Annotated in this window: 68 protein-coding genes, 2 tRNA genes and 1 pseudogene; 40 read left to right on the forward strand and 31 right to left on the reverse strand. The window is 53.2% G+C overall.

Features of this window, described 5'->3' with window-relative positions; translation table 11 throughout:
* Window positions 1-361 precede the first annotated feature (361 nt).
* Complete coding sequence (locus JT718_RS19375) at window positions 362-3634, forward strand: S41 family peptidase (RefSeq protein WP_205504456.1); 3273 nt, start codon at window positions 362-364, stop codon at window positions 3632-3634.
* Between the two features lie 276 nt (window positions 3635-3910).
* On the forward strand, window positions 3911-5134 hold the full coding sequence (locus tag JT718_RS19380; protein WP_205504457.1) for an RtcB family protein: 1224 nt from the start codon (window positions 3911-3913) through the stop codon (window positions 5132-5134).
* Between the two features lie 970 nt (window positions 5135-6104).
* On the opposite strand, the gene JT718_RS19385 is transcribed toward JT718_RS19380, so the two are convergent.
* The gene (locus tag JT718_RS19385) at window positions 6105-7220 is read right to left on the reverse strand and encodes a mechanosensitive ion channel family protein (RefSeq protein WP_240337189.1); all 1116 of its coding nucleotides are present in this window, start codon (window positions 7218-7220) and stop codon (window positions 6105-6107) included.
* A gap of 255 nt (window positions 7221-7475) precedes the next feature.
* Between JT718_RS19385 and JT718_RS19390 the strand changes: the two genes are divergently transcribed.
* Window positions 7476-9647 carry a bifunctional alpha,alpha-trehalose-phosphate synthase (UDP-forming)/trehalose-phosphatase gene (locus JT718_RS19390; RefSeq protein WP_205504458.1) on the forward strand — a complete coding sequence of 724 codons (2172 nt, stop codon included), beginning with the start codon at window positions 7476-7478 and terminating at the stop codon, window positions 9645-9647.
* A gap of 426 nt (window positions 9648-10073) precedes the next feature.
* Here JT718_RS19390 and JT718_RS19395 read toward each other — a convergent pair whose 3' ends face one another.
* Together JT718_RS19395 and JT718_RS19400 are read right to left on the reverse strand one after the other, a co-directional pair.
* Window positions 10074-11858, reverse strand: coding sequence for a glycoside hydrolase family 15 protein (locus JT718_RS19395; RefSeq protein ID WP_205504459.1), 1785 nt, complete (start codon window positions 11856-11858; stop codon window positions 10074-10076).
* A gap of 165 nt (window positions 11859-12023) precedes the next feature.
* On the reverse strand, window positions 12024-13343 hold the full coding sequence (locus tag JT718_RS19400; RefSeq protein ID WP_205504460.1) for a leucine-rich repeat-containing protein kinase family protein: 1320 nt from the start codon (window positions 13341-13343) through the stop codon (window positions 12024-12026).
* Between the two features lie 524 nt (window positions 13344-13867).
* Here JT718_RS19400 and JT718_RS19405 point away from each other — a divergent pair.
* From JT718_RS19405 to JT718_RS20780, 7 genes are all read left to right on the forward strand, one after another.
* On the forward strand, window positions 13868-14617 hold the full coding sequence (locus JT718_RS19405) for a phosphoadenylyl-sulfate reductase (RefSeq protein ID WP_205504461.1): 750 nt from the start codon (window positions 13868-13870) through the stop codon (window positions 14615-14617).
* A gap of 19 nt (window positions 14618-14636) precedes the next feature.
* Window positions 14637-15545 (forward strand): sulfate adenylyltransferase subunit CysD, encoded by a 909-nt coding sequence (cysD, locus tag JT718_RS19410; protein ID WP_205504462.1) that lies wholly within the window; start codon window positions 14637-14639, stop codon window positions 15543-15545.
* A gap of 294 nt (window positions 15546-15839) precedes the next feature.
* Window positions 15840-17117, forward strand: coding sequence for a sulfate adenylyltransferase subunit 1 (locus JT718_RS19415; RefSeq protein WP_205504463.1), 1278 nt, complete (start codon window positions 15840-15842; stop codon window positions 17115-17117).
* Window positions 17118-17308: 191 nt separating this feature from the next.
* On the forward strand, window positions 17309-18130 hold the full coding sequence (gene cobA / locus JT718_RS19420) for a uroporphyrinogen-III C-methyltransferase (RefSeq protein ID WP_205504464.1): 822 nt from the start codon (window positions 17309-17311) through the stop codon (window positions 18128-18130).
* Between the two features lie 12 nt (window positions 18131-18142).
* On the forward strand, window positions 18143-19858 hold the full coding sequence (locus JT718_RS19425) for a diflavin oxidoreductase (protein ID WP_205504465.1): 1716 nt from the start codon (window positions 18143-18145) through the stop codon (window positions 19856-19858).
* 239 nt (window positions 19859-20097) lie between these two features.
* Complete coding sequence (locus JT718_RS19430; RefSeq protein ID WP_205504466.1) at window positions 20098-21780, forward strand: NADPH-dependent assimilatory sulfite reductase hemoprotein subunit; 1683 nt, start codon at window positions 20098-20100, stop codon at window positions 21778-21780.
* Between the two features lie 206 nt (window positions 21781-21986).
* Window positions 21987-23486 carry a TSUP family transporter gene (locus tag JT718_RS20780; RefSeq protein ID WP_205504467.1) on the forward strand — a complete coding sequence of 500 codons (1500 nt, stop codon included), beginning with the start codon at window positions 21987-21989 and terminating at the stop codon, window positions 23484-23486.
* 159 nt (window positions 23487-23645) lie between these two features.
* Here JT718_RS20780 and metX read toward each other — a convergent pair whose 3' ends face one another.
* Entirely contained in the window at window positions 23646-24695 is a 1050-nt protein-coding gene (gene metX, locus JT718_RS19440) for a homoserine O-acetyltransferase MetX (RefSeq protein WP_205504468.1), read from the reverse strand.
* Between the two features lie 56 nt (window positions 24696-24751).
* Here metX and JT718_RS19445 point away from each other — a divergent pair, with 56 nt between their 5' ends.
* On the forward strand, window positions 24752-25174 hold the full coding sequence (locus JT718_RS19445) for an OsmC family protein (protein WP_240337190.1): 423 nt from the start codon (window positions 24752-24754) through the stop codon (window positions 25172-25174).
* 259 nt (window positions 25175-25433) lie between these two features.
* A complete protein-coding gene (locus tag JT718_RS19450) occupies window positions 25434-26603 on the forward strand; it encodes a trans-sulfuration enzyme family protein (protein WP_205504469.1) in 1170 nt (389 codons plus the stop codon).
* Window positions 26604-27025: 422 nt separating this feature from the next.
* Here JT718_RS19450 and JT718_RS19455 read toward each other — a convergent pair whose 3' ends face one another.
* The gene (locus tag JT718_RS19455; protein ID WP_205504470.1) at window positions 27026-27934 is read right to left on the reverse strand and encodes a polysaccharide deacetylase family protein; all 909 of its coding nucleotides are present in this window, start codon (window positions 27932-27934) and stop codon (window positions 27026-27028) included.
* 248 nt (window positions 27935-28182) lie between these two features.
* Window positions 28183-28374 carry a cold-shock protein gene (locus JT718_RS19460; RefSeq protein WP_062542753.1) on the reverse strand — a complete coding sequence of 64 codons (192 nt, stop codon included), beginning with the start codon at window positions 28372-28374 and terminating at the stop codon, window positions 28183-28185.
* Between the two features lie 275 nt (window positions 28375-28649).
* Here JT718_RS19460 and JT718_RS19465 point away from each other — a divergent pair, with 275 nt between their 5' ends.
* Window positions 28650-29723 carry an oxidoreductase gene (locus tag JT718_RS19465; RefSeq protein ID WP_205504471.1) on the forward strand — a complete coding sequence of 358 codons (1074 nt, stop codon included), beginning with the start codon at window positions 28650-28652 and terminating at the stop codon, window positions 29721-29723.
* A 141-nt stretch (window positions 29724-29864) separates the two neighbouring features.
* Here the strand turns inward: JT718_RS19465 and JT718_RS19470 are convergent, their stop codons facing one another.
* The gene (locus JT718_RS19470) at window positions 29865-31070 is read right to left on the reverse strand and encodes an OmpA family protein (RefSeq protein WP_205504472.1); all 1206 of its coding nucleotides are present in this window, start codon (window positions 31068-31070) and stop codon (window positions 29865-29867) included.
* A gap of 333 nt (window positions 31071-31403) precedes the next feature.
* Window positions 31404-33209: a translational GTPase TypA gene (typA, locus tag JT718_RS19475; protein WP_205504473.1), complete on the reverse strand. Its 1806-nt coding sequence runs from the start codon at window positions 33207-33209 to the stop codon at window positions 31404-31406.
* A gap of 525 nt (window positions 33210-33734) precedes the next feature.
* Between typA and JT718_RS19480 the strand changes: the two genes are divergently transcribed.
* The 4 genes from JT718_RS19480 to metG all read left to right on the forward strand — a co-directional run bounded on the left by JT718_RS19480 (window position 33735) and on the right by metG (window position 37538).
* Window positions 33735-34559: a DUF3050 domain-containing protein gene (locus JT718_RS19480; RefSeq protein ID WP_205504474.1), complete on the forward strand. Its 825-nt coding sequence runs from the start codon at window positions 33735-33737 to the stop codon at window positions 34557-34559.
* Window positions 34560-34620: 61 nt separating this feature from the next.
* The gene (locus JT718_RS19485; protein WP_205504475.1) at window positions 34621-34926 is read left to right on the forward strand and encodes a hypothetical protein; all 306 of its coding nucleotides are present in this window, start codon (window positions 34621-34623) and stop codon (window positions 34924-34926) included.
* 61 nt (window positions 34927-34987) lie between these two features.
* Window positions 34988-35299: a hypothetical protein gene (locus tag JT718_RS19490; protein WP_205504476.1), complete on the forward strand. Its 312-nt coding sequence runs from the start codon at window positions 34988-34990 to the stop codon at window positions 35297-35299.
* Between the two features lie 193 nt (window positions 35300-35492).
* Window positions 35493-37538 (forward strand): methionine--tRNA ligase, encoded by a 2046-nt coding sequence (gene metG, locus JT718_RS19495; RefSeq protein ID WP_205504477.1) that lies wholly within the window; start codon window positions 35493-35495, stop codon window positions 37536-37538.
* 118 nt (window positions 37539-37656) lie between these two features.
* Here the strand turns inward: metG and JT718_RS19500 are convergent, their stop codons facing one another.
* The 11 genes from JT718_RS19500 to JT718_RS19550 all read right to left on the reverse strand — a co-directional run bounded on the left by JT718_RS19500 (window position 37657) and on the right by JT718_RS19550 (window position 48909).
* Window positions 37657-38490, reverse strand: a complete 834-nt coding sequence (locus tag JT718_RS19500) for an energy transducer TonB (protein WP_205504478.1) — start codon at window positions 38488-38490, stop codon at window positions 37657-37659.
* 77 nt (window positions 38491-38567) lie between these two features.
* A complete protein-coding gene (locus tag JT718_RS19505; protein ID WP_205504479.1) occupies window positions 38568-39440 on the reverse strand; it encodes a hypothetical protein in 873 nt (290 codons plus the stop codon).
* Between the two features lie 160 nt (window positions 39441-39600).
* Complete coding sequence (locus JT718_RS19510; RefSeq protein ID WP_205504480.1) at window positions 39601-40581, reverse strand: NAD(P)H-quinone oxidoreductase; 981 nt, start codon at window positions 40579-40581, stop codon at window positions 39601-39603.
* Window positions 40582-40751: 170 nt separating this feature from the next.
* On the reverse strand, window positions 40752-41927 hold the full coding sequence (locus JT718_RS19515) for a lactonase family protein (RefSeq protein ID WP_205504481.1): 1176 nt from the start codon (window positions 41925-41927) through the stop codon (window positions 40752-40754).
* Between the two features lie 113 nt (window positions 41928-42040).
* A complete protein-coding gene (locus tag JT718_RS19520; protein WP_205504482.1) occupies window positions 42041-43249 on the reverse strand; it encodes an MFS transporter in 1209 nt (402 codons plus the stop codon).
* 150 nt (window positions 43250-43399) lie between these two features.
* Window positions 43400-43960 carry an aminoacyl-tRNA hydrolase gene (gene pth, locus JT718_RS19525; RefSeq protein WP_205504483.1) on the reverse strand — a complete coding sequence of 187 codons (561 nt, stop codon included), beginning with the start codon at window positions 43958-43960 and terminating at the stop codon, window positions 43400-43402.
* A 570-nt stretch (window positions 43961-44530) separates the two neighbouring features.
* On the reverse strand, window positions 44531-45658 hold the full coding sequence (locus JT718_RS19530) for a trans-sulfuration enzyme family protein (protein ID WP_205504484.1): 1128 nt from the start codon (window positions 45656-45658) through the stop codon (window positions 44531-44533).
* Between the two features lie 291 nt (window positions 45659-45949).
* Window positions 45950-46198 (reverse strand): ATP synthase F1 subunit epsilon, encoded by a 249-nt coding sequence (atpC, locus tag JT718_RS19535; RefSeq protein WP_205504485.1) that lies wholly within the window; start codon window positions 46196-46198, stop codon window positions 45950-45952.
* A gap of 77 nt (window positions 46199-46275) precedes the next feature.
* The gene (gene atpD, locus JT718_RS19540) at window positions 46276-47781 is read right to left on the reverse strand and encodes a F0F1 ATP synthase subunit beta (RefSeq protein WP_205504486.1); all 1506 of its coding nucleotides are present in this window, start codon (window positions 47779-47781) and stop codon (window positions 46276-46278) included.
* A 488-nt stretch (window positions 47782-48269) separates the two neighbouring features.
* Window positions 48270-48503 carry a hypothetical protein gene (locus JT718_RS19545; RefSeq protein WP_205504487.1) on the reverse strand — a complete coding sequence of 78 codons (234 nt, stop codon included), beginning with the start codon at window positions 48501-48503 and terminating at the stop codon, window positions 48270-48272.
* Between the two features lies 1 nt (window position 48504).
* Entirely contained in the window at window positions 48505-48909 is a 405-nt protein-coding gene (locus JT718_RS19550; RefSeq protein WP_205504488.1) for a hypothetical protein, read from the reverse strand.
* 243 nt (window positions 48910-49152) lie between these two features.
* Here JT718_RS19550 and purL point away from each other — a divergent pair, with 243 nt between their 5' ends.
* The 4 genes from purL (at window position 49153) to JT718_RS19570 (ending at window position 53735) form a co-directional block, all read left to right on the forward strand.
* The gene (purL, locus tag JT718_RS19555; RefSeq protein ID WP_205504489.1) at window positions 49153-51372 is read left to right on the forward strand and encodes a phosphoribosylformylglycinamidine synthase subunit PurL; all 2220 of its coding nucleotides are present in this window, start codon (window positions 49153-49155) and stop codon (window positions 51370-51372) included.
* A gap of 95 nt (window positions 51373-51467) precedes the next feature.
* Window positions 51468-51540 (forward strand) — tRNA-Gln (locus JT718_RS19560).
* Between the two features lie 407 nt (window positions 51541-51947).
* Complete coding sequence (locus tag JT718_RS19565) at window positions 51948-52880, forward strand: ribose-phosphate pyrophosphokinase (protein WP_205504490.1); 933 nt, start codon at window positions 51948-51950, stop codon at window positions 52878-52880.
* Window positions 52881-53150: 270 nt separating this feature from the next.
* Window positions 53151-53735 carry a 50S ribosomal protein L25/general stress protein Ctc gene (locus JT718_RS19570; RefSeq protein ID WP_205504491.1) on the forward strand — a complete coding sequence of 195 codons (585 nt, stop codon included), beginning with the start codon at window positions 53151-53153 and terminating at the stop codon, window positions 53733-53735.
* A 255-nt stretch (window positions 53736-53990) separates the two neighbouring features.
* On the opposite strand, the gene JT718_RS19575 is transcribed toward JT718_RS19570, so the two are convergent.
* From JT718_RS19575 to JT718_RS19585, 3 genes are read right to left on the reverse strand one after another with little or no spacing between them, the layout of a single operon-like run.
* Window positions 53991-55127 (reverse strand): DegT/DnrJ/EryC1/StrS family aminotransferase, encoded by a 1137-nt coding sequence (locus JT718_RS19575; protein WP_317195535.1) that lies wholly within the window; start codon window positions 55125-55127, stop codon window positions 53991-53993.
* Entirely contained in the window at window positions 55124-55783 is a 660-nt protein-coding gene (locus tag JT718_RS19580; protein WP_205504492.1) for an acetyltransferase, read from the reverse strand. The genes JT718_RS19575 and JT718_RS19580 overlap by 4 nt, the downstream gene beginning before the upstream one ends.
* Entirely contained in the window at window positions 55780-56400 is a 621-nt protein-coding gene (locus tag JT718_RS19585; protein WP_205504493.1) for a sugar transferase, read from the reverse strand. Before JT718_RS19585 ends, JT718_RS19580 begins: the two co-directional genes overlap by 4 nt.
* Before the next feature lie 211 nt (window positions 56401-56611).
* Between JT718_RS19585 and ispE the strand changes: the two genes are divergently transcribed.
* The gene (gene ispE / locus JT718_RS19590; RefSeq protein ID WP_205504494.1) at window positions 56612-57424 is read left to right on the forward strand and encodes a 4-(cytidine 5'-diphospho)-2-C-methyl-D-erythritol kinase; all 813 of its coding nucleotides are present in this window, start codon (window positions 56612-56614) and stop codon (window positions 57422-57424) included.
* On the opposite strand, the gene JT718_RS19595 is transcribed toward ispE, so the two are convergent.
* From JT718_RS19595 to tgt, 3 genes are all read right to left on the reverse strand, one after another.
* On the reverse strand, window positions 57401-58324 hold the full coding sequence (locus tag JT718_RS19595; protein ID WP_205504495.1) for a DMT family transporter: 924 nt from the start codon (window positions 58322-58324) through the stop codon (window positions 57401-57403). The two genes, ispE and JT718_RS19595, sit on opposite strands and share 24 nt — an antisense overlap.
* 366 nt (window positions 58325-58690) lie before the next feature.
* A complete protein-coding gene (locus JT718_RS19600; RefSeq protein ID WP_205504519.1) occupies window positions 58691-59767 on the reverse strand; it encodes an LptF/LptG family permease in 1077 nt (358 codons plus the stop codon).
* Window positions 59768-59884: 117 nt separating this feature from the next.
* Complete coding sequence (tgt, locus tag JT718_RS19605; RefSeq protein WP_205504496.1) at window positions 59885-61015, reverse strand: tRNA guanosine(34) transglycosylase Tgt; 1131 nt, start codon at window positions 61013-61015, stop codon at window positions 59885-59887.
* A gap of 173 nt (window positions 61016-61188) precedes the next feature.
* Between tgt and JT718_RS19610 the strand changes: the two genes are divergently transcribed.
* From JT718_RS19610 to rsmG, 3 genes are all read left to right on the forward strand, one after another.
* A complete protein-coding gene (locus tag JT718_RS19610) occupies window positions 61189-62319 on the forward strand; it encodes a glycosyltransferase (RefSeq protein WP_205504497.1) in 1131 nt (376 codons plus the stop codon).
* Window positions 62310-62918: an RNA polymerase sigma factor gene (locus JT718_RS19615; RefSeq protein ID WP_062542709.1), complete on the forward strand. Its 609-nt coding sequence runs from the start codon at window positions 62310-62312 to the stop codon at window positions 62916-62918. The genes JT718_RS19610 and JT718_RS19615 overlap by 10 nt, the downstream gene beginning before the upstream one ends.
* Before the next feature lie 370 nt (window positions 62919-63288).
* A complete protein-coding gene (gene rsmG / locus JT718_RS19620) occupies window positions 63289-63930 on the forward strand; it encodes a 16S rRNA (guanine(527)-N(7))-methyltransferase RsmG (protein WP_205504498.1) in 642 nt (213 codons plus the stop codon).
* An 87-nt stretch (window positions 63931-64017) separates the two neighbouring features.
* Here the strand turns inward: rsmG and JT718_RS19625 are convergent, their stop codons facing one another.
* Window positions 64018-64974: an SRPBCC family protein gene (locus tag JT718_RS19625; protein WP_205504499.1), complete on the reverse strand. Its 957-nt coding sequence runs from the start codon at window positions 64972-64974 to the stop codon at window positions 64018-64020.
* A gap of 155 nt (window positions 64975-65129) precedes the next feature.
* Window positions 65130-67073 carry a peptidylprolyl isomerase gene (locus JT718_RS19630; RefSeq protein WP_205504500.1) on the reverse strand — a complete coding sequence of 648 codons (1944 nt, stop codon included), beginning with the start codon at window positions 67071-67073 and terminating at the stop codon, window positions 65130-65132.
* Window positions 67074-67210: 137 nt separating this feature from the next.
* Here JT718_RS19630 and JT718_RS19635 point away from each other — a divergent pair, with 137 nt between their 5' ends.
* Window positions 67211-68407 carry an MFS transporter gene (locus tag JT718_RS19635; protein ID WP_240337191.1) on the forward strand — a complete coding sequence of 399 codons (1197 nt, stop codon included), beginning with the start codon at window positions 67211-67213 and terminating at the stop codon, window positions 68405-68407.
* Between the two features lie 376 nt (window positions 68408-68783).
* On the opposite strand, the gene JT718_RS19640 is transcribed toward JT718_RS19635, so the two are convergent.
* Window positions 68784-70637: an ABC transporter ATP-binding protein gene (locus JT718_RS19640; RefSeq protein WP_205504501.1), complete on the reverse strand. Its 1854-nt coding sequence runs from the start codon at window positions 70635-70637 to the stop codon at window positions 68784-68786.
* A 264-nt stretch (window positions 70638-70901) separates the two neighbouring features.
* Here JT718_RS19640 and JT718_RS19645 point away from each other — a divergent pair, with 264 nt between their 5' ends.
* The 3 genes from JT718_RS19645 (at window position 70902) to JT718_RS19655 (ending at window position 73433) form a co-directional block, all read left to right on the forward strand.
* Window positions 70902-71735: a serine O-acetyltransferase gene (locus JT718_RS19645; protein WP_205504502.1), complete on the forward strand. Its 834-nt coding sequence runs from the start codon at window positions 70902-70904 to the stop codon at window positions 71733-71735.
* Between the two features lie 102 nt (window positions 71736-71837).
* Complete coding sequence (cysK, locus tag JT718_RS19650) at window positions 71838-72752, forward strand: cysteine synthase A (protein ID WP_205504503.1); 915 nt, start codon at window positions 71838-71840, stop codon at window positions 72750-72752.
* Between the two features lie 186 nt (window positions 72753-72938).
* Window positions 72939-73433 carry a hypothetical protein gene (locus tag JT718_RS19655; RefSeq protein WP_205504504.1) on the forward strand — a complete coding sequence of 165 codons (495 nt, stop codon included), beginning with the start codon at window positions 72939-72941 and terminating at the stop codon, window positions 73431-73433.
* Window positions 73434-73536: 103 nt separating this feature from the next.
* Here the strand turns inward: JT718_RS19655 and JT718_RS19660 are convergent, their stop codons facing one another.
* Both JT718_RS19660 and JT718_RS19665 read right to left on the reverse strand, forming a co-directional pair.
* Window positions 73537-74130: a hypothetical protein gene (locus JT718_RS19660; protein ID WP_205504505.1), complete on the reverse strand. Its 594-nt coding sequence runs from the start codon at window positions 74128-74130 to the stop codon at window positions 73537-73539.
* A 419-nt stretch (window positions 74131-74549) separates the two neighbouring features.
* Window positions 74550-74622, reverse strand: a tRNA-Ala gene (locus tag JT718_RS19665).
* 155 nt (window positions 74623-74777) lie between these two features.
* Here JT718_RS19665 and JT718_RS19670 point away from each other — a divergent pair.
* From JT718_RS19670 to JT718_RS19720, 11 genes are all read left to right on the forward strand, one after another.
* Entirely contained in the window at window positions 74778-76004 is a 1227-nt protein-coding gene (locus JT718_RS19670) for a site-specific integrase (RefSeq protein ID WP_205504506.1), read from the forward strand.
* Between the two features lie 24 nt (window positions 76005-76028).
* The gene (locus JT718_RS19675) at window positions 76029-76913 is read left to right on the forward strand and encodes a hypothetical protein (protein WP_205504507.1); all 885 of its coding nucleotides are present in this window, start codon (window positions 76029-76031) and stop codon (window positions 76911-76913) included.
* Window positions 76914-76988: 75 nt separating this feature from the next.
* Window positions 76989-77321: a helix-turn-helix domain-containing protein gene (locus tag JT718_RS19680; protein WP_205504508.1), complete on the forward strand. Its 333-nt coding sequence runs from the start codon at window positions 76989-76991 to the stop codon at window positions 77319-77321.
* A gap of 167 nt (window positions 77322-77488) precedes the next feature.
* On the forward strand, window positions 77489-78571 hold the full coding sequence (locus JT718_RS19685) for an AAA family ATPase (protein WP_240337192.1): 1083 nt from the start codon (window positions 77489-77491) through the stop codon (window positions 78569-78571).
* 53 nt (window positions 78572-78624) lie between these two features.
* The gene (locus JT718_RS19690) at window positions 78625-79614 is read left to right on the forward strand and encodes a DUF6371 domain-containing protein (RefSeq protein ID WP_205504509.1); all 990 of its coding nucleotides are present in this window, start codon (window positions 78625-78627) and stop codon (window positions 79612-79614) included.
* 15 nt (window positions 79615-79629) lie between these two features.
* A complete protein-coding gene (locus JT718_RS19695) occupies window positions 79630-80079 on the forward strand; it encodes a hypothetical protein (protein WP_205504510.1) in 450 nt (149 codons plus the stop codon).
* A complete protein-coding gene (locus tag JT718_RS19700; protein ID WP_205504511.1) occupies window positions 80069-80500 on the forward strand; it encodes a helix-turn-helix domain-containing protein in 432 nt (143 codons plus the stop codon). The genes JT718_RS19695 and JT718_RS19700 overlap by 11 nt, the downstream gene beginning before the upstream one ends.
* A gap of 28 nt (window positions 80501-80528) precedes the next feature.
* The gene (locus JT718_RS19705) at window positions 80529-80726 is read left to right on the forward strand and encodes a hypothetical protein (protein WP_205504512.1); all 198 of its coding nucleotides are present in this window, start codon (window positions 80529-80531) and stop codon (window positions 80724-80726) included.
* Window positions 80719-81354 carry a hypothetical protein gene (locus JT718_RS19710; protein ID WP_205504513.1) on the forward strand — a complete coding sequence of 212 codons (636 nt, stop codon included), beginning with the start codon at window positions 80719-80721 and terminating at the stop codon, window positions 81352-81354. Before JT718_RS19705 ends, JT718_RS19710 begins: the two co-directional genes overlap by 8 nt.
* 178 nt (window positions 81355-81532) lie before the next feature.
* On the forward strand, window positions 81533-82825 hold the full coding sequence (locus JT718_RS19715; RefSeq protein WP_205504514.1) for a hypothetical protein: 1293 nt from the start codon (window positions 81533-81535) through the stop codon (window positions 82823-82825).
* Window positions 82826-82929: 104 nt separating this feature from the next.
* Window positions 82930-83538: a hypothetical protein gene (locus JT718_RS19720; protein WP_205504515.1), complete on the forward strand. Its 609-nt coding sequence runs from the start codon at window positions 82930-82932 to the stop codon at window positions 83536-83538.
* Between the two features lie 118 nt (window positions 83539-83656).
* On the opposite strand, the pseudogene JT718_RS20825 reads toward JT718_RS19720, so the two are convergent.
* Window positions 83657-83767 (reverse strand): annotated as a pseudogene (locus JT718_RS20825) (IS982 family transposase); the annotation flags it as partial.

Here is an 83767-nt window from a genome sequence, read left to right on the forward strand (position 1 = left end):
GAGGGACAATTTCACTACTAGAGGCCAGGCACTGCCTTGTCTCCACAATGTCTGATTTGTGGTAGATGATCATATTGAGGCAACTTTCGCTGGCGCGAGCTTGCAGCTCGTGTCCGCACGCATTCCAGAATTAAGCCGTTTTGATCAGCAAATGAAGGCACGAGCTGCAAGCTCGCGCCAGCGGATCTGCTCCTACAAACAACATCATTGCGCTTTTCTGTTTTGGGGCCGTTTCTGCAAAAACGCCTTCAAAACGCCCTAGTCTCTTCTCCTGAAAACCTGCCCAGGTCTTTGCTTCTTTTGATTAAGCGGTAACATTCCCTACATTAGTAAACCAATCTAACAAACAACAGCTTACTTTATGAAAAAGCGGTTTCTTGCCGTGTTGGCCTTCTGCTGCGCCAGCAGCTTAGGCACCATGGCCCAAACCCAAACCCCGCTCTGGCTCAACACGCCAGCCATTTCGCCCGATGGGCAAACCATTGTTTTCAGTTACAAAGGAGATCTCTACAAAGTAGCCGCGGCCGGCGGAAACGCTACGCCGCTCACCATGCACGAGGGCTACGAGTACATGCCTGTTTGGTCACCGGACGGAAAGCAGATTGCCTACGCCTCAGACCGCTACGGTAACTTTGACGTGTTCGTAATGCCCGCGCAGGGCGGAGAATCCAAGCGATTGACGTTCCATTCTTCCGCTGATCTGCCCTCAGATTTCACGCCAGACGGCAAAAACGTGATTTTCACCTCGGCCCGAATGGATGCCGCGGCCAATACCATGTTCCCGTCGGGCGCTTTCCCCGAGCTGTACAGCGTTTCTCTGGGCGGTGGCCGCAATGCCATGCTCCTGACCACGCCCGCTGAGGCGGCCCGCTATAGCTCCTCCGGTGAGGTTTTGGTGTACCATGACAAAAAGAGCCTTGAAAACGCCCTGCGCAAGCACCAGACGTCTTCCTCTGCCCGTGATGTGTGGGCCTACAATACCAAAACCAGGCAGCACACCAAACTCACCGACAACGTGGGCGAGGACCGCCAACCGGTTTTCTCGGCCAACGGGCAGGATATTTACTACCTGAGCGAACAACCCAACGGCACGTTCAACGTGCGAAAAACGAGTTTGCAGAACCCTAAGCAAACCACGGCGGTCACCAATTTTACCAAGCACCCGGTACGGCACCTGAGTGGTTCCAAAGACGGGGTTCTGTCCTTCACGTACAACGGCGAGATTTACACGCTTAAGCCGGGTGCGCAGCCCCAGAAAGTAGCCATCCAGCTGTATTCAGACATCCGCTCCAACCCCGAGACCGTGCTGCCCATCTCTGGCGGCATGACCGAGATGGAGGTATCGCCCAACGGCAAAGAGGTGGTGTTCGTGAACCGGGGCGAGGTGTTCGTGTCTTCGGTAGACGGAGGCATTACCCGCCGCATCACCAACACGCCGGAACAGGAGCGTAGTGTGAGTTTCTCGCCGGATGGTCGCAAAATCCTGTACGCCAGCGAGCGCGACGGCAGCTGGAACGTGTATGAGACCAGCCTCGTGCGCAGCGCTGAGCCGTATTTCTACGCTTCTACGTTGCTGAAAGAGGAGCCCGTGATCGCCACCGCCGCTGAGGAATTCCAGCCGGCTTACTCGCCAGACGGCAAAGAAGTGGCCTACCTGGAGGAGCGCGTTCAGCTGAAGGTGGTGAACAAAGCCAGCAAACAGGTGCGCACCATTCTGGGCAACGCCAACAACTACTCGTACTCAGACGGCGACCAGTACTTTGAGTGGTCGCCAGACGGCAAATGGTTCCTGGTGCAGTTCAACCAACCCAAGCAGTGGCTGAGCGAAGTAGGTTTGATTTCGGCCAGCGGCAAAGGCGAAGTGATTAACCTGAGCCAAAGCGGCTACGCCGAGCGCAATCCGCAGTGGATGATGGGCGGCAAAATGATCACCTACTACTCTAACCGCGAAGGTTTGCGCGGCAATGGCAACAACTCAGGCACCGGCGACATCTACGCGCTCTTCACCACGCAAGACGGGTTTGACCGGTTCAAGCTAAGCAAAGAAGATTTCACCTTGCTGGAGGACCTGGAGAATCGTGAAGCTTCTATAGGTGAATTTTCTGCCGAGGGAGATAAAACCAAAGGCAAAAAGGGTAAAAGCTCTAAATCTGCGGCTCCGGCCGGTATGGCCCTGGAACTGGACAACCTGCCGTACCGCAAAGCACGCCTCACCGGTACTTCCTCTGATCTGGCCGATGCCGTGGTCACCGACAAAGGCGACCGCATGTTCTACCTGAGCCGCTTTGAGAAAGGCTATGACCTTTGGGTGACCAACCTGCGCGACAATGACACCAAACTGCTGGCCAAACTGGGTGCCCGCGGCGGAGACATGGTCATGAGCAAAGACGGCAAAAACCTGTTTGTCTTAACCGAAGGCAAGATCCTGAAAGTGGACACCGACAACGGCAAGCAGGAAACCCTGAAAGTGAGCGGCGAGATGAACCTGAACGCCGCCGCCGAGCGCGCCTACATGTATGACCACGTGATCCGGCAGCTGGAGAAGAAGTTCTACGTGAAAGACCTGCACAACACAGACTGGAAGTTCTACACCGATAATTACCGCCAGTTCCTGCCGCACATCGCCAACAACTATGACTTCGCCGATGTGCTGAGCGAACTGCTGGGCGAGCTGAACGCCTCCCACACCGGCGGACGTTACAGCCACCGTTCAGCCAACCCAGACGCAACGGCTTCGCTGGGCTTGTTCTATGATGAGCAGTACACCGGTCCGGGTTTGAAGGTAAAAGAAGTCATCAATTTGAGTCCGTTTGACCGCGCCAGTTCCAAAGTGAAACCGGGTGTGATCCTGGAGAAAATCGATGGTCAGTCCATTGAAGACAATACCGATGTGGATCAACTCCTGAACCGCAAGGCCAACAAATACACGCTGGTTTCTTTGTATGACGAGAAAACCAAGAAGCGCTGGGAAGAGACGGTGAAACCCATCTCGGGTACCGACCTGAGCGAATTGCTGTACCAGCGCTGGGTAGAAGGCCGCCGCAAAGAGGTGGACCGTTTGTCCGGCGGAAAACTGGGCTACGTGCACATCAGGGGCATGAACGATGCCAGCTACCGCACCGTGTATGAAGAAGCCCTCGGCAAAAACGCGACCAAAGAAGGTCTGGTGGTAGACACCCGCTCCAACGGCGGCGGAAACCTGCACGATGACCTCATCAGCTTCCTGAACACCAAACAATATGCCGAGTTTGTGCCGCGCGGCCAGAACCTGTCAGACGAGCCCCGCAATAAGTGGACCCGTCCGTCCATTGTGGTGATGAACGAGAGCAACTACTCAGATGCGCACATCTTCCCGGTACTATACAAAGAGCTGGGCATCGGTAAAACCGTGGGCATGCCTGTGGCCGGAACCGGTACCTTCGTGTGGTGGGAGACGTTGATTGACCCAACCATGGTCTTCGGGATTCCGCAGGTAGGCTACCGCACGCTAGGCGGCGGTAAGTTCCTGGAGAACGCCCAACTGGAACCAGATTACCTGGTGGCCAATGACCCCGCCCTGGTGGCCCAAGGCCGCGATCAGCAACTGGAGAAAGCGGTGGAAGTGCTGTTGCAGGAATTGCCTGCGAAGAAGTAATTCTTCTGAGATAAATGAATCATCAGAAGCCCTGCCTTTTGGTGGGGCTTCTTTGTTTTACAACCCTCCCCTGTCATCCTGAAAGGAACTTGTGGGCACATTAGAAAAGCGTTGAAGAAGCGCTACTACCGTTCGCCCACAAGATCTTTCCAAGATGACAATAGGAGAGAGGCAAGAGAGAAGAGGCGTTACCTATTTTTCACTCCTTTCCCAAAAAACAGGTAAAAAACGCAGGGCCGTTTTCACGTATAGCCTTTACACCAAATTTGTAGAACCATGGCTATTGTGCAGGACAACATCACCGTCTTTGGGGAGGAAATTATTGAACAGAGCGCTATTGACCAGCTCAAACGCTGCGTGAGCGAAGAAGACATTGGCGTGCTCACCGCCGATGCCCACTACGGCTACGCGCACCCCATCGGCGGAGCCGTGGCTTACAAAAACAAAGTCTCTTTGTCGGGGGTGGGGTTTGATATTGGGTGCGGAAACAAAGCCGTGCGCACCGATATTATGGCTTCTGATGTGAACATTGCCCGTGTGATGGATGAAATTGTCAAGACCATTGGGTTTGGCGTGGGCCGGCCCAATCCCAAGCGCATTGACCATCCGGTGCTGGAGCACATCAAGAAAGCCGAGTTCAAGCCCCAGCGCGAACTGCGCAAGGTGGCCGCCGAGCAACTAGGAACCGTAGGCAGCGGCAACCACTTCATTGATTTGTTTGAAGACGAGAAAGGCTATCTGTGGGTGGGGGTGCATTTCGGGTCCAGAGGGTTTGGGCACAAGACCGCCTCGGGGTTCATTGCGCTGAGCCAGGGGCTTAGTTTCTTTGATAAAGCCAAAGAAGGCTCCATGGATGCGCCGCCCATCCTCTTCGATATAGATTCTGAACTGGGCCAGGATTACATTGCCGCCATGTCTCTGGCCGGAGAGTACGCCTACGCCGGCCGCGACATTGTGGTGGACCAGGTGCTGCACATCCTGGGCGGAAAAGCCACTGAGATAGTGCACAATCACCACAACTTCGCGTGGTTTGAAAAGCACCAGGGCGAGTACTATTGGGTAGTGCGCAAGGGCTGCACGCCCGCGTTTCCCGGTCAGAAAGGCTTTATAGGGGCCAACATGTATGACAACTCCGTGATCATTGAAGGCGTGGAAAACGAGCTTTCCATCAGAGGGTTATACTCTACCGTACACGGCGCCGGTAGGAGACTTAGCCGTCGGGCAGCCGCGGGTAAAACCAAATGGATCAGAGACAAGAAAGGCGTGAAACGGAAAACCGTGGTGTCTCCGGGGCTGGTAGACTTTGACGCGGTGCAGCAGCGCATGAAAGCCAAAGGCATAGAACTGCGCGGTGCCGGTGCCGATGAAGCCCCCGAGGCCTACAAAAAACTGGAAGACGTGCTTCAACACCAGGGCAACACCATTAAAATTCTGCACACCCTCAAACCGCTGGGCGTAGCCATGGCCAGTGAGGATGTGTATGACCCATACAAAGACTGATTTGCGTTTAGGGGCTCTTTTCCCAAAAACAGCCCCTAAATGCAAAAAGGCAACGGGCCATTGACTCGCTACATTTAGCATGGAGGCAGCCCGGTTTCAGGCTGATTCCGGGGAAAGAGCTACTAAATGAGGAAGTTGGCGCAGACGCTCGCAGGGTAAAAACAAGTCCTGAGTCTTGAGTCCAGAGTCCTGAGTCTAGAGTTCGGTTTTGGCTTAGTTTGGGAGAAAGAGGCCCGAAACGGATGTACCCACCCCTGCCCCTCCCGGGAGGGGAGTCACCTGCATGAGGAAGAAAGTCACCTTAGCGGGTCATAAACTTCTACTTCTGCAATCCAATTGGCCAAAGCCCAACCTGAAGGCAACTCCATCCGCCATGAACCGGAACTCCCCTCCCGGGAGGGGCAGGGGTGGGTCTACTCCTGCAGAGGTTCCGTTATTACAGCAAAGCAGCAGCCTTTGCTAAACCCAACCATAGCGCGGAAGTCGCTTCCGTGCCTCACATTCTCCTATAGAGTTGAAAGTCACGGAAGTAAATCCGCGCCATAGAAAGAAAAGTTCTAGCACAATGATTAGCGATACCGCTGCTATGCAAGTCCACAGCTGGAAGATCCCGATTCCAGTCTTTGGCTCGAGCGCCTCGCTTGTGGCCCTTGGAAAGCTATCACTAAGAGCAGACTACAGAGATGGGCCGCAAGGGCAGTGCGAGGGGCAAAGACGGGGCCCCGCGGCCGTGAGCGCTTATCAGAGAAGATGAAACAAAGCAGCCCATAAGTCCATAGACAAACGGCAACCCGCCAGCATCAGCCAAATCATAAACCAACAAATTGAATATCAGCAAGCCGCCGCTACACCAGCAACCACCAACTTAGCAATGACCAGTTAAGTGGACAAGCCGCCGCTACGCCAGCAAAACCCAACAGAACAACAGCCCAAACAGCTACTCACCGCACCTTCATCACCACTAAAGAGGCTACGTGCTCACCTCCTCCATAGGAACAAACGGCAATTTGGGGCTATCAGGAACGCCGGCGGTGCGGGTAACCGGTAAGGCGTCTGGGTGCTGCTGCTGTAAGAAGGTAATCATCTTCTCCCTGACCCAGCAGCGCAGGTCAAAGGCACTGCCCGCGTCGGCGGCGCTCACCAGAATCCTCACCTCCATGGAGCGCTCCTTAAAGTCGGTGACCTGCAGGATGCCTACCCGGCCGTCCCACAGATGGTTCTGAGGCAGCAGGCGGTTGAGTTCTTTCCGCATTTCTTCCAGCGGAGCGGTGTAGTCCAGGTAAATGAAAACGGTTCCCAGCAACTCTACCGAGGTGCGGGTCCAGTTTTGGAAGGGTTTTTCAATAAAGTAGTTCAAAGGAAGAATAAGGCGGCGCTGGTCCCAGATGCGCACCACCACGTAGGTAAGCGTGATTTCCTCCACCTTGCCCCATTCATTCTCCACCACCAGCACATCGTCTAGCCTGATGGGCTGGGTAAAGGCAATCTGGAAGCCGGCCAGCAGGTTGCCAATAGACCGTTGCGCGGCAAAGCCCAGAATCACCCCGGCAATACCAGCCGAGGTTACCAGGCCGGTTCCTATCTTGCGCACGGTGGGGAAACTCATCAGCACCAGGGCCACGGTGAAAAACACAATCAGGATAATCACCACCCGTTTCACAAACTGAAGTTGCGTAAACAGCTTGCGCTCCCTAAAGTTATCGGCTTTGTCAAGTTGGTACTTATGCCTGATTCTGTACTGCACCACGTACACGCAGCCAATGAGGGTCCAGGAGAAGGCGCAGGTGAGCGAGATCTCCACTATGCGCCGGATTACCTCAAAGGCATCGGGGCGCAGCGGCACCAGGGGCAGGACCGTGGACAGGACCAGAATAGGCAGGAAATAGAAGAGCGGGCGGTCTAGGTGTTTTAGGGCTCCTTCTACCCAAAACCGGGGAAAACGCCGGTTGTAAATGGTTAAGAACCTAAACAGGAGCCATTTTAGGAGGCCGCCGGCCAGCAAGGCCCCCACCACAATTCCCAGTCCTTGCAAGATCAGCGGCAAATGGTCCAGCATCAAATGGGTTACTTGGTCTAGTACTCTCATAGAAGCAAATCAAACGCAAGTTTTACACTACCCGCATTGGGCCAGAAAGGTTACCTGAAAGGGCATGCTTCCTGCCCGGCTTGCTTCCTGGTATATAGTACTTTCTTGATATTTATGAACCCAAGGCCGTAAATCAGAGTAAATAAAAAAGAGTAACATGATGGGAGGGTGCTCCCCAGCGGGCCTTTACAAGAGCCGTTTTGCCCCGCCCGCTCCGCAATGTGCAAGAATAGCGTACCTTAAAAAAATTCCCCTATGCCTAAGACCATTATCATTTCCAACCGACTTCCCATTAAAGTACAGCGCACCGAAGAAGGCTTGGCATACGAAACCAGTGAGGGAGGCTTGGCTACTGGTTTAGGTTCTATTTACAAGCAAGGTGACAATATCTGGATTGGCTGGCCCGGCACCTATTTCAACGACGAGGCCGAGCAGCAGCAGGTCACCCAGGACCTGAGCCGGCAAAGCATGCACCCGGTCTTCCTCACCGAGGCCGAGATCAGGGACTTTTACGAGGGCTTCAGCAACGAGACCCTCTGGCCCACGTTCCATTATTTCAGCCAATACGCCGTCTATGACGATACGTTCTGGTCTGCCTACCAGCAGGTGAACCGGAAGTTCTGTGCCGCCGTGATGGAACGCGCCGAGCCCGGCGACACCATCTGGGTGCATGACTACCAATTGCTTTTGCTGCCCGCCCTCATCAGGGAAGAGATCCAGGAAAGCACCATTGGGTTCTTCCAGCACATCCCGTTCCCGTCTTTTGAGGTGTTCCGGCTCTTGCCCTGGCGCAAGCAAATCCTGGAGGGCATGCTGGGCGCCGACTTGATTGGTTTCCATACCTATGACGATGTGCGGCACTTCCTGAGCTCGGTGAGCCGCATTGTAGGCCTGAACAGCTCGCAGGGTTTTATAGACAACGGCTACCGCACCATTATGGTAGACGCGTTTCCCATGGGCATTGACGACAAGAAGTACGCCAATCTGGCCAAAGCCCCCGATACGAAAGTCAGGATGGAGGAGTACCGCCAGGCATTGATCGGCCAGAAGATTGTACTCTCCATTGACCGCCTGGATTATTCCAAAGGCATTCCGCAGCGCCTGCATGCCTTTGAGTTGTTTCTGAAGGAGAACCCTGACTTCCACGGCAAAGTCACGCTCTTCATGCTGGTGGTGCCTTCCCGCGACCAGGTAGAAATGTACCGGCAACTGAAGGAGACCATTGATGAACTGGTGGGCCGCATCAACAGCTCCTTCCGCACCATCACCTGGAACCCCATTCAGTACTTCTACCGCTCTTTCCCCATTGAAGAACTCTCGGCGCTCTATTCCATTGCCGACATTGCCCTGGTCACGCCCATGCGCGACGGCATGAACCTGGTCTGCAAAGAGTACATCGCCAGTAAAACCGACAAGAAAGGGGTGCTGATCCTGAGCGAAATGGCCGGTGCCTCGCGTGAACTGGCCGATGCCGTCCTGATCAACCCCAACGACCTGGGGCAAATGGTGCAGGCCCTGCGCGAAGCCCTCATCATGCCCGAGGAAGAGCAGAAACTCCGCATGGAGCACATGCAGGACATTGTGCAGCGCTACAACATCCACCATTGGGTAGACATTTTCATGAACCGCTTGGAGTACATCAAGATCAAGCAAGCCTCCATGGCCACCGAGTACCTCTCTGCCGAGGAGAGAGACCTGCTGGTGACCAGTTTCCGGAAGGCCCAGCAGCGCCTGCTCTTCCTGGACTACGACGGTACGCTCACCTCCTTCACCAAAGACCCCCAGAAGGCCCTGCCCGATGCAGAGCTGCTTGCCACCCTGCAGTGCCTCACCCAGGAACCTAAGAACCGGGTGGTCATTGTGAGCGGCCGCGACCGCAACACCCTGCAACGGTGGCTGGGCCATTTGCCCGTAGACTTTATTGCCGAGCACGGCGTCTGGTTCAAAGAGCGAAACGGCAACTGGGAGATGTTCCAGAACCTTTCTGACAGTTGGAAGGAGGAAATAAGGCCGGTGCTGGAGCTGCACGTGAGCCGCACCCCGGGCTCGTTCGTTGAGGAGAAAGACTACTCCCTGGTGTGGCACTACCGCAAGGTAGACCCGGTGCTGGCAGACCTGCGCGCCCGCGAGCTCAGCAATTACCTGCTGTTCATTGCCGCCAACATTAACCTGCAGGTCATGGAGGGCGACAAAATTGTGGAGGTGAAGAACAGTGAGATCAACAAAGGCATTGGCAGCACCCGCTGGATGGACCAGCACCCCCATGATTTCGTCCTCTGCATCGGCGATGACCGCACCGATGAAGACATGTTCCGGGTCATGCCTGAAGACGCCTTCACCATCAAGGTAGGCAGCGAACGCTCCCTGGCCCGCTTCAACCTTGACAACTCCAAACAGGTGAGAGAACTGCTGAAGTCGCTGTGCTAAGTGATGGCTAATTGTTGATTGCTGGTTATTGATTGTTCTCAGGTAAGCGGTAAGTTCTTATAATGCCATCCGCTGGAGCGTTCGCGCCATAAAAAGCCATGGAACAGGAGACCTGCGTTTTTATCCCTTTTTTAAGAAATCAGGCTAAAAACCGACCTTGGCGTGAATGTGAACTATGGCGCGGAAGTTACTTCCGTGACTTTTGAGAAAGTTAAACAAGGCACGGAAGTAACTTCCGCGCCATAGGAGGCTGCCCGCAATTCTGGAGACTCGCTTCATCTTAAGGCACGAGTTTCCAGAATCGCTCCATAGAAAGCCAAAGAGCAGGAGTCTTTTGTTTTTGGCCGGATTTCCGCAAAACAGATCAAAAACAAAGAAGGCTCGCCAAGTGGCGAGCCTTCTTTCTATCCAAGCTAAACGTATTCGCTACAGGAACGAAGGCCGGTCTAATTGTTTGGAGATGCGGTACACGGCGTTGAGGAGACCCACGTGGCTGTAGGCCTGCGGGAAGTTGCCCCACTGGCTGCCGTCGCGGGAGTCTACGTCTTCGCTGAGCAGACCCAGGTGGTTGGTGTATTTCAAAATGTTCTCAAATTCCTTGATGGCCTCGTCCAGGCGGCCCACGCAGGCCAGGGCCTCAATGTACCAGAAGGCGCAGATGAGGAACGTGCTTTGCGGCACCCCAAAGTCATCGGCGTGTTTGTAGCGGTAGAAGAGGCCCTCGGGGGTTTTCAGCTCCTTCTCCATTTCGGCCAGGTGCGTTCTGGCGCGCTCAGAGCTTGGGTCCAGGTAGTGCATCATGATGAGCTGCAGGGTACTGGCATCCAGGTGGTGCTTGCCGATGGCCTGGGTGTACACACCGCGCTGCGGATCAAAGCACTCCTCAATTTTAGCCGAGGCTTCCTGCATCAGTTGGCTGGCCAGTTGCTCCAGCTCGGGGTCGCGCATGTGGCGGGCAATGTTGCGGGCCGCCGCCGAGCCTGCCCAGTGGAACAGGTAGGTATAGCAATGGTACTGCGCAAAATCGCGGAACTCCCAAAGGCCGGCATCGGGCTCGTCCATGGTCTGCTTGATCTTGTGGAGCGTCTTGGTGATGAGTTTGCGGGACTCAATGCGCTCTTCGTCGTTGAACCGGCGGTCAATGTAGAGCGGCAGCAGAGCCACCAGAATCTGACCATAGACATCGTTCTGAATGTGGGTGTAGGCATCGTTCCCGATGCGCACGGGGCGGTTGTTGCCCAGGTAGCCTTCCAGTTCCAGCTCAATCTCGGTGAGCTTGCTCTGCCCGCTAATGGAGTAGAGCGGCTGATAGCGTTGCGTGTCTTTGGCCGTGATGTTGGCAATGAAATGGAAGTAGCGCTCCATCTCCTCAAAGTGGCCAATGTTGTTGAACGCGTTGAGGATGTAGTAGGTGTCGCGCATCCAGCAGAAGCGGTAATCCCAGTTACGGCCGCTGCCCGGGTGTTCCGGCAAACTGGTAGTGGGCGAGGCGATGATGGCGCCGGTGTCTTCGTACTGGTGAATTTTGAGGGCCAAAGCACTCCGGATGACCTGGTCCTGGAAGAAGTTGCTGATGCTGGTGTTCTTCACCCAGTTGCGCCAGTAGCGGCGGGTCTGGCTCAGGAAGGCCTCGGCGGTGCTTTCCAGGTTGGCCTCCAGCGGCGCGCCGTAAGTGAGCACGAAGTACAACGTCTCGTTCAGCACGAAGTACTGGTCTTCCAGGATGTAACTGAGCGAGGCATTGGTGGTAAGGCGAACCTCCTCGTCCAGGCCCAGAAACGCGATGTGGTTGCTGCTGCGTCTTCGGCTCAGGGGGAAATCGCCGTAATTGCCCACGGGCCGGCACGTGGCTTTGATGCGCGGCGAGCCAGACAGAGGCTCCACTTTTCTCACCAGCATGAGGGGTTTGTAGTAGCGCTGGTGCTGCCGGAAGCGGGGGGCAAAGTCGGTGACGCGGTAGGAACCATCCTGGCAGGTAATCTCGGTGCACAGGATGTTGGTGTTCTCCATGTAGTACTGGTGCGAGGTGAAATGCTCCGCATCGGGCTTGATGGAGTACTCGCCGCCTTTCTGCCGGTCCATGATGGGGCCAAAGACAAAGCTGCTGTCGAAACGGGGCCAACAGAGCCATTCTACGCTGGTATCTTTGTGGATGAGGGCCAGATAGGCGCAGTTGCCAATCAGCCCCATGTCATAGGTATGTTTCGCCATACGGTTTGCTTCTGGCACCGGGATTGCCTGCCGGTGCTCGAATTACCGTGTACCGTTTTGGAGGTATAGAGGTTTCCTAATTTTTACACACTTAGATGCAGTCCGACGTTTTTGGCTTGTTTTTCCCATAACCGGCGGAAAACAACCGATAGAAAGGCCTTCCCCTCAGGCCAGAATATGCTGACTGATGGCTGCCAGAATAGTCTCAAATGCGGGCCGCTCCAGCACCTGCGGATGGAGGCAGGCTTCTTTCAACTGGTGAAAAGCCAACCCGGTTTCCTGGTTTTTCTCATGGGGCGCGAGGTGCTCCAGCAAGTCCTCCAGCAAACACCCGAAGGCCCTAACCTCTATGCGCTCCAGGCGGGAGGCCAGTTCCTGGTCGGCCTTGTCATAGATAGTGGCCGCGCCAAAATCGCCGAAGAGGGCATGGCCCGTTCCATTGACCAGCGTGTTGTGGGCGTACAAGTCACCGTGCAGAATGCCCCGCGCGTGCAGGTGCGCCGCCACCGAGGCAATGCCGGTGGCTATGGTGATCACTTCCTGCAGCAGGAACGCGGTGCCCTGGGGGTACACGTCGCGGGTGCAGCTCGCAAAACTAGGCGTGATGCCCAGGATCTGGTAATCCTTCGGAATCAGCTCCAGCACCAGGCCTTGCTTTTGTTCTGGGTGGTGCGTGATTTTCCCCAGGACCGGTACCAGGTTGGGGTGGGCCCCGGCGGCCATGCAGGCCTGCATCTCGTCTTCAGGAAGCCCGTCGCTGGTGACTTCGCCTTTGAAGACTTTTACCGCCACTGGCCTTGAAACGGAAGATGATGTCTTCAACTGCGCTTTGGAGATAATGCCCGAGGCACCTTGCCCCAGCTCTTCCTCCAGCAGCAGCTCGCTCCAGGGCACCTCCGGCAGATCGGCTACTACCTGCCCGTGTTGGGTGCAAGGGTTGCCAGAGATGGCCAGCCAGGACAAACGCGGCAGGGTGAAGAGCCAGTCCGGCAATGCCGTCAGTTCGTTGGCCGAGATGCGGAGCAGTTCCAGATTCCGACAGTTGGCCATTTCTGGCGGTAGCTGCGTGAGTTTATTCCCGGCCAGCATGAGCTTCTGCATGCGGGCGCAGTTGCCAATGGAGGCAGGGAGTTGCGTGATCTGGTTGTTGGTGAGAATGAGCCAGCGGGTGAGGGGCGGAAGGGCGCCTTCAGTAATCTGATTGATTTTACAGGCTTTGAAGCCAATCATCTCCAGCTGGGGGCACTGGCCCAGCACCGCCGGGAACTCGGTGAAATCATTGTCTGAGAAGAACGCAATCTTGAGGTGGCGCAGGCGGGCAAACTCTTGGGGTAATTGGGTGAGCCGGTTACCCGAGAGGTCCAGAAGCTCCAGGGTGTCTGCCAGGTCCAGGATCTCCGGCGGAAACTGGGTTAGTCCACAAGCTAGTTTCAACTTTTTGGCACCTTTCAGGCCGCCGGCTTTGAGCTGTTCCAGGGTTTGCATGCGTGTTCCAATATTTGTGCGGTGAAGTTAAGGCAGTTTTAAGACCAATGGCGGAAAGGGTTGCATTTTCTTCAAGTAGACAGGTAATCACTGGCGTAAGCGCTTGTTGAAAACCCTTGGCGCTGGGTAATGTACGCCGGGCTTTAGGGGCTTGGCAAGACGGGGAAAGAAAAAAGTTGTAGGTACAAGGAACACTGTCGTTTAGGAATACGTTAATGCTTTGATGATTCTGTAGTGGAGTTTTGAACAGCAGGGCTATAAACCTGCTGATTTTTAAGTTCTAAACTCTACTAAATTGATAGGAAAACTTGATTTCTAACAATCGGTACCTATCTTTGCGTCATCTTAACAAACAGCCAGAGAAAAAAGACTACATGGTCTACTCATCTTACATAAAGCGAATGCGCTTCTGCTGTTGCAGCTCCTGCTGCTGTTGTTTCTAGCCTCTCTAGAAATCAACAAAAATCCTATTGCCTATCAGGCAACCCCAAAGTTCAAATTTTCTCATAACGTATTTTCTTGCCATGGCCTCTTCTGCACAAGAGCATGTGTCTCAACTTATACAAGAGACAGAAGGATTAACCATAGACCAAACGTTGGCGCTGTTGGTGAGCCGTTATCCCGGTGAGGTGACGTTCTCTTCCAGCTTCAGCTTTGAAGACCAGGTAATCTCTCACCAGATCCTGGAAAATGGGTTCCCCATCAGCATTTTCACCCTGGATACCGGGCGTCTTTTTCCCGAGACTTACTCAGTTTGGAGCAGAACCAATGAGGCGTATAACACGCGCATCAAGGCGTACTACCCCAACAATGAGCAGCTGGAGGAGTTTATCCACAACACCGGACCCAACTCTTTTTACGAGTCTACCCAGAACCGCAAAGATTGCTGCCACATCAGAAAAGTGGAGCCGCTGAAGCGGGCTCTGAAAGGCAACGCCGTCTGGATTACCGGTCTGCGCGCCGAGCACTCGCCGGGCCGCGGTATCCTGCCCAAATTTGAGTGGGACGAGGGAAACCAGCTCATCAAATTCCACCCGCTGCTGTACTGGACCACCGAGGAAGTGATGGCGTTCATCAAGCAGAACAACATCCCGTACAACAAACTGCACGACAAAGGCTTCATCAGCATCGGTTGCGCGCCTTGTACCCGCGCCATTCAGCCGGGCGAAGATTTCAGAGCCGGCCGCTGGTGGTGGGAAGACAGCAGCAAAAAAGAGTGCGGATTACACGTATCAGAATCACCGGCTCCGGTTGCCCCGGAACTGGCTAAGTAATAGAATAGAAATACCGAGTATGGGTTCGTATAAATTAGATTACCTGGATCAGCTGGAATCCGAAGCGATTCACATCTTCAGAGAAGTGGCGGGGCAGTTTGAGCGCCCGGCTCTTTTGTTTTCCGGAGGGAAAGACTCCATTGTGTTGGTGCACCTGGCCTTGAAAGCCTTCCGTCCCGGCAAGTTTCCTTTCCCTTTAGTGCACATTGACACCGGCCACAATTTCCAGGAGGCCCTGGATTTCAGAGATGCCCTGGCCGAGAAAATTGGCGAGAAGCTGATTGTGCGCAACGTGGAGGACACCATCAAAACCAGAGGCCTCACGGAGCAGAAAGGCAAACTACCTAGCCGCAACGGCTTGCAGACCTACACCCTGCTGGACACTATTGAGGAGTTTGAGTTTGACGCCTGCATTGGCGGAGCCCGCCGCGATGAGGAGAAAGCCCGCGCCAAAGAGCGTATCTTCTCGGTGCGTGATGAGTTCGGTTCCTGGGATCCTAAGCGCCAGCGTCCTGAGTTGTGGAACATCTACAACGGCAAAATCAACAAAGGCGAGAACGTGCGCGTGTTCCCCATCAGCAACTGGACCGAGCTGGACATCTGGAACTACATCCGCCGCGAGAAAATTGAATTGCCTTCCATCTACTTCGCCCATGAGCGCGAGGTGCTGGAGTTTGATGGCCGTTTAGTAGCTACCAACGAGTTCATCACCCTGCATGATGATGACGTGGTATCCCGCAAAGTAGTGCGCTACCGCACCGTGGGTGACATGACCTGTACTGCCGCCGTGGAGTCTAACGCTTCTACCCTGGACGACATCATCAACGAGATTATTGCCACCAACACCAGCGAACGTGGTCAAACCCGCATTGACGACCGCGTTTCTGAAGCAGCCATGGAAGACCGCAAAAAGAACGGCTACTTCTAAGGAAGACGCTAGACATTAGATTTTGACATAAGACGAAGATCCGCCATAATCTCTTTTGTCATCCTGAAAGGATCTTGTAAGCAAACCAAAAAAGCGTTGTAGTTAACGCTTCTACCGTTCGCCCACAAGATCTTTCCAAGATGACAAAGCAGAAGAAAGGATCTGACTATAAGAAAATAATAAGAGCGTGCCGCGCTGAAGATGTCATTTGTTTTTAGCTGGTTTTTCTGAAAACAGGCCCAAAACAGAAATCATTAGCACATCAGCACATTGCTTCATTAGCACATTACCAGAATGGATATTTTAAGATTCTTAACCGCCGGTAGCGTTGACGATGGCAAAAGCACCCTGATCGGGCGTTTGTTGTATGACAGCAAATCTATCATGGTAGACCAACTGGAAGCCATTGAGCGCAGCACCAAAAACAAAGAAGAAGGCCGAGTGGACCTGGCTTTGTTAACCGACGGTCTTCGCGCGGAGCGGGAGCAGGGCATCACCATTGACGTGGCCTACAAATACTTCTCCACGCCTAAGCGCAAATTCATCATCGCGGATACTCCGGGCCATATCCAGTACACCCGCAACATGGTTACCGGCGCATCTAACTCAGACTTGGCCATTATCTTGATTGATGCCCGTCATGGCGTGGTGGAGCAAACCCGTCGTCACTCCATCATTGTGTCATTGCTGAATCTGCCGCACGTGGTAGTAGCTATCAACAAGATGGATTTGGTAGACTTCTCCCAGGACAAGTACAACGACATCGTGATTGACTACTCCCAGGTAGCTGCGTCTTTGGGCCTGAAGAATGTGACCTACATTCCCATCAGCGCTCTGAACGGTGACAACATTGTGGAGAAATCTACGGCCATGCCTTGGTACGAAGGCGGGTCTCTGCTGAACGTGCTGGAAACCGTGGAGGTGCACGAAGACATCAACCTCACTGAGGGCCGTTTCCCGGTACAGTACGTGATCCGTCCTCAGACTGAAGAATTGCCTGATTACCGCGGCTACGCCGGAAAAATCATCAGCGGCATTTACCGCAAAGGTGATAAAGTGGTGGTGCAGCCAGCCGGCATTGAAAGCACCATCTCGGCCGTGGAAGTAGGCGGCCAGGAAGTGGAAGAAGCCTTTGCGCCGCAAAGCGCCGTGTTGCACCTGGCAGATGACATTGACGTGAGCCGTGGCGACGTAATTGTGAAGCAGGATGCTCCGGTGCAGGTGGCCCAGGAATTTGAAGTGGTACTTTGCTGGATGAGCAACACGCCGCTGGTGCCGCGTAACAAGTACATGCTCCAGATCAACAGCCGCAACGTGCGCTGCGTGGTGAAAGAGCTGGAGTACAAACTCAACGTGAACACCCTGGAGAAAGAACTGTCTCCGGTGTCTGCCGGCCTCAACGACGTGGTGAAAGCCACCATCAAAACCGCTTCGCCCATCGCATTTGACACGTACAAGAACCTGAGAGCCAACGGCGGTGCCATCCTCATTGATGAGACCAGCCTGGTAACCGTAGGTGCCTGTATGATCACCACCGAACCGCAGGAGAAACCTTTCTGGCCTGAAATCTAAAAATCAGGCTCAAAACGGAATACGTCTGGCGCGAGACTCCAGTCTCGTGACTTGGGATGAAGCGAGTCTCCAGACTCGCTTCATCCCAAGTCACGAGCCTTCAGACTCGCGCCGGAGAGTTCAACAGTACCAACCTAAATGCGTGCGGACACGAGCTGCAAGCTCGCGCCAGCAAACTAAACCAATACCAAATGCAACCAGCGCAACAGAAAGGAAAAGTGATCATAGCAGGAGCCGGCCCCGGTGATCCTGAGCTGATCACGGTGAAGACGGTAAAAGCGTTGCGCCAGGCCGAGGTCATTCTGGTGGACCGGCTGGTGAGCGAGGAAATCCTGAAGGAGTACGCCTCGCCGCAGGCGGAAATTGTATACGTGGGCAAGCAATGCCGCCGCCCCGGCACCACGCCGCAGGCCACCATCAATGAACTGCTGGTGGAATATGCCTTATTGGGCAAACAGGTACTGCGTCTGAAAGGCGGAGACGTGTCCATTTTCTCCAACGTGCTGGATGAACTGCAAGCCCTGGTGGCGCACGAGATTCCGTACGAGATCATTCCCGGCATCACGGCAGCCCTGGGTGCGGCAGCCTACGCGGGCATTCCTTTAACAGCTCGGCAGCATTCTACCGCCGTTCGGTTTCTTACCTTCTACACCTACAGCAAACTCACCGAGGAATACTGGCACGAACTGGCCCAGACCGAGGACACGCTGGTGTTCTACATGAGTAGTGAGCGGTTGAATGAGGTGGTGGAGAAACTGACCCGCCACGGCATTTCTGAGGAGAAACAGCTGGCGGTGGTAGAGCAGGCCACCACGCCCTTGCAGCACGTGCAGGTAAGCAGTTTATATGACTACGAACAGAACCTGGGCGGCAAAACGTTTGTTTCGCCTTCGTTAGTGATCATAGGTAAAGTGGTAGCCCTGCACGAGCAGTTTCAGTGGTTTACAGACAACCCAAGTAGAGAACATTACTTCAAGCCGGTCTCTGAACAGGCCAGCTTGGTACTTCAATAATTTTTCAAAGCTATGTTAGCAGAAGCTAAATTAAAGGCCTTACAAGAACTGGTGCAGCAATCTTCAAAAGAAGAGTTGATCTGGATGAGCGGTTACTTGTCGGGGCTTATTTCTTCACAGGGAGTAGGCGTTTCTGCCGCTACTGAGGCCGTGGCAGCGGCTCCTAAACCAGCCATTGGCCGGGTAACCATTGCCTACGGTACCGAGACCGGTAACTCCAAGCGCGTGGCCACTGAGCTTGCTGGCAAAGCCAAGAAAAGCGGCATCAACGCCCGGGTAGTGAGCCTGGACCAATACCGCCTGAACGATCTGGAAAAGGAAGAATATTTCCTGACTGTGATCAGCACGCAAGGTGAGGGAGATCCGCCCGCCGGGGCCCAGAAATTCTACGATTACGTTCACCAAACCGATAAACAATTGCCTAAGCTGAAGTACAGCGTACTGGCTTTAGGTGATACTTCCTACCCGCTGTTCTGCAAAGCTGGCGAAGACGTGGATGCCCAACTGAAGCGCCTGGGCGGTAACCAGCTGGTGCCTATCCAGAAGTGCGACGTGGATTTTGAGGACGAGGCCAACGCCTGGTTCCAGAGCGTGTTGGATACCCTTAACCAGTCTTCGGCGCCTGCGGCTACTCCGGTTACAACTGCCCCGGCACCGGCCAAGAAAAGCGGCAAGAAAATCTACAACGGCACCATTTTGACCAACATCGTACTGAACGACGTGGGGTCTAAGAAGAAAACGCATCACATTGAGATTGAGGCCGAAGATTTAACCTACGAACCTGGTGATGCACTGGGCGTGGTGCCTAAAAACCGTCCGGCCACTATTGAGGCCATCCTCAAAATCACGGGCATTTCGCCAGAGGACAAAGTGACGCACCGCAACAGTGAGGCTACCGTTCAGGAATTGCTGCACGACAAGGTGAACATCAATTTCCTGCCAGAGCGGGTGGTGAAAAAATATGCCGAGGTAGTGGAGCAGAACATTCCGGCTACTCGTATAGACTTACTGGACCTGCTCAGAATCTATCCGGTGAAAGACGCTGAGCAGTTCAAAGAGGTACTGCAGATTCTGGAGCCCATTGCGCCGCGTCTGTATTCCATCTCTTCGTCGCTGGAAGCGCATTCCGGTGAGATCCACGTGACCGTGGCCCGGGATGAGTTCAGAATCAACGAGGAACTCCTGTGCGGCCACTGCTCAGATTATTTGTCTGAGTTGCCCGAGGGAACAAGCATTGAATTCTACATCCACAAAAACAACCAGTTCAAACTGCCGGCCGCCGACAAAGACGTGATCATGATTGGGCCGGGCACAGGCGTGGCGCCGTTCCGCTCTTTCCTGGCCGAGCGTGATGCCACCGGAGCCGAGGGCCGCAACTGGCTGTTCTTCGGGGACCAGCACTTCACCACCGACTTCCTGTACCAAACGGAGATCCAGAGCTGGTACGAGACTGGTATCCTGACCCGCTTCAACGGCGCCTTCTCCCGCGACCAACAGGAGAAAGTGTACGTGCAGCACAAAATGCTGGAAAACGCCGCTACGTTCTATGAGTGGCTTACTTCTGGTGCCTATGTGTACGTTTGCGGGGCCAAAGAGCCCATGAGCGTAGATGTGGAGAACACCCTGCTGCAGATCATCGGTTTAGGAGCCGGATCTTCACCGGAAGAAGCGGCCGTGTACCTGGAGCAGCTGAAAGAAGAAGGCCGCTACCTGAAAGATGTGTATTAATTCTGAATATTGATGCTGGCGCGAGCTTGTAGCTCGTGTCCGCACGCATTCCAGAAATCTGCTGCTGAGGAATAATCAGCAAAAGAAGGCACGAGCTGCAAGCTCGCGCCAGCGAAAATTAGCCAAAGACACTAAAATTAACTTCCGTTTAGAGCCTCTTTTTCAGAAAACAGGCTCTAAACGGAAATCAAAGAATCAAGGGCAGGAAGCTTCCTGTTCCTCATAAAGACCAGTTCGGCATGTCAACTGAGAAAAAGAATTTATCTCCTATAGAGAAAATAAAAGAGGTCAGCCAAGGATTACGCGGAACTCTGAAAGAAAGCTTGAAAGACGAAATCACCGGGGCCATCCGCGAGGACGACACGGCGCTGGTGAAATTCCACGGCATGTACATGCAGGACGACCGCGACCGCCGCGAGGAGCGCGCTGCCAAAAAGCTGGAGCGCCTGTATTCCTTCATGATCCGGTTGCGTCTGCCGGGCGGCTTCCTAACCCCAGAGCAATACATTGCCACTCATAACATTGCCGGAGAGAACTCTACCGGTGTCATTAAAATCACTACCCGCCAGACCCTGCAGTTGCACGGGATTGTGAAGTCCAAAACCAAACCTACCATCAAGGCCTTCAACCAGGTGGGGCTGGATTCTATTGCCGCCTGCGGCGACGTGAACCGGAACGTGGTGGCCTCGGCCAACCCGCTGGAGTCTCCGCTACATGACAGAATCTACCAATACGCCGATAGAATCAGTGAGTATCTTTTGCCAAAAACCCGCTCGTACTATGATGTGTGGCTGGACGAAGAGAAAATCTATGACCGCGTAGACGAGGAAGATCCGTTGTACCAGGACCGGTATCTGCCGCGCAAGTTCAAGATCGGGTTGGTGATTCCGCCAAACAATGATTCAGACGTGTTTGCGCAGGATCTTGGCCTCATCGCCATCATTGAGAACGATGAACTGAAAGGCTTCAACCTGGCCGTGGGCGGTGGCTTGTCGTTCACGCACGGTAACCCAGAGACGTATCCGCGCCTGGCCACGGAGATTGGCTTCGTGAGCACCGAGGAATCTGACGATAAGCTGTTCAAAGCTGTGTACGAGGTATTGACCGTACAGCGTGACTTCGGGAACCGTGCCGACCGCAAACTGGCTCGCTTGAAGTACACCGTAGACAACATGACCCTGGAAGGTTTCCGGGCAGAATTGGAAAAACGCACCGGATTCCCGCTGGAGACTTCTCGTCCGTATGAACTGAAGACCCGCGTAGACCACTACGGCTGGGCGCAGAGCTATAACGGTCTGTGGCACTACACGGTGTTTGTGGAGAACGGCCGCGTGACCGATCTGGAAAACGGCGTAGCCCTGAAAACCGCCATGCTGGAGGTTGCCCAAACCGGCAAAGCCAACTATCGCTTCACCTGTAACCAGAACGTGATCCTCAGCGACATCACCGAGGAAAATAAAGCAGAGATAGAGCAGATCCTGGCCAAGCACAACGTGCTTCCGCACACCGCGGCGGCCTCGTTGGTGCGCAAAAACTCTATGGCTTGCGTGGCGCTGCCTACGTGTCCGTTGGCCTTGGCCGAAGCACAGCGGTATCTGCCGGAACTGATCACCAAAATTGACGGCGTACTGGCCAACCACGGTCTGCAGGACGAGGAAATCATCATCAGAATGACCGGTTGCCCGAACGGCTGCGGTCGCTCGGTGCTGTCTGAGATCGGGTTTGTGGGCACCGCCCCGGGCCATTACAACCTGAACCTGGGCGGCGATGAGCAAGGCCAGCGCCTGAACAAACTCTACAAAGAGAACCTGGACGAAGCCGCCATTCTGCAAGAGCTGGACACCGCCTTTGGTTTGTTCAAGCAAAACCGCCTGGCCGGCGAGCGCTTCGGGGATTTTGCCTACCGTACGCTGGTGAATTAACCCGGGGACAATCCTCCAATTCTCTGAGCCGCCGCGCGCTCATTCCTCTGCAATTCTCTTAACTTATGATGGTATAGTTTAGGGCTACTTTCCAAAAAGTAGCCCTAAAATGTAAATTTTAATTCTGATACCTGATAGGTTTACTAGAGATGAAGTTTATATTTGATTAAAGGGATACATTGAATCCTACCCAAGAAAATAAGAAAATGGACTCCGCCACCCTGAAGGAGCAGAACAATTTGTTTCCGGTTTTCCTGAAACTGGAGCAAATGCGTGTGTTGGTAGTGGGGGGCGGAAACGTGGGCCTGGAGAAACTGTCGGCCTTGCTGCAGAACTCCCCACGTACTACCATCAAGGTAGTGGCCATCCAGTTCAACGAGGCGGTACTGCAACTAGCGCAGGAGCACGACAACATCACGCTGGAAGCCAAACCCTTCACCCCGGAGGATCTGGCCGGGGCCGATATTGTGATTGTAGCCGTGAACGACCGCGAGGCCAGCCGGGCCATCAGCCTGGAGGCCAAGCGCCAGGGCAAACTAGTTAACGTAGCCGATACGCCTGATCTCTGCGATTTTTACCTCAGTTCTGTGGTGCGCAAGGGTAACCTCAAAATTGCCATCTCTACGAACGGGAAATCTCCCACCATGGCCAAGCGCCTGAAAGAGACCTTCCATGAAACGCTGCCCGAAGAACTGGACGAGGTGTTGGATCAAATGCAGCAGATCAGAAATCAACTGGCCGGCGATTTTACCGCCAAGGTCAATCAACTAAATGACATCACCAAAGTGCTAGCTGTTAAAGATAAACCAGAAAACAAACCCGTGGTGCGGCCTGAAAAGCCTTGGAAGAAAATTGCCTCCGGTGTAGCCCTGGCGTTCTTTTTCATGATTTTCGGCCGCCTGGCCTTCTCGGCCATCACCTTTGACCAGGTCTCCGCGTTCGTGGGCAACATTGAGCCTATCTTCTACTGGATGATCTTTGCCGGCTTTTTGGCGCAGATGGTAGACGGCGCCCTGGGCATGGGCTACGGCGTAACCAGCACCACCGTATTGCTGTCTTTGGGCGTGAACCTGCCCGCCATCAGCGGAAGCATTCACACCGCCGAGATCTTCTCCAGCGGTATCTCGGGTTTCAGCCACTACAAGTTCGGGAACGTGAACAAAAAGCTGTTCAAAGTCCTGCTGGTACCCGGCGTGATTGGCGCCATTGTGGGTGCCTGGCTTTTGGCGAAAGTGGGCGAGGAGCATGCCAACTACGTACGACCCATTCTGGCGGCCTATACTCTGGTGCTGGGCGTGCGCATCATCTACACGGCATTCAAGAAGAACCGCGAACGCAAGAAAATAAAAAAGGCTGGTATTCTGGCCGGGGCCGGCGGTTTCCTGGATTCCTTCGGCGGAGGCGGCTGGGGACCTTTGGTGACCAGTACCCTTATTGCCAAAGGCCGAACCCCGCGCTTTGTGATAGGAACGGTAAGCATTACGGAGTTCTTTGTGACGTTTGCCAGTGCGCTTACCTTCTTTGCCATGCTGGGCCTGAGCCACCTGCAGGTCATTATTGGCCTGGTGCTGGGCGGCATGCTGGCCGCGCCCATTGCAGCGAGGTTGGCCGGCCGTTTGCCCATGAAAACCATGTTCATCGCCGTAGGCTCACTGGTTATCATCTGGAGCCTCCGGATTTTGTTGAAGGCGGTAGGGCTGTTTTAGAAGGATTTAAAAGAAATTAGGCTGGAAACGCCTTATAAAAACTGTAGAGACAAGGCACTGCCTTGTCTCTACGCATTTCTGATCCTTTCTATTTTCCGGGATTGGAGTTGGTCTGAATATGGAAAGCAATCTGCCAGGAGAAAAGGCAGTGCCTTGTCTCTACAGGATCACGTTTGATACCGGCGTCTCGTTTTGGACACTGGCCAACCAGGCGGAGAGGTGCTGAGAGATTTTCTCACCTTCAATGATGAATCCATCGTGGCCGTAATTAGAGTCAATCTCCACGTAATCGGCGTTGGGCAGATGTTGGGCCAGGAACTTTTGCTCCTGCGTGGGGCAAAGAATATCGCTGCTGATACCAATGATGAGCGTTTTCTGGGCTATTTTGGCTAAAACAGCCTCTAAACGCCCGCCCCGGCCACGGCCTAAATGGTGGCTGTCCAGGGCCTTGGTCAGAAACCAGTAGCTGTAGGCGTTGAAGCGAGCCACCAGTTTGTCGCCCTGGTAATTGAGGTAAGAAGAGACGCGGTAATGGTCCAGCTTCTCGGGGTCAGGATCGGTTTGGTTTTGGGCCAGGATCTGGTAGTTGCGGTAGGTGAGCATGCCTAGGGCGCGAGCCGCTTTCAGACCTTTGTCACCGGCGGTTGGGCTGGGTTCGCCCCAGGTACCGTCGGCTTCCAGCATGAGGCGCTGGGTGGTGTGAATGCCAATGCCCCAGGTGCTTTCGGCGGCAGACGTAGCCAGCAGGAACAGGTTCTCCACTACTTCCGGCTCGGCAAAGGCCCACTCTAACACTTGAAAGCCGCCACAGCTGCCGCCGGCCAGAATCCGTATCTTCTCCAGGCCCAGGTGTTCACGCAAGAGGATGTGTGCCTTCACCATGTCACGGATGGTGACCTGCGGAAAAGACGAATAGTAAGGTTTCTGCGTTTCTGGGTTAATGCTCAGCGGACCAGTAGTGCCGTAGCAAGAACCCAGAATGTTGGCGCAGACAATGAAATACTGGCTGGGATCAAAGGCTTTGTTTTCACCCACCAGGCCGTTCCACCAGTCCAGCACGTCTGAATTAGCGGTCAGGGCATGGCAAATCCAGACCACATTGCTTTTATTTGCGTTCAGTTGACCGAACGTGTGGTAAGCGATGGTGATTTCTGGAAGCGATTGCCCACCTTCTAACGCAAAAGGCTGGTTATATTGAAAATAATGCATGTAGTCTACTTTAATCTTACAAAGTAAAGGCCTACAGGCGTAAAACCGTAATAAATATGATAAGAATTGAGATGAACCGCGTGGGTGGCGATTACGGCTTTGAGGCCAAAGACGCTAACGGACACGTCATCACCACCGATACCAGCCCCGAGAGCGGCGGCATGAACTTTGGCGTGCGCCCCATGCAGATGCTTTTAATGGCTTTGGGGGGCTGCAGCGGCATAGACGTGGCCATGATCCTGAAAAAACAGCGCCAGGAATTGACCGCCTTCAGAATGGAAATCTCCGGGGAGCGGGAAGCGGGCAAAGAGCCCTCGCTGTGGAAAAAAATACACGTGGTGTTTGAGATGCAGGGCCCCCATGATGTAGCCAAAGCCGAACGCGCCTGCGAGCTATCCATGATGAAATACTGCTCCGTGGCCGAAACGCTGCGCCGCGCGGGAGCAGAGATCACGTGGGAAGCGAGAGTCATCGCGTAAGGGTTCAATAGCGTTTTAGCGTTGCTTTCCCCGAATTAGGCCTAAAACGCCCCAACGTAGCGGCGTTACGCGTAACGCCGTGGCTCTACGCCGCAATGCAGGCTCAAACCTGCCGGAAACCTTATCCAACGGAGTAATAAGACCTACCATTGGTGAGGCGTTCTCGTTGCATGGCACCACGGCGTTACAGGGTAACGCCGCTACAGGAACAGGCCAGCCACTAGCACATCAGCACATTAAAAAATTAGCACATTAATCCATGGAATACCATCCCCTTACCAAGGCCATCCGCATCCAGACCGAGCGCACCAACGAGATGGAGCACTCCACGCCTATGTTCCTGACCAGCAGTTTTCAGTTTGAGAACGCCGAGGACATGCGGGCGGCCTTCGCCGATGAAACTGATGATAACATCTACAGCCGGTTCAGCAACCCCACTGTACAGGAGTTCACCGATAAGATGGTAGCCCTGGAAGGCGCCGAGGCGGGGTACGCCACGGCCTCGGGTATGAGTGCTGTGTTCGCCTCGTTTATGGCCTTCCTGAAAGCCGGAGACCACTTGCTGGCCTGTAACTCCATCTTTGGGAGTACACACACTATCATCACCAAATACCTGCCCAAGTACGGCATTGAGTACAGCTACGTCAGCGCCGACAAGCCGGAGGAGTGGGAAGCTGCCGTGCGGCCTAACACCAAGATGCTGTACATTGAGACACCCACCAATCCTGGATTAGATATCATTGACTTGGAAGCCGCGGGAAAACTTTGTAAGAAGCACAAACTCATCTATAACGTAGACAATTGCTTTGCCACACCCGTAAATCAGCGGCCCATTGAGTTCGGGGCCGATATTGTGGTGCATTCCGCCACCAAGTGGATTGACGGACAAGGGCGCGTATTGGGCGGCGTAGTAGTGGGCAAGAAAGAGCTGATCAAAGAGATTTACCTGTTCTGCCGCAGTTCGGGCCCGGCTTTGTCGCCGTTCAACGCCTGGGTCCTGAGCAAGAGCTTGGAGACCCTGGATGTGCGCATGGAACGCCACGCGTCTAACGCGCTTTCCATTGCCACCCAACTGCAGAACCATCCCAAGCTGAACTGGGTGAAGTATCCGTTTCTGCCGTCGCACCCAAAATCAGACATCGCGAAGAAGCAGATGAAGAACGGGGGAGGTTTGTTCTGCTTTGAATTGAAAGGCGGCCTGGAAAGCGGGCGTACCTTCCTGAACAGCCTGCAACTGATGTCGCTCACCGCCAACTTAGGTGATACCCGCAGCATCGCTTCACACCCTGCCAGTACCACCCACGCCAAACTCACCGAGGAAGAGCGCCAGGCCGTGAGCATCACGCCGGGCCTCATCAGGATCTCCGTAGGCCTGGAGTACGCCGAGGACATTCTGAATGATATCCTGCAGGCGCTGGAGAAGTGCTGAGGTTTTTAGTGATTAGTTACTTGTGATTAGTTTTTAGCAAAAGCGAATAGGGGCTGTTTTTCAGAAAACAGCCCCTATTCGCTTTTTGGTTTATTACAGAATCTGGCGCGAGTCTGAAGACTCGTGCCGTGGGATGATGCGAACGCTCCAGACTCGCCGGGGACCACAAGCTAAAAGGACCTTTCTGTGGCGCGGATTTACTTCCGTGCCTTTTATGAAATGCGCACTTGTTTTGTTAGGCACGGAAGTAAATCCGCACCATAGGTTTCTCATCAAACGCCTGTTTCGCTGCGGTGCAGCGAGAATAGTCAGAGACTATCCCTCATTCGGAAGGCACGAGTCTGGAGACTCGCGCCAGCGAAAGCAAAAGTGGAACCTGTTTTGGGGCTTTTTACCCTAAATGAGCCGAAAACCAGCGGAAGCTAAAAACTTCTCACAATGCTGTTGTGCAGGCCTTTGGTGCTCCAGTAGCCGCTGGCGATGATGCGGCGGATGGTGAAGAGCGGGTCTTGCTCGTCGCGTTTGGTGGCCAGGATGTAGGCGGCTTTAAAGCCGCGTTTCTTCAGCTCTGGAATGGCTTCCGGTCTCCACAGCCCGAAGGGGTAGGCAAAGTACTCGATGGGTTTGCCGGTGATGGCCTCCAGTTGTTTGGTGGGTTTTTCAATTTGGGTGACCCAGTCTTTCTCCTGGTATTTCTTCACGTTGTGGTGGTCATAGGTGTGGGAGCCTATCACGTGCCCGGCATCTGACAGCTCTTTAATCTGCTCTTTGGTCATGTAATTGGGCCGGCCAATGGAAACGGTCATGATGAAGAAGACCGCTTTGAAACCGTACTTGTCCAGCTCGGGCTTGGCCACGGTGTACTGGTCCAGTTTGGTGTCATCAAAGGTGAGCATGATGGGCTTGGGCGGGAGTGGCGTGCCTTTGGTCAGGTAGTCCTGCAACTGGTCGGGCAGGATGGTGTGGTAACCGCTATCGGCCAGCATTTTCATCTGGGCTCTAAATTCGGCGGGTTTCACAATGTAGTCTTTGCCCACTTTCCCGTCGCGGGAGGTCCATTCGCGAATTTGGTGGTAGCACAGGATGGGCACCTGCTTGCGGCTGAGGATGGCGGCGGCCGTGGCGGGTTCTGTTTCTTTAGTGGAGTTTGTCGCTGTCTGGACGGTGGCCGGATCAGGCTTACTTTCGGCCTGGGCGGCGGCGGTTAAGACCGGGGTGGAGGGAGCATCGGCGGTCTGCCCGGCCTTTTGGTCGGGGGCTGAGCAGGAGAGGAGCGCCAGACTAAAAGCGGCCACCAGAAAATGCCTGCCGCTGGAGATTGGGAAAAACATAGGTTGGGTAAAGAAATCGGTTCAAGGGCTTTTTCGGGAAACTAGCGCAAAATCGACTTTCACATAAAGCCTTCTAACGCCGGTTCTCCTTGTAAGCTACTCAATTCTGGGGTAACCTGCGCGGGTTTTGGGGTTGTTTTCCAGAAAATAGGGCTAGAATAGGAGCAACAGAGCAGCCAGGTCCCGGGCCAACAAAAAAGGGCTCCACGTTCGTGGAGCCCTTTTGGAGGACTGATGTATATTAAAACTTAAGCAAGTTTCACATTCACAGCGTTTAAACCTTTGCGGCCTTCTTTCAGCTCAAAAGTTACTTCATCGTTTTCTCTGATTTCGTCCACCAGGTTAGACACGTGCACGAAATACTCCTCATTGGAGTCAGCGTCTTTAATAAAACCAAAACCTTTGGAATCATTAAAGAATTTTACTTTACCGTTTTTCATTAATGTGATGATAATAATAATACCTAAAGGTAGACATAAAAATCAAGACTCTCTTCTTTCTGGCGGTTTATTTACAGAATCTTAATTCTGAGACCTGCTTTGGGTAGAAGGTTGCACAGGAGAAAAGTGCCCGGAAAGGCCGTAGTCCCGGCATTCTTGAAAGGAAAGCTGCCTGTGAAGCCATGGAATTCAACGCCGCTTACTACCTTGCCAAAAGATGAATCCTGACGCAGCTTCAAGGCGAGTTGGGCATAGTAAGTATAAGACAACTAACGATGGCGATAGAAACACAGGAAAAAATACGAGTAGGGCTGATTGGGTTTGGCATGGCTGGCCAGATTTTCCACGCGCCGTTCATCCACATGGTGGCTGGCTTGGAACTGGTGAAGATCAGGGAGACCAGGGAACCCAACATTCAGCTGGCCCAGACCCGTTACCCGCAGGCCCAGATCACCAGCCACGCCGATGAGATCCTGAACGATCCTTTCCTTGACCTGGTGATTGTGGCCACCCCCAACACCTCGCACTATGACCTGGCGAAAAGCGCCCTGCTGGCCGGCAAGCACGTGGTGGTGGAGAAACCGTTCACGCCCACCTCGGCCCAGGCCGATGCGTTGATTCAGCTGGCCCAGGCCCGGCAGAAGGTGCTCACCGTGTACCACAACCGCCGGTGGGACAGCGATTTTAAAACCGTGCAGAAGGTGGTGCAAAGCGGGCTTTTGGGCAACCTGGTGGAGTACAAAGCCCATTTTGACCGTTTCCGGCCCGCCCTGAAAGGCAACACCTGGAAGGAGGAGGCCGCGCCCGGCTCGGGCATTGTGTACGATCTGGGCTCCCACCTCATAGACCAGGCCCTGGTGCTGTTCGGCAGGCCACTGGAAATCTCTGCCGATGTGAGGATACAGCGGCCCAGCAGCCCGGTGGTTGATAAGTTTGAGGCCACGCTGTTCTACGACAATCTAAGCGTGACCCTGTCGGCGGGCTTGCTGGTGCGGGAGCTGAGCCCACGCTACACCCTGCACGGCGACCGAGGGTCGTTCCTGAAATACGGCCTGGACGTGCAGGAAAAAGCCCTGAACGATGGTTTCTTGCCGCACACCACGCCTAACTGGGGCGTAGAACCGGAGAGCCTCTGGGGCCACCTGAACACCGAGCACCAGGGGCTGCATTTCATGGGCAAAATTGCGAGCGAAACCGGCCATTACCGTCACTTCTACGAGAACGTGAACCAAGTCATCAGGGGCGAAGCCCCGCTGGCCGTGAAGCCCGAACAGGCCCGCGACGTGATCAAGGTGATTGAGCTGATCATGCAAAGCAGCCAGGAAAAGAGAACCCTGCCGTTCGCCTAAGCTAATTCAGGGCGATTCTGAGCGGTTTTTAAGAAATTGGCCTTGAAACGGAAATATGAGAAGCCCGCTGCTAGTTTAGGCAGCGGGCTTCTTGCTTATTGCTTATGCGTGAGCCGGCGGGGCTTAGAGCTTTGATGGAAATTAAATCTTCACAAACTCTACCCGGCGGTTATTGGCTTTGGCCTCAGGGGTAGCGGCCTTGGTGATGGGCATGGATTCTCCCAGGCCCTTGGCTTTCAGACGGTCGGCGGAGATGCCCTGGCTCACGAGGTAGGCTTTCACGGCCTCGGCGCGTTGCTGGCTCAGTTTCAGGTTAGAGGCATCGTCGCCGTCGCTGTCGGTGTGGCCGTCTACGCTGAATTTGAGGGTGGGCTGCTCCTGCATGAGCTTGGCAATGCTGTTGAGCGTGCCCATTGATTCTGGCCTGATGTTGGCCTTGTTGGTGTCAAACTTCACGCCGTAGGTTACAATCTTGCCGTTGGCCAGAACCTGGTCGTAGAGCTTTTTGCCACCTTCGGCAATGAAGACGTTCTTCACCATGGTGTTGGCCTCTTTGCGCTTGTCTACCTCTACCCGCACGCTCACCGGTTTGCCCACCACGTTGGGGACGTTGATGAGGCGGTACTGGTCCAGGTAAATTTTCATGCTTCTTTTGTTAAACGCAATGGAAACATGGCGCCACTGGTTCTTGGTGCCGGCTGCCTCCAGCTCGATGGACTTAGACCCGAAGGACTTGAATTTCACGCCCTCGGCCGAGATCTCAATGGGGTTCCAGAACATGCCGTGCACTTCTTCCTTGTAGCGGTTCAGTTCCTCAATGAAATAGATGTTGTAAGTCACGTTGGGGTCATCAGACTCAAAGAAAAGGTCCATCTCCACGGTAAAGGTCTCGGGCAGCCAATCCTCGGTCTTCATGAGCGGGGTAATGGCGGTGCCCGAACTTACCAGGTTGATCACGTCGGTGCCGGCGTAGGAGGCCACTTCGGCGTTGCCGTGGATCAGGTCCCAGCGCGAGGGGAACTCGCCGTTTTCCTCGCCTTTCAGGTTGTCTTCAAACATCACCTTGTCGCCGGGCACAAAGTCGTATTTGGTCCAGACTTTCGCTTTGGTTTCGGTTCCGGCATCAGTAGACGCGGTTTCTTCCGCCGGGGCCTCCTCACTGTCTTTGGCCTCTGGTTTGGCTTTTTTGCCGCTGGTTACCTGGTCGGCCGTCTTGCTGATCTTGGCATCAATCTTCTCGTTGACTTTGCTTTTGAGTTTGTTCCCAAGGTTGAACTGGGCCTGCGCCGAAAACGAGACCAGGGAAAGGACGATGGCTCCGCCCAAAAAGGAAAGTTTTAGCTTCATAGAAGTAAGGGGTGAGGTTGAACAGGACAGTTACCGGCAAGTAGTTGAACAATACGGGTAATGATTGTTACTATTGCCTTGTCTAAAGACAAGGTACTCCTGAAATACCCCTACTGCCGGACAGAAGATTGTTGAAAGGCGGGAGGGCACAGCAAACGATGGAAGCGGAAAGCCAATTCTGTTTGAGGCCTGTTTTTGCCGAAATCGGCCCAAAACGCTCTGCCAACTTCAACCTAATCCACCAGAAGCCTGGAGCAGAAACCCACCACCTGGGCAAGAAAAAAGCCCCGCTGACGGGCAGCGGGGCTTTTGGTTATGGGAAAGGACAAGGGCTTAGGCTTCTGAGTTGCCGTAACGCTTGCGCTCGTTCTCGTCCAGGTAAATTTTACGCATTCTAATGCTCTTAGGCGTTACCTCCAGGTACTCATCCTTCTGGATGTATTCCATGGCTTCTTCCAGGGAGAACACTTTCTTAGGCGCAATCTTCACGTTGTCGTCTGAACCGGAGGCACGCATGTTGGTGAGTTTCTTTCCTTTCTGGATGTTCACCACCAGGTCATTGCCGCGGCTGTGCTCGCCAATTACCTGACCCATGTACACATCTTCACCAGGCTCCACGAAGAAGATACCGCGGTCCTGAAGTTTGTCAATGGAGTAGGCCGTGCCTGGTCCGGTTTCCATGGCAATCAAAGAACCGGCAATACGGCCCGGAATGGTGCCTTTGAACGGCTCATAGCGCAGGAAGCGGTGGTTCATGATGGCCTCACCGGCAGTGGCGGTCAACACGTTGTTCCGCAGGCCAATCAGACCACGGGCCGGAATGTTGAACTCCAGGTGCTGCAGGTCGCCTTTGGGCTCCATGATGGTGAGTTCGCCTTTGCGCATGGTCACCAGCTCAATTACTTTACCGGCGGTCTCCTCGGGCACGTCTACCACCAGGTGTTCTACCGGTTCTTGTTTCTGGCCGTCAATTTCTTTGAAGATTACCTGCGGCTGGCCTACCTGTAACTCGTAGCCCTCGCGGCGCATGGTCTCAATCAACACAGACAAGTGCAGGATACCCCGGCCGTACACCAGGAACTGGTCTTCACGGTCGGTCTCGTCTACGCGCAGGGCCAGGTTTTTCTCGGTTTCTTTGAACAGGCGGTCGCGCAGGTGACGGGAGGTCACAAACTTACCTTCCTTGCCGAAGAACGGCGAGTTGTTAATGGTGAAGAGCATGTTCATGGTAGGCTCATCAATGGCGATGCGCTCCATTGGCTCTGGGTTCTCAAAGTCAGCCAGGGTATCGCCAATGTCAAAGCCCTCAATACCGGTTACGGCGCAGATTTCGCCGGCCTGTACCTCAGAAACTTTTACTTTGCCCAGGCCTTCAAACACCTGAAGTTCTTTGATCTTCACTTTCTTGATAGAACCGTCGCGCTTGCAAAGGCTCATGTTGGCACCCTCTTTCAGAGTACCGCGGTGTACGCGCCCAATGGCGATACGGCCCACGAAGGAAGAGTAATCCAGAGAGGTTACCTGCATCTGCGGCGTACCTTCGCGGTAAGGGGCAGGAGGGATCACCTCAATGATGGCATCCAATAAAGGAGTGATGTCTTCGGTTGGCTTGGTCCAGTCGCGGCTCATCCAGCCTTGCTTGCTGGAACCGTACAGGGTCACGAAGTCCAGCTGGTCTTCGGTGGCGTCCAGGTTGAACATGAGGTCAAACACAGACTCATGCACCTCGTCTGGGCGGCAGTTTTCTTTGTCTACCTTGTTTACCACCACAATAGGCTTAAGGCCCAGTTGGATGGCTTTGCTCAGCACGAAACGAGTCTGGGGCATGGGGCCTTCAAAGGCGTCCACCAGCAACAAGACACCGTCGGCCATTTTCAGTACGCGCTCCACTTCACCCCCAAAGTCGGCGTGACCAGGCGTGTCAATGATGTTGATTTTCACATCTTTGTACCGTACTGACACGTTTTTGGAAACGATGGTGATGCCGCGCTCCCGCTCCAGGTCGTTGTTGTCCAGGATCAGGTCGTCAAACTGTTGGTGGGCGTCAAATATCTTTGAGGCGTGGATGATTTTGTCTACCAACGTGGTCTTACCGTGGTCCACGTGGGCAATAATCGCGATGTTGCGGATACTTTGCATTCAGAGTTTTTTTCAGGCCGCAAAGGTAAGGTTTTTCTTAGGTTTTTCTATATTAAATCTTAAAAACACCTTTTCCCTTAACCACTTACGGACAATGGCTTGCGTGGGAAAACAGCAGCCAGGCGGGGTAAGTTCCGTTCGGCGACCATTCATTCTGTATTTATACTAGGCAGAGGCAGAGTTTCCTGGGGCGGCAGTTTATTGCCTCTTTTCTGGAATAAAGCCCCAAAACGGGCTGAGGGGCGCCAGCGGTTGGTCTGGTTGCAGCTTTCCCATATTGCCGAACCCTGGTGGACTCCTCCTGCGGTGACCCTTATTCCAGGGCCATGAAGTGAGCGTCATTTTTGTGCCAGAAAGGATAAAATAGTATTAAAACGTTGGTGCTTATTTTGCGTATTGAGCGCATCCAGGCGTATCTTTACCTTCAAGAGTTGAGTCTGCGGAGGAAGAGGCGTTTGAGGAGAGGCATAGGATGAACCGTTGCCTTCAGGATCTATTCTTTATCTTTTATACACCCCACATTCTATGCCCATAGCCTTAGTGAAACCCGGATATTCGCCTTTGCTCTCGCCATTTTACCAGGAGCGGATAAATTGGCTGCAGCAGGAGCTACGCCCCCACCGTGAGGCCATCATGCAGCACCCCTTGTACGAGTCTATCTATGACTTGGCAGACCTTCGGGTTTTCATGGAGCACCACATCTTCGCCGTCTGGGATTTTATGAGCCTGCTCAAAAGCCTGCAGCGCCACCTTACCTGCGTAGACGTGCCCTGGACCCCGCACGGCAGCCCCTCTAACCGCCGCCTCATCAACGAAATTGTGTTGGAAGAGGAGACCGACGTGGACCCCGAGGGCAACCCCATCAGCCACTTTGAACTGTACGTGCGGGCCATGGAAGAATGCGGCGCCGACATCAGGCTCATCCATGAGTTCATGGCCGGGTTGCAGCACGGCAAATCGGTGTTCACCCAGCTGGAGAACCTGCCCATGCCCGGCAACACCCGTGACTTTGTGAAGCACACCTTCCAGATCATCCAGAGCGGGCAGCCGCACCGCATTGCCGCCTCCTTCACCTTCGGGCGCGAAGACGTGATCCCAGATATGTTCCGGTGCCTGGTGGGCGACCTGAACCGCCGCTACCCCGGCACCCTGGACACCTTCCAGTACTACATGGACCGCCACATTCAACTTGACGACGAAATCCACTCGCCCCTGGCCATGAAGATGGTGTCTGAGCTCTGCGGCGAGGATGACCAGAAGTGGGAAGAATGCCGTGAGGAGGCCGTGGCCTGCCAGCGCATGCGCCTGCACCTGTGGGACGGGGTTCTGGCCAAAATAAGCCGCTACTAGGCGCTAAATCCTTTCCAGTGGGTTGCCGTACTGTATAGCACAGACCTTAACGCACAGAACTATGGATTTAGAGAACCTGAGCTCCAACAGCGAGAACATAGAGAACACCGGTTATCTTATTTTAAAGGCCTTCAAGGCAAAAGGCACGCAGGCCGAGGAAGTGCTGGGCTGGGACGAGATTTACCCGTTCCTGCACCAGGAAGACGAGAAGCTGCACTACCGCGACGTGCAGAAGCGGGCCGAGGAGCATTTGCGCAACCAGGGCTACGCCACCCCAGACCCCGCCGGGCTACGGTTAACCCCGGTTGGCTATAAGGCGGTGCAGGAGTTGGAAGATGAAGATTTAAGCCAGAGCAACGCCAGATAACAGAGGAGCCATGCAGACGTTTTGGAGGAGATTTTGGGAAAAGGGGTGGAAAACGGCTGGCATGGTACTATGCCCCCTGGCCTGCGGGGCCGGCCTGATGGCCTGCACCTCGGCCCGGGACAACCCCGCCCTTGAGGCACCAGAGCCGCAGCGCACGTACCGGGCCACGCCCACCGTGCAGGAGATGAACCAGCAGGCCAGCCAGGTAAACCAGAAGAAGAACATAGAAGACCGCAACCCCAACTCCCCGGGCAACCACACGCCGGCCATGCGCAGCCAGAAGATCTTGCCGGGTCGGCAACCGGTGGCGCCAGACACCATCCGGCGTCCGCCCATGCCGCCCCGGGTAAGCACCACCGGGGGCGAGCAGTAACAACCTGTTTTGGGGCCATTTCTCAGAAAAGAGCAGCAAATCCGCATCTTGCCCGACACCAGGGCCAGGTGCGGATTTTTCTTTTCTGGGTTCACGCCGTAAAGACTCCTGCTCCTAAGCAAACAGCCAGGGCGGCGCAAGACCCCAACAAACGCAAAGCGTTTTACTATATTTGCAGCATAACCTAGACAACATGGCTGAAACTACCTACCCCCAACGATATACCCTTACCGCGGCGCTGCCCTACGCCAACGGTCCCGTGCACATTGGGCACCTGGCCGGCGTGTACATCCCCGCCGATATTTACGCCCGTTACCTGCGCTCGCGTGGCCGTGACGTAAAGTTTGTGTGCGGCTCAGACGAGCACGGCGTGCCTATCACCATCCGGGCCAAGAAAGAAGGCATCACACCGCAACAGGCCGTTGACAAGTACCACGAGCTGATCAAGAAATCCTTCGCCGATTTCAACATTTCCTTCGATATCTATTCCCGCACCTCGTCGCAGACGCACCGCGAGGTTTCCTCCGGGTTCTTCCTGAAACTCTACAACGAGGGCAAGTTCATTGAGCAGACCACTCAGCAGTACTATGACGAGAAAGCCCAGCAGTTCCTCGCAGACCGCTACATTGTGGGTACCTGTCCCAAGTGCGGCAACGAGAACGCCTACGGCGACCAGTGCGAAAGCTGCGGAACCTCGCTGAACGCCACCGACCTCATTAACCCAAAAAGCACCCTGAGCGGCGAGCCGCCCGTCCTGCGCGATACCAAACACTGGTACCTGCCGCTGGACCAGTACGAGGCCTGGCTGCGCGAGTGGATTGTGGAGGGCCATAAAACCGATTGGAAAACGAACGTGTACGGCCAATGCAAAAGCTGGATCGATCAAGGCCTGCAGCCCCGTGCCGTAACCCGCGACCTGGACTGGGGCGTGCCCGTGCCCGTGGAAGGTGCCGAAGGAAAAGTGCTCTACGTGTGGTTCGATGCGCCCATCGGTTACATCTCCGCCACCAAAGACCTCACGCCGGACTGGGAACTGTACTGGAAAGACCAGGGCACTAAACTGGTGCACTTCATTGGCAAGGACAACATCGTGTTCCACTGCATCATCTTCCCGGCCATGCTCAAGGCCCACGGCGATTACGTGCTGCCCGACAACGTGCCCGCCAACGAGTTCCTGAACCTGGAAGGCAACAAAATCTCCACCTCCCGCAACTGGGCTGTGTGGCTGCACGAGTACCTGGAGGAACTGCCCGGCAAAGCCGATGTGCTGCGTTACGTTTTGTGCGCCAATGCTCCCGAGACCAAGGACAACGACTTCACCTGGAAAGATTTCCAGGCCCGCAACAACAATGAGCTGCTGGCCATCTTCGGGAACTTCATCAACCGGGTGGTGGTGCTTACCAATAAATACTACAACGGCGCCGTGCCGCAACGCGGTGAATTAACTCCTTTTGATGAGGAAGTACTGGCCCAGCTAGCCGACTTCCCTGAGAAGGTTGCCGCCTCTTTAGAGCAGTACCGTTTCAAAGAAGCCTTGAGCGAACTCATGAACCTGGCGCGCCTGGGCAATAAATACCTCGCCGACACCGAGCCCTGGAAACTGATCAAGACCGATGCGGCCCGTGTGGAAACCATCATGAACATCGCGCTGCAGATCTCGGCTAGCCTGGCGATTTTGTCTGAGCCTTTCTTGCCGGAAACGGCCGGTAAACTGGCAGCCATGCTCAACTACACGCCAGGCAAATGGGATGCCGCCGGTTCACCGGATTTGATTCCTTCGGGTCACACTATCGGCCAGGCGGCGCTGTTGTTTGAGAAGATTGAAGATGCTGTGATTGAGGCGCAGGTGCAGAAACTGCTGGATACCAAAAAAGCCAACGAGATCGCCAACGCCGTAGCCGCACCGGCCAAAGAGAACATCAACTTCGATGATTTCTCCAAGATCGACATCCGCATCGGCACCATCCTGGAAGCGGAGAAAGTGGCCAAAACCAAGAAGCTCCTGAAGCTGAAAGTAGACACCGGCATTGACCAACGCACCATCGTGAGTGGCATCGCCGAGCACTTCAACCCCGAGGAAATCATCGGGCAGCAAGTAAGCGTGTTGGTGAACTTGGCGCCGCGCGAGATCAAAGGCATTGTGAGCCAGGGCATGCTCCTGATGGCCGAAAACGCCGATGGTTCGCTGGCCTTCATGCAGCCATCCAAGCCAATTGTAAACGGCGGAGGGGTGAGTTAATTCGCAATCAAAAATTTGGGTTTCGGGGCGGGTTTTCCAAAAACAGCCCCGAAACCAATCTTGGCAAAAAAGCCTCACAGGTGCTACCTGCGAGGCTTTTCTTTTTTTTCTAGTTGGCCTATTCCAGCCTGAAAACGATGGGGATGGTGTGCCTGGTTTTAACGGCTCTGCCGCGCAGCAAAGCCGGCTCCCAGGCCGGGTAAGCCTCTAGCTTTTTGATGGCGTTTTTGTCAAACCCAGAGCCTTGCCCCTCCAGGGTTTTGAAGTCCCGCAGCCGGCCTTTCTCATCAACGGTGAACTGAATGTAGACCGTGGTCTCAAGCTCCGCATTCAACGCCTCCTCGGGGTACTGAATGCGGCTGGCCAGTTCATTCCTGAAAGCGGCCAGGCCGTTTTTAGGGGAAGGCATTTTATCAAGGGTCAGGTAGAGGGTGTCTTCCTGCTGCTTCCGCAGAATGAAGGACGAGACCATGACCGAATCCTGGTAAACGAAATGGGCCTGTTCGGTCTTGTTTTGGGCCCAGTACACATGTGCTCCCGTGCCCTTCACCAAAACCGGGGTGTTTGCCTCGTTCCAGACCTGGCCATAGCGGATGGTGGTGCCGTAGGCATACGCCTCGTGGGCCGGTTTGCCATCTTGGGTAAAGCGGCCGATGGTGGCCTTCAGGTTGGCAAAGAAGGGCTTCTGGTAGTATTCCGCCGGATTTTTCACGTACCACAGGTAAGCATCGACCTCGGGGAGCAGAACGGTGCCTTCTACCAGGCTTTTTTGCTTAAGCGTGCCGTGTTCGTAATCTTCTATCCTGAGCTTATTCTGCTCTGCGAAGTAGCGCCGCTCAAACGGCGTTCTGGTGGGTTGCACCGTCTGGAAGTGCTTAGAGAAATAGCGGACCTCCTGCGAGAAGGCACCAGTGGACACAAACAGCAGGAAGCAGCAAAGCAGGGCGCGCATAGCATTCTAATTTCCCGAAGGTAAGCAGATCCCGCTTTTCTTGCGGGGCTTTTTACCCAAAGATTTTACCGGGTGGGCTATTCCTCAATAAAGGTTTCAGGCTTCACCGGGAACAAGCGGTCTACCACGTTCATGAGCCGTTTTCTGGTGTTTTTGGGGCGCTTTACCAAGGCCAGTGGCTTGTAGTCAAACTGCTGCACGCGGGCTATGTCCTGGGCCAGGGTGAGGCCTTGCAGGTAAGACTCCAGGAAGAACTGACTGATGCGCTCATTCCACTCGTCTTTGTTGCCCCAGTAATGGGCAATCCAGGGTTTGGCTTCCTGGAGGCCATAGGTCTCTTCCAGGGCCACCGAAAGGGCGAACTGCTCAATGAGCCGGGGCGTTACGTGCCGGGCGCACAGGGTGTCGCAGACCTGTAGGGCCAGGCTAATGGCCTCCTGGTTCTTCTGGGCCGGTACCATGACCACGCCGGCGTTCCACATGTGGTGGTGCTCCGCAAGCTTAAATCGCCCGAAATCCATGCCTTTCACCTGCTGCCACATGCGCTTCTCGGTCTTGCTCCTCAGCTCAGAGAGCTTGCCCTCGCAGACGTGCATAAAGGCCTTGCCGGCGGCCAGTTGCTGGCTGAGTTCCTGCGGATTTCTGTAGAGGAACACGTCGGAGTCCAGGTACATGACGGGCTGGGTAGGAAACTGCTGGATCAGGTGCTCAATGGCCTTGATCTTCACGCGCCAGAAGAACCGGTGCGGGCCTTCCCAGTCGGTGAACTGCTCTTTGGTGACCGCAATGGTGGTTACCCGTTCGTGCAGATGCTGGTAAAACTGAGGATAATCTGTGTACACGCAGATGCGGTGCCCTTCCGGCAGGTACGGCAGAAAAGACAGAATGGCAAAGTTTGCCTGATAGTGGTTCTTGATGTTAGGACCGAACGTAAGGAACAGAAGGTTCATGCAAAGCGGGGAAGAGTTGGGAGCAGAGCGGCAGGTTAGGTACGCTGAGGCATCTGGCCGCACTGGTAACCTGCAATATCCTGTTTTTTCTGCTCTTTTCTAAAATCAAGCCCAAAAAGCCTGCCTTATGGCTTACCCGTTCCCGGGTGCCTGGTTACGCTTACGCTGGTTCGCCCACCCGCAGCACCAGCTTGCCAATGTGCTGGCTGCTTTCCATGAGTTCATGGGCCTGGGCGGCTTCTGCCAGGGCAAACGTGCGGTACAGCACCGGTTTGAAGGCCCCGGCCCGCAACAGGGGCCAGACGTGCTTTTCCACCTCGGCGGTAAGGCTGGCTTTAAAGGTAGCGTCACGGGGGCGCAGGGTGCTGCCGGTAATGGTCAGCCGCTTTTGCATGACCTGCAGCGCGTTGAACTCGCCCTTGGCGCCGTGCATGGCATTGATGAACACCAGGCGGCCGTCTGGCCTGAGCAGGTTCAGGTTCTTGGCGATGTAATCGCCGCCCACCATGTCCAGGATCACGTCCACGCCTTCGGTTTTCAGGGCTTCCTCAAAGTCCTCGGTTTTGTAGTTGAGGCAGCGTTCGGCGCCAAGGGCTTCGCAGGCCTGGCACTTCTCCGGACTTCCGGCGGTGGCAAAGACGCGGGCTCCCCAGGCCTTGGCCAGCTGGATGGCGGTAATGCCAATGCCGCTGCTGCCGCCGTGTACCAGCAGGGTCTCGCCGGGGTGCAGTTGTCCGCGCTGGAAGACGTTGTGCCAAACCGTGAATACCGTCTCGGGGAGCGAGGCGGCCTCCTCAAAGCGCCAGCCCTCAGGGACCGGGAGGCAGTGCCGGGCATCTACCACCGCGTACTCGGCATAGCCGCCGCCGGGCAGCAGGGCGCACACGCGGTCACCGGGCTGCCAGCGCTCTACCTGCGCGCCGCAGGCTTCCACGGTGCCGGCTATCTCCAGTCCCGGGATGTCTGCTGGAGCGCCCGCGGGCGGCGGATAATGGCCTTTCCGCTGGGCCACATCGGGGCGGTTAATTCCCGCCGCTTCTACCTTGATGAGCACTTGCCCGGCGGCAGGTTGGGGAAGTGCTCTTTCCTGTACTTGCAGGACCTGGGGCGGCCCCGGTTGGGTAATCACGACGGCTTTCATAGGGGGAGGGGTGCGTTTAAGAAGATGTTCTAACCAATTTATCTGGAGCCAGGGCAGTTTTCCTTTCTCTGGCCTAGGAGCTTGTTTGCAGGGGGGAAACCGTGCGGCTCGTTTTCGGGCTGTTTTTAGGAAAATACCCTTAAAACAAGCAACCCAACGCTAAGGCGGCGCTACTTCACCCCAGGAAAACCTGGAACCACCTGCACGAACACCGGAGAAGGCACCTGGGCGGAGTGGCCGGTGAAGGTGAGTTTGCCGCTCTGGAGATCTACTTTGTACGTGGTGATGTTGTTGGAGCGTTGGTTGGCCACCAGCAGGGTTTTGCCCGAAGGACTCAGCCCGAAGTTGCGTGGCCAGTTGCCCTGTACGCTCACGTGCTGCACCAGGGTGAGTTTGTTGGTATTCTGATCTATGGCGAACACCACAATGCTGTTGTGCCCTCGGTTAGAGCCGTACAGAAACTTGCCATCGGCGGAGACGTGCACATCGGCGCAGGCGTTCTCTCCGGTGTAATCGGAGGGGATGGTAGGAACGGTTTCCACCTCGGTGAACGTACCGTTTCCGGCGTTGTACATGAGCGATGTCATGGTGGCGTTCAGTTCATTGATGACGTAGGCAAACCGCTTGTTGGGGTGGAACGTGAGGTGCCGTGGTCCGGCCCCGGCTTTAGTCGCGAACGCTGGTTGCGCCTGTCGCTCCAGTTTGCCCGCAGACTTGTCCAACTTATAGCTTACAATCTGGTCAATGCCCAAATCCACCGCCAGCGCGTACTCATTGTCCGGGTCTGGGATGATGCAGTGCGCATGTGCCGCGTCTTGTTGTTTTCTGGGGCCTTTGCCCTGGTGCTGGTCCATGTCTGAAGAAGCACTCAGGGAGCCATCGGCTTGGAGGGGAAATGCCGCTACGTTGCCGCCCACGTAGTTGGCCACCAGCGCTACCTTGTTCTGGTGGTCCAGGCTGATGTAGCAGGGAGCGCCGCCCAAAGAAGGCTGTTGGTTCAGGAACGTGAGGTTGCCGGTTTGCTGGTCAATGGCGAAGGCGCTCACGGCCCCGCTTTTCTGGCCCTGGTACTCGGTGGTTTCATTCACGGCGTACAGGTGCTTGCGGTCGGCGCTCAGGGTGAGGAAGGAAGGGTTCTCTCCGCCCTTCACGCCCAGTACCCGGGTGAGTTCCCCTGTTTCTTCGTTCAGTTTGTACGCGAAAATGCTCTCGGCATCTGGTTTGGCATAGGTACCTACGTAGACCATCATCTCATTTTTGGTTGCTTTCTGTCTAACGGAAGTACAGGCAGCCAGGGTTGTGGTCAGCACCAGCGCCAGGAGAAACGATTGTAGGGAGTGCAGCATGGGATAGTAAAGTTTTGGCAAGGTAAGCTAGCCTTTTCTGGGTGGTAATTCCAGTGTTATTCCCCAAAAACGTGCAGTTTTCTGGTGCGGGTAGGGTTAAAGCACAGCAAAGGCTAGGCGGCACTCAGGCGTTTCACCACCACATAGAAGCCCAGGGCGGCGACCAGACAGAGCACGCTGGCACCCCACCACAGCGTGTCAAAACCTAGGTGGGCGATGGTGGTGGTGCCCACGTACGGACCAATAATGTGTGCCGCCGAATAGGAGAGGCTGTACAGGGCCATGTAAGAGCCCCGGTTGTGCGTGCCGGAGCGTTGCACGGTGAGCGTACTCATAAACGGCATGGCCAGCATCTCAGAAAGGCTCATGAGCAGCACCGAGACTGCCAGGACCCAAAACCCCTGGGCCAGGTTGATGATCACAAAGGCCAGCGCCAGCAGCAGCAGCCCCGCCACAATCATCTTCCAGAGGGCGTGCTTGTCGCCAATGAGGTACACGATGATCATTTCCAGGAGGAACACCAGGAACCCGTTAAACGCCAGCAGGCCGCCTATCTGCAGCTCAGACAGGCGGTACACTTGCCGGTAGTACAGGGGCATGGTGGAGAAAAACTGGAAGAAAGCCACCGCATAGAAACAGCAGAGCACCGCAAACCCCACAAAGAGCCAGTCCTGGTACGGGGAGCGCGTGGGGACTGTGGTTTTCTCCGCCGCCGCCGGGACCGCGGGCGCGTGGCCTTGTTTGTGGCGGAAGTAAAAGAAAAAGAGAGCCCCGGCGGTGAGGCAGGTTACGCCATCGGCCATGAACAGGAACTGGTAGGAAACCGTGGCCAGCACGCCGCCCAGGGCCGGACCAATAGAAAAGCCCAGGTTAATGGCCATCCGGTTGAGGGAAAAGGCGCGGGTCACGTTCTCGGGCCGGGCGTAGGAACTCACCGAGGAAGCGTTGGCCGGGCGGAGGCATTCGGTCAGGAGGCTGAGCAGAAAAATGCCGCCCGCGAACAGCGCAAACCGCTCTAACAGCAGCATCACAAAGAACCAACTGCCGCCCAGCACCAGACTGAAGAACTGCACCTTGAAGTGCCCGATCTTATCGGTGAGCCAGCCGCCCAGGAACGTGCCGCACATAGAGCCCGCCCCGAAGAGGCTCAGCAGCACGCCCACCTGCTGCAGGCTGAAGCCCAGGGCCTCGGTGAGGTACACGCTCAGGAAGGGCACCACCATGGCCCCGCTGCGGTTGATGAACATGACCGCGGCCAGGAGCCAGGCCTCTTTTGAAAGTCCGCCAAAGGCGTTGCCGTACAGGGAGAGTATGCGTTTCATGGGGAGCCGTTAGCCGCACAAAAGTAGAGAAATGCCGCCAACGCCTTCGCCAGCACCCAAAAATATGTAACCCATTTTTTACCCGTTTTGAGGCCATTGGCCAAAAAACAGCCCCGAAACGAAAGGTGCGTTCGGGGCTGCGGCAAAAGGTTACTTGTTGTAGAAGTTCATGGTGCGCTCCAGGCCAATGGTCCCGAAGGAAAGGCACATCTCGGCGGCCTTTTCAATGTAGGTGGGCAGGTCAATCAACTCGTCCGGGGAAAAAGGGCTGAGCACGTAGTCTACCTGGCGACCTTTGGAGAACTGCGCGTCCACGCCAAACCTGAGGCGCGGGTACTCATTGCTGCCCAGCGTTTCTTCAATGTGCTTGAGGCCGTTGTGCCCGCCCGCGCTGCCTTTGGCCCGCATCCTGAGCTTGCCGAAGGGCAGGGCCAGGTCATCGGTGATCACCAGCATCTGTGAGGCCGGAATCTTCAAGCTGCTCAGCCAATGCGCCACCGCCTTGCCGCTCAGGTTCATGTAAGTAGTAGGTTTCACCAGCGTGAAGTGCTTGCCTTTGTGCTTGAACTCCGTCACAAACGAGTGGCGGCCAGTATCAAAGGAAACCTCGTGCTTTTTGGCCAGGTAATCCAGCACCATAAACCCGATGTTGTGGCGCGTGTCAGCGTATTCTGGGCCAATGTTGCCAAGGCCCACCAGTAAGTATTTCATATCAGTAGGGGTGTCGTCTGCCGGCTTCGCGGCGTTCTTATCGCCAAGCCAGCTGAGGAAACGGGTAAACATCCTGCAAAGGTACGGGCTTCTTCGTTTTGGGGCTAATTTTTAGGAAACTGGCTTGAAACAGGAGCTACATTGCCTTCGAACCTTTCTATGGTACCACACGTCGTCTTTTCTTCACCAAGTAATGCTGTTTTACGCTTCTTTCGCTATCCCTACGCAAACTTTGCGCTGGCGCGAGTTTGCAACTCGTGCCTCCAGATGCCGGGTAGTCTCCTGACTACCCTCGCTGTGCAAGCAGCGAAACCAGGCATTGCAGGTGCCACTGTTTACCACTATGGCGCGGAAGTTACTTCCGTGCCTTTCATACTAACCCGAAGGCACGGATGTAACTTCCGCGCCATAGCCAAGTGTTAAGTAGAAAGTTTCAATTAATGGCTCCCGGCGAGCCTGGAGCGTTCGCTTCATCCTGAGTCACGAGTCTCCAGACTCGCGCCAGCAAAAGGAGGGATATTTCTGATTTGGGGCTGGTTTGCTGAAAACAGCCCCAAAGCAGAAGTATGCCTAAATAGCCGCCAAGGCTTTCTCCAGATCCGCAATCAGTTCCTCGGGTTCCTCGATGCCCACGGATAAGCGGATCAGGCCCACGGTGATGCCCAGCTTTTCGCGTTGCTCTGGGGTGAGGGCGCGGTGCGAGGTGCCCAGCGGGTAGGAAACCGAGGTGGTCACTCCGGCCAGGGACGGGGCAAAGGGAATGTGGGTGAGGCCGCGCATGAAGCGGTTCACCGCTTCCACATCGTCAGAGATTCTGAAAGAGAGCATCCCTCCGAATTTCCCGTTGCTTTGGGTTGCGGCCATTTCGTGCTGCGGATGATCGGGCAGGCCCGGGTAGAAGACGGCACTCACTTTGGGGTGCTGTTGCAGGTACTGGGCCAGGGCCAGGGCATTTTCTGAGTGCTGCCGAATGCGCAGTTTCAGGGTTTTCAGCCCGCGCGCGGCTAGCCAGCTCTCAAACGGGCTCAGGGTCAAACCCCAAGCCACCACAATCTGCTTGGCGCGCTGCGCATCAGCGGCCTCTTTGCAGATGACCACGCCGGCGGTCACGTCGCTGTGGCCCGAAAGGTATTTGGTCACGCTGTGGATCACCACATCGACGCCTAGCTCCAGTGGTTTGGTAATCACCGGCGAGGCGAAGGTATTGTCTACCACCAGCTTGATGTTTTGGGCCCGGCAAACCTGGGCAACCTGCGCCAAGTCCAGCACTGTCATCATGGGATTGCTGATGGTTTCTACCAGAATCAGCCTGGTGTTGGGCTGCACGTAGCTTTCAAAGCGGTACATCTCTGCCATGGGCACAAAGGTGATCTGCACGCCCATGCGGGTAAGTTCCTGAGAGAGCAATGCCGCGGAGCCGCCGTACACCTCCTCGGCACTGAGCACGTGGTCGCCTGCCTGGCAGTACACCAGCAAGGCCGTGAGAATAGCCGACATGCCCGAGGAGGTAGCCACGGCACCCTGACCGCCCTCCAACTGGTTGACCTCCTCGGCCAGTTCATCGGTATTGGGGTTGCCGTTGCGGCTGTACATGTAACTTTGGCCCGGTTGCTCAAAATAGGCTTCCAGGGCATTCAGGTCCTCAAAGGTGAAAACCGACGTTTGGTAGATGGGCGTGATTTTTGGCGAGATGGACACTTTATTAATACAGAATTAAGAATTTACAAAATAATTGAAGCTGCTCCTGATGGGTACAGTGGTGCCCTTGTTGGTGTTATCACCAACATTCCAACGCCAGAAAAGCCCAGTCTCCCCACACTAGCCAACCCACAGCCATCAACAATAAGCAATCAACAATTCTAAAGGTAAGAAGAAAGCCGATAACCTGTTAAATCCGTTTTGAGTCTGTTTTCAGAGAAACTGCCCCAAAACGCGAAAGCCCGCCTCCTTGGTAGAAGAACGGGCTTTCCTTTACGAAAACAGGAATCTTTAGGCAGTTACGGCTTCGGCCAGAACGGTGATTTTGTTGTCCAGCACCTCTACCACGCCGCCGTCAATCTGAAAGATCTGCTGAGTACCGGCGGTAGGCGTTACTCTTACCGGACCGTTGGCCAGGGCACTGATCAGGGCGGCGTGGTTGTTCAAAACCTCAAACCTACCGTTGATGCCCGGGAACTGAACCGAGGTCACGTCTCCTTCAAATACTCTCTTATCTGGGGTGATGATCTCTAAATACATCTGTTAATGTGCTAATTGGCTAATGTGCTAGTGTGCTAATTAAACCATCAGCACATTAACACATTAGCACATTAAAACTATTTCGCTTCGGCCAGCATTCTCTGTCCTTTGGCAACGGCGTCTTCAATGGTACCTACCAGGTTGAAGGCTGCCTCAGGCAGGTTGTCATGCAGACCGTCCATGATCTCGTTGAAACCGCGGATGGTGTCTTTGATGTCAACCAGTACCCCTTTCAAGCCGGTGAACTGCTCGGCTACGTGGAAGGGCTGAGACAAGAAACGCTGCACACGGCGCGCACGGTGTACCACCAGTTTATCTTCTTCAGACAATTCGTCCATACCCAGGATGGCGATGATGTCTTGGAGTTCTTTGTAACGCTGCAGAATCTCTTTTACGCGCTGAGCCGTGTTGTAGTGCTCCTCGCCAACGATGTCTGCCGTTAAGATACGGGAAGTAGAATCCAGAGGGTCTACCGCAGGGTAGATACCAAGCTCAGAGATTTTACGAGAAAGTACAGTGGTAGCATCCAAGTGAGCGAAGGTGGTCGCTGGAGCAGGGTCAGTCAAGTCATCGGCAGGTACGTAAACAGCCTGTACAGATGTGATGGAACCACGCTTGGTAGACGTGATACGCTCTTGCATGGCACCCATTTCCGTAGCCAGCGTTGGCTGGTAACCCACCGCAGAGGGCATACGACCCAAGAGAGCCGATACCTCAGAACCTGCCTGGGTGAAACGGAAGATGTTGTCAATGAAGAAAAGGATGTCACGGCCTGAACCGGTACCATCGCCATCGCGGAAAGACTCAGCAATGGTCAGACCAGACAAGGCTACACGGGCGCGGGCCCCTGGCGGCTCGTTCATCTGACCGAACACGAAGGTAGCCTTAGACTCTTTCAACGCATTGGCGTCTACTTTGGAAAGATCCCATCCGCCGTGCTCCATAGACTCCATGAACTCGTCACCGTATTTCACAATGCCAGACTCAATCATCTCGCGCAGCAAGTCGTTTCCTTCGCGGGTACGCTCACCCACGCCGGCAAACACAGAAAGACCACCGTGGCCTTTGGCGATGTTGTTGATCAACTCCTGGATCAATACGGTTTTACCTACCCCGGCACCCCCGAACAAACCAATTTTACCCCCTTTGGAGTAAGGCTCAATAAGGTCAATTACCTTGATACCGGTGTACAGAACCTCGGTAGAAGTAGAAAGGTCCTCAAACTTAGGCGCGTTGCGGTGAATAGGCAGGTCTACCTGGCTAGCAGGCTGCGGAATACCGTCAATGGCATCGCCAATTACGTTGAACAGACGGCCTAACACGTTATCGCCGGTAGGCATAGAGATAGGAGCCGCCAAGTCAGTTACTTCCATGCCGCGGGTCAAGCCCTCGGTTGCATCCATTGCAATGGTGCGTACCCGGTCTTCGCCTAAGTGCTGCTGGGTCTCCAGTACCACGCGGGCACCGTTCTCCTTCACCACTACCAGAGCATCCATGATGTTGGGCAACTTAGAATTCTCACCCGAGAAGCTTACGTCCACCACCGGACCGATCACCTGGGTAATTCTGCCAATATTCGCCATTTGGTTGGTTTATAAGAATTTAGATAGATACAGACTAGTTTCAGGTTGCAAAATTACTGCTTTCCGTCCTGATTTCCATAGAAGTAGGAAAAAATGTTTGCCTAATACTTGTGCCGCGGCGCAGGATTGTGAGAAGCCGTTTCCGGCGGGTTTGGCGCAAAACAGACCCAAACCGCTGCGGCCCTGGTTTACAGCACGTTTGCTGAAAATGCCAGTGAAACCAGGAGGTCTGGCTGAGGCCTGGAGGAAAGTGCTTGGGAAAGGAGTAGAGGTGCCTGGTTGCTTTAGGCCGGTTCCCTTTGGCGGTGGGTGGTTTATATAGAACCGTCGGGCTTTGTCCGGAAGTGAAATTAGGGTAGAACGTACACGTTGGGGCACTTGTAGGTTCTTCGTCGGCCCGGAATGGTAAAATGCTGGGGCTTCGCTCCGGGCAGGGGAGACAGACCGTATTCTTTCTGCTGCATGAAAGTACAGGCGGCAAGCGGGCGTTACGCGGCCGGGAACACCGCGTGCTTCGCTTCCTCCGGCGTTAGGTTTAAGGAGTCCATGGCGCGGCTCCACTCATATTCACTTCTCAGATGGATGAACACATGGTTGCCGTGCTGCACCTTGCGCACGTCTTCCAGCACCCGGGTCAGGCGGGCATCGGTTGGCGTCAGTGTATACGTGTAGATGGGCGAGGCAGACCTGAAGTAGAACCAGAGGGTGATAGCGTTATCCATGTTAGAAGCGGCTCAAAGAAAGTTTGAAAAGAGAAACAACGTGGCGCCAGCTAACCCCGGGGGCGTTGGTCGGCCTGGTTTCAGCCGACGGCTCCGGGTGAAGCGGCCAGCTGGTGATGGCGGGCAGCGGGGTGGGCTTCCGGTTTTGGGCTTTTTTGCGCAAAAGGCTCCTGAAACGCACGTGGCGGTTGGTGCCGCCAATGGCCGGGAAGATACGCCGGGCCTGCCTGAACTCCCGGGGGTTGGCAAGGTACAGGCAGTAGTGGTCGCCTCTGGGGGCTACCGGCAGGCTGTCTACCAGCCAGGCCAGGTACTCGTCTTCCGGTTCCAGCAAGAGGGTAGCAATAGGCTGCGCCGAAGGATAGTATACTTCTAATCTGATCTTGGTTTCCAGTTGGTTTGCCATAAGCCTGCGCCCCTAAAGGAGGGCTCTGGTAAGTTTACGGACTTGCCCGGCGGCAAACCAGCGCCCTGCTCAACCTTAACCAAACCTTAATGCTGGGGCCATGCCTGGTTAACCTGCTAGAAACAATTTCCTTACTTTGGGGGCGTTTTCTTGAAAACAAGCCAAAAACGTTCTTGCCAGAGGGCAGTGCCTTGTAAAAGAAATCTTTATTTTTGCCCTTTCTTAACCAAACCAGCTTTCGCTTTGGAAACCCAGACCTTGCCTACCGTAGATACCGCCCAGAAACTGGGCCTTCTCCCCGAAGAGTTCGACCGCATCAAAGAAATCCTGGGCCGCACGCCCAATTTCACTGAGCTGAGCATTTTCTCAGTGATGTGGTCTGAGCACTGCTCGTACAAAAACTCCATTGTATGGCTCAAGACCCTTCCCAAAGATTCACCGCGCATGCTGGCCAAAGCCGGAGAGGAAAACGCCGGTCTGGTAGACATCGGGGACGGTTTAGCCTGTTCTTTCAAAATCGAATCCCACAACCACCCATCGGCGCTGGAGCCGTACCAGGGCGCTGCCACCGGAGTAGGCGGCATCAACCGCGATATCTTTACCATGGGAGCCCGGCCCATCGCGCAGCTGAACTCCCTGCGTTTCGGGAACCTGAACTCAGACAAGACCAAGCGCCTGCTGCGCGGCGTGGTGAAAGGAATCGGCGACTACGGCAACGCGTTCGGTATCCCAACGGTGGGGGGCGAGCTGTTCTTTGACGATTGCTACAACGTGAACCCGCTGGTAAACGCCTTCTCCGCCGGTATTGTAGAGGTAGGCAAAACCGCCAGCGCTACGTCGCACGGCGTGGGCAACCCGGTATTCATCATCGGTTCTGCCACCGGCAAAGACGGTATCCACGGCGCGGCCTTCGCATCTAAAGACATCACCGAAGACTCCGTGAACGATTTGCCATCGGTACAGGTAGGCGATCCGTTCCAGGAGAAACTGTTGCTGGAAGCTACCCTGGAAATCATTGAGACAGGCCGGGTAGTGGGTATGCAGGATATGGGTGCCGCCGGTATCACCTGCTCTACCTCAGAGATGAGCGCCAAAGGCGAGAGCGGTATGGAGATCTGGTTAGACAAAGTACCTATGCGCCAGGCCAACATGCAGCCGTTTGAGATTCTTCTTTCTGAAAGCCAGGAACGCATGCTGGTAGTGATGGAGAAAGGTGCCGAAGACCTAATTTACCAGATCTGCGACAAGTGGGATATGTCCTGCGCCCAGATTGGCGAGGTAACCGATACCAAGCGCCTGCGCTACTACGTGAAAGGCGAACTGGTAGCCGATGTACCTGCCGAAGACTTAGTATTGGGCGGCGGTGCGCCGGTGTACCACAGAGAGTACCGCGAGCCCGCGTATTTCGCTGAGTCCAAGAAATTCACCATTGACTCCGTACAAGAGCCAACCGACTATAAAGCCGTAGCCGAGTTCCTGGCCACGCACCCCAACATTGCCTCTAAGCGCTGGGTGTACAAGCAATATGACTCCATGATCGGGACGGCGACCCTCACCACCAACCGTCCCGCCGATGCCGGCATTGTGAAGGTGAAAGGTTCAGACAAGGCCATCGCCATTACCGTTGACTGTAACAGCCGCTACGTAAACGCCGATCCGGAAGAAGGAACCGCTATTGCCGTGGCCGAAGCCGCCCGTAACATTGTGTGCGCCGGTGGTGAGCCCGTAGCTATTACCAACTGCCTCAACTTCGGGAACCCGTACGTGCCGGAAGTATACTGGCAGTTTGTGGGCGCCATCAAAGGTATGGGCAAAGCCTGCACCGCGTTTGGTACGCCTGTGACCGGTGGTAACGTGAGCTTCTACAACCAGTCATCAGACGAAGGTCCGGTGTTCCCAACGCCAACCATAGGCATGCTGGGCATTGTGGAAGACAAGGCGAACACCATGACCTTGGCGTTCCAGAACGAGGGAGATGCCATTTACCTGCTGGGCGATCCGCAGAATGACATCGCCTCTAGCGAGTACCTGTATTCTTACCACAACGTGAAACTGTCTCCGGCCCCGGCTTTTGACATGGAGAAAGAGTTGGTGCTGCAGAAAACCGTGAAGAACCTCATTGAGGAGAAACTGATTCAGTCGGCCCACGACTGCGCCGATGGTGGTTTGTACATCACCTTGCTGGAGTCGGCCATGCCTAATGAGTTAGGATTCTCCGTTACTACTGACGAAGACTTCCGCAAAGACGCCTATTTATTCGGCGAGAGCCAGGGCCGCGTAGTGGTGAGCGTGAAGCCAGAACAGCAAGCCGTCTTTGAGCAATTGGTGTCTGGTAATGGTTTGACATTCAAGAAAATTGGCGATGTAACTGCCCGCTATTGCGAGGTAGACGGCGAGGTTTTCCATGCCATCCAGGTGATCAAAAACAGCTATGACACCGCGCTGGAGCGGATTATGGAATAATTTTTTTTAAAAATTTTCACTCCAGAGTTTGCACTGAAAAAAATCTTGTATACCTTTGCATCATCAAACGACAACAACAGGTTGTCAGATGAAAATGTCCGATGGTGTAACTGGCAACACGTCTGATTTTGGTTCAGAAGAGTCCAGGTTCGAAACCTGGTCGGACAACCTTGAAAAACCTCTGCCTCTCCAAGAGACAGAGGTTTTTTCTTTTATTACCGGCTGCGTTTGTAAGATTGCTGTAACAATCCAGGGCTGTAGTGTTCATTCCGTTTTGGAGGTGTTTCTCCCAATTGGAGGCAATTCTGGGCGGCAGGCGCACTTCTGCTTTGGATATTCCTATCTGTGGCAAGCTTGGCAAGGAAGATTGAAGAGATCGGGAAAGCCGGCGTGTTTCTCTAGAGTGGTGAAATATTTAAGAATCAAATATTTAGCTGAGAGAAGGAAGGATGAGATGTCCGTATTTCTACCCCGTAAATTCCTGAAATAGTACTACTTATTTTTTGGCTACTTCGTTTGAGCCTAGCAAAATATAGAGTACTTTTGCGACTTCAATCGGCAACCTCTCTATTTCAATGAGCCCTACGGTTAAGATTTTCTCCGGCACAAATTCTCGGTATTTCGCTGAAAAAGTGGCTGATGCTTACGGCCTGCCCCTTGGTGACCTAACGGTACAGCATTTCTCTGATGGGGAAATTTCTGTTCACTTCAATGAGTCGGTTAGGGGGTGCGAGGTATTTTTGATCCAATCCACGTTTCCGCCGGCAGATAACCTGATGGAACTGATGCTGCTGGTAGATGCCGCCAAGCGTGCCTCGGCCCACAAGGTGATTGTGGTAATGCCGTACTACGGTTATGCCCGCCAGGACCGGAAAGACAAGCCTCGGGTTTCCATTGGGGCCAAGGTGATGGCCAACGCCATCCAGTGCGTAGGCGCTGATCGCCTCATGACCTGTGACTTGCACGCCGGTCAGATCCAGGGGTTCTTTGACATTCCGGTAGACCACCTGGATGGTTCAGCCATCTTTGTGCCGTATCTGCGCAGCCTGAACTTGGGCCAGGACCTGATCTTTGCTTCTCCAGATGTGGGAGGGGTGGTGCGTACCAGAAGCTTCGCCAAGGTATTTGGCGTGGAGATGGTAGTCTGCGACAAGCACCGCAAGCGCGCCAACGAAATCGCCTCCATGCAGGTGATTGGCGATGTGGAAGGCATGGACGTGGTGCTGGTAGATGACCTGGTAGACACTGCCGGAACTATTACCAAAGCCGCCGAGTTGTTGCGTGACAAAGGCGCGAAGAGCGTACGGGCTATTGCCACCCACGGGGTGTTGTCTGGTCCGGCGTACGAACGCATTGAGAACTCGGTGCTGGTGGAGCTGGTGATTTCAGACACCATTCCATTGAGGCGCGAGAGTTCTAAAATTAAAGTGCTTACGTTCTCAGACCTGTTTGCCCGGGCCATCAGCAACGTGGTTACCCATGATTCCATCAGCTCGCTGTTTATTTGATTGCTGATTGCTGAGGAGTTGGAAGTTGTTGGTGATAACACCAACAACGGCAAAAGTTGCTGAGGATACCACCCGCATCGGCAAGAACCCAGAACGTAGACCTGAAAGCGTTAAGAACAAGGTCAAAACTGTAGTACTGAAAGCCCTTGTAGGTGGTATCACCAACAAGAAGAAAGGCAGATTAAAGCAAAAGAGATCTTGTGTCTTACATCTTGATACTTGTGTCTCTCTTAAAAGAGTTTTTTTATTTTTTATTCATAACCAATTTTTATGCAAAGCTTAGAGATTATAGGGTTTAAAAGAGCAAATCTCGGTAAATCCGAAGCTAAGGCGCTTCGTGAGGAAGCTCAAGTTCCATGTGTGTTGTACGGCGGTGCTGAGCAAGTTCACTTCTCTGCCCCTGCTATCCTGTTCCGTGACTTGGTTTACTCTCCAGACGTTTACCAGGTTGACCTGAACATTGAGGGAACACACTACAAAGCCATCATGCAAGACCTGCAGTTCCACCCAGTAAACGAAATGTTGCTGCACGTGGACTTCTTATTGCTGCAAGATGATAAAGAAGTGAAAGTTGATGTACCAGTACGTTTCGTGGGTACTTCTCCAGGGGTAATGGCCGGGGGTAAACTGGTGACCAAACTGCGCAAGCTGCGCGTGAAAGCGCTTCCGGCTAACCTGCCAGATTCCATTGCGGTAGACATCTCTGACCTGGAGTTGGGTAAGTCTATCAAAGTGAACAAGATTGCTCCTGCCAACTACACTATCTTAACCAACCCACTTTCACCAGTGGCAACGGTAACCATCCCAAGAGCTCTGAAGAGCGCTCAGACCGAAGAGAAAAAAGGCAAGAAGTAATCCCTGCTTTTTCAAGCTTCTCAAAAATCCTGTTCTGCTTTCTGCGGAGCAGGATTTTTTTTGTTAGAAGCAGGATTGACGGGATTTCTCGGATTGATCAGGATTAGGAATGATGGGATTTTAGGATTGACCGGAAAGTTTGATGCAGTGATGTTGTAGACATAGAAGCCTTTCCCAAGTTAGGCAGTTGCAAGCTTTTCATCTGCTACATTCAACCATCTGCTAAAACCCCGGTTTCGGAGGGCTTTTCTGAAATCAGGCTGAAAACGCCTTTTTAATGACGGCTGCCACCCGCTCCTGATCAGCTTGCGTGAGGCTGGAACCAGAGGGCAGGCACAAGCCGCGGGTGAACAACTCATCGCTGGTGCGCTCCCCAAAGTAGTCATGGCCTTGGTAGAGTGGCTGCAGGTGCATGGGTTGCCAAAGCGGCCGGCTCTCAATGTGGGCGGCCAGTAATTGAAGCCGAAGTTCTTCAGGAGTAAGGTTACAGCTTTTCTTTAGGGTGAAGCAGCTGAGCCAACGGTTAGAGAAAAAGCCCTCTGGTTCTGCCTGCCACTCCAGTTCCTCAATCTCCTGCAGCAGGTATCGGTAATGGTCAAATATTTGCCGGCGTTGCTGCACGCGCTCCTCCAGCACTTCCAACTGACCCCGGCCTATTCCGGCGCTGATATTGCTGAGGCGGTAATTGTAGCCCAGGGTGGTGTGGTGGTAGTATGGCAAAGGTTCTTTGGCCTGCATGGCCAGCCAACGTGCCTGCTCCACCAACTGGGAATCTGGAGACACCAGGGCTCCGCCGCCCGAGGTGGTAATAATCTTGTTTCCGTTGAAGGAGAAAATGCCCGCTTTCCCGAAGGTGCCCAGTAGCTGGTCTCGGTACCGGGAACCCAACGCCTCAGCGGCGTCCTCAATAAGGGGCACCCCGTAGTGCTGGGTGATCTCCTGGATTTCCTGCAGCTGCGCGGGCATGCCGTAGAGGTGCACCAGCACCAGAGCTTTGGGCAGCTTGCCGTTTTTAAGCCGATTTTCCAAAGCCTGCGCCAAAGCGCTAGGGCAGAGGTTCCAGGTGGTGGGTTCGCTGTCAATGAAAACGGGCGTGGCCCCCACGTAGCAGATGGGGTTGGTGCTGGCCACAAACGTGAAGGTGGAGCAGAAGACTTCGTCGCCGGGGCCTACGCCCAGGGCCAGCAAGGCCAGGTGCAGGGCGGCGGTGCCGGAACTGAGCGCGGCGGCGGCCGGCACGCTGAGGTAAGCGGACAGCTCTCGCTCAAAACCGTCTACGTTGGCCCCGGCGGTGGTGATCCAGTTAGAGTCAAAAGCCTGTTGCACGTGGTGTTGCTCCTTCCCGCCCATGTGCGGGGGCGAGAGGTAAATAAAATTCAGGGGAGGGGTCATGCGGTTTGCTTCACAATGCGGGCCGGCACTCCTACGGCCGTGCAGTAACTGGGCAGGTCTGAGTTTACCATGGCACCCGCCCCTATAATGGAAAAAGCGCCTACCTTGCAGTTCTGCAAAATGGTGCTGTTAGTGCCCCCGTACACGCCCGTGCCCAGGCGCACACAGCCGCTCACCGCCACCTGTGGCATCAGGGAGCAGAAATCGCCAATAACGGTGTCATGCCCAACGGTGCAGGCCAGGTTCAGGAGCACGTGGCGGCCCAGCGTGACGTTGGTGGTGAGCACCGAGTTCTGGCAGACAATGGTGCCCTCGCCCAGTTTGTTTTCCTGCTCCGGCCGGCAGATCACCGAAGGGTGGACCAGGACCGGGAAACACAGCAGGGGGTTGAGCAGGCGGTCGGCCACGTCGGTTTTGGCCTGGCAGTTGCCAATGGCAATGGTCACGTACAGCTGGTGGTCTACGTTGTTGAGGTCCACTACCTTGCCCAGGTACGGCAGGCCGCAGATATGGGGCTGGGCGGGAACCGCATCGTCATAGAACCCTATGATGTCCCACTTGGGAGTAACCGCATTGATTTGGTGGAGGAGCATCAGCACTTCCCGGCCCAGGCCGCCCGCGCCAACAATGGCAATTCTTTTTCTTTCAGTGTTCATAAAGACGATTGGTTAGCAGAACCAGTAAACCGCTCCATGGTGGCCGTGCCCGGGGCCGAGATGCCCCTGGGGTTCAGCAGATGCCGGATGGTGCGTCCTAAGATACGCAAATCTACCCGGAAAGACACGTGGTCCACGTACCAGACGTCGTAGGCAAATTTCTCCTCCCAGCGCAGCAGGTTGCGGCCGTTTACCTGGGCCCAGCCGGTAATGCCGGGCCGTACCAGGTGCCGCCGGGCCTGCTCCGGCGAGTACAGCGGCAAATACTCCATCAGCAGGGGCCGGGGGCCCACCAGGCTCATGTCGCCCTTGAGTACGTTCAGCAGCTGCGGGAGCTCGTCCAAAGAGGTTTTCCGCAGGAATTTCCCCAGGGGGGTGAGGCGCTGGGCGTCGGGGAGGAGCGTGCCGTGCAGGTCGCGGGCCTCGGTCATGGTCCTGAACTTGTAGAAGGCAAACGGTTTGCCGTGCAGGCCGGGGCGCTGCTGCCGGAACAGGACCTTGCCTCCCAGCCCTACCCAGAGCGCCACCGCCACCAACGCCATCACGGGCCACAGCACCAACAGGGCGGTGCCCGCCAGCAGAAGATCTAAGAAACGCTTTCCGAACGCAAGGTACATGCGGTAATGTGCTAATTTTTAAAGGTGCTGATGTGCCAATGGACCGACAAATCAGGGAAATGACAGCCTTGGCAAGAGAGACGTTTTGAGCCTGTTTGAAAGAAAGCAGGATCAAAACGGAAGATACTAAAGTTAGCGTTTGTAGGGCTATTCCCCGCCTCATGGGCACTCAACACTAACAACTAATTCCCAATCACTAGTATCTTGCAGCATGATTCAATTCCCGAACGCGAAGATAAACCTTGGTCTGCAATTGGTGGAAAAACGCCCCGATGGGTTCCATAACCTGGTGTCCTGCTTTTACCCCGTAGGCTGGACCGATGCCCTGGAGATTCTGCCCGCCCAGGCAGAGGCCACGTTCACGCTTTCGGGCCTGCCCGTGCCTGGCGAACCTACTGCCAACCTTTGCTGGAAAGCCTATGAGCTCCTGCGGAAGGATTTTGAACTGCCGGCCATCCAGATGCACCTGCACAAGGTCATTCCCATGGGGGCCGGATTGGGCGGCGGCTCCGCCGATGCCGCATTCACCCTCAAGATCCTGAACGAGGTTTTCAACTTAAGCCTCACCTCCGGGAACCTAGAAGACTACGCCCGCCAACTGGGTTCTGACTGTGCCTTTTTTGTGCAGAACAAACCCGTGCTGGCCGTGGAGAAAGGCGATGTGTTTGAGCCCCTGGAAGTGGACCTAACCGGCTGGCACCTGGTGCTGGTGTACCCCAACCTGGCCATCAGCACCGCCGAGGCCTACGCCGGGGTTTCGCCCCGTTTCCCCGAAAACAGCCTGAAAACGCTGTTGGCGCAGGATATCTCCACCTGGAAAGACAGGGTAGTGAATGACTTTGAGGCGAGTCTTTTCCCCAAGTACCCGGTGCTGGCAGAGCTTAAGCAGCAGCTGTACAGCATGGGCGCGGTGTACGCCTCCATGTCGGGCTCCGGGTCTACCATGTACGGCTTGTTCCAGACTGCGCCCGCAGCTCCGTTACTTTTCCCGCAGGAGTACTCAGTTTGGCAGGGCGTTCTTTAAGCGCTGCTGCCGGCGGTGAATGACGGCTTCCAGAATGGGGTGCAGGAACACGCTGAACAGGATAATGGCCGCCCCGTAGTAAAACCCTGCCGACATCACCTCGCCTTCCTTGAAGATGAACCACGCCAGCAAGATGCCGTACACCGGCTCCAGGTTCACGGTCAGGTTCATGGTGTAGGCACTGAATTTATGCATGAGCCGCACGGCGGCGGTGTACGCGTACACGGTACACACCAGGGCCAGCAGGGCAATGCAGAACACGTCTACGCCCGTTAAGGCCAGTTGCAGCTCGCCGGTTTCGGTCATCCATTGACGGTAGAAGGGCAGGAACAGGCAGGTGGCCAGCCAGGCGCCGGCCATCTCGTAGCAGGTAATGGTGGTAGCCGCGTGCTGCTTGGTGAGCTTGCTGTTGATGATGGTGAAGCACGAGGCCAGAAACGCCGAGCCCACGGCCATGGCAATACCCACGGCATGGTCAAACTCAAACCGGAAGATGACGTACAGCCCCACCATGATGAGCAGCGCCAGCGCCACCTCATGCGGCTTTATCTTCTTATTGGTGAAGATTGGCTCCAGAATGGCGGTCCAGAGGCTGGCCGTGGCCATGCCCGCCAGGCAGATAGAAACCGACGAAATCCTGGCCGAGGCGAAAAACAAGATCCAGTGCGCCGCAATCAGGAAACCCACGCCCAGAATCTTCAGGATAGGCCCCCGCCCAATGCGCAGCGACTGCTTGCGCACTTTGATAATCACCGCCAGCGCCACCGCCGCCAGAATGGTCCGGTAAAACACCAATTCCACAGCCGGAATAGAGATAAATTTCCCCAGAATGGCCGTAAAGCCCCACAGGACAATGATAAAGTGTAGTTCCAGGTAATCTTTAAAGCGAGGGGTTTGCACTGGGAGGAATTGTAAATTGAGAATTAGAAACTAAGAATTGGGGCAGTAAAGGACGGCCTTCTGTTTTGAGGCTGATTTCTGCAGAATGGCCCTTAAACAAGACCATTGCTCAGGCCCTATCTCCCTACCGCTGGCGCGAGTTTCCAAACTCGTGCCTACAGATGCGGGGTAGCCTCCAGGCTACCCTCGCGGCAACGCCGCGACACCGGGATTGTTGGTCTTTAATATTTTTCAGCAGCACTTGAGTCCGTCATTGGTTCCCGGCGAGTCTGGAGCGTTCGCTTCATCCCTCGTCACGAGACCGGAGTCTCGCGCCAAAACTAGATCTAAATAGAAACCAACAACTAGCAACTAACAACTAGCCAACTATCGCGGTACCGTCCGGTAGAGGATAATGCCAATCACGGTGAACACGGCCAGCGGCACGAAGGCGGCAAGTTGCGGGGGAATACCGCCCACCGAAGCCAGGCTCCGGCTCATCATCACGAAGATGATGAAGATAAAGGCCAGCACGAACCCTAGGGCAATCTGCAGGCCTACGCCACCGCGCACCTTCCGCGAGCTCAGAATGACGCCAATGATGGTCAGCACCGTAATGGCGAAGGGGTAGCTCATGCGCTCGTATTTTTCGGTCATGTACATCTCCACATCGGTGGCGCCGCGCAGCACTTTCTCGTCAATGAGGCGGTTGAGCTCGGCGTTGGTGAGGGTTTCCTTGAGGCGGTAGGTACTGGCGAAGTCCTTGGGCAGCAGGTTAAGGGTGGTGTCAATGGCCCCGCCGTGGTAAACGGTTTCCTTGTCGCCGTTGAAGGTGCGCAGGGTGTAAGAGTCCATGTGCCACTTCTGCTTGGTGCTGTCCCACCGGATAGACTCAGAGGAAAGCTTTCGCAGGAGTTCCTGTTTTCTGATGGTTTCCAGCGTGAATTTATAGCCCACGTTGGCGTGGTTGTTATAACTCTCCAGATAGGCGTAGGTGTCTGGCCCGATGCGGAAGTGCACGTTGCGGCCCTCAAAGGTGTAAGGGTTCTTCACGTACTTTATCTCAAACGCCACCCGGGTCTTGTTGGCATTGGGAATCACGTACGAAGAGAAAAAGAAGATAAAAATCCCGATGATCACCGAACCAATGATGTAGGGCACCAGCATGCGTTTAAAGGAAATCCCGCTGCTCAGAATAGCCACAATCTCGGTATGCGAGGCCAGTTTGGCCGTTACAAACACCGTGGCAATAAATACCGTGATGGGGCTGAGCATGTTGATGTAGTGCGGAATCATGTTGACGTAGTAGTCCAGCAGAATCACCTTCACCGACAGGTTGTGCTGGATAAAGTCATCGTTCTTCTCCACGAAGTCAATCACGCAGATCACCGCAATGAGGATGATCACCACGAACACAAACGTGGTCAGGAACTTCTTAAGGATGTAATTGTCTAATAGCTTCAGCTTCACCGCTATATCAATTAGGAACTAAGAATTAAGAATTAGGAATTGCTTCTTGAAGGATAGACAACAGAAAGGCAAGTTTCCTCAAATTCCTAATTCCTGATTCTGACTTCATACTTATAAACGTGTCATTAACTTCTTTACCATCTGGTCTTTCCAGGGGCGGAAGGTGCCGGCCAGGATCTGTTCGCGCGCCTGGCCTACCAGCCACAGGTAGAACGTTAGGTTGTGCACGCTGGCAATCTGAGCCCCCAGCATCTCGGTGGCGTGCATGAGGTGGCGCAGATACGCCTTGGAGTAGAACGTACTCACGTAGCCGCCCAGTTCCTGGTCAATAGGAGAGTAGTCCTCTTTCCAGCGCTCGTTCCGGATGTTGATGATGCCCTGCGTGGTGAACAGCATGCCGTTGCGGGCATTGCGGGTAGGCAACACACAGTCAAACATGTCCACGCCCAGGGCGATGTTCTCCAGAATGTTAGCCGGGGTGCCCACGCCCATGAGGTAACGCGGTTTATCAGCGGGCAGTATGTCGCAGACCAGATCGGTCATCTCGTACATCATCTCGGCGGGCTCGCCCACGCTTAAACCGCCAATGGCGTTTCCGGGCCGATTTTTGGAAGCGATGGTCTCCGCACTCTGGATACGCAGATCTTTGTAGGTGCTGCCCTGCACAATGGGGAAGAGCGTCTGCTCATAGCCGTACTTAGGATCTGTGGCGTCAAAGCGGTCAATGCAGCGCTGTAGCCAGCGGTGCGTGCGCTCCATGGAGTTGCGGGCGTAGTGGTAATCGCAGGGGTAAGGGGTGCACTCGTCAAAGGCCATGATGATGTCGGCGCCAATGGTGCGCTGCGTGTCCATCACATTCTCTGGGGTGAACAGGTGCCGGGAACCGTCAATGTGCGAGCGGAACTTCACGCCTTCCTCCACAATCTTGCGGGTGCCCGAAAGGGAGAACACCTGGTACCCGCCGCTATCAGTAAGGATGGGCCGGTCCCAGCCGTTGAACTTGTGCAGACCACCGGCCTGCTCCAGCACATTTAAACCCGGCCGAAGGTACAGGTGGTAGGTATTGCCCAGGATAATCTGCGCTTTCACGTCTTCTTTGAGCTCGCGCTGGTGCACGGCCTTTACGGTACCGGCGGTGCCCACCGGCATGAAAATAGGGGTTTGTATGGTGCCATGGGCGGTGGTGAGTACCCCGGCCCGGGCTTTGGAAGCAGGATCTTTTGCTACTAAATCAAACGTCATGGATAACTGGTAAAATACCGGAGACGCCCTCCCTTTTGGTGCAATGGGCCAGCTATTTGCCAGCCAGGGTTTCTCCAATTGGCAAAGATACAAACAACCTTTTGTTCCACCGCCCGGCCGCTAGGCAGCGCAAGGATATTTGTGCTATTTTTGGACCCAGTTTTCTTTTCGCCTTGGACTACCTGTTTCCTCTCCACGTTTCGTTGCTCCTTCTGCTGGCCGCCTGTGTGCTGGTGCAGCTGTTCTATGTTCTCTATTACTTCCTGCCGCTGGCCTTCCACAAAGACCCGGCGCCCCAAAACGGGGCCAACCTGCCGCCGCTGTCCATTCTGGTGTGTGCCCACAATGAGGCTGAGAACCTGCAGGAATTGTTGCCCCTGCTCATACAGCAGGAGTACCCGCAGCCGTTAGAAATTATAGTGATTGATGATAGGTCCTGGGACGGCAGCCACGTGCTGGTGAAGGAATATGAGCTGGAGCACGCCCACGTGCGGCTGGTGCGCGTGAAAGAAACCCCGCCCCTCATGAGCCCCAAGAAGTATGCGCTCTTCCTGGGCATAAAAGCCGCTCAGTATGAGCATTTACTGCTCACCGATGCCGACTGCCGGCCCCTTTCGGCTACCTGGGCCCAAAGCATGGCCAGCGGTTTTTTAGGGGGAAAAGACATCGTTTTGGGCGTTTCCCCGTATATGCAGATATATGGATTCTTAAATCATTTAATTCGATTTGAAACCTTCTTGACTGCTATTCAGTATCTGTCGTTTGCTAAGCGAGGGCAAGCGTATATGGGAGTGGGGAGAAATCTTGCTTACACCAAATCAGTTTTTTTCCGGAACAAGGGTTTCTCGTCCCATATCAGGTCCTTGGGAGGCGATGACGATTTATTTGTGCAGGAAGCTGCCCAACACTCTGCCGTCCAGATTGTCATTGACCGCAGCGCCCAGACAAGCAGCTCCCCGGAACGCCGGTGGCGCGACTGGTGGCGCCAGAAACGGAGACATTTGGCGGCAGGGAGGCAGTACCAGAAGAAGAATCAACTCAGACTCGGACTTTTTGTCCTGTCAAACGCGTTATTTTATGTAATATCACCCGTTCTTTTAGGCTTGCAGTACCAGTTGTTGTGGGTTGGCCTCATTATTGGGGTGAGATATGCCGCCCTGTACGGGTCTTATTTGCCGGTGGCCCGCCGCCTGCAAGATCCGCTCAAATGGTGGCTCCTGCCAATCTTGGAAGTAGGATATTACCTCAATTATATAGGGATCGGGATCTCTGTTTTAACGACTAAAAAGGTAAGATGGAAGTAAACAAGCAATTTTCCGCGAAAGCGAAACACGATTTTAAACTGATCCAGTCTGCGGTGGAAGATGGCGACGAGAAAGCCTACGCCGAGCTGATGCAGATCTACAAAAAGCCGGTTTACCACGTGGTTCTCAAGATGGTGCGCAACGCCGATGACGCCGAGGACCTCACCATTGAAGCCTTCGCGAAAGCGTTCCGTAACCTGCACAAGTTCAACCCGGAGTACGCGTTCAGTACGTGGCTGTTCAGAATTGCCACCAACAACTGTATTGACTTCATCCGGAAGAACAAGATCAAGACCATGAGCATTGACTCGGCCATCAAGATCGACAACGGCGATGAGATCACCATTGATTTCAAAGACAACAACCTGAACCCGCAGGAGTCTGCCATCAAGAACCAGAAGATAGAGATCATGCAGTACATTGTGAGCAAGCTGCCAGACAAGTACCAGCGCCTGGTTACCCTGCGCTACTTTGATGAGCTGTCTTACGAGGAAATCGCCACCGAACTCAGCGCCCCGCTTGGTACCGTAAAGGCCCAGCTGCACCGCGCCCGCGAGTTGCTCTATGACATGGTGAAGAACAAGAAACACCTTATCTAAGACACAAGACGTCAGACATAAGACACAAGATTACAGAAGCAGCCCCAGCGGCTGCTTTCTGCGTTTTGGGCCTGTTTTCAGGGAAAGAGGCTTAAAACCTCACGCAAGTTTGAGCGCAGCGGTAACTTGTGGGAAACATGCCGCCAGTTTGCAACTGGCGTTGCACCTCATCAGGTATCGTGTTTCGCCAGTTACAAACTGGTGGCCAAGGAAAGCCACAAGTTGCGCTTACGCTAAACTTGCGGCAGGTCTTCGGAAAGAGCGGTTTCTAGCCTCTTTTCCTGAAAACGGCTCCAAAACGGAACAGCTCCATTTCTAACTCAGAACTCCAGACACAGAACTCAGGACTCCTTTTGTTATCTTTGGGCCTATGAACGCACAACCCGTGGATATCCTTACCCATTACTTTCCGGATCTTACCCCAGAGCAACAGAAGCAATTCGCGCGCCTCGCGGAGCTGTATGTAGAGTGGAACGCCAAAATCAACGTCATCTCCCGCAAAGACATGGACAACATTGTGGTGCACCATCTGCTACATTCCCTAGGCATAGCCAAGGTGGTGCAGTTCCCGGCGGGAACCTCGGTGATGGATGTGGGCACGGGCGGTGGCTTGCCAGGTTTGCCCTTAGCCATCCTGTTCCCCGAGGTGAAGTTTCACCTGGTGGATTCCATCGGCAAGAAGATCCATGTGGTGCAGGAGATTGCCAACGAGCTGCATCTCCACAACGTGAAAGCCTCCCACACCCGCGCCGAGCAGGTGCACGAAAAGTATGATTTCATTGTGAGCCGCGCCGTGGCTAGGTTGGCTACCTTCTACCAATGGATTCAGTTCAGCTTCAAAAAAGACTCTGTGCCTAACCAAGGGCTGTATTACCTCAAGGGCGGCGATCTCTCTGAAGAATTAGCGGAGTCTGGTTTGGTGCACCAGGTGTTTGACCTCAGCAGTTATTTCCAGGAGGAGTTCTTTGAGACGAAGAAGGTGGTGTATGTGCCGCAGCATCCCACGGCGTAAAGGTTTTGCGCCTGTTTGCTGAAAAACAGCTCTGAATAGACAAGCAAAAAATCAGAAGCCGCTTCAAGTTTGAAGCGGCTTCTGATTTTATTCCTTCTCAGAGTTGACTTTGATGTGGGTCAACACTCTTTTATGAATTTCATGGATGATGTAATTGCTCCAGGGCCTCCAATAAAAAGCTGGTTTGATGTTGTGGTAATACCAGGTTGTTCCCTCCAATTTTGTTTGACCGTTGGGTAGGGCCGTCAACTTAAACTGGCCTTGTGTAGAAACAAAATAGTCGTGCAGGTGAGGAGCGTCAATGTCCCAAAAGCTGATCTCTTTCATTGGTGCTGGTTGATTCACCACCTTAAACTTGAGTAGTTTTGGCCTGTTCCAAACAGTAATAGGCTCAACAAAGCTTCCTGTTGTGAAGTTACAATGGCGAACTGCTCCAACCCCCGTTCCTTTTATTGTCGCGTTGATAGGATAGGCTATCCCGGTTTTGAAAATTAGTTCTGTTGGCTCCTCCAGTTCAGGAAAAGCCACAACATTTTCCCAAACCGTTTCCGGGGAAGCATCAATCACCAAGGAGGTCACTACTGAAGAGAGTTGTGGGGCCGCGTCATGCTCTACAAAGGCCAAAGATGGAATGGCGGCAGTAAGCGCTAAGATAATTACCGATGCACCAGTAGGAGTTTTTGCAACGGCTTCATGGCCCAAGAAGCTTCCCAGCCAAGTCAAAAGCAACGCTAAAGGAGCCGCCATCACTATGCAAATCACACCTTCTATGGCAAATACCAGCAGTGCAAGCGTAAAAATCAATAGCGTAATGAACGCTACGGTTCTGGATTCTCTGTAAGAAACGGCTCTATTGTAACCAAATACAATTGTAGAGGCTGAGCCTAAGAGCAATGGGGTGATGATAAAAAGCGCAATCCCGTACTCGCCTATGCCATAAATGCCCCAGATGGTTAATGGGCCTGCAAGCGCAAGGGCAACCGCCACTGATAGCCACTTTCTTTTTCTTAGATCTGTGGGCAATAGTTTATGAAGGTAACTCATTAAATGATGTTAAAGAAGAAAGTTAGAGCAAGGTCAGCCTATCTAGTTCGCCCACAAGATCCTTTCAGGATGACAAAGGAGTGGGGAGGCAGCCTAAGCCAGGCCTATAGCTGTAAACTACTGGAAACCAAAAACCAATCACTAACAACTAAGCCCTACCGCACCAACTCCACCTTCTCAATGGTATCCCCGATATTCAGCTGATGCACTACGTCCATGCCTTTGATTACCCGGGCGAAAATGGTGTATTTGCCGTCCAGGTGCGGGGTGGGGGAGTGGGTGATGAACCATTGGCAGCTCTCGGTGTCTTTGCCCGCCGAGGCCATGCCCACGTAGCCTTCCAGGTAATTCAGATCCGCGAATTCTGAGCGGATGGCGTAGTCGGTGGAGCCCCAGCCGTCGCCGCGCGGACAGCCGCCCTGCGCCACAAAGTTGGGTACTACGCGGTGGAAGTTTTTGCCATTGAAAAAGCCCTGCTCCAGCAATTCCACGAAGTTGGCCACGGACCCGGGCGCGTCTTCCACCAACAACTCCAGAGTGACCTCGCCTTTGGACGTCTTCAGCTTGGCTTTCTGGGTTTTCTGCAACCGGTTCACCAACGTCCAATTGATGGGATGGCTGAACGGGGTGGCAGGCGTAGGAGCCGAGGTTTCGCCTTGGAGGTAATCCAGCGTTTTCTGCACTTCCAGGTATGTCTCAATGTCCCGGGGAAGCGTGAGTTTCGCTTTGGCCTGGGTCAGGAAGGCAAAATCTGGGTAGGCGTTTTTCAGGGTCAGGTCGGGGTTACGGAGGACGCCCGCTGCCATGCCCACCAAGGCCACATCGCCAGATTCTATGGCCTTTTTGAAAAGCTGGTTGAAAGCCGGAGCCGCCGTCCCATCAAAATTCTTCTGGCTTCTGATAGAGATCAAGGCATCCATGCCGGTGGTGCTGATGGCCGGGTGTTTCGCCTGAAAGACTTGCTGCTCAATGAACGGATATTGGCTCTGGTCTTTGCCGAGGGCGGTGAGCAGAGCCGATTTCTCATATGGATTGGAGGCCTTCGCAAACCGCTGCTGGATCTGTTGCCCTATTTCGTTCTTTTGATTAGCCGGTGCCGAGGCTAGGGCCGCTCCAAACAACGTGGCCCGTACCCGCCAGTCGGTCTGTTTCTGGGCGGCTTCCAGAAGTTTACCGGCATCTGCGGCAGGAGCTTTGCCGGCCAGGTATTCCGCGGCGCTCAGGGCTACGTGCGGATGCGCATCGGTGAGGGCTTTCCAGGCCGAGGCTTGCACCGCCGCATACGGCAACTGGTATAGCGGACGTACGGCATTCAGCCGAACCCGGTAATCAGGGTCACTCGTCAACACCTTAGTCACTACCGGAACTAGGCCCGTTGTATCGGTCATTTTACCCAAGGCCAGCGCTGCTGCCATGCGCACGTTGGCGCTGGGGTCCTGCTGCACTACTTTGAAAAGCTGCGCTTTGGCCGGACTAGGGTCCAGTTTAGCCGTGCGGCCCAGGAAGTGGGAAGCACCTAACCGGGCCTCTTCCTGGCTGGAGTTGAGCAAGGCGGCCGCTTTGGTGATGGCAACAGTATAGTTCAGTTTGCGTTGACCGGCCCGGTACAAAGCCCAGGCTTGGGCAGGTTCCATGTTGGCTTGCGCCGTGTAACGAGCGATCATGTCCAGTCCGTTTTGGGTGGCGCATTTGCCCCAGGCTTCCAGAATCTCGGCGCGTACGGGTACGTTCTGCTCCTGGTTGTAGGCTTCCATGAGGGCAGGTTCCGCTTTGGCGTTGCCTATCTGGCCCAAGGCATACGCCGTGGCTTTTCTCACTTCGGCCTCAAAATCTTGCAGCAAAGAGCTGAGCGCCGGAATAGCCGTGCTGTCCTGCACGGAGCCGAACGCTAGCGCCGCTTCGCGCCGGTACATGGTTTCGGGCCGATCCAGGAAAGTGAGCAGGTCCTGGGTTTTGCGTTCGTCTTGCAGCGTGTAGATTCTGCGGAGGGTGGCATCACTGAATTTGTTCACCCCACTGGCGCCGCTCTGCTGCGCAGGCTGCCTACAGGCCGAGGCTAAGAGGAGAAGAACGGCGGCCGTTCTAAGCTGTTTCTTCATAAGGGAATCTTGAGCACGGAAGATACAAAATCCATCGGCAGTCTAGAATAGTTGCCTCGGGTAACGCAACCTTCTGCCCCTGTTTTGGCCTCATTTCCCGAAAATGCCCCTAAAACGATACCCGGATTAGAGCAGAAATGCAGACCTTTGCGGCCATTATGAATACCCCCGCTTCGCCTACCTACTCGTTCCGGTTCTGGATGCTGTGTTTGAGTTCTTTTTTGTTCTCGGCCAGTTTCAACATGATCATCCCGGAGTTGCCCAGTTTCCTCACGCGTCTGGGCGGAGCCGAGTACAAAGGGTTCATCATTGGCCTGTTCACGCTTACCGCCGGACTCTCGCGCCCGTTCAGCGGAAAACTCACCGATACCATCGGCCGCTTGCCCGTCATGTATTTTGGCGTGGCCGTCTGTATTCTATGTAGTCTGCTGTACCCTCTGCTGACCACCGTCTTCGCGTTCCTGCTGCTACGCCTCATCCATGGGTTCTCCACCGGATTCACGCCCACCGGCGAATCGGCGTACATCGCAGACATTGTGCCCCTGGAACGGAGAGGCGCCGCCATCGGGATTTTCGGGTTGGCTGGTAGTCTGGGTCTGGCCGCCGGACCCGCCATCGGTGGAGAATTCAGCCGGCATTTCTCACTGAACGCGCTTTTCTACAGTTCCTCGGCCATGGCCTTGCTTTCCATTCTGGTGCTGGTGAACCTGAAAGAGACCTTGCCCAACAAGCAACGGTTCCGGGTAGGCCTGCTGCGCATCCGGCGCGATGAAATTTTTGAGCCCCTCGTGATTCCGCCTTTTATTGTGATGCTGCTCACGCTGTTCTGCTACGGCGCCGTGCTCACCGTCACCCCAGATTTCAGCCAGCACCTGGGCATCCAGAACAAAGGACTGTTTTTTACTTTCTATACCGTGGCCTCGGTGGGCGTTCGGTTCCTGGCTGGCCGTGCCTCTGACCGCTACGGACGCGTCACCATTCTGCGGGTTTCCACGCTCATGATGGCAGTCTCCATGGTGGCGCTGGGTCTGGCCCAAACCAAAGCCATGTTCCTAGGCGCCGCCGTGCTGTACGGCATCGGCACCGGTATGAATTCCCCTACGCTCTACGCCTGGGCCATTGACCTGAGCCACCCCGAACGTCGCGGAAGAGCCATGGCCACCGTGTACATTGCTTTGGAAGCCGGTATTGGAATCGGTGCCTTCGCCGCCGGTTGGATCTACGGCAACCGTATTCCTTTCATCCCTTTCGTTTTCTGGGGAGCCGCCGCGCTGTGCCTGCTGGCGTTCCTGTACGTGGTGGTAGGCAAATTCCCGAAGCGGGTAGAGGCGTAGTGTTTTAGGCTAGTTTTTGAGAAAAGAGGAGTAAAATAGAAGGGTCTTAGCAGTATAACTGAACTGGCGCGAGTCTCCAGACTCGTGCCTACGGATGATGCGAACGCTCCAGACTCGCCGGGCACCACATTCACATGTGGTGCGGAAGTTACATACTGTGACTTCTGAGCTAGTTTCCAGCAAGGCACGGAAGTGACTTCCGCGCCATAGTTAACTCATGACCGCCTGTTTCGCTGCGGGGCAGCGAGGATAGTCAGAGACTATCCATTATCCATAGGCACGAGTCTGGAGACTCGCGCCAGCAGGGCAAAGTCTTTCTTGCTTCTCACCCATAACTCAGAACTCAAGACTCAGAACTCAAGACTCAGAACTTCTACTACAAATATCCTTTCGCCTGAAGCCGGAACAGTTCTGCGTATCTGCCTCCTTTTTCCATCAATTCTTCATGTGAGCCCATTTCCACAAACTGGCCGTTCTCAATGACCAAAATCCGGTCTGCCATACGAACGGTGGAGAAGCGGTGCGAGATGAGGACGGCGGTTTTGCCGTGGGTGAGCTCAGAGAAGCGTTGGAACACCTCGTGCTCGGCGCGGGCGTCCAGGGCGGCGGTGGGCTCATCCAGGATCAAGAGCTGGGCATCTCGCATGTAGGCCCGGCCTAACGCAATTTTCTGCCACTCGCCGCCTGATAAATCCACGCCTTTGTTGAAGCGGCGGCCGATGATCTGGTCGTAGCCCTCGGGAAGTTTGGCGATGACCGTGTCGGCGAGGCTTTGCTGGGCTGAGGATTCAATGCGGGGATGGTTCTCTTTTTCCTCAATCCGGCCGATGGCGATGTTGGTGCCCGCGCTCATCTGGAACCGCACGAAGTCCTGGAAAATCACGCCAATTTCGCGACGCAGGTCGGCGGGGTCGTATTCGCGCAGGTCAATGCCGTCCAGCAGAATGCGGCCCTCGGTGGGGTCATAGAGGCGGGAGAGGAGCTTCACCAGGGTGGTTTTGCCGGCTCCGTTTTCGCCTACTAAAGCTAGTTTCTCGCCAGCGTGCAGCGTGAAACTCAGGTTGCGGATGGCCCATTTCTCGGAGTTTCGGTAGCGGAAGCCCACGTTCTCAAACGTGAAGCCATGCCGGATGGGACGCGGGAAAACCGGAGCACCTTTGATGCGTCGGATGAGCGGTTGGAGTTCAAAAAAATCAAAGAAGTCTTGCAGGTATAAGGCACCCTCGGCCACGCTGGTGAACCGGTTTAACACTGCTTCCAGCAAGCCGCGCAGGCGCATAAAGGAGCCGGAGAGAAACGTCAATTGGCCCAAAGAAACCTGCCCCTGCACTGTTTGGGAAATGAGGTACACGTACGCTCCGTAGTAGCCTGCGCTGCCTAGGGCGGCAAACACGCTGCCCCAGAACGCCCGGCGGGTGGAGAGTTTTTTATTGTCATGGTAGAACTTGTCTGACAGGGTGCGGAAGCGGTCGATCAGGAAACCGGATAAGCCGAAGATCTTCACTTCCTTGGCGGTCTCGTCGCTGGCGCCGGTTTGGCGCAGGTAATCCAGCTCGCGGCGCTCGGGGGTCCAGCCGTGGACCAGGGAATAGCTCCGTTCGTTAAAGTGCGATTCTCCCAGAAAAGCCGGTAAAACGGCTACCAACAGTAAAAGCAACAGCCAAGGATAGAAGGCGATGAGGCCGGCAGCCAGGAAGATCATGGTCAGGATGTCCTGCATCTGGCCCAGCACCTGGCTCATGAGCACCGTGCGGCTCAGGGTCTGGCGGCGGGCGCGTTCCAGTTTGTCGTAGAAAGCCGAGTCCTCAAACTGGTCCAGGTCCAGCTCGGCGGCGTGCTCCATGAGCTTGATGGAAGATTGGTTCGCGAACAGATCGCCCAACAGACCATCCGTCAGGGCAATACCGCGGTTCAGGAAATCAGAGAGCACGGCCAGGCCAAACTCAATGCCTATGAGCGTGAACAGGTGGCTTAGCAGTTTGGCCTCGGCCTGGGTGAGTCGCACCACTTCGTCAATGATCAGCTGCCCCACGTACAGTACCGCCACGGGCACCGCCGCCCTTAGCAAACGCAGCACCACGTTGATCAAGGCCATACGCGGATTGGTTTGCCATACCATTTTCAGGAACGGCGGTAAATGCTTGAGCGCACTCACCCGCTCCTGCACCGTGAGTTGCGGCTTGCCTTGTTGTGGTGGCTTTCGCCCGAAAAGATTATCCCAGAATGCCATAGGCGTTGAAGTTACTAGAAAGCCTTCTTCTTACGCATATCTGGTTTAAACGGAGATTTGGGAAAATGATGCAGAAACGGGTGACCCCAGCCAGCGCGGCTGTTTTGGGCCTGTTTTCAGGAAAACTGCCCTAAATCTATCTGTTTACTATACTTTAGGAAACCTCTTGCAGTGGCAACTGGGGTAAACGTGGTCTACCTTTGTCTTAGTGGAAAGGAGAACGGTTTTGTTTCCTTCACCGCTATATTTTCGTAGGAGATGGATATGGAAGAATCATTTTTACACCGGCTCTGGAGTTTGCACCAGCAGAACCAGTTCCGGATTCCCACTGGCCTGCTGTGCCAGTTTCTGAACAGATTGTTGCAGGTGTTGTTTCCGCCCCTCACAGAGCAGCCGTTCAAAAGTGTTCAGGCCCTGGCCCAGGAAGCCACCTTTCTGGAGCAGGAGTTAGAGTCCTTGTTGGAGGGCGTGCAGCACATCAGCGGTTTCTCGGCCGCCGAAACCGTGGAGCTGTTCATGAACCAGCTGCCGCAGCTGCACGAGCGGCTGATTGCTGATGCCGAGTTTATTCTGGAGGAAGACCCCGCTGCCCGGCACATTGAGGAGGTGATGCGCTCGTACCCCGGCTTTTACGGCATTGCCGTGTACCGCATTGCGCACGTGCTGTACCAGGCCGGCGTGCCGCTGCTGCCCCGCATTCTCACAGAATACGCCCACAGCCGCACGGGCATTGACATTCACCCCGGCGCGCGCATTGACTTTCCGTTCTGCATTGACCACGGTACCGGCATTGTGATAGGCGAGACCACCCACATTGGCAAGTATGTGAAGCTGTACCAGGGCGTGACCCTGGGGGCCCTGAGTGTCTCCAAGCACATGATGGACCTGAAGCGGCATCCCACGCTGGAAGACCGCGTGATCATCTACGCCGGGGCCACCATTCTGGGCGGCAACACCGTCATTGGCTCGCACAGCATTATTGGGGGTAACGTATGGCTCACGGAGAGCGTACCACCGTATTCACGGCTGTATCACCGGGCCCAGATCAAGGTAAGCCGGTCTGAGGCCCCCGAGAATATCCTTGACTTTTCTATTTAGTCTACCGCCTTTATAGGCTTTGTGAATTAATTATACATTTGTACCCGGCCGCAGCAAGGTGGTTGCTTGCGGCGGTATTTGTTCTAACGTAACCTTTACGATATGAAAGCAGACAACATTTTACAGACCATTGGGAACACCCCCGTGGTACGCATTAACCGCTTATATGGCGCCCAGGCGCAGGTGTGGATGAAGCTGGAGCGCGCTAACCCCGGCGGGAGCATCAAAGACCGTATTGCCCTGTCCATGATTGAAGACGCCGAGCAGCGCGGCCTGTTAAAGCCCCACAGCCATATCATTGAGCCAACCTCGGGCAACACCGGGGTAGGGTTAGCCATGGTGGCTGCTGTAAAAGGCTACGAGATCACGCTGGTCATGCCAGAGTCTATGTCTATTGAGCGCCGCCGCCTCATGGCCGCTTACGGCGCCCACCTGGAGCTGACCCCGCGCGAGAAAGGCATGAAAGGAGCCATTGAGCGCGCCCATGAACTGGCCGCCCAGAACGAGAACGCCTGGATTCCCATGCAGTTTGACAACGAGGCCAACACCCGCATTCACATAGAGACCACCGCCGAAGAAGTTCTGAGGGATTTCCCCGACGGCGTGGATTACCTCATCACCGGCGTTGGTACCGGGGGGCACATCACCGGCGTTGGCCAGGTCCTGAAAAAGAAGTTCCCTAACCTGAAGGTGTTCGCCGTAGAGCCTACCCTGTCTCCGGTGCTGAGCGGCGGCGCGCCGGGTCCGCACCCCATCCAGGGCGTGGGCGCGGGCTTCATTCCTAAGATCATGGACATGTCGGTGCTGGACGGCGTGATTCAGGTAACTCCGCAGGATGCCTTTGAATACTCTCGTCGGGCCGCCAAGGAAGAAGGCATTTTTGTGGGGGTTTCCTCCGGAGGCTCGTTGGCCGCCGTTGCCCAGAAGCTGAGCGAGGTGGAGCCCGATGCCAGAATCCTGACGTTCTGCTATGACACCGGCGAGCGCTACCTGTCGGTAGAAGGCCTGTTTGTGTAGTCTCTCTTGTAGTAGACAGAAAACCCCTGTTGCGCTGGCAACAGGGGTTTTCTGTTTTGGCCCTCATTCCTGAAAAAGGGCCAGGAAGCAAGGCCGTTTGTCTCTCCCTGCGGCAAAAGCAGCAGCAGGCGCAGGATTGATTTTCGTGTGCAAGTATTCCTTATCTTAGCCGAAAAGGAGACAGGGATGAGAACTATTTTAGGCGTCTTGATGATCATGATGATTCCGTTTGCCGGAGTGGCGCAGACAACCTTCGCCTTGGCGAACCAGCCCACGCCAAAGCCCAGCGTTCACCTGGCCTTACCCGCGCCGGGGCAGGAGAAAGACCCCTCGGTCTACAGGAAAAGGGGAGATACCTTCTTGCTGCTTGGCATCGGGCTGAACATTGTCAGTGCGGGATCGTACTTGATGGCTCCTGCCTTTTTCAAGAAACCGCACGACCCTACCACTGAGTACATGTATTTCAGAGAGGTGGCCAAGAACGATCCTGTGGTGCTGGCAAGATTACAGCAGGAGTACGACCAAAAAATGGGGGTGTACAGGCAAGAGGTAAACGACCGTAACCGGAAGATCAGGAACACCCGGTATGCCTTCGCCGCCGCGTTTACCCTGGGAGTAACCTTAGACCTGGCGGCGGTGCTGAACTTCAAAAAAGCCAGGCAGGCAGCCGCTTCGCTGTAACCGTCACACTCCAAAGCAAGAAAGCCTCCCAACAGGAGGCTTTCTTGCTTTGGAACCAGGCCGTTGCAGTGGGCGACACCCGAGGAGCCCGCCCGCGTGCCGGTTATTTCTTGAACTGAATGGCGGTGGCATCTCTGCCGCCTTCAAAGACAATGGCGTCCGCCGCGCGGCTTTGCACCTTTTTCACCATTTGCTGTACATCTTCCTCAATGGAGTTGTTCACAAGGCCACCGGTGATCAGGGACTTCACCTTAATGCCGCCAGCCTTGCTGCCCAGCGGGGTGTAGTCTAAGGTAGGCTCGTTCATCACGTACACCGGGTACCCCATTACTTTTGACACTTTTCCGTAGCCTTTGGTCTGGGGCGTTCCCTCGTCGGTGAACTGCACGCCCACAATCCGTTTGCCGGCGCTGTAGATCACGGCGTCTACCCGGGCGTTTTCTTTGGTTACTTTTCTGATGAACTGCTCTACCCGGTCAGAGATGGTCTTGTTCACCAAGCCCCCGGTTAGCAAAGACTCTGCTTTGAGGCCGGTGCCGGCGTCTACCACCACCTCGTATTCCCGAAGGGGCTCGCAGAGGATGTAGGCTTCCACCCCGTTGATTTTTCTAACTTTTGCCAGCTCATTTTTGTTTTGCGCCTTGCTCACCGTTACAGCAAGGCAGATAAAGGCGATTACAGATAAAAGTTTTTTCATGGGAGAGTGATTGATAGTTGTTATATGTCTCTACAATTATATATTATTAAAATGATATGCGCAATAAATATTTATAATTAAGACTTAAATATTTATATAGTATTTGCTGGCTTGTATAATTATTAGATATTTCTACCTGCTGGCACATGGCATGTATACCCCGTTCCTGGTCGAATCGGGTATTTTTTCCGGGAGGAGTTTTCCTTAGAAAGACTTTTGGCTGAGAGATTTCTGAAAGTTTGGGCTGGTTTACCCTTAAAATGGAGAAAGCAGGCCTAAAACGTTGGCCGGCCAGACGAGAGAACCATACGCCTGATTTTGGATTGAAAGGCTTTGCAGCCTGGAGGCTGGATGGGTGGCAAGGCAGAATTGAGGCACAAAAAAAGCCCTTACAAGTCTGTAAGGGCTTTTTTTAAGTGTGGAGAATATCGGAGTCGAACCGATGACCTCTTGCATGCCATGCAAAAGTATAGCCTTTTCATTTAATTTCACTAGTTTTCTGTTAGTCTGTAAGTTGTTGATATTGAGCTATTATATTGATTATATTCTTTATATCTAGTTTCTTTGGTTATCATGTATTCGCTATATTTGTGTGTACCCTTGTGTGACCCTTTTAGAAGGTGCACACAAACCTGAAGACTAAAAGGATGTTTGAATTCTCTGATAGCGGCGTTACGTTAGCCACCCTACTTGAAACCCGAAAGGTCAATAAGGAAGGTTTGCACCCTGTTAAAGTAAGGGTCACTTTCAAGCGCCAGCGCAGTTATTACTCAACCGGCAAGATGTTGTCACCTGAGGAATGGGAACGCCTACCAACTGCTAAAGGGAAAGAGGTGAAAGAGGTGCGGGAATCAATACAGAAGTTTTCTGACAAGATCAGGCACGAGGTCAAGGACTTGATCAAATTGGATCAGTTTAGTTTTGAGGCCCTTAACAAACGCCTAAGTAACGCTACAAGCGACACTCTCAATACCGCCTTTAATGCTAGGATAGAAGACTTGAACGAGAAAGGGAAAGTCAGCACCTCAGACTGGTACAAGTATTCCCTGAGAAGTATAGAGCTATTTGCCGGCAATAAGGTTAAGTTCTCCCAAGTTTCCATTGACTGGCTCCGGAAATATGAAGCATATTTGCTGAAAGAGGAGAAGAGTTATACTACTATCTCCATGTACATGAGAGCCTTGCAGGTAATCATGAACGAGGCCAAAGAGGCCGGAATCATCAAGGCTACTCAGCACCCATTCGGCAAAGGTAAGTACGAGATACCTCAGCATGAAGGCCGGAACATAGCGCTAACCATTGCTCAGATTTCGCAGATAGTTAAACATGAGTGCAGCAGTGACAATGAGGAGATGTGCCGGGACCTATGGTTTTTCTCCTACCTCTGCAACGGTGCCAATATTACCGACATCTGCAAGCTGAAGTACTCCAATATCCGGAATGGTGAGATTTGTTTTTACCGGCAGAAAACTGTAGCCAAGGCCAAAAAGAAAAAGCTTATCCATGCCATTATCACACCTGAGATGCAGGCCATCATTAGCAGGTGGGGAAACCAAAGCGGCAAGCAAGATGATTTCATATTCCCATTCCTAAAGGGTAGCGAATCCCCGACAGACGAGCGCCGGATCATTAAGAACATTACACACCTGATGAATGATAAAATGAAGGTGCTAGGGGAGAAGCTAGGTATTGGAACCATAAGCACCTATACGGCCCGTCACAGCTACGCCAGCGTACTTAAGCGCTCAGGGGCAAACATTGCCTTCATATCGGAAAGTCTAGGTCATAATGACCTAAAGACCACAGAAAACTATTTGGCTTCCTTTGAACAGGAAGAGCGGATTAAGAATGCCGCATTACTGACGAAATTCTAATCAGCTTGAAACTAATTAGTTAACATGGCAAGCTTCATTCAGACACTAGATGATAGGTATAAAGGGATTTTCGGGAAAGATAGCCCCAGTAGCCTTTATAAAGCCTCTGTTAGTCAAAAATTTGTGCCGACAGAAGAGGAAGCGAAAGAAAATAAAGGTATGATACCTGGGGAAACATACTCTAGAATTTTGCCGCCTGATTCGATCGAAAGTGCATGGAATAGAATGGAAAACCTCCATGCTCAATTCGAATGTGAAGGGTACCAAGTCCGTTTTTTCGAAGAGTTTGGCAAAAAGCCCTCTATTGAAATTTATTATAAGACCCTTGCGGCCTTGGATGAATTTATAAATAATGCTGAAAGTGTAGGTATAGAGACCATCCAAAGGGCATTTAAAGGACATTCTAATGGATTTGACGCACCAAAAGTCCAAGAGTATTTAAGGTTGAAGCATGGCTACTATAAGTCACACCTCTGCGAAGGGAATTACGCTGGGTCAGTAGCTGCTCAGGTTTACGGTAAGTATTTCCTCTTTAGGGATTGGCTGATAAAGGAAATTGAAAACTTAAATAGGAGCAATTTATTTAGCTCCAACACAAAGAGGAGACTTAGTCTTGCCCAAATTGGTTTGCTTTATATTTATCAAGGGAAAACGATAAATCAGGGAAACGCGAATGAGGTTGCACGCCATTTTGGGCATGCTAGCGGAGCAAAGTTGTTGAAATGGTATAATGCATATCACTCTTCACCTACACGAATAAGCTCTGGAAAAGTATTAAGTTCTGGAAACGGTCAAAGGGTAAAAGACTTGAAAATTGTGATAGACGAGTTGAAGAATTACAAGTATGATTCATCTTCGGCAGAAGCCGATTTGGCGAAGCTTAAGGAAAATATAGAGAACGATAAATAAAAAAGGTACCGGTCTGGACCGGTCTTCAGTTTTCACCTGTTCTAGTTTAGCATCAAATTATTTCATGTTGATGCTATGGAATTTATACTAACGACCCCAGACCAATTAAAGACTGTAATTACGGACGCCATTTTTAGGGCTTTAAACGAAAAACCTGTCCCACAGCAGCTTCCGGATCGGTGCACCTTCGATGATGCAATAGAGATAACCGGACTTAGCAAGTCAAAGCTTTACAAGCTTACCTCCGCAAAGGAGATACCCCATAAACGGTTTGGGTCTCGTCTCATTTTTTCGCGCAAGGAATTAGTTGCTTGGATTGATTCCCAAACCATCGAACAAGATAGAGGGGGCATAGACTTAGCCTTGGCAAGAAGTGCCAGAAAAAAGAAAGGAGCTTGCCATGCCTAAGCATAGTAGCTCCTCTGTAAAATCTTTGTTCGACCAAAGCAAAGATAACAAAATCAACCAATTCCTGCAATCTGTTCCCTGCCTGACATTTTCTGAGAAAGGACTAAAGCATATCGCTAAACGGTCTAACATCACAGGTTTACAACTCTCACAAAAGATAAAAGAGTTTGAAGAAGGGGGGTGTGGCCATGGGTGATCTGCAACCTGCATTCGATGACACTCTATTTGAGTCAAACCCCCTTGTTACTGAAGCTAATAGCCTGCTAAGGCAAGCTAAAGAGGCGAGTCAACACATAGGCATATTCACAGTAAAAACTGCGAATGAGTGGATAGACCAAGCAAAGTTGCGCCCTATCCCAAAAAAGCTTTTCGGAGAACTCTGGTTTGAGGGTGAGCTCTGTATTCTGTTTGCTGACACCAATCTAGGCAAATCAATTCTTGCAGTTCAGATAGGAGACAGTATAAGCAAAGGAGTTCCAATTGTTGGTTTTCCCTTAGAAGCCAAAGCCCAATCTATTTTATACTTTGACTTTGAGTTATCAGACAAACAGTTTGAGAATAGGTATTCTGCAGATTTCTCACAGCATTATCAATTCAATGATAATTTCAAGAGGATTGAAATTAACCCTGACTCTGATCCCCCAGAAAGCGGCACATTTGAAGATTGCCTCATCGAATCCTTGGAGTGTGCCGTTGTTGAAACAGGAGCTCGGGTACTGATTATAGACAACCTTACTTATCTCAGGAATGAGACAGAGAAGGCGAAGGACGCTCTCTTCTTGATGAAGCACCTGAAGGGATTGAAGACAAAATATGGTCTTTCAATCCTGGTCTTGGCTCATACACCAAAGAGAGACTTCACCAAGCCAATTTCTCGGAATGATTTATCTGGCAGTAAAATGCTGATGAACTTCTGTGACAGTGCCTTTACGATTGGAGAAAGTCATTCGGATAAATCAATACGCTACATCAAACAGATTAAAGTCAGAAATACCGAAGCTATCTATGATGCTGAAAGCGTAGCGCTTTGTCAAATCTGTAAGCCTAATAACTTTTTGATGTTCGAATTTGTAGGGCTGGGCTCAGAGCGGGATCATCTGAAACAAATGTCAGACAAAGATTGGGAGAGCCTCACAGACAGGGTGCTAGAATTATATAAGTTAGGTAAAAGCCTACGGGAAATAGGTTCGGAGTTGAACATCTCCCATATGAAGGTAAGCCGAATTTTAAAAAATTGTAACACAATGTAACAGTTGTAACACCTTATACCAGTGTTACAACTGTTACAGCAATCGACTTAGAGATGATGGAGTTTCGCTACAATCTGCAAAACGGAAGCGCTAAGCAAGTCTGCCCAAGCTGTGGCAAAAAGTGTTTTGTGCCATACATTGATGATTTTACCGGCAAACCATTGCCTGAGCGATATGGGAGGTGTGATCGTGAGATTAATTGTTCTTACCACTTAAACCCCTATTCTGATGGGTATGCCAAACCGATAAAGGCGGCTTTAAAAGGTAGATTTACAGGTAACCAGATAGCAGGAGGGAGAATGCCCTTGCAACCTTCGCCCAGTCGGGAAACTTCGTTCATGGAGTTTGATGTATTTAACAAGAGCCGATCGCATTATGGGCAAAATAACTTCGTGCAGTGGCTTGTCAGTTTATTTGACGCTGAAAAAGTAAACGAGCTAATAAGTAAATACCATATAGGTACCTCTAAACACTGGCCTGGGGCTACGGTATTTTGGCAGATAGATAATGAGGGTAAAATAAGGGCTGGAAAGATAATGCTCTACCATCCTAAAACTGGGAAGAGGGTGAAGGAACCTTATACCCATATTACTTGGGCACATAAATCCTTGGGATTGGCAAAATATTATCTGAGGCAATGTTATTTCGGCACCCACTTACTTAACTCAAGCAACAAGCCTGTGGCGCTTGTGGAGAGTGAAAAAACAGCCATCATAGCGAGTGCTTACCTTCCTGAATTTTCATGGTTGGCTGTCGGCAGTCTCTCTAACCTCTCTGTGGAGCAATGCAAGGTTTTAGCAGGTCGCAAAGTGATTCTATTCCCTGATTTGAATGGATTTGAGAAATGGAGGGCGAAGGCCAAAGAGATAGAAAAGCAAGTTGCCAATGCCTCCTTTTACGTGTCTGACTGCTTGGAAAAAATTGCCACTGATGCTGAGAAAGAACTTGGGTTAGACCTGGCTGATTTTCTTTTAAGATGGGAATATCATGCCTTTGTCAATGGCTCCAACAGGCCAATAAATATAAAACTAACAGGAATTTAAATTCATTTGTAAGAGATGGAAATCATGAGAAAAGAATACACATCAAAATATAATGACGCATTTCAAAAGCTATGTTCTATGGAAGAGCTTATTATAACTTCTATAAAACCAAAACTTAAGCTAGCTATGAAAAAGGCCTGTCTGGAGCAGGGAAAAGTAGCAGACTGGTGGCTTGATGAGTTGGCAGAGGTGGACGCCCCCATTGTGAACGCATATTTGTTGCAGTATGGGTTTCAGTTTGTGGGAGGGAATACCCATGCCGAAGCGATTGCCGGTGCTAGCTTGGTCTTCTGCCAAGGCCACTTACAAGAAGCTGAGGAATTTATGGAAAAAATTGAGGAGGAGGTTCTCAAATATCCGAAAGAAGCAGAAGCCTACTGCAGGGGTCTGGTAATGCTGGTAGGCCACTTCTCAGAGGTGGCTATTTTGAGCGCTGTTAAAACTACCCTAGGTTATGATAACTAATACCCAAGCCAAAGAGAGGTTCATAGAATTGAGAGCTCAGGGCTATTCCTTTAATAAAATAGCCAGGGAACTGGGCAAGTCCAAACAAACTCTTATTGATTGGAGCAAGGAACTGCAGGAGGAGGTGGCCAACTTGAAAGCATTGGAATTAGAGGCACTTTATGAGAAGTTCCATCTGCTCAGGGAAGGACGCATTCAAAACTTGGGCATGGTGCTCTCAAAGCTTAGAAAAGAGGTAGAGGAGAGGGATTTTTCCAATGTCCCCACAGACCGGCTTCTAGACTTACTCCTGAAATATACCAATGTGCTAAAAGATGAAATGGTGGACCCCGTTTTCAATAGCGCAGAGGAGGTGAGAGAGGAGCGACTAGTGAGAGAGTTATTATCAGAGTTAACCATCATCGGGAAAAACCAAAAGTAGACCAAAACCTTACCAAAATAACAGACTTATGGGAGCCATCATTTCTGCTGAAGATGTTAAAAGACTACTGCTAAGGGTCTATACTAGGTACCAAGGAGGCGGCATCTCGGAAGCCCAAGCTCAGAAAGAAACATTTATCTTAAATTCTCTTCTGAAAGCCATTGAGGTCGCAGACCTTGAAGAACGCTTGAAAGCTATAGAGCAAAGCATGAAGGATCATGACTAAGAAGATAGATTTAAGTAAATATCTGATGTATGGGTCTGCAAAGCAGAGGGCCGCGCTCCACATCTATCATCGAACGGTTTTAGATGCCATAGAACAGGGACAGGAAAACCTTAAACCCATTCTTACCGATCGCGAGGCGAGAGCACTTATAAATAGCTTTAAAACCAGTCATGACAGAGAAGTATATGATAAGTGCCAAAGACTTAACAATCGGATTATTATTGGCGTCGAACGCCTATACCTGCTTGGGTTGCAATTGGAAAGGGACCGTTTGCAATTTCTGTATGAGAGTGAAAATATTAAAGGTATAAATGACCCAGGTGAGAGATTAAGGCATTTGTTACTAGCTGAGTCTTCATTGCTTAGAAGCTACAACGCTTTCTTCAATTTTTACTCTGCTCTAAAAATCTATACAAAAGATTGTTCTTATTCAAACAAGTATATTCTAGACAGTATCGAGGCTTGTTTTGAATCCATTCACAAGAACCATGGCGTTTATCCGGTTTTCATGGATGGAGTAGCGGTACATAGATGTTTTTCTGATATAGAAGTAGACTTAACAGCAGTTGATAAACTACTGTTGGAAAAGTTTAACCATAGCTGTTTTCATAATAGTCAACTTGATTAAAGAATTCCTCTGTTTAAGATAAAGGGTTAGATAGCCGCAACAGTCTTACTTGTAAGTTCTTCTAAATAAAACCTAGGCATTCTTATTAGCAAAAGCATGTTTAAAGGGTGTTAGCTTGTACTTAAGGCATTGTATTCTTTAGATTTGGGGAGTGTCTTAAAAAAGCTTTTTTTCTTTTATGAATATTACCGCCTCAGAATTTCACATTGTAAGCCTAGATGACAAGTATGCTATTCAGGTAGATAACGATTTGCTTACAACACCATATGGGAATGTGATTGCCCATGAGAGTTACAGGCTGATGCAGCACATGGTACTGGAATTAGAGGGGCGTGAGGAAATCGATGTCTCTAAATTTGGATATTTTAATCTGCTCTCGACATATATTGAATTCTATGAGAACGATACGCCTGTAATGTCAAAGGAAGAATTTAGGAGGTTCATTTTATCAGACGGAGTTTTAAAGGCATGTGCAGGTCCTGAAAAAATTCACCAGTTTAAAAAGTGGGGAGCCATGTTAAGAATATTGGAGGAGCGTTCCTTGGAATATCCTGACCTTATTCAGACACCTTACCCAGAGGATGTAGAAGAATGGATTGGAGGGCCTGATTCTGAGTATGCGAAATCTGTTGATGAGTTAGTGACTCATTTCTGTAATGAGTTTAATCTTTTGAGCAAGCAACAAAAATCTGTAATCATTTCCTGCGCAACTACCCATGGTTCTATCATTTATGCCATCTTACTTGCTTCAAAAAGATGTAGTGAATTGGAGTATGCAACAGCCATTGCAGCAGGTGAATGCTTACTGCCCCGAGTATTTGACGTGGAGATTGATGAATACAGACCCTGGATGAATGAACTTGTTCTGCATGCGAATACCGTCTCTAACTTTGTCAATTTTACGCTAACTCCCGACCTCCATACAATCGACATTCTTCGGGAGAGACTTCCAAACTATACTTTCCTTCCTGAAGCGGCTAGGTTTGCTTTAATTGAGGCTCTTAATAGAATCAATGAAGCCAACAGCGATGATTACTCTTCGTCTGTAGTGTTGCTAGGAAAAGCATTGGAGGTGTCACTTAAAGAACACTATTTTGATCCATTTCAGATTAGGTTCAAATCTAAGTTTTTGGAACAAACAGAGACACGAATTTTCATTGAGGAAAATGGGAAGTTCGAAAAATTTGCTAGGTTCCTTGCTAATGAACCACACCAAATTGAGTTCGGCTCAATGTTATATGTGCTAGAAAAGCTCCAGAGACCAAGCACTAGAAGCAATAAGGTGCTATCGCAATTTTGTGATTACCTGACTGATGATGTGCAGAAGCCCTATTTGATTTCAAAGGAGTTTGTTTCCAATGCCCGCCAATTGGCAGAGGCCAGAAACAAGGCTGCCCATAGTAGTAGGTATACCCTTACTGAAGCTAGGAAAATGTCGGAAATAGCTTTGGAGCTACTATCGTTAGTTTAGGAAAGTGTTAGTATTCTAAATCAGAGATCTCCAGAAGCCCCTAAGCCAAGCTTAATCATGTAATCAATCTATAATCAGCCTATTTTAATTTATAACATTACACTATGAGTTCAAGTCCTACTTACAAAGACTTCTTATTACTTTGGAAACAGTTTACTGATATGGCGTTAACTCATGGTATTACGAAGGCTGCCTTGAGTGGGAATAGTAAACACCATTGGTCATTTTATTATTTCTATGGAAACAATTATGAGGCTCATGGGCAAACCTTATTAGAATATTGTATATCGAATGGTTTAGAAGATGTGCTGTGCACTATGGAATTGTCAGAGTTTGGAATGACTGGTTATAGGCTTGAGCCTAAAGCTTCACATCATGATGAAGAAGTAGGAATCTTTAGGCAAGCCACAGATATACAAGATCTACATTTCTCCAGTGTAGATGATTTAAATGAGTTAGAAGAGGTTTTAACAAGCATGCTTGAAGCAGAAGGTTCTTTGAAAGTCATAGCAGCCTGTCAAACAGATGTACACTCACCCGTGGAGTACAGAGAAATGTTCAAGGGATTGGTCTCTTCTTCTATACTACAGAAGGAGTCCGTAGAAAGCGAGTACATTCTTTTTCTACCATTTTTTGAAGACCAACTTGATATCAAATGGAAGTACCTCGTTTTAGATTCTTATGGCAATGAGCTAGAGGAGGGGTGTGTTTAAACTATTCTTTTTCGACACACGAAGGGGCTACAAGTAATGCTTAAAACAAATTATAACATGTAGACCTGTAAATCTCAACACGTTGTGTCATAAAGCATTAACTAACCCAAGTTGCGATTTACTCGATGACTTGAGTTAGAGAGTAGGCGGAGATAAATAGGATAAGCTTAAGGATGAATCCTTGGGCAGTGACGGCATGGATTTTCTTTGGGAAAAAGCCGGTGATACC

The sequence above is a fragment of the Rufibacter psychrotolerans genome (assembly GCF_016924645.1).
GTDB classification, from domain to species: Bacteria; Bacteroidota; Bacteroidia; order Cytophagales; family Hymenobacteraceae; genus Nibribacter; species Nibribacter psychrotolerans.

What these genes read in the sequence shown, in the direction of transcription:
- ispE (WP_205504494.1), top strand. Translation starts at nt 56,612, where the DNA reads ATGATTCAATTCCCGAACGCGAAGATAAACCTTGGTCTGCAATTGGTG.
- JT718_RS19570 (WP_205504491.1), top strand. Translation starts at nt 53,151, where the DNA reads ATGCAAAGCTTAGAGATTATAGGGTTTAAAAGAGCAAATCTCGGTAAA.
- JT718_RS19425 (WP_205504465.1), top strand. Translation starts at nt 18,143, where the DNA reads ATGTTAGCAGAAGCTAAATTAAAGGCCTTACAAGAACTGGTGCAGCAA.
- rsmG (WP_205504498.1), top strand. Translation starts at nt 63,289, where the DNA reads ATGAACGCACAACCCGTGGATATCCTTACCCATTACTTTCCGGATCTT.
- JT718_RS19400 (WP_205504460.1), bottom strand. Translation starts at nt 13,343, where the DNA reads ATGCAAACCCTGGAACAGCTCAAAGCCGGCGGCCTGAAAGGTGCCAAA.
- JT718_RS19485 (WP_205504475.1), top strand. Translation starts at nt 34,621, where the DNA reads ATGGATTTAGAGAACCTGAGCTCCAACAGCGAGAACATAGAGAACACC.
- JT718_RS19720 (WP_205504515.1), top strand. Translation starts at nt 82,930, where the DNA reads ATGAGTTCAAGTCCTACTTACAAAGACTTCTTATTACTTTGGAAACAG.
- JT718_RS19455 (WP_205504470.1), bottom strand. Translation starts at nt 27,934, where the DNA reads ATGTTTTTCCCAATCTCCAGCGGCAGGCATTTTCTGGTGGCCGCTTTT.
- JT718_RS19500 (WP_205504478.1), bottom strand. Translation starts at nt 38,490, where the DNA reads ATGCGCGCCCTGCTTTGCTGCTTCCTGCTGTTTGTGTCCACTGGTGCC.
- JT718_RS19470 (WP_205504472.1), bottom strand. Translation starts at nt 31,070, where the DNA reads ATGAAGCTAAAACTTTCCTTTTTGGGCGGAGCCATCGTCCTTTCCCTG.
- JT718_RS19550 (WP_205504488.1), bottom strand. Translation starts at nt 48,909, where the DNA reads ATGGCAAACCAACTGGAAACCAAGATCAGATTAGAAGTATACTATCCT.
- JT718_RS19385 (WP_240337189.1), bottom strand. Translation starts at nt 7,220, where the DNA reads ATGAGAGTACTAGACCAAGTAACCCATTTGATGCTGGACCATTTGCCG.
- JT718_RS19710 (WP_205504513.1), top strand. Translation starts at nt 80,719, where the DNA reads ATGACTAAGAAGATAGATTTAAGTAAATATCTGATGTATGGGTCTGCA.
- JT718_RS19490 (WP_205504476.1), top strand. Translation starts at nt 34,988, where the DNA reads ATGGTACTATGCCCCCTGGCCTGCGGGGCCGGCCTGATGGCCTGCACC.
- JT718_RS19545 (WP_205504487.1), bottom strand. Translation starts at nt 48,503, where the DNA reads ATGGATAACGCTATCACCCTCTGGTTCTACTTCAGGTCTGCCTCGCCC.
- JT718_RS19655 (WP_205504504.1), top strand. Translation starts at nt 72,939, where the DNA reads ATGAGAACTATTTTAGGCGTCTTGATGATCATGATGATTCCGTTTGCC.
- JT718_RS19630 (WP_205504500.1), bottom strand. Translation starts at nt 67,073, where the DNA reads ATGAAGAAACAGCTTAGAACGGCCGCCGTTCTTCTCCTCTTAGCCTCG.
- JT718_RS19635 (WP_240337191.1), top strand. Translation starts at nt 67,211, where the DNA reads ATGCAGACCTTTGCGGCCATTATGAATACCCCCGCTTCGCCTACCTAC.
- metG (WP_205504477.1), top strand. Translation starts at nt 35,493, where the DNA reads ATGGCTGAAACTACCTACCCCCAACGATATACCCTTACCGCGGCGCTG.
- atpC (WP_205504485.1), bottom strand. Translation starts at nt 46,198, where the DNA reads ATGTATTTAGAGATCATCACCCCAGATAAGAGAGTATTTGAAGGAGAC.
- tgt (WP_205504496.1), bottom strand. Translation starts at nt 61,015, where the DNA reads ATGACGTTTGATTTAGTAGCAAAAGATCCTGCTTCCAAAGCCCGGGCC.
- typA (WP_205504473.1), bottom strand. Translation starts at nt 33,209, where the DNA reads ATGCAAAGTATCCGCAACATCGCGATTATTGCCCACGTGGACCACGGT.
- pth (WP_205504483.1), bottom strand. Translation starts at nt 43,960, where the DNA reads ATGAAATACTTACTGGTGGGCCTTGGCAACATTGGCCCAGAATACGCT.
- JT718_RS19565 (WP_205504490.1), top strand. Translation starts at nt 51,948, where the DNA reads ATGAGCCCTACGGTTAAGATTTTCTCCGGCACAAATTCTCGGTATTTC.
- JT718_RS19640 (WP_205504501.1), bottom strand. Translation starts at nt 70,637, where the DNA reads ATGGCATTCTGGGATAATCTTTTCGGGCGAAAGCCACCACAACAAGGC.
- atpD (WP_205504486.1), bottom strand. Translation starts at nt 47,781, where the DNA reads ATGGCGAATATTGGCAGAATTACCCAGGTGATCGGTCCGGTGGTGGAC.
- JT718_RS19505 (WP_205504479.1), bottom strand. Translation starts at nt 39,440, where the DNA reads ATGAACCTTCTGTTCCTTACGTTCGGTCCTAACATCAAGAACCACTAT.
- JT718_RS19430 (WP_205504466.1), top strand. Translation starts at nt 20,098, where the DNA reads ATGTCAACTGAGAAAAAGAATTTATCTCCTATAGAGAAAATAAAAGAG.
- JT718_RS19415 (WP_205504463.1), top strand. Translation starts at nt 15,840, where the DNA reads ATGGATATTTTAAGATTCTTAACCGCCGGTAGCGTTGACGATGGCAAA.
- JT718_RS19670 (WP_205504506.1), top strand. Translation starts at nt 74,778, where the DNA reads ATGTTTGAATTCTCTGATAGCGGCGTTACGTTAGCCACCCTACTTGAA.
- JT718_RS19690 (WP_205504509.1), top strand. Translation starts at nt 78,625, where the DNA reads ATGATGGAGTTTCGCTACAATCTGCAAAACGGAAGCGCTAAGCAAGTC.
- JT718_RS19380 (WP_205504457.1), top strand. Translation starts at nt 3,911, where the DNA reads ATGGCTATTGTGCAGGACAACATCACCGTCTTTGGGGAGGAAATTATT.
- JT718_RS19405 (WP_205504461.1), top strand. Translation starts at nt 13,868, where the DNA reads ATGGCCTCTTCTGCACAAGAGCATGTGTCTCAACTTATACAAGAGACA.
- JT718_RS19450 (WP_205504469.1), top strand. Translation starts at nt 25,434, where the DNA reads ATGGAATACCATCCCCTTACCAAGGCCATCCGCATCCAGACCGAGCGC.
- JT718_RS19695 (WP_205504510.1), top strand. Translation starts at nt 79,630, where the DNA reads ATGGAAATCATGAGAAAAGAATACACATCAAAATATAATGACGCATTT.
- JT718_RS19575 (WP_317195535.1), bottom strand. Translation starts at nt 55,127, where the DNA reads ATGACCCCTCCCCTGAATTTTATTTACCTCTCGCCCCCGCACATGGGC.
- JT718_RS19660 (WP_205504505.1), bottom strand. Translation starts at nt 74,130, where the DNA reads ATGAAAAAACTTTTATCTGTAATCGCCTTTATCTGCCTTGCTGTAACG.
- JT718_RS19580 (WP_205504492.1), bottom strand. Translation starts at nt 55,783, where the DNA reads ATGAACACTGAAAGAAAAAGAATTGCCATTGTTGGCGCGGGCGGCCTG.
- cysD (WP_205504462.1), top strand. Translation starts at nt 14,637, where the DNA reads ATGGGTTCGTATAAATTAGATTACCTGGATCAGCTGGAATCCGAAGCG.
- JT718_RS19445 (WP_240337190.1), top strand. Translation starts at nt 24,752, where the DNA reads ATGATAAGAATTGAGATGAACCGCGTGGGTGGCGATTACGGCTTTGAG.
- JT718_RS19480 (WP_205504474.1), top strand. Translation starts at nt 33,735, where the DNA reads ATGCCCATAGCCTTAGTGAAACCCGGATATTCGCCTTTGCTCTCGCCA.
- JT718_RS19715 (WP_205504514.1), top strand. Translation starts at nt 81,533, where the DNA reads ATGAATATTACCGCCTCAGAATTTCACATTGTAAGCCTAGATGACAAG.
- JT718_RS19700 (WP_205504511.1), top strand. Translation starts at nt 80,069, where the DNA reads ATGATAACTAATACCCAAGCCAAAGAGAGGTTCATAGAATTGAGAGCT.
- JT718_RS19675 (WP_205504507.1), top strand. Translation starts at nt 76,029, where the DNA reads ATGGCAAGCTTCATTCAGACACTAGATGATAGGTATAAAGGGATTTTC.
- JT718_RS19375 (WP_205504456.1), top strand. Translation starts at nt 362, where the DNA reads ATGAAAAAGCGGTTTCTTGCCGTGTTGGCCTTCTGCTGCGCCAGCAGC.
- JT718_RS20780 (WP_205504467.1), top strand. Translation starts at nt 21,987, where the DNA reads ATGGACTCCGCCACCCTGAAGGAGCAGAACAATTTGTTTCCGGTTTTC.
- JT718_RS19390 (WP_205504458.1), top strand. Translation starts at nt 7,476, where the DNA reads ATGCCTAAGACCATTATCATTTCCAACCGACTTCCCATTAAAGTACAG.
- JT718_RS19680 (WP_205504508.1), top strand. Translation starts at nt 76,989, where the DNA reads ATGGAATTTATACTAACGACCCCAGACCAATTAAAGACTGTAATTACG.
- cobA (WP_205504464.1), top strand. Translation starts at nt 17,309, where the DNA reads ATGCAACCAGCGCAACAGAAAGGAAAAGTGATCATAGCAGGAGCCGGC.
- JT718_RS19705 (WP_205504512.1), top strand. Translation starts at nt 80,529, where the DNA reads ATGGGAGCCATCATTTCTGCTGAAGATGTTAAAAGACTACTGCTAAGG.
- cysK (WP_205504503.1), top strand. Translation starts at nt 71,838, where the DNA reads ATGAAAGCAGACAACATTTTACAGACCATTGGGAACACCCCCGTGGTA.
- JT718_RS19460 (WP_062542753.1), bottom strand. Translation starts at nt 28,374, where the DNA reads ATGAAAAACGGTAAAGTAAAATTCTTTAATGATTCCAAAGGTTTTGGT.
- JT718_RS19515 (WP_205504481.1), bottom strand. Translation starts at nt 41,927, where the DNA reads ATGCTGCACTCCCTACAATCGTTTCTCCTGGCGCTGGTGCTGACCACA.
- metX (WP_205504468.1), bottom strand. Translation starts at nt 24,695, where the DNA reads ATGCATTATTTTCAATATAACCAGCCTTTTGCGTTAGAAGGTGGGCAA.
- JT718_RS19645 (WP_205504502.1), top strand. Translation starts at nt 70,902, where the DNA reads ATGGAAGAATCATTTTTACACCGGCTCTGGAGTTTGCACCAGCAGAAC.
- JT718_RS19395 (WP_205504459.1), bottom strand. Translation starts at nt 11,858, where the DNA reads ATGGCGAAACATACCTATGACATGGGGCTGATTGGCAACTGCGCCTAT.
- JT718_RS19625 (WP_205504499.1), bottom strand. Translation starts at nt 64,974, where the DNA reads ATGAGTTACCTTCATAAACTATTGCCCACAGATCTAAGAAAAAGAAAG.
- JT718_RS19465 (WP_205504471.1), top strand. Translation starts at nt 28,650, where the DNA reads ATGGCGATAGAAACACAGGAAAAAATACGAGTAGGGCTGATTGGGTTT.
- JT718_RS19615 (WP_062542709.1), top strand. Translation starts at nt 62,310, where the DNA reads ATGGAAGTAAACAAGCAATTTTCCGCGAAAGCGAAACACGATTTTAAA.
- JT718_RS19510 (WP_205504480.1), bottom strand. Translation starts at nt 40,581, where the DNA reads ATGAAAGCCGTCGTGATTACCCAACCGGGGCCGCCCCAGGTCCTGCAA.
- JT718_RS19520 (WP_205504482.1), bottom strand. Translation starts at nt 43,249, where the DNA reads ATGAAACGCATACTCTCCCTGTACGGCAACGCCTTTGGCGGACTTTCA.
- JT718_RS19585 (WP_205504493.1), bottom strand. Translation starts at nt 56,400, where the DNA reads ATGTACCTTGCGTTCGGAAAGCGTTTCTTAGATCTTCTGCTGGCGGGC.